General features: G+C 50.1%; 99 protein-coding genes (1 of these 99 running past the window's edge). 62 read left to right on the top strand and 37 right to left on the bottom strand.

The genetic code is table 11. The annotated features are described in order from the left end of the window. Positions 1-1,815, bottom strand: the 5' portion of a protein-coding gene (locus ACN0IC_RS08620) for an alpha/beta fold hydrolase (protein ID WP_416878369.1). Its footprint begins 159 nt before the window's first position; only the first 1,815 of its 1,974 coding nucleotides appear in the window; it begins with the start codon at positions 1,813-1,815; its stop codon lies off the left edge, out of view. 130 nt (positions 1,816-1,945) lie between these two features. On the opposite strand from ACN0IC_RS08620, the gene ACN0IC_RS08615 reads away from it, so the two are divergent. From ACN0IC_RS08615 to ahr, 3 genes are read left to right on the top strand one after another with little or no spacing between them, the layout of a single operon-like run. Next, complete coding sequence (locus ACN0IC_RS08615; RefSeq protein WP_416878368.1) at positions 1,946-2,422, top strand: DUF2178 domain-containing protein; 477 nt, start codon at positions 1,946-1,948, stop codon at positions 2,420-2,422. A 2-nt stretch (positions 2,423-2,424) separates the two neighbouring features. Beyond that, positions 2,425-2,652, top strand: coding sequence for a helix-turn-helix transcriptional regulator (locus tag ACN0IC_RS08610; RefSeq protein ID WP_416878367.1), 228 nt, complete (start codon positions 2,425-2,427; stop codon positions 2,650-2,652). Positions 2,653-2,670: 18 nt separating this feature from the next. Continuing rightward, on the top strand, positions 2,671-3,675 hold the full coding sequence (ahr, locus tag ACN0IC_RS08605) for an NADPH-dependent aldehyde reductase Ahr (RefSeq protein WP_416878366.1): 1,005 nt from the start codon (positions 2,671-2,673) through the stop codon (positions 3,673-3,675). 12 nt (positions 3,676-3,687) lie between these two features. Here the strand turns inward: ahr and ACN0IC_RS08600 are convergent, their stop codons facing one another. The 7 genes from ACN0IC_RS08600 to ACN0IC_RS08570 form a co-directional block, all read right to left on the bottom strand. Next, a complete protein-coding gene (locus ACN0IC_RS08600; protein WP_416878365.1) occupies positions 3,688-4,404 on the bottom strand; it encodes an SDR family NAD(P)-dependent oxidoreductase in 717 nt (238 codons plus the stop codon). A gap of 11 nt (positions 4,405-4,415) precedes the next feature. Continuing rightward, the gene (purF, locus tag ACN0IC_RS08595) at positions 4,416-5,909 is read right to left on the bottom strand and encodes an amidophosphoribosyltransferase (protein WP_416878364.1); all 1,494 of its coding nucleotides are present in this window, start codon (positions 5,907-5,909) and stop codon (positions 4,416-4,418) included. After that, positions 5,906-6,580, bottom strand: a complete 675-nt coding sequence (locus ACN0IC_RS08590) for a CvpA family protein (RefSeq protein WP_416878363.1) — start codon at positions 6,578-6,580, stop codon at positions 5,906-5,908. The genes purF and ACN0IC_RS08590 overlap by 4 nt, the downstream gene beginning before the upstream one ends. Positions 6,581-6,597: 17 nt before the next feature. Continuing rightward, positions 6,598-8,004, bottom strand: coding sequence for a DNA repair protein RadA (radA, locus tag ACN0IC_RS08585; RefSeq protein ID WP_416878362.1), 1,407 nt, complete (start codon positions 8,002-8,004; stop codon positions 6,598-6,600). 126 nt (positions 8,005-8,130) lie between these two features. After that, entirely contained in the window at positions 8,131-8,856 is a 726-nt protein-coding gene (locus tag ACN0IC_RS08580; RefSeq protein WP_416878361.1) for a DsbA family protein, read from the bottom strand. Between the two features lie 62 nt (positions 8,857-8,918). After that, positions 8,919-10,352 carry a M48 family metalloprotease gene (locus ACN0IC_RS08575; RefSeq protein ID WP_416878360.1) on the bottom strand — a complete coding sequence of 478 codons (1,434 nt, stop codon included), beginning with the start codon at positions 10,350-10,352 and terminating at the stop codon, positions 8,919-8,921. Between the two features lie 107 nt (positions 10,353-10,459). Continuing rightward, complete coding sequence (locus ACN0IC_RS08570) at positions 10,460-13,501, bottom strand: Rne/Rng family ribonuclease (protein WP_416878359.1); 3,042 nt, start codon at positions 13,499-13,501, stop codon at positions 10,460-10,462. 430 nt (positions 13,502-13,931) lie between these two features. Between ACN0IC_RS08570 and ACN0IC_RS08565 the strand changes: the two genes are divergently transcribed. The 3 genes from ACN0IC_RS08565 (at position 13,932) to prfB (ending at position 18,883) form a co-directional block, all read left to right on the top strand. Next, complete coding sequence (locus tag ACN0IC_RS08565) at positions 13,932-14,855, top strand: N-acetylmuramoyl-L-alanine amidase family protein (RefSeq protein ID WP_416878358.1); 924 nt, start codon at positions 13,932-13,934, stop codon at positions 14,853-14,855. 143 nt (positions 14,856-14,998) lie between these two features. Continuing rightward, entirely contained in the window at positions 14,999-17,749 is a 2,751-nt protein-coding gene (locus ACN0IC_RS08560; RefSeq protein ID WP_416878357.1) for a penicillin-binding protein 1A, read from the top strand. 14 nt (positions 17,750-17,763) lie between these two features. Then, positions 17,764-18,883 (top strand): peptide chain release factor 2 gene (gene prfB / locus ACN0IC_RS08555; protein WP_416878356.1). Its coding sequence is split into 2 segments (ribosomal slippage): positions 17,764-17,832 and positions 17,834-18,883, totalling 1,119 coding nucleotides; the frame shifts between segments, so codons are not numbered across the junction. A gap of 61 nt (positions 18,884-18,944) precedes the next feature. Here the strand turns inward: prfB and ACN0IC_RS08550 are convergent. The 4 genes from ACN0IC_RS08550 to bcp all read right to left on the bottom strand — a co-directional run bounded on the left by ACN0IC_RS08550 (position 18,945) and on the right by bcp (position 22,010). After that, positions 18,945-19,391 carry a bactofilin family protein gene (locus tag ACN0IC_RS08550; protein WP_416878355.1) on the bottom strand — a complete coding sequence of 149 codons (447 nt, stop codon included), beginning with the start codon at positions 19,389-19,391 and terminating at the stop codon, positions 18,945-18,947. Next, entirely contained in the window at positions 19,381-20,595 is a 1,215-nt protein-coding gene (locus tag ACN0IC_RS08545; RefSeq protein ID WP_416878354.1) for a M23 family metallopeptidase, read from the bottom strand. Before ACN0IC_RS08545 ends, ACN0IC_RS08550 begins: the two co-directional genes overlap by 11 nt. Positions 20,596-20,709: 114 nt before the next feature. After that, the gene (locus ACN0IC_RS08540; RefSeq protein ID WP_416878353.1) at positions 20,710-21,525 is read right to left on the bottom strand and encodes a ferritin-like domain-containing protein; all 816 of its coding nucleotides are present in this window, start codon (positions 21,523-21,525) and stop codon (positions 20,710-20,712) included. Positions 21,526-21,542: 17 nt separating this feature from the next. Continuing rightward, positions 21,543-22,010 carry a thioredoxin-dependent thiol peroxidase gene (bcp, locus tag ACN0IC_RS08535; protein WP_416878352.1) on the bottom strand — a complete coding sequence of 156 codons (468 nt, stop codon included), beginning with the start codon at positions 22,008-22,010 and terminating at the stop codon, positions 21,543-21,545. Positions 22,011-22,092: 82 nt separating this feature from the next. Between bcp and ACN0IC_RS08530 the strand changes: the two genes are divergently transcribed. Continuing rightward, the gene (locus tag ACN0IC_RS08530) at positions 22,093-25,536 is read left to right on the top strand and encodes an AsmA-like C-terminal domain-containing protein (protein ID WP_416878351.1); all 3,444 of its coding nucleotides are present in this window, start codon (positions 22,093-22,095) and stop codon (positions 25,534-25,536) included. Between the two features lie 13 nt (positions 25,537-25,549). On the opposite strand, the gene tyrS is transcribed toward ACN0IC_RS08530, so the two are convergent. Beyond that, positions 25,550-26,815: a tyrosine--tRNA ligase gene (gene tyrS, locus ACN0IC_RS08525; RefSeq protein WP_416878350.1), complete on the bottom strand. Its 1,266-nt coding sequence runs from the start codon at positions 26,813-26,815 to the stop codon at positions 25,550-25,552. Positions 26,816-26,864: 49 nt separating this feature from the next. On the opposite strand from tyrS, the gene ACN0IC_RS08520 reads away from it, so the two are divergent. The 3 genes from ACN0IC_RS08520 (at position 26,865) to ACN0IC_RS08510 (ending at position 30,488) form a co-directional block, all read left to right on the top strand. Further along, positions 26,865-27,980, top strand: a complete 1,116-nt coding sequence (locus ACN0IC_RS08520) for an anhydro-N-acetylmuramic acid kinase (RefSeq protein ID WP_416878349.1) — start codon at positions 26,865-26,867, stop codon at positions 27,978-27,980. Between the two features lie 38 nt (positions 27,981-28,018). Beyond that, the gene (locus ACN0IC_RS08515; protein WP_416878348.1) at positions 28,019-29,941 is read left to right on the top strand and encodes a M1 family metallopeptidase; all 1,923 of its coding nucleotides are present in this window, start codon (positions 28,019-28,021) and stop codon (positions 29,939-29,941) included. A 184-nt stretch (positions 29,942-30,125) separates the two neighbouring features. Then, positions 30,126-30,488, top strand: a complete 363-nt coding sequence (locus tag ACN0IC_RS08510; protein WP_416878347.1) for a hypothetical protein — start codon at positions 30,126-30,128, stop codon at positions 30,486-30,488. 66 nt (positions 30,489-30,554) lie between these two features. On the opposite strand, the gene ACN0IC_RS08505 is transcribed toward ACN0IC_RS08510, so the two are convergent. Further along, complete coding sequence (locus ACN0IC_RS08505) at positions 30,555-31,232, bottom strand: alpha/beta hydrolase (protein ID WP_416878346.1); 678 nt, start codon at positions 31,230-31,232, stop codon at positions 30,555-30,557. Positions 31,233-31,432: 200 nt separating this feature from the next. On the opposite strand from ACN0IC_RS08505, the gene ACN0IC_RS08500 reads away from it, so the two are divergent. The 16 genes from ACN0IC_RS08500 (at position 31,433) to ACN0IC_RS08425 (ending at position 43,282) form a co-directional block, all read left to right on the top strand. Next, the gene (locus ACN0IC_RS08500) at positions 31,433-31,888 is read left to right on the top strand and encodes an Rrf2 family transcriptional regulator (protein WP_416878345.1); all 456 of its coding nucleotides are present in this window, start codon (positions 31,433-31,435) and stop codon (positions 31,886-31,888) included. Continuing rightward, complete coding sequence (locus ACN0IC_RS08495) at positions 31,885-33,093, top strand: cysteine desulfurase family protein (RefSeq protein WP_416878344.1); 1,209 nt, start codon at positions 31,885-31,887, stop codon at positions 33,091-33,093. Before ACN0IC_RS08500 ends, ACN0IC_RS08495 begins: the two co-directional genes overlap by 4 nt. Next, complete coding sequence (sufB, locus tag ACN0IC_RS08490) at positions 33,090-34,586, top strand: Fe-S cluster assembly protein SufB (protein ID WP_416878343.1); 1,497 nt, start codon at positions 33,090-33,092, stop codon at positions 34,584-34,586. Before ACN0IC_RS08495 ends, sufB begins: the two co-directional genes overlap by 4 nt. Beyond that, positions 34,586-35,128 carry a hypothetical protein gene (locus ACN0IC_RS08485; RefSeq protein WP_416878342.1) on the top strand — a complete coding sequence of 181 codons (543 nt, stop codon included), beginning with the start codon at positions 34,586-34,588 and terminating at the stop codon, positions 35,126-35,128. Before sufB ends, ACN0IC_RS08485 begins: the two co-directional genes overlap by 1 nt. 35 nt (positions 35,129-35,163) lie before the next feature. Further along, on the top strand, positions 35,164-35,634 hold the full coding sequence (locus ACN0IC_RS08480; protein WP_416878341.1) for a hypothetical protein: 471 nt from the start codon (positions 35,164-35,166) through the stop codon (positions 35,632-35,634). 14 nt (positions 35,635-35,648) lie between these two features. Then, positions 35,649-36,047 carry a RidA family protein gene (locus tag ACN0IC_RS08475; RefSeq protein ID WP_416878340.1) on the top strand — a complete coding sequence of 133 codons (399 nt, stop codon included), beginning with the start codon at positions 35,649-35,651 and terminating at the stop codon, positions 36,045-36,047. Positions 36,048-36,192: 145 nt separating this feature from the next. Then, entirely contained in the window at positions 36,193-36,564 is a 372-nt protein-coding gene (locus ACN0IC_RS08470) for a cupin domain-containing protein (protein WP_416878339.1), read from the top strand. A gap of 71 nt (positions 36,565-36,635) precedes the next feature. Next, positions 36,636-37,397 (top strand): Fe-S cluster assembly ATPase SufC, encoded by a 762-nt coding sequence (gene sufC / locus ACN0IC_RS08465; protein ID WP_416878338.1) that lies wholly within the window; start codon positions 36,636-36,638, stop codon positions 37,395-37,397. After that, positions 37,378-38,424, top strand: coding sequence for a Fe-S cluster assembly protein SufD (gene sufD / locus ACN0IC_RS08460; protein WP_416878337.1), 1,047 nt, complete (start codon positions 37,378-37,380; stop codon positions 38,422-38,424). The genes sufC and sufD overlap by 20 nt, the downstream gene beginning before the upstream one ends. 611 nt (positions 38,425-39,035) lie before the next feature. Next, positions 39,036-40,253 (top strand): cysteine desulfurase, encoded by a 1,218-nt coding sequence (locus ACN0IC_RS08455; protein ID WP_416878336.1) that lies wholly within the window; start codon positions 39,036-39,038, stop codon positions 40,251-40,253. Positions 40,254-40,318: 65 nt separating this feature from the next. Beyond that, on the top strand, positions 40,319-40,753 hold the full coding sequence (locus ACN0IC_RS08450) for an SUF system Fe-S cluster assembly protein (RefSeq protein ID WP_416878397.1): 435 nt from the start codon (positions 40,319-40,321) through the stop codon (positions 40,751-40,753). Continuing rightward, the gene (locus tag ACN0IC_RS08445; protein ID WP_416878335.1) at positions 40,750-41,130 is read left to right on the top strand and encodes a HesB/IscA family protein; all 381 of its coding nucleotides are present in this window, start codon (positions 40,750-40,752) and stop codon (positions 41,128-41,130) included. Before ACN0IC_RS08450 ends, ACN0IC_RS08445 begins: the two co-directional genes overlap by 4 nt. Before the next feature lie 3 nt (positions 41,131-41,133). Next, positions 41,134-41,535, top strand: coding sequence for a hypothetical protein (locus ACN0IC_RS08440; RefSeq protein ID WP_416878334.1), 402 nt, complete (start codon positions 41,134-41,136; stop codon positions 41,533-41,535). Between the two features lie 113 nt (positions 41,536-41,648). Continuing rightward, on the top strand, positions 41,649-42,539 hold the full coding sequence (locus ACN0IC_RS08435; protein ID WP_416878333.1) for an acyl-CoA desaturase: 891 nt from the start codon (positions 41,649-41,651) through the stop codon (positions 42,537-42,539). A gap of 91 nt (positions 42,540-42,630) precedes the next feature. Beyond that, positions 42,631-43,080 (top strand): hypothetical protein, encoded by a 450-nt coding sequence (locus ACN0IC_RS08430; protein ID WP_416878332.1) that lies wholly within the window; start codon positions 42,631-42,633, stop codon positions 43,078-43,080. Continuing rightward, positions 43,073-43,282: a helix-turn-helix transcriptional regulator gene (locus ACN0IC_RS08425; RefSeq protein ID WP_416878331.1), complete on the top strand. Its 210-nt coding sequence runs from the start codon at positions 43,073-43,075 to the stop codon at positions 43,280-43,282. Before ACN0IC_RS08430 ends, ACN0IC_RS08425 begins: the two co-directional genes overlap by 8 nt. Before the next feature lie 61 nt (positions 43,283-43,343). Here the strand turns inward: ACN0IC_RS08425 and ACN0IC_RS08420 are convergent, their stop codons facing one another. The 3 genes from ACN0IC_RS08420 to ACN0IC_RS08410 form a co-directional block, all read right to left on the bottom strand. Further along, on the bottom strand, positions 43,344-43,799 hold the full coding sequence (locus ACN0IC_RS08420; RefSeq protein ID WP_416878330.1) for a hemerythrin domain-containing protein: 456 nt from the start codon (positions 43,797-43,799) through the stop codon (positions 43,344-43,346). Between the two features lie 80 nt (positions 43,800-43,879). Beyond that, complete coding sequence (rpoH, locus tag ACN0IC_RS08415; RefSeq protein ID WP_416878329.1) at positions 43,880-44,845, bottom strand: RNA polymerase sigma factor RpoH; 966 nt, start codon at positions 44,843-44,845, stop codon at positions 43,880-43,882. Positions 44,846-44,951: 106 nt separating this feature from the next. After that, on the bottom strand, positions 44,952-46,016 hold the full coding sequence (locus ACN0IC_RS08410; RefSeq protein WP_416878328.1) for an RluA family pseudouridine synthase: 1,065 nt from the start codon (positions 46,014-46,016) through the stop codon (positions 44,952-44,954). A gap of 126 nt (positions 46,017-46,142) precedes the next feature. Here ACN0IC_RS08410 and ACN0IC_RS08405 point away from each other — a divergent pair, with 126 nt between their 5' ends. After that, on the top strand, positions 46,143-48,794 hold the full coding sequence (locus tag ACN0IC_RS08405; protein WP_416878327.1) for a TonB-dependent receptor: 2,652 nt from the start codon (positions 46,143-46,145) through the stop codon (positions 48,792-48,794). Between the two features lie 103 nt (positions 48,795-48,897). On the opposite strand, the gene ACN0IC_RS08400 is transcribed toward ACN0IC_RS08405, so the two are convergent. Together ACN0IC_RS08400 and ACN0IC_RS08395 are read right to left on the bottom strand one after the other, a co-directional pair. Next, a complete protein-coding gene (locus ACN0IC_RS08400) occupies positions 48,898-50,862 on the bottom strand; it encodes a hypothetical protein (RefSeq protein ID WP_416878326.1) in 1,965 nt (654 codons plus the stop codon). A gap of 341 nt (positions 50,863-51,203) precedes the next feature. After that, complete coding sequence (locus tag ACN0IC_RS08395) at positions 51,204-52,343, bottom strand: CPBP family intramembrane glutamic endopeptidase (RefSeq protein WP_416878325.1); 1,140 nt, start codon at positions 52,341-52,343, stop codon at positions 51,204-51,206. 52 nt (positions 52,344-52,395) lie between these two features. On the opposite strand from ACN0IC_RS08395, the gene ACN0IC_RS08390 reads away from it, so the two are divergent. The 3 genes from ACN0IC_RS08390 to pbpC all read left to right on the top strand — a co-directional run bounded on the left by ACN0IC_RS08390 (position 52,396) and on the right by pbpC (position 59,898). Continuing rightward, on the top strand, positions 52,396-52,779 hold the full coding sequence (locus tag ACN0IC_RS08390; RefSeq protein WP_416878324.1) for an Hpt domain-containing protein: 384 nt from the start codon (positions 52,396-52,398) through the stop codon (positions 52,777-52,779). Positions 52,780-52,918: 139 nt separating this feature from the next. Next, positions 52,919-57,856, top strand: a complete 4,938-nt coding sequence (locus ACN0IC_RS08385; protein WP_416878323.1) for an alpha-2-macroglobulin family protein — start codon at positions 52,919-52,921, stop codon at positions 57,854-57,856. 11 nt (positions 57,857-57,867) lie between these two features. Then, positions 57,868-59,898 carry a penicillin-binding protein 1C gene (gene pbpC / locus ACN0IC_RS08380; RefSeq protein WP_416878322.1) on the top strand — a complete coding sequence of 677 codons (2,031 nt, stop codon included), beginning with the start codon at positions 57,868-57,870 and terminating at the stop codon, positions 59,896-59,898. Here pbpC and ACN0IC_RS08375 read toward each other — a convergent pair. Then, positions 59,839-60,489, bottom strand: coding sequence for a uracil-DNA glycosylase family protein (locus ACN0IC_RS08375; RefSeq protein ID WP_416878321.1), 651 nt, complete (start codon positions 60,487-60,489; stop codon positions 59,839-59,841). The genes pbpC and ACN0IC_RS08375 overlap by 60 nt on opposite strands. A gap of 69 nt (positions 60,490-60,558) precedes the next feature. Here ACN0IC_RS08375 and kbl point away from each other — a divergent pair, with 69 nt between their 5' ends. The 4 genes from kbl (at position 60,559) to ACN0IC_RS08355 (ending at position 64,825) form a co-directional block, all read left to right on the top strand. Further along, on the top strand, positions 60,559-61,761 hold the full coding sequence (gene kbl / locus ACN0IC_RS08370; protein ID WP_416878320.1) for a glycine C-acetyltransferase: 1,203 nt from the start codon (positions 60,559-60,561) through the stop codon (positions 61,759-61,761). 23 nt (positions 61,762-61,784) lie between these two features. Next, a complete protein-coding gene (gene tdh, locus ACN0IC_RS08365) occupies positions 61,785-62,819 on the top strand; it encodes an L-threonine 3-dehydrogenase (protein ID WP_416878396.1) in 1,035 nt (344 codons plus the stop codon). 50 nt (positions 62,820-62,869) lie between these two features. Continuing rightward, a complete protein-coding gene (locus ACN0IC_RS08360; protein ID WP_416878395.1) occupies positions 62,870-63,490 on the top strand; it encodes a nitroreductase family protein in 621 nt (206 codons plus the stop codon). An 87-nt stretch (positions 63,491-63,577) separates the two neighbouring features. Beyond that, entirely contained in the window at positions 63,578-64,825 is a 1,248-nt protein-coding gene (locus ACN0IC_RS08355) for a multidrug effflux MFS transporter (protein WP_416878319.1), read from the top strand. Here the strand turns inward: ACN0IC_RS08355 and ACN0IC_RS08350 are convergent. After that, complete coding sequence (locus tag ACN0IC_RS08350) at positions 64,822-66,450, bottom strand: long-chain fatty acid--CoA ligase (protein WP_416878318.1); 1,629 nt, start codon at positions 66,448-66,450, stop codon at positions 64,822-64,824. The genes ACN0IC_RS08355 and ACN0IC_RS08350 overlap by 4 nt on opposite strands. A gap of 94 nt (positions 66,451-66,544) precedes the next feature. Here ACN0IC_RS08350 and ACN0IC_RS08345 point away from each other — a divergent pair, with 94 nt between their 5' ends. Beyond that, positions 66,545-67,513, top strand: a complete 969-nt coding sequence (locus tag ACN0IC_RS08345; protein ID WP_416878317.1) for a threonine ammonia-lyase — start codon at positions 66,545-66,547, stop codon at positions 67,511-67,513. A gap of 9 nt (positions 67,514-67,522) precedes the next feature. Here ACN0IC_RS08345 and ACN0IC_RS08340 read toward each other — a convergent pair whose 3' ends face one another. Beyond that, positions 67,523-69,619 (bottom strand): lytic transglycosylase domain-containing protein, encoded by a 2,097-nt coding sequence (locus tag ACN0IC_RS08340; RefSeq protein WP_416878316.1) that lies wholly within the window; start codon positions 69,617-69,619, stop codon positions 67,523-67,525. A gap of 66 nt (positions 69,620-69,685) precedes the next feature. Between ACN0IC_RS08340 and dapA the strand changes: the two genes are divergently transcribed. Further along, positions 69,686-70,561, top strand: a complete 876-nt coding sequence (gene dapA / locus ACN0IC_RS08335; RefSeq protein WP_416878315.1) for a 4-hydroxy-tetrahydrodipicolinate synthase — start codon at positions 69,686-69,688, stop codon at positions 70,559-70,561. 21 nt (positions 70,562-70,582) lie between these two features. Continuing rightward, positions 70,583-71,059: an SsrA-binding protein SmpB gene (gene smpB, locus ACN0IC_RS08330; protein WP_416878314.1), complete on the top strand. Its 477-nt coding sequence runs from the start codon at positions 70,583-70,585 to the stop codon at positions 71,057-71,059. Here smpB and ACN0IC_RS08325 read toward each other — a convergent pair. Next, a complete protein-coding gene (locus ACN0IC_RS08325) occupies positions 71,056-71,697 on the bottom strand; it encodes a uracil-DNA glycosylase (RefSeq protein ID WP_416878313.1) in 642 nt (213 codons plus the stop codon). The two genes, smpB and ACN0IC_RS08325, sit on opposite strands and share 4 nt — an antisense overlap. Before the next feature lie 3 nt (positions 71,698-71,700). After that, positions 71,701-72,276 carry an NYN domain-containing protein gene (locus ACN0IC_RS08320; protein ID WP_416878312.1) on the bottom strand — a complete coding sequence of 192 codons (576 nt, stop codon included), beginning with the start codon at positions 72,274-72,276 and terminating at the stop codon, positions 71,701-71,703. 32 nt (positions 72,277-72,308) lie between these two features. Here ACN0IC_RS08320 and folK point away from each other — a divergent pair, with 32 nt between their 5' ends. The 11 genes from folK (at position 72,309) to parC (ending at position 82,943) form a co-directional block, all read left to right on the top strand. Next, on the top strand, positions 72,309-72,815 hold the full coding sequence (gene folK, locus ACN0IC_RS08315) for a 2-amino-4-hydroxy-6-hydroxymethyldihydropteridine diphosphokinase (protein WP_416878311.1): 507 nt from the start codon (positions 72,309-72,311) through the stop codon (positions 72,813-72,815). 90 nt (positions 72,816-72,905) lie between these two features. Then, positions 72,906-73,280 (top strand): DNA-directed RNA polymerase subunit omega, encoded by a 375-nt coding sequence (rpoZ, locus tag ACN0IC_RS08310; RefSeq protein ID WP_416878310.1) that lies wholly within the window; start codon positions 72,906-72,908, stop codon positions 73,278-73,280. Between the two features lie 114 nt (positions 73,281-73,394). Beyond that, positions 73,395-75,632, top strand: coding sequence for a RelA/SpoT family protein (locus tag ACN0IC_RS08305; RefSeq protein WP_416878309.1), 2,238 nt, complete (start codon positions 73,395-73,397; stop codon positions 75,630-75,632). 12 nt (positions 75,633-75,644) lie between these two features. Beyond that, positions 75,645-76,229 carry an orotate phosphoribosyltransferase gene (gene pyrE, locus ACN0IC_RS08300; protein ID WP_416878308.1) on the top strand — a complete coding sequence of 195 codons (585 nt, stop codon included), beginning with the start codon at positions 75,645-75,647 and terminating at the stop codon, positions 76,227-76,229. Next, complete coding sequence (locus ACN0IC_RS08295; protein ID WP_416878307.1) at positions 76,226-76,990, top strand: pyridoxine 5'-phosphate synthase; 765 nt, start codon at positions 76,226-76,228, stop codon at positions 76,988-76,990. Before pyrE ends, ACN0IC_RS08295 begins: the two co-directional genes overlap by 4 nt. Further along, positions 76,987-77,388 (top strand): holo-ACP synthase, encoded by a 402-nt coding sequence (gene acpS, locus ACN0IC_RS08290; RefSeq protein WP_416878306.1) that lies wholly within the window; start codon positions 76,987-76,989, stop codon positions 77,386-77,388. Before ACN0IC_RS08295 ends, acpS begins: the two co-directional genes overlap by 4 nt. Positions 77,389-77,396: 8 nt before the next feature. Then, positions 77,397-78,143 (top strand): signal peptidase I, encoded by a 747-nt coding sequence (lepB, locus tag ACN0IC_RS08285; RefSeq protein WP_416878305.1) that lies wholly within the window; start codon positions 77,397-77,399, stop codon positions 78,141-78,143. Then, a complete protein-coding gene (gene rnc / locus ACN0IC_RS08280; RefSeq protein ID WP_416878304.1) occupies positions 78,140-78,874 on the top strand; it encodes a ribonuclease III in 735 nt (244 codons plus the stop codon). The genes lepB and rnc overlap by 4 nt, the downstream gene beginning before the upstream one ends. Beyond that, positions 78,871-79,833: a GTPase Era gene (gene era, locus ACN0IC_RS08275; protein WP_416878303.1), complete on the top strand. Its 963-nt coding sequence runs from the start codon at positions 78,871-78,873 to the stop codon at positions 79,831-79,833. The genes rnc and era overlap by 4 nt, the downstream gene beginning before the upstream one ends. Positions 79,834-79,853: 20 nt before the next feature. Next, positions 79,854-80,597, top strand: a complete 744-nt coding sequence (gene recO, locus ACN0IC_RS08270; RefSeq protein ID WP_416878302.1) for a DNA repair protein RecO — start codon at positions 79,854-79,856, stop codon at positions 80,595-80,597. An 84-nt stretch (positions 80,598-80,681) separates the two neighbouring features. After that, positions 80,682-82,943: a DNA topoisomerase IV subunit A gene (gene parC, locus ACN0IC_RS08265; protein ID WP_416878301.1), complete on the top strand. Its 2,262-nt coding sequence runs from the start codon at positions 80,682-80,684 to the stop codon at positions 82,941-82,943. 67 nt (positions 82,944-83,010) lie between these two features. Here parC and ACN0IC_RS08260 read toward each other — a convergent pair whose 3' ends face one another. The 8 genes from ACN0IC_RS08260 to ACN0IC_RS08225 form a co-directional block, all read right to left on the bottom strand. Further along, a complete protein-coding gene (locus tag ACN0IC_RS08260; protein WP_416878300.1) occupies positions 83,011-85,926 on the bottom strand; it encodes a M16 family metallopeptidase in 2,916 nt (971 codons plus the stop codon). 64 nt (positions 85,927-85,990) lie between these two features. After that, a complete protein-coding gene (locus ACN0IC_RS08255) occupies positions 85,991-87,061 on the bottom strand; it encodes a M48 family metallopeptidase (RefSeq protein ID WP_416878299.1) in 1,071 nt (356 codons plus the stop codon). Positions 87,062-87,076: 15 nt separating this feature from the next. Continuing rightward, complete coding sequence (locus tag ACN0IC_RS08250) at positions 87,077-87,643, bottom strand: LemA family protein (protein ID WP_416878298.1); 567 nt, start codon at positions 87,641-87,643, stop codon at positions 87,077-87,079. Positions 87,644-87,724: 81 nt separating this feature from the next. After that, the gene (locus ACN0IC_RS08245; RefSeq protein ID WP_416878297.1) at positions 87,725-89,302 is read right to left on the bottom strand and encodes a TRAP transporter large permease; all 1,578 of its coding nucleotides are present in this window, start codon (positions 89,300-89,302) and stop codon (positions 87,725-87,727) included. Continuing rightward, the gene (locus tag ACN0IC_RS08240) at positions 89,302-89,985 is read right to left on the bottom strand and encodes a TRAP transporter small permease subunit (RefSeq protein WP_416878296.1); all 684 of its coding nucleotides are present in this window, start codon (positions 89,983-89,985) and stop codon (positions 89,302-89,304) included. The genes ACN0IC_RS08245 and ACN0IC_RS08240 overlap by 1 nt, the downstream gene beginning before the upstream one ends. 3 nt (positions 89,986-89,988) lie before the next feature. After that, positions 89,989-91,137, bottom strand: a complete 1,149-nt coding sequence (locus ACN0IC_RS08235; protein ID WP_416878295.1) for a TRAP transporter substrate-binding protein — start codon at positions 91,135-91,137, stop codon at positions 89,989-89,991. Next, a complete protein-coding gene (locus ACN0IC_RS08230; RefSeq protein WP_416878294.1) occupies positions 91,134-91,862 on the bottom strand; it encodes an arginyltransferase in 729 nt (242 codons plus the stop codon). Before ACN0IC_RS08230 ends, ACN0IC_RS08235 begins: the two co-directional genes overlap by 4 nt. 28 nt (positions 91,863-91,890) lie before the next feature. Beyond that, on the bottom strand, positions 91,891-93,726 hold the full coding sequence (locus ACN0IC_RS08225) for an SLC13 family permease (protein ID WP_416878293.1): 1,836 nt from the start codon (positions 93,724-93,726) through the stop codon (positions 91,891-91,893). A gap of 124 nt (positions 93,727-93,850) precedes the next feature. Here ACN0IC_RS08225 and ACN0IC_RS08220 point away from each other — a divergent pair, with 124 nt between their 5' ends. Beyond that, entirely contained in the window at positions 93,851-94,714 is an 864-nt protein-coding gene (locus tag ACN0IC_RS08220) for an NAD(P)-dependent oxidoreductase (protein ID WP_416878292.1), read from the top strand. Positions 94,715-94,863: 149 nt separating this feature from the next. On the opposite strand, the gene hemB is transcribed toward ACN0IC_RS08220, so the two are convergent. Further along, positions 94,864-95,850: a porphobilinogen synthase gene (gene hemB / locus ACN0IC_RS08215; RefSeq protein WP_416878291.1), complete on the bottom strand. Its 987-nt coding sequence runs from the start codon at positions 95,848-95,850 to the stop codon at positions 94,864-94,866. A 94-nt stretch (positions 95,851-95,944) separates the two neighbouring features. Between hemB and hemA the strand changes: the two genes are divergently transcribed. Further along, positions 95,945-97,222, top strand: a complete 1,278-nt coding sequence (hemA, locus tag ACN0IC_RS08210) for a 5-aminolevulinate synthase (RefSeq protein WP_416878394.1) — start codon at positions 95,945-95,947, stop codon at positions 97,220-97,222. 118 nt (positions 97,223-97,340) lie between these two features. Beyond that, complete coding sequence (gene glyA, locus ACN0IC_RS08205; RefSeq protein ID WP_416878290.1) at positions 97,341-98,627, top strand: serine hydroxymethyltransferase; 1,287 nt, start codon at positions 97,341-97,343, stop codon at positions 98,625-98,627. A 52-nt stretch (positions 98,628-98,679) separates the two neighbouring features. Here the strand turns inward: glyA and ACN0IC_RS08200 are convergent, their stop codons facing one another. Further along, the gene (locus ACN0IC_RS08200; protein WP_416878289.1) at positions 98,680-99,564 is read right to left on the bottom strand and encodes a branched-chain amino acid aminotransferase; all 885 of its coding nucleotides are present in this window, start codon (positions 99,562-99,564) and stop codon (positions 98,680-98,682) included. Between the two features lie 127 nt (positions 99,565-99,691). Between ACN0IC_RS08200 and ACN0IC_RS08195 the strand changes: the two genes are divergently transcribed. Further along, the gene (locus ACN0IC_RS08195; protein WP_416878288.1) at positions 99,692-100,405 is read left to right on the top strand and encodes a response regulator; all 714 of its coding nucleotides are present in this window, start codon (positions 99,692-99,694) and stop codon (positions 100,403-100,405) included. After that, positions 100,402-101,709 (top strand): ATP-binding protein, encoded by a 1,308-nt coding sequence (locus ACN0IC_RS08190; RefSeq protein ID WP_416878287.1) that lies wholly within the window; start codon positions 100,402-100,404, stop codon positions 101,707-101,709. The genes ACN0IC_RS08195 and ACN0IC_RS08190 overlap by 4 nt, the downstream gene beginning before the upstream one ends. Before the next feature lie 8 nt (positions 101,710-101,717). Here ACN0IC_RS08190 and ACN0IC_RS08185 read toward each other — a convergent pair whose 3' ends face one another. The 3 genes from ACN0IC_RS08185 to ACN0IC_RS08175 all read right to left on the bottom strand — a co-directional run bounded on the left by ACN0IC_RS08185 (position 101,718) and on the right by ACN0IC_RS08175 (position 103,977). Beyond that, positions 101,718-102,251, bottom strand: coding sequence for a YbjN domain-containing protein (locus ACN0IC_RS08185; RefSeq protein WP_416878286.1), 534 nt, complete (start codon positions 102,249-102,251; stop codon positions 101,718-101,720). 124 nt (positions 102,252-102,375) lie between these two features. Beyond that, positions 102,376-103,014: a glutathione S-transferase gene (locus tag ACN0IC_RS08180; RefSeq protein ID WP_416878393.1), complete on the bottom strand. Its 639-nt coding sequence runs from the start codon at positions 103,012-103,014 to the stop codon at positions 102,376-102,378. A 45-nt stretch (positions 103,015-103,059) separates the two neighbouring features. Next, complete coding sequence (locus ACN0IC_RS08175; protein WP_416878285.1) at positions 103,060-103,977, bottom strand: rhodanese-related sulfurtransferase; 918 nt, start codon at positions 103,975-103,977, stop codon at positions 103,060-103,062. A 364-nt stretch (positions 103,978-104,341) separates the two neighbouring features. On the opposite strand from ACN0IC_RS08175, the gene ACN0IC_RS08170 reads away from it, so the two are divergent. The 9 genes from ACN0IC_RS08170 (at position 104,342) to ACN0IC_RS08130 (ending at position 115,099) form a co-directional block, all read left to right on the top strand. After that, positions 104,342-105,850 carry a tetratricopeptide repeat protein gene (locus ACN0IC_RS08170; RefSeq protein WP_416878284.1) on the top strand — a complete coding sequence of 503 codons (1,509 nt, stop codon included), beginning with the start codon at positions 104,342-104,344 and terminating at the stop codon, positions 105,848-105,850. A gap of 102 nt (positions 105,851-105,952) precedes the next feature. Continuing rightward, positions 105,953-107,098 (top strand): Gfo/Idh/MocA family protein, encoded by a 1,146-nt coding sequence (locus tag ACN0IC_RS08165; RefSeq protein ID WP_416878283.1) that lies wholly within the window; start codon positions 105,953-105,955, stop codon positions 107,096-107,098. Further along, on the top strand, positions 107,095-108,147 hold the full coding sequence (locus tag ACN0IC_RS08160; RefSeq protein ID WP_416878282.1) for a sugar phosphate isomerase/epimerase family protein: 1,053 nt from the start codon (positions 107,095-107,097) through the stop codon (positions 108,145-108,147). Before ACN0IC_RS08165 ends, ACN0IC_RS08160 begins: the two co-directional genes overlap by 4 nt. A gap of 43 nt (positions 108,148-108,190) precedes the next feature. Continuing rightward, positions 108,191-109,609 carry an MFS transporter gene (locus tag ACN0IC_RS08155; RefSeq protein ID WP_416878281.1) on the top strand — a complete coding sequence of 473 codons (1,419 nt, stop codon included), beginning with the start codon at positions 108,191-108,193 and terminating at the stop codon, positions 109,607-109,609. Beyond that, positions 109,602-110,174 (top strand): gluconate 2-dehydrogenase subunit 3 family protein, encoded by a 573-nt coding sequence (locus ACN0IC_RS08150; RefSeq protein ID WP_416878280.1) that lies wholly within the window; start codon positions 109,602-109,604, stop codon positions 110,172-110,174. Before ACN0IC_RS08155 ends, ACN0IC_RS08150 begins: the two co-directional genes overlap by 8 nt. After that, positions 110,174-111,883: a GMC oxidoreductase gene (locus ACN0IC_RS08145; protein ID WP_416878279.1), complete on the top strand. Its 1,710-nt coding sequence runs from the start codon at positions 110,174-110,176 to the stop codon at positions 111,881-111,883. The genes ACN0IC_RS08150 and ACN0IC_RS08145 overlap by 1 nt, the downstream gene beginning before the upstream one ends. Continuing rightward, the gene (locus ACN0IC_RS08140) at positions 111,884-113,572 is read left to right on the top strand and encodes a GMC oxidoreductase (RefSeq protein ID WP_416878278.1); all 1,689 of its coding nucleotides are present in this window, start codon (positions 111,884-111,886) and stop codon (positions 113,570-113,572) included. Beyond that, the gene (locus tag ACN0IC_RS08135) at positions 113,572-114,459 is read left to right on the top strand and encodes a sugar phosphate isomerase/epimerase family protein (protein ID WP_416878277.1); all 888 of its coding nucleotides are present in this window, start codon (positions 113,572-113,574) and stop codon (positions 114,457-114,459) included. Before ACN0IC_RS08140 ends, ACN0IC_RS08135 begins: the two co-directional genes overlap by 1 nt. Positions 114,460-114,469: 10 nt before the next feature. Further along, positions 114,470-115,099: a hypothetical protein gene (locus ACN0IC_RS08130; RefSeq protein WP_416878276.1), complete on the top strand. Its 630-nt coding sequence runs from the start codon at positions 114,470-114,472 to the stop codon at positions 115,097-115,099. Positions 115,100-115,343 lie beyond the last annotated feature (244 nt).

Here is a 115,343-nt window from a genome sequence, read left to right as displayed (position 1 = left end):
CTGGCGAACAGCTTCGACCAGTTCGTCGCTCTCAACCTGTAGGACACGCGGGTCATTGGCGCCCTGTACAACCAAGAGCGGTTTGTTGATGTTTTCAGCATGGAAGAGCGGCGAAATTGCGCGGTGGCGCTCCTCATCTGTCGCCGGATCGCCCATTTCATCGTAAAGTTGCTCGCGGAAGCTTTCCCACCAAGGCGGGATAGACTTCAGGGTTCTGACCCAATTTGTGACGCCGAAAATATTGATGCCAACATCGAATTCTTCAGGCTCAAAGGCGAGGGCGGCGGCAACCATATAACCGCCATAGCTTCCCCCGATAATGCCAATACGGTCGCCATCGACCCAATCATATTCCGCCATGAAGTCTTTCGAGGCCACGACATCTTTCAGGTCGACGTCTCCGTGTTTCTTATCATCCATATGAAAGAAGGTTTTGCCGTAGCCTGAGCTGCCGCGATTATTCATCGCATAGACGGCGTAGCCATTATTAACGAGGTGCTGAACCGTGGCGTTATAGCCTTTCCGGTTTTGTCCGCCGGGACCGCCATGAACCATTATGAGGGCTGGAACGGGCGCGTCCGCGCTGGCGCCATGAGGCTTGTAGAGAATACCCGGAATTTCCAGGCGGTCATAACTTTCATACCGAACGACTTTGCCCTCGACCAACATATCGGACGTAATTTCGGGATTCAGGGCGTTCGTCAGGCCTATGATGTCTCCCGTGGCGAGTGAAGCTACATGAATATCGGAAGGCGCCCGGTCCCCGTTCATAATAAAGGCGATTTCCTCTTCATTCGGCGAGAACCGGACAGAGTTTACATTGCCTTCGGGCAGGTCATTAAGTTTAACGTCTTTTTTCTCTTTCAAATCCCTGATTGTGACTTGCGTTGAACCGTCTTCATTAATGCCGCTGACGCGGTATCGTCCGCTCGGCGCATAGGACACATAAGAGACGTCCCAATCGGCGGAGATCAGCTCGGATTTTTCCTGGGTTTCCAAGTCATAACGCCAAGCCTGATTGAACTCGCCAAATTCATTTGTGGCATAAACCAAGTTCTGATTGTCGGGCGTAAAGTCATAGGTGAAATACGAAATATTTCCCTCATGTTCGGTAATCAGCTGAGGTGAGCTGTCTTCCGCGTTTAAATCCACCAGATAAATGTCGGAATCTGCGGAGGTGCGGTTCTTGGCTAGCGCGATATATCGGCCATTTGAACTGATGGCGTCGATCTGCATGTCGGTATTTTCGAAGACCCTCTCGCGGGAATAATCGTCCGTTTGATATTCATAGATATCAAAGGTTTTTGAATCCCGCTCATTGGTTGTAATGAAAAAGCTTTCTTTATCGCCTGCCCAGGCAAGAAAAGAGGCTTTTACATTCTCCCCAGGGGTCAGGTCTTGCGCCGCGCCGTCCTCATTCACGACGTAAATATGGTTGAGCTCGTCTCCGCCGCCGTCAGAGCTGTAGAGGAATTTATCGTCTTCCGGAAACCAGCTCACAGCAGAAATCGGATTCGTCGTGGATTGAGTCAGCTGTGTTTTCTCGCCCGTTTCGGTATTCAGTCGATAAGCGTTGAAAATGCCGCTCTCATCGGATGTGATCAACAAGTCACCGCTCGTCGGACTAAACGCCAGGCCCGCACTCGAGGGCAGGCCGTAGCTTGTCGTTTCGAAGAAAGCTTCAGCCGAAAACTCCGGAACGGATGGGACCGCGCTCTCTTCTGTCACTGAGTCTTGAGAGGGGGCTGTGCTTGTCTGACCCTGGCAGGCGCCCAAAGCCATGACCGCGGCAGTGGTTAATAAGAAATACTTCATTTTATTCTCCCCAAATTTGAATTTTAAAAAGTGTAGCACGGAAAAATATGACTAGGTATGTAAAAAATACTTTACATAGTTGCCCCTTAAGCTTATGTAAAAGATATCTTACATTTTGGAGGATTGCAAGATGACACTTATTGAAGATATGACAGAGCCTCAGCGGCAAAGCTGGATCACGTTCTTGGCCGACGGTGCCATCCTTATTTGGTTTTGGAAAGCCATGGCGGGGGGATTCAATCTGACCCCTTCGGATTTTTCACCGTCACAGCTGAGTGGTATTTTCGTCCAACTTGTCATTCTCACGATCATACTACACGCCGGTATTTCAATTGCCTTCGAAATGCGAAAGCGGAAGGAGAAATACCAAAAGGATGAACGGGATCTGGAGATTGCGCGGCAAGGAAGCCATGCGGGCTATTGGGTTCTGCAACTCGGTGTGGGGGTTATCATTGTGACCCTGCTTATTCAGTATGTTGTAGGGGACAGCTATCAAGGGCCGATTTCCGTCATAAGTCCGGTCGAGATGGTCTTCGGGCTATGCCTGGTTTCCTATTTGGCTGACCTATATCGGCACGGGACCATTATTTGGGCTTACCGGCATTAATCATGGGAGGTAAAAAGTCGAAAATCACAAATCGGATAAAGCGCGCCCGTGTCATAAAAGGCCTTTCGCAGGTTGAGCTGGCCGAAAGGGTCGGCGCGACGCGGCAAACTATCATCGCCGTGGAGGCCGAACGTTACGCACCGTCCCTTGAATTGGCCTTCCGACTGGCCCATATATTAGAGGAGCCAATTGACGGCCTTTTTATTTTTGACCCGTCAGCGCTCGAATAGTTTTAAACAAGGATTTTTATGACCGATTTTCATGCCTATGCCGCCAAAGAAGCCGGAGCCAAACTGGAACCTTACAGCTATGATCCGGGCGCTCTGGGAGAGCATGAAGTCGAAGTCAAAATATCTGCCTGCGGGGTCTGTCACTCTGACCTCTCCATGATCAATAATGACTGGGGATTTGGGCAATACCCCATGGTGCCCGGCCATGAAGCAATTGGCGAAATCAGCGAAGTTGGCAGCGCCGTAAAGAATCTGAAAGTTGGCCAAACCGTCGGTGTCGGATGGAATGCCGAGAGCTGCATGCATTGTTCACCTTGCCTTGCAGGAACGCAGCAGCGCTGCGAAACTGGCGTTCCGACGATCATATCCAAAGGCGGGTTTGCGGATCGCATTCGAGTACAAGATATCTGGGCCGTACCTATTCCTGACGGGATGGACGCGAAATCCGCCGGACCACTATTTTGCGGCGGAATCACCGTTTTTGCGCCTTTCGTTGATTATGATCTGAAACCGACTGACCGTGTGGCGGTTATTGGTATTGGCGGGCTCGGCCATCTGGCGCTACAATTTGCGCGGGCTTGGGGCTGTGAAGTAACGGCGTTTACAACCTCAATGGACAAGGAAGATGAGTTAAAAGAACTGGGCGCACATCATGTCGCCAACAGCAAAGACTCGGACGCCATGGAAAAGCTCAAAGGGAAATTCGACTTCATCCTTTCAACTGTTAACGTTAGTCTGGACTGGCCCAGCTATCTGGCGACGCTACGTTCAAATGGCCGTCTAATTACGGTTGGGGCGGTGGACAAGCCGATGGGCATTCCGGCGTTTTCTCTTATCGCTGGCGGCAAATCCGTCGGGGGATCAGATACCGGATCGCCAGATCGGGTAGCAAGGATGCTCGAATTCTGTACCCGTCATGACATCAAGCCCATGGTTGAGTATTTTCCTATGGAAAAAGTCAATGAGGCATTAGAGCATTTGGAAAGCGGGAAAGCGCGTTACCGAATTGTTCTGACGAACTAAAGGAAAGCGAGACTAAACAGTCTCGCGATAATTTACGATCTGATCTGTCTCTGAATATTCCGGAGACAGCATTTTCACAATCAACGGCGAAATATCTGTCGGATTGGGCAGTTTGCTTGGATCTTCGCCCGGCATGGCCTTAGCGCGCATGGCGGTCCGGGTTGCGCCGGGGTTGAGCAAGTTGACCTTTAGCGGCGTAACCTCAGCTTCTTTCGCGTAACACTGCACCAGGGCTTCCAATCCCGCTTTGGTGGAGGCGTAAGCCCCCCAATAAGCCCGGCGTGTGTTCGCAACCCCGGAAGTCAGGAATAAGGCTCGTCCGGCTTCAGACGCGCGGAGTAAGGGATCGAGAGACCGGATGAGTCGGTAGTTAGCGGTCAGGTTAACAGCAACAACTTTATCCCAAACTTTCAGATCAAGATGCGGCACGGGCGTGATTTCGCCGAGCATACCGGCATTGGCCAATAGCCCGTCCAGCTTGCCCCAGCGTTCATTGATAATCGCCCCGAGACGGTCAATCCCGTCGCCCTGCGTCAAATCCATAGGAACAATCGTACAGTTTTGTCCCTTGGCTTTGATGGAGTCGTCCAATGCCTCGAGCCCGCCTTGGGTGCGGGCGAGGGCGATAATGTCGGATCCGGCGTCTGCCAGTGCTTCTGCGGCGGCGTAACCTATGCCTCGTGACGCGCCCGTCACTAGAGTAACGCGGCCTTTAAGTGGTTGTGACATCAGAAAAAACCTTAGGCGACTTCGACAAGGAAAGAGAGCTGCTTGGAGGCGCCGCTCGCTTCGCGGTCTCTATCTATCAGCGGCGTTGGGTATTCCCCCGTAAAACAGTGATCCGTAAATTGAGGCGCTTCTGCGATGCGTTCTTCGGCGCCCATGGCCCAGTACAGACCCTCGACGGAAAGGAATCCAAGGCTATCGACCTCTAGCATTTCCGTCATCGCTTTCAGGTCGTAATTCGCCGCCAGAAGCTTATCTTTGGACGGCATATCTATGCCGTAATGATCGGGATGTTTGATGGGCGGGGAGGCAGAGCGGAAGTGAACTTCTTTCGCGCCGGCCGCTTTGATCATGCGGACAATTTTCGTCGACGTGGTGCCGCGCACAATAGAGTCGTCGACCAGAAGAACGCGCTTGCCTTCTATCATAGCGCGATTGGCAGAGTGCTTTAGCCGAACGCCCATATCGCGGATTTGTTGGGTTGGCTGGATAAAGGTCCGTCCAACATAATGGTTCCGGATAATACCAAGTTCGAACGGAATGCCGGTTTCCTGACTATAGCCCAGCGCCGCCGGCACGCCGCTATCCGGCACAGGAATGATAACATCGACATCGGCAGGGGTTTCCTGCGCCAGACGTCGGCCCATCTTCTTGCGAACTTCATAAACGCTTTTGCCGCCGACAATACTGTCAGGGCGGGCGAAATAGACAAATTCAAAAATACAAGGTCTGGACCGCGCATTTGGAAAAGCGGTGAAAGAGCGAATGCCGTCCGCATTAATGACAACAACTTCCCCGGCTTCAACTTCGCGAATAAATGTGGCCCCAATCATGTCAAAAGCGCAGGTTTCTGAGGCGAGGATATAGCTATCGCCGACGCGGCCAATCAAAAGCGGGCGAATGCCAAAGCGGTCACGCGCGCCGATTAGCATGTCGCTCGTCATGCCGACAAACGCATAGCCGCCATCGACTTGGCGGATTGCGTTTACGAAGCGGTCAATAAATTCACCGGATTTTTTTCTTGCGATAAGGTGGATGACCACTTCTGTGTCGGAGGTGGACTGAAACAGAGCGCCTTTTTCAACCAATTGCTCGCGGATCGTATAGGCATTTGTAATGTGGCCATTATGGGCGAGAGCAAAGCCGCCCGAATGAAGTTCTGAAAACAGAGGCTGAACATTACGAAGAACAGTCTGACCCGCCGTGGAATAGCGGTTATGACCGATCGAGATATGTCCGGGCAGACGTTCGGACGGGTCTTCTCCGGTGAAGTTATCTCCAACCAGACCAAGATGGCGTTCCGTGTGGAATTTTTCGCCGTCATAGCTGGCGATGCCGCAGGCTTCCTGGCCGCGATGCTGCAAGGCGTGCAGACCCAATGCGGTGAGAGAGGCGGCATTTTCCATGCCAAAAATCCCGAAGACGCCGCATTCTTCGCGGATTTTATCTTCATTCGGATCGAAATCACAGGACGGATTGGGCTGTCCCGATTTAGTCACATGGGTCATTGCGTTATCTCCCGGCTGATACCGTCAATATCGCCGTCTTTAATACGATCTGCATAGGACTTCCACTCTGCAAAGGGCAGGTTACGAATTATATCCCCAATACTGTCCAGGAGAGGGTAGAAGGTTGAGTTTTCCAGATAATCAGGAAGAGGCTTTGGCGGGGCTTCCATTTGTTCGCGCATGGACTCGGGCATACGTTCCATTATGTCGGCAGGAAGCCTGTCGCGGTTTTCCAGGATATAGGATTTGAACTCTTGCGCCTCTATACTTGAGCGGTGGCTTGCGGTTAGAACCATAACCCCAAGCGCGGCCAGAATAAGTCCGCGTAAAATGCCAAAGACCGCGCCGAGGGCTCGGTTGAGAAATTTGGCCGGCGGCGCTTCAAGCTTGCCAAAGATTTTAGCTAATATGATGACAGAGAGGAGGTAAACCAGGACAAATGTCCCGACCCCTAGAGTGGCGTCCGCGAGCCAGGACGGCGAAATAAATTCCTGTACCTGATAGCGAAATCGTCCCCAGACAAAGAGCGTGAGAACCCCGGCCAGCAAGAGCGCCACGAGGGAAAGCATTTCGCGGAGAAACCCGCGTTGCAACGCAATGATGAGGGAAATAAGCAGAATGACGAGGACAACGACATCAAATCCGTTAAAAGAAAACGGTCCAATACTCATACAAGGCTCGCCTTATGCTACGCCGCCCAATTGGTCTCCCAATCCTTTCCGGCTTCTGCGCTGGCTTCTACACGGCGAACGAGGTCGGGCAAAGCCTTGATTGCAATTATCGGCAGCGCAGAATTTTCATTGGCTTGATCGCGTTTTATGGGCCTCGGCGTAATCGCTTTTTTAAAGCCCAGCTTGGCGGCTTCTTTCAACCGCGCATCAGAACGGCCCACCGCCCGAACGTCACCGGACAAGCTAATTTCGCCGAAGACGACTGTTTCCGGGGGAAGAGGCATATCGAAAGCAGAAGAGACTAGGGCCGCCGCGACAGCAAGGTCGGCGGCGGGTTCATTGATTCGCAGTCCGCCGGCCACGTTCAGGTAAACGTCTTTTCCGGCAAAGCTTACGCCGCACCGGGCTTCTAAAACCGCCAGAACCATGGCGAGGCGTCCTGTATCCCACCCCACGACGGCGCGCCGCGGCGTCCCAAAAGCGGCCGGGGCCACAAGGGCTTGTATTTCGGTCAAAACAGGCCGCGTGCCTTCGAGGCCGGCGAAAACCGCCGCGCCGCTGGAGAGGTCTCTGCGGCCATTGAGAAAGAGAGCGGAAGGATTGGGAACTTCGCCCAAACCACTCTCTCGCATTTCAAAAACACCGATTTCGTCTGTTGGACCAAACCGGTTTTTATGCGCCCGTAAAATTCTGAATTGATGCGCGCGATCGCCTTCGAAATAAAGTACGGCATCAACCATATGCTCGACCACCCGCGGCCCGGCAATCTGGCCGTCTTTCGTGACGTGACCCACAAGAATCACGCATGTGCCGCGTTTTTTGGCAAAACGGGTGAGTTCCTGCGCGCAGGCCCGGACTTGCGCGACCGTGCCCGGGGCGGCGCCAAGCTGATCTGTCCAGAGAGTCTGGATCGAGTCGATGATAACCACATCCGGCTTTTCCGCCATCAATCCATCAAGGATAGGCCCGAGGGAGGTTTCCGCCGCCAGAGAAACGGGGCTGTCTGACACGCCGAGACGTTTCGCGCGCCGCCGAACCTGACCAACGGATTCCTCGCCCGAGATGTAAGCTGTTTTAAGTCCGCTTCTGGCAAGCTTGCCCGTGGCCTGCAGTAAAAGAGTTGATTTGCCAATACCCGGATCGCCGCCAACCAAAAGAGCAGAGCCGGGGACGAGCCCTCCGCCTGTCACGCGGTCCAGCTCCGCAATACCCGTCGTGAGCCGCGCAACGTCGCGGCTTTCTCCGCCGAGGTCTACAAAATCAACAGATCGGCCTTTTCGCCGTTTATGAGCGGGGCGTTCGTTCTGGGCCGTAATTTCCTCGACCAGCGTATTCCATTCCCCGCAAGCATCACACCGCCCGGCCCATTTGGCATGAACAGTCCCGCAGGACTGGCAAATGAATTGAGTTGTGGGTTTAGGCATAAATGGCTCCGATTCTTCTGAATAGAGCCAGATTAAACACAAATTGTCAACAAATGTTTATGGTTTGTTCTGGTTGCAAAAGGACTGATTATAGTCCTGCCCAGAGTGAGTGCGGTTAGAGTACTATTAGCTCTCTAAGGCATTGGCCAAAAGTTCATCCAAACGCTGTGTGTTCGCGCCGGAGACGAAATCCTTATTGACCAGGAAAAACGGCGTGCCTGTCAGAGACGGGATGCGGTTGGAGAGCAGTAGTGTGTCTTCGATATGGCGATCCAGAGCGACATCTTTCATGTCAGCGTCGAATGTGTCCATGTCGGCGCCTGTGTCTTCGATAATTTGGCGAATGCGCTCCTTGGTCAGGCTCCGCTCATTCATAAGGTCGAAGTGGACTTCAGTATATTTACCCTGGCGTGCCGCGGCGAGAGCGGCCTTGGCGGCGTAACGCGAGGTGTTGGAACGGCTATCTAAGATTGGAAGCTCTTTAAATACGATACGTACTTCGTCAGGATAGTCTTCCATCAGGTCTTCAACCCACTGTGTCGAGCTTTTACAGAAGCCGCAATTATAATCGAAAAATTCGACGACTGTGACCTTCGCGTCCTTCGGACCGATGCTGACATCACGCGGATCATTGAAAATTTGAGAGGAAACGGCTTCTATAGCTTCGCGGTCCTGCCGCAGTTCCAATTCGATCAAGGCATCCCGGATGATTTCCGGATTTTCCATCAGGTAGTCTTTGATGATCCGTTCAACATCGGCCTCTTTTACATCCGGCCCTTGCCTTGCTTCTGCGCAGGCATTGAAAGAAATTGCCATGGCCGTTGCCGAAACGGCGATAAGAAATCTTTTCATGAGAATACACCTATTGTCATTTTGGCCGCTATATCAGGCCGGTCTTAATAAATCTTGAGAATTTACTGGATTAGAGACGGATATCTGCCGCTATCACCAGATTGTGAAATGCTTAGGCTAAAGGGTTTTCTTCCCCGACGATCTCCGTCACGGGCAAGCTGCGCATCCGAAACAACAACAATATCGGAGGCGCGCCGCCATTGCGGCTCATTGCGGGGAAGATCCTCTTGTGCCCGTTTGGCAAAAGAGCGCGCGCGCTGAATATCGCCAATGGCGTAAAATCGCTCGGCGCTGGCATATTTCGCAAGCGCGTCATTACCCTGCTGAGCATAGGCCAGGGACATAAGATACCAGGCCTGACTGTTATCTTTTTCCGTTTGCAGGGAGGCTTTCAAAAGAGTGATGGCTTCTTCAACCTTCTCGTCTTCCCGTGTTTCGATAAGGGATTGTGCCAGGGCGATTTCCAATAAAGGCGCGCCAGGTTTTAACTCCAATGCCTTTCTGGCCGGAGGGAGCGCGTCCTCTCGCTGGCCGCTTTCATAGAGGATTTGAGCTTTAAGCTCATAGAAATACGGATTATTTGGTTCTTCTTCAATCAGGGAGTCAATTTCCTTAATGGCATTATTCAAGCTCGCGGATCGGAAAAAAGCAACAGACCGGGCGTAACGCGCATACTGACTTTTATCTGAAAGTGGATAGCGGGAGAAAACAAGCTGCGGGCCTTCCAGAAAGCCTCTAAGCTTTGCCTTCATCATATCCATCTCATGCTGTTCCTGCGCCGAGTCCCGTATATCTGTGTACTCGCTTTCCTCAACCCGTTCCCGCAAGGCGTCGATCCGGTCCGAAGAAAGAGGGTGTCCCCGAAAATACGGGTAGCGGCGGGCTTGTGAGAGCACTTCCTGAGCCCGGAACTTTTCAAAAAACTCAATGAGGCCTTTACCGGACTGTCCCGTGGCTTCCATGAAATTTGCTGCATATTGATCCGCGGTAGATTCATTTACCCGGGAATAAGAAAGAACTTCCAATGTTCCGAATTGCGAAGACCCGCCGAGAATAAGCGCGCCAGCGGATGTTTCGCCTGCTAAAATCGCGGCCAATCCCAATCCGGCGGCGACCAGCATGGAGCCATAAGCACTGCGTTGACCGTAATCGGACCGCACAATATGCCCTCCGACAATATGGCCCGTTTCATGGGCGATAACGCCCTTAAGCTGATTGGGATTCTCGGCTTCCAGGATGAGACCGCTATGCAAGAAGATATTCTGGCCTCGCGTCACAAAGGCGTTCAGTGAAGGATCATTGACGAGATAAAGATCGACAGAAGAAGGCGACAATCCGGCGACGCGTAATAGAGGATCGGTAAATTCACTTAAAGTTTCTTCGATTTCAGTATCGCGCAGCAAGGACTGGGCCTGAGCCTGAGTTAACGGCAGAACCGCACAACTCAACGCCAGAGCGCTGATTTTTAATCCGCGTATGAAGTGTCTAAGAGCCACACATTTTCCTTTGAGTCACAAGCAGAGTTTTTCAAAGCCTTGTGACTCCGTCAAGTTACGCAGGCGTAACATAGCAGTGACCGCCTTACTCTGCGATCACCAGAAATTTAGCGTTTCAGGCCGAACCACCCACGCTTCTTTTTCTTGCTGGAACTATCCGGTTTTGCAGAGTTTTTTGTCGAGCCTGTATCAACAGCGGAGTTATTTTCAGGCGCTGAATGCACAGGCTCAGGTTCGGATTTAGAGTCGGCTGTCGCCGTTGCTGCCTTCTTTGAAGGGGCCTTGCGTGTCCGGGAGCTTTTGCTCGTCGACTCGGCACTTTTCTTCGGAGCTGCGCGACGTCTGCTCGGCTTTGATTCGACCGCAGAAGTCTCTTCAGGCTTAGTTTTAGAAGCGCTTTTTGACGGCGCGCGCTTCTTAGCCGGCGCCTTTTTCGCAGCGGCTTTCTTAGGACTTTGTTTTTTCTCATCGGTCACATCAGAGGAGGTCTCTGCTATTTTTGAGGCTTCCTTTTTTGGGGCCGCGCGGCGCCGTGAACTGGATTTAGACGGCTCGGATTTTGAGGTAGTGTCCTCTTTGGCAGAAGCCTCCGTCTTTTTCGCGGGCGCTTTGCGTTTACGAGCTGGCTTGGCTTTCGCTTCTGAAACAGCGTCTTCGTCCTTTTTGGCAGGGGCCTTACGGCTCCGCTTCGCTTTTGCCGGCGTTTTGACCTCGTCTTCCGCTTTGGGTTTACGAGGCGGAGCCGCCCGGCGTCTGCCGCTAGCGGCTGAGCTTGGCTTTTTCGCGCTCTTCTCTTCCTGTTTCAGATCAGACTCTTTGGTAGAGTCCGATTTATTGTTTGAATCAGGTGCGGCTTCGGACTTGGCTTGCGTAGATGAAGCTTTTGAAGGCGCTTTACGACGACGGCTGGAGCGAGATTTGGCCTTTGCTCCGTCTTTGGACGAATCTTTAGCGTCTGTGCCCCCAGAGCTTTTGTCTGATGAACCGCTCTGGTCTGGCGCCTCTGACTCTGCCTTTTCATCACCGGATTTTCGGGTTGGCGCTTTACGGGTCGCGCGGCGTCGGCGCGACTTAGGCTTGCTCTCACTTTCTGATTTTGGATCGATGACTTCCAAGCCATCAGGCGTTTCCCCAGACGTATCCTTGTCAGACTTATCTGACTCAGATTTTTTGTCTTTGGATGTGTCTGAAGCGTTTTCGTTAGAGTTGTCCTCTTTCTGATTTTCATCCCGCAACCGTGAACGACCCCGGCCGCCGCGACGCCCGCGACGGCTCCGTCGGCGCCCTGAGCGTTTCTCGTCTGAGTTATCAGAGGATTCCTCTTTGCTCTTAGACTCTTCGTCAGAATCTTCATCTTCATCAGAGTCATCGGTGTCTTTTGATTTTGCAGACTGCTTTTTCGGCGCATTTTGCGACTTCTGACGTTGTTGCCTGAACTCTTTTTCGATTTCGTCGAGTGGATCCGGGCCTTTCCGGCTCTTTTTCTCGAGGACTTCAATTTCATAATGCGGACGGATAAGCTCATCATCAGCGAGAACTTCTGTGAAGACCCCCATATCCTGATCAACCTGAGTCAAAAGATCGCGTTTCTCATTAACGAGGTAAAAGGCGACATCCGGAGAGACTTTCAGGCGGATGCGCTGAGCTTCGCCGCGTGCCGCGGTTTCTTCCACAGCGCGAATGGCGGCCAAGGCACTACTTTCCACTGTCCGCTTCCGGCCAACGCCTGCGCAATGCGGGCAAGGTGTTGTAGAGCCTTCCAGAAGACTACGACGGCGGCGTTGACGCGAAATTTCCATCAGACCGAATTGAGAAATTCGGCTGGTCTGGATGCGCGCCCGGTCTTGCGACAGAGAGTCTTTCATCTTGCGTTCGACGGATCGATTGTTCTTATTTTCGTCCATATCGATAAAGTCGATAACAATAAGGCCGGCCAAATCCCGAAGACGCATTTGGCGCGCGACTTCTTCTGCCGCTTCCAGATTGGTCTTGAGCGCGGTGCGTTCCACATTGCGCTCTTTCGTGGAGCGGCCTGAGTTCACGTCGACTGAGACCAGGGCTTCTGTGGGGTGAATAACAAGATATCCGCCGGATTTAAGCTGAACGAGCGGGGACAGACTATTTTCAATCTGGCTTTCCGCATTATAGCGGAGGAAGAGAGGGATTTCCTCTTTATATTGTTTCACGAATTTGGCGTGACTCGGCATGAGCATTTTGATGAAGGCTTTAGCTGTTTTGTAGGCCTCTTCACCTTCGACCAGAACCTCATCGATGTCTTTATTATAGAGATCGCGAATGGAGCGTTTGACCAGATTACCCTCTTCATGGATGAGGGCAGGGGCTATGGATTTCAGCGTGGTCTCACGAATATCTCCCCATAGACGGGATAAATACTCGTAGTCGCGTTTGATCTCGGCTTTGGTGCGCTTGGCACCAGCCGTTCTGACGATGACGCCCATCCCTTGAGGAACATCCAAATCCCCCATGACGGATTTCAGGCGTTTACGATCCGACCCATTGGAAATTTTGCGGGAAATGCCGCCGCCCCGTGGGGTGTTAGGCATGAGAACGCAGTAGCGTCCGGCCAGGGACAGATAGGTTGTCATGGCCGCGCCTTTATTGCCGCGCTCCTCTTTGACGGCCTGCACAAGGATAATCTGACCGCGTTTTATAACTTCCTGGATTTTATAACGGCGACGGGAAATGCGCTTGCGGCGAGTGCTGGCCACTTTGGCCTGTTCATCCGCAACTTCGGCATCGTTTTCATCTGCGGCGTCATGAACATCAGGGTCGACATTTTCGTCGCGTTCGACATCGCCAGAATCGCCATTGTCAGAGTCTGCGTCATCTTCTTTCGAACTGTGTTCCTCTTCCTCTTCGAGAATCGCCATGCGATCTTCATAAGGAATCTGGTAATAGTCCGGATGGATTTCGGAAAACGCAAGGAAACCGTGACGATTCCCGCCATATTCAATAAAGGCGGCCTGAAGGGAGGGCTCTACCCGCGTGACGCGGGCGAGATAGACATTGCCGCGCAGCTGACGCTTGTTACGGCTCTCAAAATCGAGTTCCTCAACTCGGTTGTGATCGACAATGACGACGCGCGTTTCTTCCGGGTGGGAGGCGTCGATTAACATTTTCTTTGACATGGAAAACTCCGTTGCGCCTCGCTCTTATGGGCCTTTCAGGCGGCAAGAGGGGCTGCAAATGATTAATGAAATAGGGTGAAAAAGCGCGCAAAGACATTCCTGCCTGACCTTTCGGGTCATCGGGCCGGGACTGCGTCATATTGAACTTACCTGCGTGCATCAAAACTCTCTGTGTAGCAGACATTCCGCACAATATATGCTGTCTGCGTGGACAAGATAGGGACAGGGGGAGGGCCAAAAAAGGGATCCGCACCTTGCGACGAATGTGTCGGTGCCGTTCTTATCTGACTCCATCTTTGCCCCATATTAAAACGGTTTGCAAAGCCTATTTCATGTTCATGACGGTGAACATAACTTTACCGATGTTTAAACTGACGGATTAATCAGAAGATGTAAGAGTTTATTCATCCTACTCCGTAAGAAAGACGTTATGAAACGCCTGCGCAAAGCTCTCGCCACTTTGGGACTGATTCCCGCCGTCATGATGGTCTTGCCTCTTTCGGCTTGTGCCGGTCCTAATGTGACCCCGCGGGTAAAACCTTCGCTTTCGAATCCGGCTGTGGAATCATCGCTTCCGCGCACCGCTCCCGTGGTAACTGAGCCTCGATACTTTAAATCCACAACGCCTTATCCTCGTCTGGCGCCGCATCTCAACAGGGCGATTGCTAGCCGTGGCATCAGCCGTAAGCCTGTCATATTTATTGATGCAGGGCATGGGGGCCGGGATCCGGGCGCGATCGGAACAAAGGGCACTTATGAAAAAACTCTCACGAGTCAGGCTTCGGCAACGCTTAAGACAATGCTTGAGAGCACGGGACGATATGACGTCAGGATGACGCGAGACAGGGATGTCTATGTCGACCACGACCTGCGATTACGGCTGGCCAGAGAAGGCGGGGCGGATTTGTTCATTTCCATTCATGCCGATAGCGCAGGCAGTAAAAACGCCCGCGGCGCCTCTGTCTACACGCTGGCGGATCGCGCCAGGGGGCGTTCAAAAACACTTGTCAGTAATTCCCAGAACTGGATCATGGATGTCGATTTGTCGAAGCAGTCTGATCCGGTCGGAGATATTCTTGTAGATCTTGCTCAACGTAAAACGGAAAGCCAGTCAGAGCAGTTTGCAGACATTCTTCTCTCGGAGCTTTCCGGCGCCACCCACTTGGTGGGAAATTCGCACCGGCGGGCGGGGTATTTTGTCCTTTTGGCCCCAGATGTCCCGGCTGTTTTGTTGGAACTCGGTTTTCTCTCCAATGCACAGGATGAAAGCCTGCTTCTTAAGCCGTCCCATCGGGATAAAATGATGCGCTCCGTTGTGACCTCAATTGACCGGTACTTTTTAGAAAATCAGTAGCTTCGCCAGAGTGAGGTTAACAGCGAAGGCTGCGCGGCTGACTGAAGAATATAATTGCGCCTTCAATCTCTCACATTAATGTCTTACATTCGACAGAATTGGTCATCAAAGTATAGGCTGATTCGAAGGGTAACTGGCTGTTTATGACTAAATTCCTCCGCATATTGAAATGGTTATTTGCCTTAGGTTTCGGTTTGGCCGTTGCTCTGGGCATTTTCGCCTTTGTCTATGTGGTGAAAGCCACAAAAGATTTGCCGACATTGGAAGTCTTGAAAGAGTACAAACCGCCAGTAATGTCGCGGGTTCATGCCGGGGACGGAAAACTTATCAGCGAGTTCCGGACAGAGGCGCGGGTTTTTGTGCCCATTGAGAGTGTTCCGCTCCAGCTTCAGCACGCTTTTGTCGCCGCAGAAGACCAGCGTTTTTACACGCATGATGGTTTCGATGAACGGGGTTTTGCCCGCGCAATGATTGCAAATGTCGGTCATGTTCTCAATGACAGGCGCCTGGAGGGCGGCTCTACGCTGACTCAGCAAGTTGCGAAAAACTTTTTGGTTGGAAATCAAAGAAATATTGACCGAAAAATCCGCGAAGTTGTCATCGCCCGGCGCATAGAAAAGGCGATGAGCAAGGATCAAATCTTGGAGCTCTATCTCAACGATATCTATTTTGGTCGGGGCGCTTACGGCGTGGCGGCGGCGTCTCTGAATTATTTCGGGAAACCGATGAAAGATCTGACAGTGGCCGAGATGGCGTATCTGGCTGTATTGCCGAAAGCCCCGTCAAATTACCAAATTCATGATCCAGTGAAAAAAGAGCGGGCGCTTAATCGTCGGGCCTACGTCATCAATCGAATGGTAGAAGATGGCTATGCCACAAAGGAAGAAGGTGAAGCCGCTAAGGCGACCGATATTGTTTTGACCGATCGCCTGGAGGGCGAAGAATATCTGGCGGCGGAATATTTTGTGGAAGAGGCGAGAAAACAGATTTCGCAGCTCTATGGCTACGATGAACTTTATACCGGGGGATTATCCATCCGGACGACGCTGGACACGTCTATGCAGCTCAATGGGCGCCGCGCGCTCCGCCGTGGATTAGAGATGTTTGATCGCCGCCATGGCTATCGTGGTCCCCTGACAAATTGGGAAAGTTTGGACGACTGGAAAACCCGCCTCAGTGAGTATGAGGGGCCGAAAGATGTCGAAGACTGGCGCGTCGCCTTAGTTCTGGACGTGAGTGAAAATAAGGCTGAACTTGGATTTGCACCGCCAGAAGTTGAAGAGGCCGAAATAGAAGGAGAGGAAACTCCGTCGGTTCAAGAGGTTGAGGATAAGCCAGAGGAGGACGTACGAGGTCAAATGTTCCTCAAGGACATTGCTTGGGCAGGGAAGGCCCTTCCAAATGGTCGCTATGGTTCTAAGCCCACATCTGTTGCGGATGTGGTTTCCAGGGGCGATATCATATTGGTTCAACGCAAAGATGAGACGAATGAATATAATTTGCGCCAAGTGCCTAAAGTCAATGGCGGCCTGATTGCCATGGATCCGCATACGGGCCGTGTTTTGGCCTTGATAGGTGGTTACAGTTTTGAGCAGAGCCAATTTAACCGCGCAACTCAGGCAAACCGTCAGCCCGGGTCTGCTTTCAAGCCCTTTGTTTATGCGGCAGCTTTGGAAAACGGTTACACGCCTTCAAGCAAGGTTCTGGACGCCCCATTCGTGATCGAACGAAATGATGTGAACTGCGAAGAAAACGAATCCGGACAATTGGAACTTCGCCAAAATAGCGAAGACAGGGACGCGGGCTCCACTGGCCAGTCGGCCTCTCGCGGTGCTTGTGAGCGTTATTATAAACCTTCAAACTATAATGCCGGGAAGTTTTATGGCTTGAGCACACTACGTTTGGGGCTGGAAAAATCCCGGAATGCCATGACAGTTCGACTCGCCAATGACATTGGAATGCAGCCGATTATGGATATCAGCAAGCGTTTCGGCATTTACGATAATCCGCAACCTGAACTTGCCTGGGCTTTAGGGGCCGGAGAGACGACGCTGTTGGAACTCGCCACAGCCTATTCAGAAATGATCAATGGCGGGAAAGCGATTACGCCGACTATTTTGGACCGCGTTCAGGATGGAACCGGTAAGACAATATTTGTTCACGATGATATTCAGTGCACCTCTTGCCAGCAGGAAGAGTATGAGGGCGAAGCGCCCCCGGAATTGCCGGATATGCGGCCTCAGATTATTGATCCCGTCACAGCGTATCAAATTACGTATATGATGCAGGGCGTGGTGGAGAACGGTACGGGCGGTTCTGTCCGTAGCCTTGGGCGCCCATTAGGCGGTAAAACAGGAACGACCAATGAGTCCAAGGATGCCTGGTTTATGGGTTTTTCTCCTGATCTCGTGGTGGGTGTTTATGTCGGAATGGATAACCCTGAATCCATGGCGAATGAAACGGGCAGCTCTGCGGCTGTGCCAATCTTTAAAGACTTCATGGAAGACGCATTGGAAGGCACGTCTCCAGTCCCATTTCGTATTCCCGAAGGCGTGACGCTTTCGCCGGTTAACAGAGACACAGGCGAAAGCTCTTATATCGGTGCGCCGAATTTTATTCTGGAAGCTTTCAAGCCCGGAACAGGCCCGAAAATTGGCGGCTTGTCGTCCTCTATCCGGGTTGGCAGCGGGTCTGACACGCTGACAAATTACAGGCAGGAACAAAGAAACGAAAGAGTGATATCGCCCAGTGAAGAGGACTCCCTAGGAGAATTCGTCGAGGACGAGTCTGGAGAGCCTTTTCAGTCGGCGCCTCAGCCGGAAACGGATGAAAATGACCCGTTTCCAGTGACTGAAGAGTCAGAACCGGATACTATTGACGATGGCATATATTAAGGTATTTGACCGTCATGCGTGCTGATATTTCTCAAATGAAAACTGAAATCGAGCAGTCTATAGAGCTGCTGAGGAGGCGTCTTTGACTGGGAGCCATCCGAACATCGTCTAGCCGAATTAAACGCCCTGGCAGAGGAGCAATCCTTCTGGGATGATCCTCAAAAAGCTCAAACACTTATGCAGGAGCGCGCGCGTCTTGAAAGCGCTTTTGACTCCATCCAAAAGCTTGAAACTGACCTGTCTGACAATGTCGAACTGGCCGAATTGGCCGAGATGGATGACGATGAAGAGATGTTTGAGGCGGCGGCGAAAGCTTTGGCGGCTGTTAAGGAAAAAGCGGCCGAAGCTGAGCTGGAAGCCCTGCTTTCCGGGGAAGCCGATGCCAATGATTGCTTTATTGAAATTCACCCCGGGGCCGGCGGAACCGAGGCGCAGGACTGGGCCGAACTGGTGCTGCGGATGTATTCCCGCTGGGCCAATTCCCGCAATATGAAAGTTGATGTGATTGAACATGAGGACGGCGACGGCGCCGGGATCAAGTCGGCAACCATCAAGGTGAAGGGACACAACGCTTTTGGTTGGCTGAAAACAGAGTCGGGTGTTCACCGCCTTGTACGGATATCGCCTTATGACAGCTCCGCCCGACGGCATACCAGTTTTGCCTCAGTTTGGGTCTACCCGGAAGTTGACGATTCCATAGAGATAGAGATCAATGAAAGCGACTGCCGTGTCGATACCTACCGCGCATCCGGTGCAGGGGGACAGCACGTCAATAAAACCGATTCTGCGGTTCGGATTACGCATGAACCAACAGGCATCGTTGTGCAGTGCCAGAATGACCGAAGTCAGCATAAAAACCGGTCGCAAGCCTGGGATATGCTGCGGGCTCGTCTCTATGAAAAGGAACTGCAGGAGAGGGAAGCTGCCGCTCAAGCTCAGGCTGATAACAAATCAGATATCGGGTGGGGACACCAAATTCGATCTTATGTCTTACAGCCCTATCAAATGGTGAAGGATCTCCGCACAGGTATTGAGACGTCTGATACGTCTGGCGTTCTGGATGGAAAGCTAGACCCGTTTATGGCGGCGGCGCTATCGGCCAAGGTAAACTCCGGGGAAGACGCAGGCGCATAAAAAAGCCACCCTGAGGCGGCTAATTTTTGCGGGCCTGAAGGGCGAATTAAAAAGACCTGACTTAACTTGCTTTTTTCTGAGCTGATTTTACGGGCTCTGCAGTTTTCGTACTGGGAGCTGTCTTTCGAGCGCATTTTCCATCAAAAAAGGCTCCGTTGGCGATCATGAGCTGATCTTGAACAAGGTCTGCCTGAACATTTGCCGTTTCGGCGAGCTCAATTGACCCAGCATCCACTTTACCCGTTATTTTCCCGCGCACATGGACGCTTTTGGCAACGACTTTGCCGTTTATAATGCCTTGTTCTCCAATGGTGATGTTTCCCGCATGAACATTGCCGTCAACCCGGCCATCAATCTGGACATCGCCATCTGTTTTAAGATCGCCTGTAATAATCAGGTCCCGCCCCAAAATAGACGGCGCCGAAGAAACTCGCGGGGCAGGGGCCGAAGTGGTTTTCTTGCTATCATCGACAGCTGCGCTGCTGGAAGCATTGGTCTTATTGAACATAGAGGCCTGCTCTCAAAAAGTTTTCCGGGTCATAAACACGGCCCTGAAAGTGAACTTCATAGTGAAGATGAGATCCTGTACTGCGACCAGTCGACCCCATCCCTGCGATTTTATCCCCCTTAGAGACTTGCTGCCCTTTTTTGACATAGGTTTTTTGTAAATGAGCGTAGCGCGTGACAAAACCATGTCCATGGTCGATTTCCACAACGCGTCCATATCCACCATTGCGGCCCACAAAGGAAACAACGCCGTCGGCCGTCGCGGCAATAGGTGTCATGCTACGGCCGCCGAAGTCGACGCCTTCGTGAAAGGTTGGACGCCGTGTGAAGGGGTCATGGCGAACGCCATATGTGCTCGTTCTATAAGTGTCAGTCAGAACGGGAAACCCAAGCGGGAGAGACAGAATAGCCTTGTCTAAAGCTTCAGCTTCTGAGAGGCGGGCTTGAATACTTGCAATGCGGGAGCCAAATTTTCCGTCTTCAATCGGTGCGTCTGCTTCATCCAGCGGCACATAAAGTCCGCCTTTGCCAAAGGGACCTTCTTTAAGGACTGTATCAACTTGCATGTTTGTGGCCCGGATAAGGGCTCTGTTGCGCTCGATACGATCCAGTGTTTCAGCTTCCGCGGATACCAATATCTTGTTTTGCGTTTGGTCAATCGTATTGAGCGACTGGTCAATGTTTAGGCCCGTTTCGGCCATGGCGTTAGGTACGAGGGCTTTTCTTGGGACCCGCGGCGCAGGATCGCGAAGGGTCGGTGACATAAGCACCCGGTTGGACGCATATTTTATAGTCGGTAAATTTACGGGCGAGACGGGAGACCCCGCATTAACCAGTTGAGAGATTGCCGTATGTTTTTCCTCAAAGCTCTTGGCCATGCTTTCAAAGCTTTGTTTTTGCTCGGCGAGCAAAAGTTCAGTGTTGAGCTGCTTGGCGCGCTGGTCAGCCAGCATACGTTCATATTTGGCTTCTATAAGTTTGGCTTGCTTGGCGGGAGCGCGGAGAGGGTTATTGCCCCATAATAGGTTAACAAGCGTAATCAAGCACCAGAGCGACATGAAAGAAAGGATTGCGGCGACGATAAGCTGCAACCGTGTCGAAAGAACATAGTATTTTACTTCACCCCCAGATCGGAGATAAATTTGACGTTCCCTAAAATGTTGTAGAATGCGCTGACGCACATCCCCCACGACGTCATTAATCATGATTCCCCATCCGCATGCTTTGATTTCACTCCTTAGACCAAAACGTCATATCCAGTTCAAGCGATTTTGCACGTTAAGAACTGTTATAATGTTGTTAAGCGTCGTTAAACTGCATTAACAAATCGCTAACGGGGCGTAATAATCTTCCGTTAACCCCGCTAAAGTGCGGGCTTGTACATTAAATGGCGGCTTCAACTGCCCTGCAAAATGCTCCCTGACCAGCTTATGGAAGTAGGGACGGGGCTTTTCGCCCTCCAATTCAGCGATTCGTTGGAACCATTTAGCCCCGATTTTGACATGACCGATTTCGTCTTCATAGATGACTTTCAGAACCGCGACGCTTTCTTTGTCCTGCACGCGTTCCAGCTTTTTAATCATGCCGGGGGTCACATCAAGGCCTCTCGCCTCCAAAACCATAGGAGCGATAGCAAGTCGCGCTGCAATTTGATGGCGAGTTTTATACGCCGCGTCCCAAAGGCCGTTATGCGCTGGAAAGTCACCATATTCGACGCCGAGAGTTTTTAGCCTGTCGGATAATAGATTGAAATGCTTTGCCTCTTCCGCGCAAACCCGGCTCCAATCTTCTATAAAGTCAGTCTGGAGTTCCGGGGCTATCAGTGGATGCCTTGCAAAACGCGCTATCATGTCCGCCGCAAGATCAATTGCATTTAGCTCGATATGTGAAATGGCGTGTAAAAGAGCGGCGCGGCCTTGAGGGGAGCCAAGGCGGCGGCGGGGAACCTCACCGGGTAGAACAAGCTCAGGCTTAACAGGCCGTCCGGGACGGTCGCCCGGCATGAGTTCTGATTGGTAAGGCCTTTTCTCCGCTCTCTCCCACTGAGAGCGCATAGACAGAGCCAACGCCGCTTTTTCTTCGGGCGCCGAAGCGTTTAAAACAGCGCAGCTTTGATCGATTGGATTGAAAGTCATTTTAATTATGGGTTTGCTTAGGCGCTTTTAACTTCTTCTAAGACAGCCTCTACATGGCCCTTTACGCGTACTTTAGGCCAGATTTGTTGAATTTTCTGATCAGGACCAATCAGGAAGGTCGCCCGCTGGATTCCCATATATTTTTTCCCATACATATTCTTTTCGACCCAAACGCCGTATTTTTCTACGACGTTACCATCGACATCTGCGCCAAGGCGAAGTTTCAAATCGTGCTTGGCAATAAATTTGTCATGTTTTTGAGCCGTATCTTTTGATATCCCGATAATCGCACAATTTTGTGCTTCAAACTCATCCTTCATCTCTGTAAATTGAATTGCCTCCTTCGTGCAGCCGGGCGTGTCATCTTTGGGATAAAAATAAAGGACTACAGACTGGCCTTTGTAATCTTTCAGTTTTAGAGTTTTACCTCCGTCGCCTTCCAGTTCGAAGTCCGGGGCAGTGTCACCAATTTTCAATTCACTCATATCAGGCTCTCATTCTATGGCAGTTCAATTACAGACACGCCCATAGCCAGACAGAAAACGGTAGGCTAGAGCGATTTCCAGCATGACAGAAGAAGCACGACATATAAAGCCGGATGCTTCGCCTATTGAACACACCAAGAGCGACTCGAAAACCCTCTTCTGGCTCAGGCGGATTGGCTATCGGTTATGGCGTCTGAGTGCGGAGCTTGGCGCCGTCATTATGGGCGTGGCTGTAGTCTGGCTCTTCGCCTTGTCCTGGTTTTTGTCACAGCAATCTTTGGATATCTCAAGTGCACGCGGGGTATTGGGTCAACTTTTTACCGAGACGGTTGCCGGGGCCGGAGTCGAGATACCCTCTATGCGCCTCGACTGGTATCCAGCCAATGACGATATTGTTTTTACCGGCGAGAACATCATTATCAATGCGAATGATGGGACAGATTTGCAGAACTTTGCCACTCTGCAGAGTTATTTCCCTTTGAAAGACGTTCGTCATGGAAACCTGATCCCGCGTAAAGTGGTTCTGACAGGGGGAGTTGTAAGTTGGGTGGAGGATGAAAACGGGCGAATTCGGGCCGGTTTGGGCACGCCCGACAATCTCGGGAGACTTGGTCCGTTATGGGAAGGCCGCCGCGCCACATCGCGTCGTCGGGCGACCTTGGACCTGGACGGCGTTGATACGGTCGAGATTAATGAAGCTCGGGCTTATTATATAAATTCAACGAATGGTCTGGCCGCTTCATTGAGTGATGTGACACTCAATGTCGAGCGTCAGGCTGAAAGCTTGAACCTGTCACTTGCTGCAAATTTGGCGCAACCGGAAACCGAAGAGCAAGTGCCTTTATTACTTTCGATTTCAACTAATACGAAATTTGATAATTTTGATGTTTCCCTTCGGGCAGAAGGTCTTAACCCATCTGTTTCGGGTCCTACGAAAGGACGCTATGCGCAGGTCAGGGATCTGGACGCGCCCGTTACTCTTAATACAAATTTTTTATACGGGCCTGAAAGTGGACTGGCCTCAGCAGATTTAGATTTAAAAGTTGAAGCGGGTATATTTGATCGAGCAGATTTAGGCCGTGAATTCGAATTTGACTCAATACGAACCTCTGCAGTCCTGAACGCGGGCGACGCCGAAATGACCATCAGGCAATTGGACGTGATTGCCCCTCAATTAAGATTTGAGTCAACAGGGGCCCTTACGGATCTCGATGCAATAAATGACGGCGACATAAATTCATCGCCTTTTTTCGATTTGAACTTCCAGAAGCTATTTTTAGATGCCCGTCCTGTTTTTGAGGAGAGCCTGAATTTCAAGGGTTTGGACATTGCAGGCCGACTCGATGTGGATGCACAAACCCTGAATATGGAGACACTGACGCTTGACCGGGGGTCGCATAAATGGGTGGCTTCAGTTTTCTTGGATCGAGATGACGAAGGACAGTTCGAGGCAATAAGGGCTGAAGGCGCGGTGCAAGGCCCTCTGACAAACCCGGAATTATTGGAGGTGTGGCCCATCAAATTTGCCGATGGAGCGCGTCGCTGGCTGGATCGATCTGTTGAGGGTGGGGTCATTGACGGCCTGAGTTTTGAAGCTGACATAGAGCGGTCAGATGACGGAGAGTTAGTCGAAAAAGTGATGGACATGGATTTCACGGTTAGAGACGGGATCGTGAAATATATCTCGACGATGACGCCGCTGACGAACGCGTCCGGTGTCGCGAAAATTACTGACAACAGATTGGATTTTTCCCTTGAGACAGGAGAAATTGGTGATTTGAGGCTTTTGCCTAGCCAAATCCAAATCCCGCGTTTGAAACCCAAGGGCGGGGATATTATCATCACGATTAACGCCAATGGCGGAGCGTCAGAGATGCTGAGCCTGCTAAATCAACCCCCTTTCAAGCTTGCCGATAAATATGAAACTGACCCCGGCGACGTGAGCGGGCAGGGGTCTGTCAGCGTTAAAATCACGCGGCCCTTATTGGAGTATTTTGATCAAAACCGCATTCTCTACGAAATCAATGGAGATTTTACGGATGTGGCGGCGCCTTTTAAAATCGGTAACTATAAACTGACAAATGGGAATGTATCCCTGAATGTCGACAAGTCGGGTTTGCAGGTTAAAGGCCCGGTAAATATTGGCCCGTGGCAAACCAATATGGAGTGGTCGGAAACTTTTGATGAAGGTCTGACACCTTCACGATATCACCTCTCCGGCCAAATGACCCCGGATGTGCTGGACAAACTAGGTGTCGGATTTCGTGAATATATGGATGGGACAGCCCAAGTCGATATTCGAGCGACCGGAAGCGGGGCCGATATCAAATCGGCCATCATTTTAGCGGACCTCGAAGAAACAGAAATTTCTATTGGCGAGTATTGGAACAAGCCAAAGGGGGAGCCGGGCAGCCTGTCGGCGTCTGTAACGCGAAGTGAAAATTCAATTGATATATCTGCGTTCGAGCTCTCAGCGCCTGAGCTGGATGTAAAGGGACAATTGGCTTTCCGTTCTGACTTTGCTTTGAGAGAACTTGTTTTTGAAACATTCAAAGTTTCAGACTTGGTGGATGCCAGACTGGTGATGAAACCGGATGCAGAGAGGGAGGTCTTGTCTGCCAATTTGGACGGCGCCCTCTTGGACATTTCGTCAATTCTGGATAGGTCTTTATCAACCCGGACATCGGCTCTAGACGTTCCGCTTTCCCTCAGCGCGACTTTGGACGAATTGATCTTAGATCCAGAATTTACGACAACCCAAGCTACGCTCTTTTATGCTCATAGTGGCCAAGCCATGACCCAGCTAGATCTATCTGCCGACACGGAGGCGGGGCCATTATCTGTAAGTCTTGAGACGGATCAGCCAAACAAAGTTCGAACCGTCCAGGCGAACTTTCCCGATGCTTCACAAGCGGCAAATGCCTTTTTAGGAATAAACAGCCTTCAAGGCGGCGCTTTTAAAATCATGGGGAACTTACCGCTTCCAGGCGAAGAGGGAAGCTATGTTGGCCAGGTTAACGTAACAGATTTCATAGTGAAAGACGCTCCTATACTTGCGCAGCTGCTCTCTCTTGGATCTTTGACGGGCTTGTTTAACACTCTCTCTGGGGAGGGACTTGCCTTTGAGAACTTCGAATTACCGTTTCAACTTTCTGATGGCGTTTTGACGGTTCGGGATGCGCGGGTCTATGGCCCGGCGCTCGGCATGACGGGCGCAGGCAATATTGACCTGAAAAATGAAACCGTGGATTTGGACGGCGCCTTAGTCCCGGCTTATACAGCAAACTCACTCTTGGGCGATCTTCCTCTCATTGGGGACTTACTCGTAGGTAAGGAAGGGGAAGGAATATTTGCGCTTAGTTACCAAGTGGCCGGGCCATTTGAAGCAACTCAGATAACTGTGAATCCGCTGTCGGCTCTGACGCCCGGCTTTCTCCGAGGTATTTTCCGAAAGCAAAGAGACGACTTGCCGGAGGTTGAGCGGTTGATGGAAGAAGCAGGAGAGGTGGCGCCTCCCACAGACTAATCAGAATATGGAATCAAACAATTTTTAAAAGGGCGTGTTTCTTTTTACCAACGGACAGTTTGATAATTCCCTCTTTTACATCTGCACTTTCCAGCACTTTCTCATGTGTCGTGACTTTCTCGTCATTCACTTTGAGCGCCCCGGCTTTGATGTGGCGGCGGGCTTCGCCGTTCGATCCGGCTAATCCGGCCATGACCGTGGCCGCCAAAACCCCCAGAGAGCCAAGCTCGCTTTTTTCAACGTCAAAAGTGGGGAGCCCTTCGGCGGCCATGCCTTGCTCGAAAGTCTGTTTCGCTGTTTCAGCGGCTTCCTTAGCGGCATTAGCGCCGTGCAAAAGAGTCGTCGCTTCATCGGCCAAGCGCGCTTTGGCGATATTGATGTCGGCGCCTTCAAGGGCTTCGAGTTTGGCGATTTCGTCCAGGGACACAGCTGTGAAAAGGCGTAGGAAACGACCGACATCGGCGTCATCCGTGTTACGCCAGAACTGCCAATATTCATAAGGGGTACGGAAATGGTGTTCGCTCAGGCCCGGGTCGCCATTGAGCCAAATGGCCCCATCGACCGTCTTACCCATCTTTCCGCCCGAGGCCGTTGTGATGAGCGGGGTGGTGAAGCCGTAAACTTCATTACCTTCCATCCGGCGCGTAAGGTCTACGCCTGTTACAATGTTGCCCCACTGGTCCGAGCCGCCAAGTTGGAGCGTGCATCCGTAACGCTTGTTGAGTTCAACAAAATCATAACTTTGCAGAAGGGGGTAATTGAACTCCAGGAACGTCATGGGAAGTTCATTTTCCAGTCGCCGCTTCGCGGTTTCCATCGTGACCATCCGGTTGATGGTAAATTGGGTGCCGACGAGACGCAGAAATTCAATATAGCCGAGATTGTCCAGCCATTCCGCATTATCAACTAGGATGGCAGGGTTATCGCCGTCAAAATCTATAAAATTGGAGAAGACCTGTTTAATGCCGGCCTTGTTTTCTTCAATCATCTCATCCGTCAAAATCGGGCGCGTTTTGTCTTTCATGGACGGATCGCCGATTTTGGTCGTACCGCCGCCGAGCAAGACAATAGGACGCCCGCCGGATTTTTGAAGGTGGCGCAGCATCATGATTTGAACAAGAGAGCCGACATGTAGGCTCGGCGCTGTGCAGTCAAATCCAATATAGCCGGTCACGACAGAAGACGAGGCGGCTTTATCCAGCCCGTCTTCGTCCGTGCACTGATAGAGAAATCCCCGCTCGGTCAGCGTTTTCATCAAATCGGATTTGTAATTGGTCATAAAAGCATCTTAGTTTTGAACTTTGCGGCTTCTATCAAGCGGAAAAATCATGTCAAAGGCAAAGGTGATGGAATCGAAACGTTATATAGCATTAGGTTTGATGAGTGGCACCTCTCTGGACGGAGTTGATGCGGCCGTCATTGAAACAGATGGTGAAGAGGTTTTTGAATTTGGAAAGTCAATCTGTATTGCTTTCCCGGAGGATGGGATTGAAGTAAAAGAGGCGGTGAAAACAGCCTTGAACTGGCGGTTCGAAGGCCCCCCACCGAATAAACTTCAAATGGGGTCTGATTATGTCGATAGGGCGCATATCGATGCCATTAAAGCTTTGAATGCCCAAGATATAGACATCATCGGCTATCATGGTCAGACGGTTTTTCACCAACCTGCTCAAAAAGGTGTGAAGGGGCAAACTTTGCAACTTGGTAACGGCCAATCCCTTGCGTCGAAATTTGGCGTGCCTTGCGTGTACGATTTTCGCACGGCCGATGTGAAAGCAGGCGGACAGGGGGCGCCTTTGGCCCCTATCTATCACCAAGCTCTTTGCCGTTACTCCAGATTAGAAGGCCGTATCGCCGTCGTGAATATTGGCGGCGTTTCAAATGTGACGCTGATAGACGGCAATAAGCCTCTCATTGCAACAGATTGCGGGCCCGGGAATGGCCCCTTGGATAGCTGGATGGAATTGAAAGGAGCCCGGAATTACGATTTCGCGGGGGAGCAATCCATGAAAGGCCATGTTGACCTGAAACGTATCGCTAGGTGGTTTGAACGGGATTTCTTCAAAAGGCCCATACCCCGTTCGGCAGATCGATATGATTTTGATGTTTTAGCAGACATGCGGGATATGAGTTTGGAAAACGGCGCGGCAACTTTGGCAAGTTTCTGCGCGCAATCCATCTCCCGTGATCTTCAAGCCTTTGCGCCGAACAAAATAATCGTTTGCGGGGGCGGGCGTCATAATCCCGCCATTATGGGGATGCTTGATATGCATACGGATGGCAACGTCCTGAGCACCGAGGACGTCGGTTGGGACGGAGACGCTCTGGAAGCGCAGGCCTTTGCCTATTTGGCGGTCCGCACGGTCAAGGGCTTGCCAATTTCCTTTCCGGGAACGACAGGCGTTCCGCACCCGATTACAGGAGGCGTTGTCGCCCGCCCCTAATTGGCTTACAGAAATGATAAATTAAATTGGAGAATATTTTGTCTACTTTCAAATATGCCGCTTTCCCCCTTCTGGCTTCAGCTTTCTTTCTTGGATCTTGTGGAGACAACCAAACGTCCCAACCTGAAACAGAAACGCCTGAAGTCGAAACAGTTGCCGAGACACCAATGGTCGAGACAACCGATAAATTCACTTACGCGAATTACAAAGACGTGCGTCTGACTCATATCGACTTGAATTTGGACGTGAATTTTGAAGACAAGGTGCTGGACGGTGTTGCCATTTTGGATTTCGAACGGATTGATCCAGAAACTGACGTTTTGGTGCTGGATACCAAAGATCTGACAATCAATTCTATCAGCCTGGTCAACGGGGAAACGACCATGCCGGTCGAGGACTACACCTTGGGAGAGGCCGATCCGGTGTTGGGACAAGAGCTCCGTATTCCGCTGAGTGAAGACGCAGATCAGGTTCTTATCGATTACACAACATCTCCGACAGCAGAAGGTTTGCAATGGTTGTCTCCTGAACAAACCGCAGGAAAGGAAGACCCTTACCTTTTCTCTCAAGCGCAAGCGATAAATGCCCGGACTATGGCCCCATTACAGGACACGCCGGCGGTTAGACTGACCTATTCCGCCACATTGCGCGTGCCGGATGGGCTGCGTCCCCTAATGAGTGCGTCGCAGGGCGAGGAAAACGAAAACGGCGAATATCAATTCGAGATGCCACAGCCTATTCCGTCATATTTGATCGCGATTGCCGTCGGCGATATCGAATTCAAGGCGATTAACGACCATATCGGGGTCTATGCCGAGGAATATATTCTGGATGCGGCGGCTGAAGAGTTTTCTGAAACGCCTCTTATGGAAGAAGCAAATGAAGAGCTTTACGGGCCTTATCGTTGGGGACGTTATGACTTGATAGTTCTTCCTCCTAGCTTTCCTTATGGCGGGATGGAAAACCCGCGCCTGTCTTTCATGACTCCGACTCTGATTGCAGGAGATAAAAGTCTGACCAATGTTGTCGCGCACGAGCTCGCGCATAGCTGGTCCGGCAATCTGGTGACGAATGCCACTTGGCGCGATGCCTGGCTGAATGAAGGCTTTACGTCTTATGTCGAAAACCGTGTGATGGAGAAACTTTACGGGGAACGCCGCGCCGTCATGGAGCAGGCTCTGGCACTGGAAGACTTGAAGCGTGATATAGCGGGAGCGGCGCGGCCAGAATTGACGCAGCTGAAATTGCCCGCAGATATTACTCATCCCGATGATGCGTTCTCGCAAGTGGCTTATGTGAAAGGTCAGTATTTCCTGATCTTCCTGGAAGAGCGTTTCGGACGCGACGCGTTCGATCCGTTCCTTAAAAGCTGGTTTAACGACCATGCTTTTGAGAGCGTGACGACAGAAACATTTTTGGATTATTTGGATGACAATCTACGGGCAGATTATCCAGACGCGGTAACGGACGCGGAAATCGAGGCTTGGGTTTATGAACCCGGCTTGCCTGAAACGGCCAAAAATCCACAATCCGATGCGTTCGAAACTGTTCAGATGCATTCTGACGCTTGGGTAGCAGGAGATCTGTCAACATTTGAGCTTGAGGAAATAGCGGCGGAGTGGTCAACGCATGAGTGGCTTCATTTCCTCAATGGTTTGCCAGATGATCTCGCCTCCGAGCAATATGAAGATCTGGACAAGGCGTTTTCTCTGACAGGCACGCAAAATGCGGAGACAGCTTTCGCTTGGTATATGCTCGCCATCAAAACGGATTATGAAGCCGCTTATGCCGACCTTGAAGGCTTCCTCATGAGTGTCGGGCGCGGGAAGTTCATTTACCGTCTTTATGACGCTCTAAAGGAAAACGGGAAAGCCGAATGGGCGGAGCGCATCTATGCCGAAGCCCGTCCCGGATATCATCCCATTGCGCAGCGCCGGATCGACGACATTTTAAATGAATAGATCAGTGCGTAAGGGTTTAAGATATCTCCTTCTGATTTCAACTTTGGGGTCACTGTCCGCGTGCGCGCATTTAGGCGAAAGGCCCGCGAAGTCCTTTGCGTTTGTGGGCACGGTAACCAAAATTGAAATGTGGAGACCAACATTCGCTGAAATTCAGAAGGACTACCGTTCTAAGAACCCAAAAATGCATCCTGACACGGTAATTATCACAAATTCTTGCGGAAAAATAAGAGCGGAATTTGATGTCGTTGTTTCTACAGAGCCAATGGAGGACCGTTTTAGTCTGACGACGACTATTGGCGAGTGGTGTAAACAACCCTTTCAGTTTCAAAAAGAACATTTTGTTGAAATGCTTGGAAATCAACTCGTCTTTTCTAAGAAAGTGGAGAAAGATGGACAGGGCGGCTTTGTTGTAGAAATGTTAGAGGATAAACTGAAGTATTATAACAGGAGGAGTGATCTGAACCTCCTAGAATTACAAGATTCTGCTGAAAAGGGCACGGTCAGGGTCTCGGTTAAGCTATCACCTAGTCCGGATAAACCTTAGTCTAGATGAGAGCGCCAATAAAAAAACCCGGCTCGAAAGGCCGGGTTTTTCTTTATTCCGTAAACTCTATTCAATTAGCTTTGGCGCTCTGGGCGGTGAATACCGAGGGTCGAGATTCTCATCGAGATAGTCCTCAATCACGTCCAGCGCAATTTCCAGATGATTTGTATAGAAGTGATCCGCGCCTTCGATTTCATGCGTGGAAATTTTGTGGCCCTTTTGCACGCGGATTTTGTCGACAACGCGATCCACATCATCAGCTGGGACGATAGAATCCTCAGACCCATACGTCACCAGACCTGACGCCGGGCAGGGGGCAAGAAAGGCAAAGTCATACGTATTGGTCGGCAATGACATGGAAATAAATCCGGCTACTTCCGGACGGCGCATCAAAAGCTGCATGCCGATCCAAGCGCCAAAGGAATATCCCGACACCCAGGAAAAAGGCGCGTTCTGATTGAAGCTTTGTAGCCAGTCCAGTGCATAAGCTGCATCCTGCAATTCGCCCTGTCCATTATCGTAAACGCCCATAGAGCGCCCAATACCGCGGAAATTAAAGCGCAGGACGGAGAAGCCGCGGCGCTTATAGCTTTCATACATGGCAACGGGAATGCGGTGATCCATATGACCGCCCGCTTTCGGGTGAGGCGATAGAATCAACGCACAAGGGGCTTGCGGGTCATCCGAGGGGTGATAGCGACCTTCGAGACGACCATCCGGTCCGGCAAAAATGACTTCAGGCATTAACCCTCACATAAATATGGGTCGCTTCGGCGTAACGTCCTGTAAAAAGGTGGATATGTCGCGCGAAAGAACCCTGTTCTAATCTTGACTAAATAGGTCAGGATACATACATCCAGCCTGTAAATTGTCGGTTCGCGCGCCCTTTAACAAGCTACGCCGCGAATTGCGAGAAAAACCTTCATAAAGGAGCCGGAAACGCTTTGAAACTGACTGCCAAAGGACGATACGCCGTTATGGCGATGGCCGACCTCGCCGCGCAAGGCGAAGGTGTGCGCTCGTCTTTGGCTGATATTAACACGCGTCAGGGCATTTCCATTACCTTTCTGGAGCAGTTGTTTAACAAACTTCGCAAAGCTGAATTGGTAAAATCCGTGCGCGGGGCAAAAGGCGGCTACATCCTCAATGTTCCGGCTCAAACCCTGACGCTTGACCGCATTATTCATGCCGTGAATGAGGATATCAAAGCCCATGGCTGCACACCGGATGATCGCCTCGGATGCACCGGCCGGACAAGCCGTTGTCTGACCCACAATCTTTGGGGCGCCTTGGAAAGCCATATTGAGCAATTTCTGGCTTCTGTGACTGTTCAGGACGTCGTTGAGGGGCGTTTGCCCGTCTTGGCTGTTCGGACGCAGGAATTGGAGGCGGCGGAATGAGTAGTCTCTCACAAAGCAGAACTTACCTCGACCATAATGCTACGACCTTTACGTGGCCGGAAGTGATAGAGGCTGTGACCAAGGCTATGGCCGTGGACGGAAATCCAACGGCGCAACATGTCGATGGCCGCGCCGCCAACGGAATTGTGTCCAAAGCTCGCGAGGCCGTGGGTCTGGCGATGGGAGTCTGCGCTCAAGACGTGATGTTTACAGGGAGCGGAACTGAGGCTGACAACACAGCCATTTGGTCCGCAATTCAGGCAGGGTGCAAACACCTCCTAATATCTTCCATGGATCATCCGGCGACGATATTGGCAGCTGAGAATTATGGCGTTTCTTTCGAGCTCATCCCGGCGGACCGAGAAGGCCGCACAGATATAAACTGGCTGGCGAAGAAACTGGACAGTTGGGACAAAAGTCTCGGACGTCCTTTTGTTTCGATTGTCGCCGCGAATTCTGAAACAGGCGTCATTCAGGATGTCGAGACAGCGACCGAACTTGTTCGTAACGCTAGCGGCCTGATCTTGGTCGACGCCGTTCAGGCACTAGGCAAGATTTCTATGACCTTTATGCCGGATTACCTTGCTGTATCTGCCCACAAGATTGGTGGGCCAAAGGGCGTGGGGGCGTTATATGTCGCTCCGGACGCACCTTTCACGCCGCTCTTATCAGGCGGAGGGCAGGAACGTCGCCGCCGCTCTGGCACCCACAATGTAGGAGGCATTGCCGGATTTGGCGCGGCCTGCTCAATGGGTATCAATCTGGAACATACGCGTGAACTACGCGCTATTTTAGAAGCCGAACTTAAAAAAATGGAGCCGGAATTAGTGATTTTCGGCGAAGGCGCAGACCGCCTTCCGAATACGAGCTTTTTTGCGATCCCGGATGCGAGCTCCATGACCTTGATGATGGCGCTCGATCTCGAAGGCATTTCCGTTTCGACCGGAACGGCGTGTTCTTCTGGCAAGGTCGGGGAAAGCCGCTCTATCAAAGCCATGGGACGGCTCGACGAAGCCCCGAAAGGCGCGATCCGCGTGAGTTTCGGCGATAATGCTATATTAAACGAAGTCGAAGACTTCCTCCTGGCGTGGAGCAAGATACGCCGAAAGCCGCTTCCATTCACGCCTTCGCCGCGCGGCATTGCGGATATCGAGGTGGAAAAAAGCAGACCAAAGACAGATGCAACCAAGATAGGTGCAACATGAGTGAACAAGTAAAAGTCAAAGAGTCCATTGAGCAGTCCACCGTTGAAGGTGTCCGCTCTCTGGAAGCCGATAAATATAAATACGGATTTGATTCCGATATCGAGCAGGACTTCGCGCCCAAGGGGCTGGACGAAGATATTGTTCGGTTCATCTCTGCCAAAAAGGAAGAGCCGGAATGGCTGCTGGAATGGCGACTCGAAGCTTATCGCCGTTGGCTGACGCTGGAAGAGCCGGACTGGGCGATGATCAAATACCCCAAGATCGATTATCAGGATGCTTATTATTACGCATCCCCGACAAAGAAAGAGGGGCCGAAATCGCTCGACGAAGTCGATCCTGAGATTCTGGCGGTCTATGACAAACTGGGCATTTCCTTGCGCGAACAGGAAGTTCTGGCTGGTGTAGAAGGCGCACCGAAAGTGGCCGTGGACGCCGTTTTTGACTCTGTTTCAGTAGTGACGACTTTTAAGGAAGAGCTCGCCAAAGATGGTGTGATTTTCTGTTCCTTCTCTGAAGCCGTTAAAAACCATCCAGAGCTTGTCAGAAAATATATGGGATCGGTTGTACCGATTACAGATAACTACTTCGCCACGCTCAACAATGCCGTCTTTTCCGACGGATCTTTTGTTTATATTCCGCCAGGGGTGAGATGCCCTATGGAGCTCTCAACTTATTTCCGGATGAATGCTCAAGGCACAGGCCAGTTCGAACGGACGCTTATTATTGCGGATAAAGGCTCTTATGTGTCCTATCTCGAGGGCTGCACAGCCCCAATGCGGGACGAAAACCAGCTTCACGCGGCGATTGTCGAGATTGTCGTGCATGAAGACGCTGAAGTGAAATATTCCACGGTCCAGAACTGGTGGCCGGGCGACAGTGAAGGTAAAGGCGGGGTCTATAACTTTGTGACCAAACGGGCCGACTGCCGGGGCGATAATTCCAAAGTGTCCTGGACACAGGTTGAAACCGGCTCTGCCGTGACCTGGAAATACCCAAGCTGCATCCTTCGCGGCGATAATTCTCAGGGCGAGTTTTACTCCATCGCGATTACCAATGGCTATCAACAGGCGGATACCGGCACAAAGATGATCCATTTAGGCAAGAACACCAAGTCCCGGGTGATTTCCAAAGGCATTAGCGCCGGGAAATCCAACTCGACCTATAGAGGTCTCGTTAGCGCTCATAAGAAAGCCACGAATGCCCGGAACTTCACGCAATGTGACTCCCTGCTGATTGGCGATCAATGCGGGGCGCACACTGTGCCTTATGTGGAAAGCAATACACCGAGTGCGCAATTTGAGCATGAGGCGACGACGTCTAAGCTCTCGGATGATCAACTCTTTTATTGCCGTCAGCGCGGCCTGTCCGAAGAGGAATCTGTTGCGCTTTTGGTCAATGGGTTCTGTCGTGACGTCCTACAGGAACTTCCCATGGAGTTTGCCGTCGAGGCTCAAAAGCTAGTCGCCATTAGTTTGGAAGGAAGCGTGGGATAATGACAGATGAGGAAAAAAACAAGCAGGGTCTGATGTGGCTCTTAATACTTGTCGGGGCAGTCGTTCTGCTCGCTGCGGCCATTTATATCGGCAGGAGCATCGGCTCTGCGACGAACCCGGAGGTTGAAACTCCGGTTGACGCGCCTATTGATCCAAGGCCAGGCGATCTGACGCCGCCGGACAAAACGGCTGAACCGACGGAGCCAGACGAAATCATTTCCGCGCAAAGAGTGACCGTTCCGGGGATGGAACTCGGCATGTCTTCCGCTGAAGTGGAAAACCTCTTGGAAGAGCGCTTTACGCCGGAGACCAGTGAAGGAAATCAGAGCTTTGATATGCGCCTGACCCCGCAAACCGAGAATGGTTACAGCTTAATCGCCACGGCGGATAATCTGATGGACGACTCTATAAAGGCGCAGGAAATCACAGCCATGTTCCGTCCGGGCGAGCGTGATAATTTCGTTCTGTCGGAATATAATGTTCGCGTTCAATGCCGCCGAGGCTCTAACGCTGGAAACTGGCAAACACAGGCTTGTCCCTAATGCGCCTTTTTCTTTGCATAGCTTCCGCGGTTTTAATGGCCGCTTGCTCTCCGGATACGCCCAGCGCGCCTGAGGCAATCGTCAATGCGCAAACGGCGGCGGTTACAGAGCCGTCCGATCCGCCTGCGCCGGACAAGCCTCTGCTTCCGGAAAAGCGGGATTTGGAAGATATAGATTTTTCCAATTTCAGTGGGAAGCTCGCTAAATATACGGGCCTTGAAATCGGTCAATCCCGCGTTGAAGCGATTGAAAATGTTCGGCTCTATTTTGCGCCGGGAGCAGCCGATACAATATTGAAAACGTCGCAGCTTAGTTTTGACCGTGAGGATGGTTCCGTGCTGATTTTCACGGCAGAAGGCTTTGCCGATGAGGCGATTAAAGGCGAAGAGATTTATCTTATCCTGTCCGGGCCGAGGGGCGAGCAAAAACTGGCAGCCTATGGATCCCGCATCAAATGCTGGCGCGGTGAAAATACAACAGAGTGGCAGGTAGAAGCCTGTCCATAATGAAGGAATAAGCCATGGCGAAAAAGCCTGACGCAAAACGAAAATTCATCCAGCTCTCTGAAGGAGAGAAGACCTATGCCATGTCCCGCGCCGTGGTGCAGGGTGATTGGTGCTTTGTCTCCGGGACAGTCGGATATGATTATAATTCCGGCGAACTGCCGGAAAGCGCGGCGCAGCAGGCGCAGAACACTTTCACGAATATCATGGCGGCGCTGAATGCGGCCGGGTTTGAACTCGGCCATACGATCCGGGTGCAATACACCGTCTCTGACCGTAAATATGTCGAAGACGTGCTCCCCGTCTTACGCAAGCACTTCGGCGCTATTTTGCCGGCGGCCACCATGGTGATTGCGGAAATGGTCGATGAGAAAATGAAAATTGAAATCGAAGTGACGTGTTTTAAGGGCGCGTGATAAATTTAAACCTGTCATTCCGCACGGAGCGAAGCGCAGATGCGGAAGGTCGAGAGTTTGGGGCTATATGCAGAAGTGGCTCGCAACCTCTCGACCTTCCGGGTTCTCCCTTGGAGCCCCGGAATGACAGAGTTTTAGGAATCGAATGAACGAAAAGATCAACATAAACGAGAAATTCTCGATGTTCTCAGAGCAATGGCGACCGAAAATCGTTGCGCAGCTCAATGGACAGGACTTCAAACTCGCGAAAATCCAGGGTGAATATCCTTGGCATGCGCATGAGGCAGAGGACGAAATGTTCTTCGTCTGGCGCGGCTCGCTTGAACTAGATTTTCGCGACGGCTCTGTTGTGCGGTTGGAAGAAGGCGAAGCCTATGTCATTCCCAAAGGCGTCGAACATCGGCCCCGAGCTGAACAAGAATGCCAGATTTTCCTAATTGAACCAACAGGTGTGAAGAATAGCGGGACGGCCACCGTTGACGCGATTTACGACGCGCCTATCGGGGAGTGGGTGTGAAATGAGTAAATCGACCTCTTAAGCCTTTTTGCATGGCAAATGACTCGAATAAAAAATTTGAAAGAGAAGTAATGTTAAAAATCAATAATTTATCCGCGACTGTTGATGACGGTCAGAAAACAATTTTAAAGGATCTGTCGTTGGAAATTCCGGCGGGAGAGGTTCATGCGATCATGGGGCCTAACGGCGCCGGGAAATCGACTTTGTCCTATGTCCTGACGGGGCGTGAAGGATATGCTGCATCGGATGGCTCTATCGAATTTGAAGGCGATGACCTGCTCGAGAGGGAGCCGGAAGAGCGCGCCGCGAAAGGCCTCTTCTTATCTTTCCAGTATCCACTGGAAATCCCGGGCGTACCGACCATGACGTTTTTGAAAACCGCTCTAAACGCCCAGCGCAAAGCGCGCGGCGAAGAGGAAATGAAAGCGCCTGAATTCCTCAAGAAAGCCAAAGCCCTGGCCAAAGAGCTTAAGATGGATCCGGACATGCTTAAACGCCCGCTGAATGTCGGCTTCTCCGGCGGCGAGAAAAAGCGGATGGAGATTTTCCAGATGATGATGCTGGAACCCCGCTTTATCGTCATGGACGAAACGGATTCCGGTCTTGACGTTGATGCGATGCGGATTGTTGCCGATGGCGTGAACAGGCTCCGTTCCGAGGAATTCGGAGGCAAGGATCGAGGAATGCTCGTCATCACCCATTATCAGCGTTTGCTCGACTATATTGTACCAGACAAAGTCCATGTTCTGGCAGGCGGTAAAATCGCCGAGACAGGCGATGCCGAATTTGCGAAAAAACTCGAAGCGGAAGGATATGACGCCTATGCCGCTTGATCTCAAAACATTACCCCACCGCCGACAGGAAGCGTGGAAGTGGACGGATGTCCAAGCCAAAGTCAGTGAAGACCAGAACGGTCTGACCCGCGCCGCCATTCCGGAATTTGACGTGCCGGAAGGCGTGCATTTGTCAGAAGGTGAAGGCCATAAGGGCCATGGCGCTATGGCTGACCTTGCCGCGCAATTTGGCGGGAAAAGCTGGAATCTCTATGTTCCGGCGGACACACATCCCGAAAGCGACTTGACCATTGACCGTTTGGCGCAGGGCCATGCCCGCATCGCGATTATGGTCGATAAAGGCGCGAGCCTGACGATTACAGAGAATTATGAAGGCGCGGAGAACGGATTTTCCAATCTGGATTTGCAAATTCATCTCGCCGAAGGCGCGACGCTTTCCCGCCGCGTTATCCACCGTGATCCTGATAGTCATATTCGTATTTCCCATGCGCATATTGCGGCAGAGGCGAACACCAAGATTACGCAGCATTGCCTGTCATTCGGGGGCGCGCTGAGCCGTTTGGAAACGCATCTGACCTGTGAAGGTGAGGGCGTGAAAGCCGTGTTGAACGGGGCATATCTGCTCTGCGATAAACGTCATACGGACATGACGAGTTTCATTCGATTAAAACAGCCCGACAGCCATATCCGCCAAGCCGTCAAAGGCGTGGTCACGGATAAAACGCGCGGCGTGTTCCAAGGGAAATTTCTGGTGGAAAGGCCCGCCCAGCAAACGGACGCCGCCATGCGCCATGACGCGCTGATGTTATCTGACAACGCCGAAGTTCGGTCTAAGCCGGAACTTGAGATTTATGCCGACGATGTGGCTTGTGAACACGGGAACACGATCGGCGCCCTGGATGACAGCGCGCTGTTTTATATGCGTCAGCGCGGCATTCCGCTCAAACAGGCGCGGGCGCTCCTGACCGAAGCCTTCGTGGCTGAGGCCTTTGATAGTCTGGCCGATGAAGGTTTGCGCAACTCCCTAAATGAGAAAATACGGGAGTGGTTGGAGAACACTGAGTGACACTGGCCGTAACAGCCATAATCTTAGTCGGAATCGGCTTGTTCCTTGCGGGACGCATTTCCGAACGAAGTAAGGGCCGTTCAAGAGTCACAAGTTTTATGCGGATATTCGGTTTGACGCTCGTTATCTACGGCGCCCTTAAAATCGTTTTTGGAATTTAGATGTTCGACACAGAGATGGTTCGCGGCGATGTAAGTAAGGGCTTGAAAGGCGGAAAAGAGGGATGACGTACTCCAACCTTGCCATATTGCTTTTTGGCTGTGCCGTGACGTTGTTTATTGCGTCTCACCTTTCGAGGCGGAGGGCGGGAAACAACCCGAAACTGCAGATTTTTATCAAGGGTTTAACCGTCATCACATTAACGCTTGCGGCTGTTTATTTTTATAGGCGGTTTATAGGATGATACATGTGCAAACACTTTTTTTGTGGCGGGATGCGTAAATGATTTCAACTGCAGACATTATTGCCGCTCTCATTGGGGGTAATTTATATTTGTGTGGCCGTCTCTTGGCGGGGTTTAAGGGCGATAAGGCCCTCTTTCGGTATTTGCGGTTTGCCGGAATTCTTATTTTACTTTTCAGTGTTGTAAAAATCGCATTTGGGTATTTTTCATGAGTTTCAACGTTAACGCCATACGCGAACAATTTCCTATCCTTTCGCGGGAGGTGAATGGCTACCCATTGGCCTATCTTGATAATGCGGCCTCTGCACAAAAGCCGCGCGCCGTGATCGATACGCTGAGCCGCCAAATGGAAACCTCTTTCGCCAATGTGCATCGGGGCCTGCACACAATGGCCAATGAAACGACGGAAGGCTTCGAAGGGGCGAGGGGGAAAGTCGCCAAATTCCTCGGCGCGCCGTCACCGGACAATGTCGTCTTTACCAAAGGCGCAACCGAAGCGCTGAACCTGGCCGCTTACGGCCTGATGCACACTATTAAGCCCGGTGACGAAATTATCGTCACTCAGATGGAGCATCATTCCAATATCGTGCCTTGGCATTTCATGCGGGAGCGCCTGGGCGCGGTTCTGAAATTTGTGCCTGTTCTTGAAAATGGCACGCTCGATCTCGATGCGTTTAAGTCGATGTTGTCACCCAAAACGAAAATCGTCTCGGTGGTTTATATGTCCAATGTGCTCGGCACGGTGAACCCGGTTAAGCAGATCGGAGAGTGGGCGCATGAGGCAGGCGCAACCTTTATCGTCGATGGCACGCAGGCCGCTGTTCATAAGAAAGTGGATGTCGTTGATATAGACGCGGACCTTTTTGCCATGACGGGGCATAAGCTCTACGGCCCGACTGGCGTGGGCGCGCTTTATGGAAAAACGGACATTTTGGAACGGATGCAGCCTTTTAACGGCGGCGGAGAAATGATTGAGGATGTGTTCGAAGACCGCGTGACCTATAATGAACCGCCGCATAAATTCGAAGCCGGAACGCCGCCAATTCTAGAGGCAATCGCTCTCGGTGCGGCGATTGACTGGGTTTCTCAGTTTGATTTTGACGCCGTGCACAAACATGAAATGGCCGTTTATCAGCATGCCTTGCAAGGATTGCGGGAGATGAACTCCTTCAAATTGCTTGGCGCGGCGCCGGAGAAAGGGCCTGTTCTAGCGTTCAACCTTGAAGGCGCTCATGCCCATGATGTAGCCCAGATACTGGATAAATACGGGGTTGCCGTGCGGGCCGGGCAACATTGTACGCAGCCGCTTATGGAACGGTTCGAAATTCACGGCTCCGTGCGGGCGAGTTTTGGGATTTACAACACAATAGACGAGGCTGACCGACTGATTGCAGGTCTGAAGAAGGCCAGCCTCTTTTTATCCTAGTCGAAAAGGACTATATAGGAGTTGAAATGGAAAACATGACTGACAGACAACGTGAAGCGGAAGCTATGGCGAACTCTCAAATTCCCGGAATGACGTCCGAGAATGAGAAGGGCAGTGCGACTGAAGCGCCTGCGAAAAAACGCGACGTAATGGACGTTTCCGGCGCGCCAACGACAAAACCGACTGACGCCGAAATTGCGACCATCACGCATGACGTAATTGAACAGCTAAAATCTGTATATGATCCGGAAATTCCGACGGATATTTACGAACTTGGTTTGATCTATAAGGTCGAGCTTGAAGATGACCGTTTGTTGAACGTCACTATGACCCTTACCGCGCCTGGATGCCCTGTGGCCGGCGAAATGCCGATCTGGGTGCGCGATGCGTGCCTCGCTGTAGATGGCGTTCGCGATGTTGATGTGCAAATGACATTTGACCCGCCTTGGACCCCTGACCGTATGTCCGATGAAGCCAGACTCGAATTGAATATGTTATGAACGAAGTTCTCACAAAAACCCGTACCCGACGCCCGCGTCCGAAACTCGTGACGTTGACCGATGCGGCCGCTGAACAGGTGAAATCCATTCTCGCCGAACGCGACCAGGGTTATTTGCGTGTCGGCGTTAAAAATGGCGGCTGCGCCGGCATGGAATATATGATGGATTATGTGCCGGAGATTGAAAAATTCGACGAAGTTGTCGAAGACAATGGCGTCACCATTGTTGTCGACGCTAAGGCAGTCCTGTTCATTCTAGGCTCTGTTATTGACTATGAAGTCGATATTCTCTCGGCAAAGTTCACTTTCAAAAATCCCAACCAAACCGATGCGTGTGGATGCGGAGAAAGCGTGACTATTACGCCTGCAGCGTTTTAGAGCGTGGATGAAGGCATCCAATGGGATGACGACCCTAAGTCGTTAATATCAGCATTTTTTGCCGAGCTAGTTTTGGCTTTGGGGACATTTGCATATGTTTTTTGGATGAAGCCGAGGTTTGGTCTTTTAATCTCATTAGTATCACTAGTTTTATTCGGTTACCTGCTTAGTAAATTGGCGCCACATGCTTTACGGATGAAACTCGGAAAGCAATCGCGATTAACTTACGCGATGTTGCTATTTGTACCTCTTGTATTTGGTTTTATTCTCCCTCTTATTTTCGACAGTCCCTATTTCAATGATTCAGAAGGATTTATAATATCTATTGGTATTGGATTGTCAGTTGGCAGTGCTTACCTGCTTATAAGACTTCTAGCTAGTTTGCTGTCGAAACCGAGTGCTTAGTCCGTTCTAGTCAAAGGTTCGGAAATAATACCGACTGCTTTTTAAACAATAATTTAGGCACCTCAGCCAGCTATATGCGGCTATCAAGGTTTATAGATTCGCATGGAGGCTGTATGAACGCCCGATCCCTGACCATCCCGAAGAGCTGGAAAACGCTAAGCTTCGGGAGTCTTTTTTCTGCTGTTATTTATCCTGTTCTAGGGTTAGCACTTTTAATTACGCTCATTCTGGTGGGCTTATTGGTCCAGAGCCTGGATATGGCGTGGTGGTATCTGCCTTTGGGGCTCGGTGTTGTAGCTCTGTCCATCTTTGTTTGTAATGCAGGCATCGGGCCGCTGCACCGAATTATGCAGCACAAGGCCGGGGAACTTCGGGCGCCGGCTCAGATCCTGACTATGTTTAACCTGGTGATTGCTATGCAGGGAACTGTACGCGAATGGGTCAATTATCACAGCCAGCATCATAGCTTTGCGGACAAGCCGGGGGATCCTCACAACCCGTTTGAGGGGAAGTTTTGGGCGTGGATAGGCTGGATCCTATGGCGGGATGAAAATGACAACCGTCGTCCCATGGCTTTATGGCTTCGGCAAAATCCGATCGTGGTCTGGATGGATCGGTTTTATCATTCGATTTCTCTCATTGTCCATTTAGCCATTCCGGCCTTTATATACCTTATTGTCTGGATGAGCGGAGGCTCTCTTATCCTGACCGGTATCCTACATGGCTGCGTCATTATCGGGCGAGCAATTCAGTTCCACGCGACCACTTATGGCATTAATGTCCTAGGGCATCTTACAACCCCGAAATGGGCGGATTACGCCATGGCGCTTTTGACGGGCGGGGAAGCCTTTCATGACCACCATCATGATGAGCCGCAATCTGCGCTGCATTTGCCGCGTAAAGGATTCTGGAACCGTGTTTTCGATTATAACGGGACGATATTACTAGTATTTGAGAAGTTTGGTTGGGTGAAAGATCTCAAAATTGCCCCGAGATTCGCCTGATTGGCGCAAAACTTCTAAATATAAAATGTAACCTTGACGTTACAAAATGAGCGGTCTATATGTAACCCATAGGTTACAAATGGAGTCTCTCATGGCAAAAACTGAAAATACAGAAAATTTATCACGGCAGAGGGCGCTGATCCTCATGTTCCTCGCTTCGACTTACCTTATCTGGCAGGTGCCCAGTATGGATTGGATCGCGGACGCGAACTCTTCCACACGGAGCATGGCGGACAATATCGCTGATGCTGGCCAAATCTTATGGGCTTTAGGACTCTTGTTCTTGGTCGTAAAAGGAAAAAGAATGTTCAAACGTCTGTCCGCTTCGGCTCAAGCCGTAATGGAAGATGATCTTGTAAAAGCGCACCGATCCAAAGCAATAAAAATAGGTTATCTCATTTTGATGGCCGCTATATTTGGTCTGTTTATTATGACGAGATTTCTTCCCATGACCGGAAGCGACATGTCTCGACTCATTATGGCAATTGGTGTGGCGAGCCCGCTATATGCCTTCGCGTTCATGGAACTTCACGATGCCTGATCATCCTGAACTCATGAATGCTTTAACTCAATACCGTAAGGCGGCGGGATTGACGCAAAGTGATTTGGCGGAGAGGGTAAGTGTGAGCCGTAAGACTATTAATACAGTAGAAAATGGCGTCTTTGTACCCACCACAATTTTATCATTGAAATTGGCAAAGGCCCTGGACGTTAGTGTCGAAGATTTATTTCAACTCCCATAATGCTCACCAACCAAAAAAGCCCCGCTTTTGCGGGGCTTGATATATTAGGAAATCTTTGAAGTTAAGCAGCAGATTCCTGCTTTTTCTCTTCTTTAGGCTTACGCTCATTGAAATCTTCGAGCATTTCTTTTTCTTCGGATTTCTTGAAGAGTTTCTTGGCCTTCGGGAAAAATTCAGCTTCTTCTTCGTCCACGTGATGAATAACTTTATGAGCTAATTTTTCGAACTTTTTGAGCCACAAATCATCAGATTGATCCATAATGTCCAATTCGGAGATTATTTCGTGCATCTCCTGATGTTCTTCAACCGCGTGTCGCGTTTCGTCTGTACCATCAGGATCCCGCATCAATTCAGAGTAAAAAGCCTGTTCTTCGGCCGAAGCATGAGCTTCCAGCTCAACTTTCAAATCTGTCCAGAGCTCGGAACGATTTTTTGACCCGTTCTGAGTTTTCTTAATTTTCTCGATCAAATCCCTTTGTTTGTCGTGATCTTTTTCAAGTCTCGTATAAATTGACATTCTTACTCCTCTAGTAACATCTTGTGCAAAGAACGAGCAGAGAAGGGGGTAGTTCCCAAAATGATAAATTATTAGACGCTTTAGCCTTCAATATATCCTTTAGCCTCTGTCGCGGCGAGCATAGCTTCTTGAAGCTTTTCAAAGGCGCGGCCTTCGATTTGTCGGATGCGTTCACGGCTGACGTCATAAATCCCGGCAAGATCTTCGAGTGTCATAGGATCATCGGAGAGTTTTCGCTTCATAATTATGTCGCGCTCCCTATCATTCAGATCGGCCATGGCTTCATGCAAGAGCTCCATGCGTTCATCATATTCCTGAGATTGACCGAGTTCATCCTCTTGAGAGTCAGTCTCGTCTTGCAACCATTCCTGCCATTCGGCGGTTCCGTCATCGCCGCCAATTGTGACGTTGAGTGAGGCATCTCCACCACCTGACATCCGGCGGTTCATTGAATGAACTTCATCCACTTTTACATTCAACTTTGTTGCTATTTTCTCGACATGCTCAGGGGTTAGGTCTCCATCCTCAACCGCTTTCATTTCCCCTTTCAAGCGCCGGAGATTAAAGAATAATTTCTTCTGTGCTGCCGTTGTGCCCATTTTGACAAGTGACCAGGACCTCAGGACATACTCCTGAATCGCGGCGCGTATCCACCACATGGCATAGGTCGACAGACGAAAACCCTTATCGGGGTCGAATTTCTTGACCGCCTGCATAAGACCGACATTACCTTCAGAAATGACCTCGCCAATGGGGAGGCCATAGCCGCGATAGCCCATAGCAATTTTAGCGACCAATCGAAGGTGGGACGTGACCATCCTCTCGGCGGCTTCCGTGTCGCCCCGTTCCGTCCATCGCTTGGCAAGCATGAACTCCTCATCCCGCTCCAGCATTGGAAACTTACGTATTTCCTGAAGATAGCTGTTCAGACCTTGTTCTGGTGAGAGGGCCGTCGAGAGACTTAGATTGCCTGTATAGGCCGCGTCGCCTGTGCTGGCATCGGTCGTGTCTTTGCTGGCTGGTAATGTCGTTTTGGCGTCCGCCATTGAGTGGCTCCCAGTAGAGAAATTAAGGCTTACATATAAGATACGCGAATGGCGTTTAAAGGTTCAGAGCCGATTAAATGCGAAAGGCCCTTTGATTCAGCCTAAATTACCCACTCTCCAAACCTGAAAGCGCTTTGTATAAATTTAACATATCCGGCGGGAGGTCAGCATCAAAAGTCATCAACTCTTTTGTGATGGGGTGAAGAAAACCAAGATGTTTGGCATGCAAGGCTTGTCTCTTGAATATGAAAATGGCTTCGCGAAGCGCCGCTTCATCCGGTTTGTTTGCGGTTAGGAACCCTCTTTGACTCCCATATAATGGATCGCCCAGAAGCGGCGCATTAATGGCAGCCAAGTGAACCCGAATTTGATGTGTACGTCCGGTTTCCAATTGACAGTCGAGCTGGCTGACTTTGGGCGTCCCAATTGCAGCGTGGGCTTGCTGACCGAATCCCTTGATATATTTGTAATGCGTAATTGCATGGCGTCCATGCTCCGATATATCCATGGCGCCTAAAGTGCCTCGAACAACGGCTTGTTTCTTGCGGTCAGTGGCTGATCTGGCCAAACGACTCTCTATGGTTCCAGAGCGCGGCTTAGGCGCGCCTCTGACAAAGCAAGTATAAATGCGTTCGATTGTATGTTTGGCAAATTGCTTTGAAAGATAACGATGTGCCCGATCGGTTTTTGCAACAACTAAAAGCCCCGATGTGTCTTTGTCCAATCTGTGAACAATGCCGGGCCGCATAACGCCGCCAATACCGGATAGGGTATCTTTGCAATGGTACAGCAAAGCGTTGACCAATGTGGCGGAACGCGATCCAGGCGCCGGATGTACCGTCATTCCTGAGGGTTTATTGACAACAATGAGCTGGTCGTCCTCGAAAACTATATCAAGCGGTATATCTTCCGGCGTCGGCGTGTCATCGACGAGAGCAGGCACGAGGAGAGCGTATTCAATATCGGCTTTTACTTTGTGTGTGCCGCTGGTGATGATATCGCCGTCCATACGAACATGACCGGCATTGAGAAGCTCTTTCACCCGTGATCTGGACAACCCCGTCCAATTGCTTAGCCATTTGTCCAATCGTTCTCCAATAGCGTCAGGCGTCGCTTCTTGTGCTTGCCATTGGGGTTTATCAGAAGAAATTGGGGTGGGCCGATCTGTCATGAAAGGACGTTTATACCCTTGTGGCTAATTCGCAACACTCCATTGAAATCTTGTAATAATGGGCTTGCTTTGATTTATACCTTTGGTTAGCAAATATGTAAATTATCAGCAACTGAAGCTGATAAAATGTTCCAACAAAAGGATCCGGGAAACATGTTCAAGAAATCACTTCTTATCAGTGGTGCAACTCTTCTTGCCACGACAATTGCCATGCCTGCGAATGCGCAAGTTGAAGACGAAATCATCGTGACGGCAACAAAAAGGGCGCAAACTCTTCAAGAGACACCTGTGGCGGTCACAGTCACATCATCTGATACGATTGAGAAGGCGCAAATTCTTGATATTAAGGATCTCCAATCTGTTGTTCCAACATTCCGGGTTTCACAGCTTCAGAATACAGCCAATACAACATTGACCATTCGGGGTTTTGGTAATGGCGGTAACAATTATGGTATCGAACCAGCCGTAGGTCTTTTTATTGACGGCGTTTATCGCTCGCGAGCCGCGGCGCAAATCAGCGACTTACCAGCCCTAGAGCGTGTCGAAGTTCTTTCCGGCCCTCAGTCAACTCTATTTGGTAAAAACGCCTCTGCCGGTGTTGTCAGCATTGTGACTGAAAAGCCTCAGTTCGAGACACAAGGCTATGTTGAAGCTGGATACGGCAATTACAATCAGAATTATGCGAAAGGTTATATTACCGGCGCAGTTGCTGAGAATGTTGCCGTCAGCTTGGGCGGTGGTTATCAAAAGCGTGATGGGTACTTCGAAAACTTCGGAGGGGGCGGTGATGAGCTGAACAATATTGATCGCTTCAATCTTCGGGGTCAGATTTTATGGGAGCCTACAGACGCGCTTTCTGTCCGCTTAATTGGTGATCTAAGCGACCTTTCCGAAAATTGCTGCGGCACAGGCGTGGCTATTGAAGGCCCCCTTGGTGCAGGCCAACCGACGGCCGGACAGGTTATCGCTTCATTGGGTGGACGTCAGCCCTCCGCCGACAATCAATTCTCCTATCAAACTTTCACCAATAGCGAGACTCTGAACCAAATTACGGATAGCGGTGTTTCCGGTCAGATTGACTATGACTTTGGAAATATGACTCTGACGTCCATAACGGCTTACCGGACAACTGATTCCTCTTTTGTCAGTGATTCCGATTTTAACTCTCTTGATCTTCTTGCGGATACTAACCAGGAAAATGTTCTTGATACATTTACCCAGGAATTGCGCTTGTCCTCGAATGGCGGCAATCGTTTGGAGTGGATGATCGGGGGCTACTATTTCGATGAAACGATCGAACAGGAATCCGGCCTCATCTATGGGGAAGACCTACGTAGCTATATTGATATCCTTTCAGGGAACCAATTAGGCGGTATAGAGCAAATTCTGGGTTTTGCTCCGGGAACCTTCTTTGCCGACGAAACACGAATTATCGAGACATCTCGTCAGGAAGACGAAGCTTACTCCGTATTCGGGACATTGGACTTCAATGTTACCGATCGACTGACATTGACAGTAGGCGGTAACTATACAAATGATGAGAAAAATGTTTCTGCCAGCACCGTAAATAATGACGTTTTCAGTAATTTGGATTTTCAAGGCGCTGACGGGGTTCAGGTTGTGTCCACGACCGTTCTATTAAATGGTCAAGCGCCTATTCCGGGTGTTCTGCCTGGTGGAATTCCAAGTTTTATGGCGGCTTTTGGCCTGCCACCAACGCCAGCGAACATTAACTTCATTGCGAGTGGAGGCGCTGGTGCAGCCGCACAAGCAGCCTTTGCTCAGTATAACGCTGGCGTTCAAGCTTTCTCGCAAGCAGCTGTTTCAAACCCAGCGACGAATCCTCTCGCCCCGCTTTTTGCTCTGCAATTCCAGCCCCAATTCCTGGCATTTCCAAACTCTGTAGAGGATGGCCGCACTCAGGATGATGAGTTCACCTATACATTGAAAGCGGCTTATGAAGTCAGCAGCAACCTCAATGTGTATGGTAGTTACGCAACAGGCTTCAAAGCGTCTTCCTGGAACCTTACGCGCGACTCCCGTCCGTTCATTGAAGACGCTGCGGCGCTTCAGGCGGCTGGATTATTGCCGAATAACTATGTTCCTGCAACTGGACGCAATTTCGGGACGCGTTTCTCCGACCCAGAGACGGTTGAAGTCTTTGAAATTGGTTTGAAAGCCCGTTTCGAAAGAGCCGCAATCAATATCGCCTTGTTTGATCAGACAGTTGAGAACTTCCAGTCCACTATTTTCCAAGGCACAGGGTTTGTTTTGGCCAATGCGGGGGCGCAATCTACTCAAGGTATCGAGTTTGATTCCACCTTCACACCTTTCGATCCATTAACGCTGACTTTGGGCGCCGTTATTCAGGATCCGGTCTATGATTCATTTGTAGGCGCGCCTGGACCGAACGGAACGACGGTTGATCTGTCAGGTGAACAGCCTGCGGGCATCAACGAAGTCGCACTGACAGCTTCTGCGACCTACACTCATCAATTTGAGAACGGGATGTCAGCCTATATTCGCGGCAACTATCAGTATGAAGATGAAGTGCAGATTGTTGACAATATTGCCGGCCTTACTCGGGACACTAAATTGTTCAACGGCTCTCTTGGCTTCAATTTCGACAATGGCGTGGAGCTTCGCTTCTGGGGGCGTAATCTGTTCAACCACGAAACTTACACAAGTGCTTTCCCCGGGGTTGTTCAGTCCGGCACAATCAATGCCTATCCGAACCAGCCGCGGACTTACGGTGTAGCGGCGCGTTACAGCTTCTAGGGGAAACTGCGCCATTAATAATAGAAAACCGGGTTTTGGCCCGGTTTTTTTATGGTCTCGTATAAGAAGCTTATGCAGACCCTGTTAGGTGTTTTCGAAAACGCTAAGCTAGGTAGCTGAGAATAAAGAGTTTTCCATCCGGTGTATTCAATCTATTTCGAAGAGCCTCTTGATTCATAATTTCAGGATTTATTTCTTCCGACTTTTCAATCTGATAAAGGCGGGCTGCCTCCGCAAATCCCTCATGTGACTTGGCGATTGATGAAACTTCCTCTGCCAATCCGGGCTCGCAGCGCCAGATAATACTCGAAACCGTTTCTGTTCGCATAGCCATAGCCTTTGCAGTTTCAATCAAAGTGCTGGCCGCTAAGCGGTTCTTATCTATAGCGGTTCTTTCTATCCAGTTTTCAAAGTTGCTTGGGGCTGAACTTTCTTCGGCGGATTGTTTACTCCCAAGGGTCAAATTTTCTTCAGAGGCAGCTTCTTCGTCGGGATTTTCAAACCCTCCCATCATATCGCGCCATCGCCAAGGCGTTTTCTCTTTTGGTTTCCCGCGCCCAAAGAGCGGGGCAGGTTCTGTCAGAGGCTTAATGACATCAGGGGAATTGTCCGTCAGTCCAGGTTCCTGCGCCTCTGAAGATGGAATTGACATATCCGAGTCTAAATCAAGAGGTTCAATTTCTAGATCAAAAGAATTCGGATCAGATTGCGGTGAAGTTTGCTCCTCCTCTAGCGGGCGTAAATGCAAGCGATCTCGAGATAAACTTTCATCAGAGGTTTGGGCGGTTTGTTTCTGCTGGAGTTCGATTTCTACAGATTTCTTATTCAACCGTTTTAATCTGGCTTCGAGCTCGGAAAGAGCTTGTTGCGACTTTTCCAGCTTTGCCAAAGTGGAGTCTTCCCTGTTTTTGACAGTGTCCCGAGTTGCTTTTTGGCTATCGGATAATTCCCTATTTAGCGTCTGAAATTTTTCGGAAAGCAGGTCGCTAACAGATTTTGCGTCTGAGCGTAGCGCGTCTGTTGCATCAACACTTTTACTAATGACGCCGAAAAGTTCCTCTTTAGCGTCGTTTGCAGAGTCAGTGAGTGAAGATAGCAAAGATAATTTATTTTCAAGGGCTTCTGATAATCGCATGTTTTCCGTTTGCAAATCTGAGACCTTTTCGGTCAGCGCCGAGATTTGACCGCTAAGTCCTTCAATAACTTCTCCCGCCTCGCGTTTTGACGTGGAAAGCGTTTCTGTCATGGACGAAAGGCGCCGTTCCGATTCTGAGATGAAACTATCGAAAGCCTGACTTTTATCTTCCAGCTTTTGACCCGCTTCATTCAGACTGAATGAGCTTCTCTCAAGCGTCTCAGACAAAGAGGTTTTTTGGCCCTCGAGCTTTTCCTGTGTCTGATGAAACTTTTCTTCCACAGAGGCAATCATGGCGTCCAAAGATTTCCGCTGCGCGTTCAAACCTTTTTCAAGAGTCTCATTTGTAGAAAGAAGGGAAGTGGAGGAATCTGATAAAGATTTGGAATGAGACTGTGCCTCGTGCCGGAGAGTTTCAAACCGGCCGGTAAGATCCGACATTTGTTCGTCCAGCTGGTTCATTTGAGCGCGGATAGTCTCAGCTAGATTGGTCGCCAATTGCGCTGACGTCTGGTCCGCTTGCAAAAGCTGTTGGCTAATAAGGGACAGGTTTGAAGCTCGCGCGCTCATTCGGCTCAATTTATAGCTTGCAATACAAAACAAGAGGACAAGCAAGGCAGGAAAAAGAATGACCAGTCCGCTGACTATCAGTCCAGTGGGTGAAGAAAAATAGGCGCCCTCCGAAGGTTGCAAGAAAAGAAAGGCGGCGCTTAGGCCAATCCAGAGAACAGCCAGAATGAGGCCGACCCATATGACCCATCGCCCCGATTTTGAATCTTCTGAGTTTGGGACGAAATTCGATGAGGGACGATGGACAAAGGCCGGAAAGACTTCATTGTCGCTTTTTTCAGATGCGCGAGGCGTAACGATTTCGGAGTCGGAAGGGCTTCCGTCTGGGTCAATACTCAGAATTTTTTTTGAAATGTCTGACACGCACACCTCTTTATTAAATTTTTCCGAATATCGTCTTAACGGAATATACAGTGAAAAACTGTATCAGCTTCCCTTGTCAGGGGAAAGCGGCGAAGACCGATAATCCCTAAGGTGAAAAATGGGGTGGGCTGTGCTCTCCGAAAAACAAAATAATAGCGCGCTCCGGCGTGAGGCTTTCATATGGCTGCAATCCGGTCTGTCGCATAAAGACGGGCGACTGGCTCTCTTTGATGGGACCGGACAGCGCGTTAGCCCAGCTGTTCAGCGAACCGCCATTCAAAATGGCTGGGCTGAAGGTTGGTTCGCCAACCCCATGCGGCCCAATTGGATGGTTTGTCGCCTTACCGCACTCGGACGACAGGTTTTGGCCGAAGGACATAGAGAGCGATAAGAATAAGCGACAATGTTACGATGGTTAAAATACTGTCGAATGCAGGGCTGGCTTTGACCTGAAAAATCGACGGTGTTGGTAGAACCGAGTTTTCGTAATTCACAAACACGGCCGCAAAACAGTTATTTGCGGCATGAACGCCAATGGCGGACTCCAGCCCATCATCCATCCAGACCAAAAGACAGGCGGCGAAGCCGAAAAAGAAATATCCGCTCATGACGATTGGCAGAATTCCGGCTTCTGCGCCCGATAAGGCTTCGGGGTTCGCGAGGTGCATTGCCATGAAAAGCAGGCTCGTCAAAACAAAAGCGATCCATTTGTTCCGTGTCAGGTTTTCTACGGCCTGATTGAGATACCCCCGAAAGACAATTTCTTCGGTTGCGGATTGCAGTGGAATGAGTGCCAAAGAAATTGCCGCATAAATAAAGAAGCGGGAGGCATCAAAACTGTAGGTCAGCGGCGTGATATTGAATGCATTCAACAGAAAAGCCAGGCTGCCGAGGACGACCCAAGTGACAATAACGGCTTGAAAAGCCCGGCCAAAACGAAACTTGGAAAAAGCGGTGTGAAGAGACAGAATTGTTCTTTTATGAATAAGCTTCTGCCCGATATACAGCATCACGAGAGACGCTGGAAAGGTCAACAGGATAAGCGCATAGGATAAAGGACTCTGCGCAAGAAGACGGTTCAGGACGGCTGTGCTCTCCGGCGAGGATGCCAAGGGGGAGAGCAAGACTATCGAAACGCACGACAGTGCAATCGCTATACCGCCGAGAATGCCGAACACTCTGGCTGAAGAACTATTTGAGAGGAGACCGACAAAAGAGAATGTTAAACCGAGTGCCGTACTGGCCAAAAAGAGCAAGCTCGCAAGAGCTATTACTGCCATATTCACCTCCTCGAACATGGCAGCAGAGCTATCGATGAAGGCCTGGCCTAACTCAGGGTCTATTTCCTGTGCAATCGGTATGAGCGGACTTGTCAGGAAGAGCTGGGCGGTGATCCACCCCAAAAAGGTCAGCCAGAAGACAAATATCCAGCTCCACCATTTGGAAAGGCCATTCTGATGGGTGTTTTCGAAAAATCGCATGAGGTCTCAAAATTTAACTGTTGCGAATCTTATATGCCGTTAAACTAATCCAATGACAAACACTCCTTCAGAGATGGAAGCGGAAATAGATTTCGATCATCTAAATCTATATGTTCAGGGCGACATAGATCTCACGCGTGAAGTTTTTGGTTTATTCAAGCACCAGTCCGAAATGTGGGGCAGGGCGCTTACGGCGGATGCAGATGACGACACATGGGCGTCCGTCGTGCATTCCCTGAAAGGGTCGGCACGTGCGGTCGGGGCCAGGGTGCTTGCGGCAAGGTGTGAACGGGCTGAAGGTCTTGTGGGGGAAAATAAAACCGCCGGAGCGCGTCAGGTTGCGGTTCAGGACATTGAGTTTCGTATATCAAGAACCTTGGCAGAAATTCAACGGTGGGAATATCGTCAAACTCTGAACGATATGAGAAGACGTTAAGTTAAAATTGAGCTCGGCGTTTGAAATCTGCCTCGCCTTGGCTCAAAACTTCCGCTAAAAAACCCGTAAATTGTCAAAGACGCGACACAGTTCGGACATGAACTTTCGGTACATATAGACAAATAATAAGGGTGGCCTCATGCAGAATAAACTAACCGGAATTTTGGCAACGCTCGCGGGGATCGGGGCTTTTGTACTGGCAGGATGGGCCGGCTATGCAGTCTACCCTGCAGGCGGACTAGGCGGAGATGGCTCCGTATCAGGCCCTAGCTCAACCTCTGCCGGGATTGAGGTTCAACCTGTTATAGACGATAGCACGAGCTCGGAGGAAGAGGTCCAGTCCGACGAGCCGACGAGCCGCTTTTTTCGATATGCTCGCTGGTATGCGGACGAAACTGCCAATGGCCGTTTAAATGCCTGTCTGGAATTCAACCGCCCCGTTGCCCAAGAGCAAGAAGTCGAACTCCGGCCCTATATCGATATTACGCCTGATGCGCCCATAGCGCTGTCTGTGCGCGGAAAGTCGCTTTGTGTTGGCGGATTGTCCTTTGACACAGAATATAATCTGACCCTCAAAGAGGGTTTGCCGTCTAATACGGCAGATCTTGCCCTCGGCGCAGATCAAGATGTAACCGTCTCTTTCGGGGACAAACCCGCATATGTCGGATTCACGGATGACGGAATAATACTTCCTAAAACTGAAACAGGCGGCCTTTCCATTGAAACGGTTAATGTCGATGCGCTCGACATCACTGTTGAGCGCGTGAATCACCGCATCCTAAGTCAGACAGAGCCTAATGCGGGCTCCCAATCTCTGGAAGGGGAATATAGCTATGGTTATGAGGCGTGGGAAGAAAAGGTCGAGGTTTGGTCCGGCAAGCTGGACGTAGCGAATGAGTCAAATATTGCCGTGAAAACCATTTTCCCTCTTCAGGAAATTACCAAAGACTTAGATTATGGGGCCTATATTGTTACGGCCAAGCGGGCGACGGATAAAGAAAATGACAACCGGGTTGCCCAAGCCTGGCGCTGGATTGTTTCTACAGACATGGCGCTTACGAGCTATACTGGCGCCGATGAAATGCACGTCAATGTGAGATCACTCAAAACCGCAGAACTGGTTGGCAATGTCCGTCTTGATCTCATCACTCGGAACAATGATCTTTTGGGGTCCGTGCAGACAGGCCCTGATGGACGGGCGTCTTTCCCGTCCGCTTTATTACGCGGACAAGGAAATATTGCCCCGAAAATGGTGCTGGCATACGGACCCAATAATGATTTTGCCATGCTGGATTTGTCCCGCAGCCCATTGGACATGACAGCCTATGACGTCGAAGGCCGCACGGCGCAAAGTCCGGTTGATGTCTTTGCCTATACGGAACGCGGCGTCTATCGCCCGGGAGAAACTGTTTACCTCACAGCGCTCTTACGCGGAGAAAAAGGCAAGGCCCGGTTTGACCGCCCGGTCAAGCTAACCCTCACGAAACCGGATGGCGGCATAGCATTTGAGCAGACCTACCAAAGCCAAGATATGGCCGGCGCCCTTGCGGTAAATTACGAATTACCAGCAGATGCCCCGAGAGGTGTCTGGACCATGGCTCTACGGCCAGAGGGCATGGAGACTGAAAAACGCGTTCGGTTTGATGTGCAAGACTTCGTTCCGCAGAAACTTAAACTCGTCAGTAGCCTTGCGGATGAGAGGATGCTCGCCGAGGCGAAAAGTACCCTCACTCTTCAAGCTGATTTTCTTTACGGCGCGCCTGGCGCGTCTTTGGAGGGAGAAGCTGAAGCCCGCGTCCAAATCGAGAGTGATCCATTCGAAAATTATACGGGCTATAATTTTGGCGATACTCAAGAGACTTTCGAAGAGCGCATTGTTGAAATTGGCACAGGGGTCACGAATGAGAAGGGGCAGCTAACCCTACCTGTCGATCTCTCGGGTCAGGATATAGAATCGAGCTATCCTTTGCGGTTAATGGTGACTTCCGGCGTGGCGGAGCCGGGCGGACGATTTGTCCGCAAAACTCAATATGTGCCTTTGCGAACCCAAGAAAGCTATATCGGTTTCAAAACAGGTTTTGAGGGAGATTATGCGAGCCGTAATGCGCCCGTCACTATTGATCTCGTCAATGTGTCCGCGTCGGGTGAAGCCATTGACAGTTCGCTGAATTGGACTCTCTACGAAGAAATTCACGATTTTCAGTGGTACCGAGAAAATGGCGAGTGGCGCTATCGCAAAGATGTCTCAGACATTGCGCTTTTCGACGGCGAAATAGAAACGAAAGCTGCGCCGGCTACGTGGTCAAGAAAACTGCCGAGTGGTCAATATCGTCTCGAGGCCATAGGGCCTGGCGGCCATAAAGCCGCACTCCGCTTTAATGTCGGATGGGCGAGACCGGGGAGCGGAGTTGACGCGCCAGACCGCATTGTCATGGGCAAGATCGAAGAAAAGGTCATCCCAGGTCAAAGCGTCACTCTCTCTGTAAACTCGCCATACGCTGGTGTTGGAGATTTCGTTGTTGCAAATGAAACCGTTCAATCCATTCAAACTGTCATTCTCCCGGAGGGAGAGTCAGACCTGACATTTACTTTCGACAAAAGCTGGGGCGATAGCGTCTATGCCATGCTGACGCTTTATACGCCGGAAGACAAAGACGGTAAATCTATTCAGCGCCGCGCGGCCGGAATGAGCTATATTTCTCTGGACCGCACAGATCAAACACTCGCCGTCACGTTTGAGGCAGAGGAGGTTATTGAACCCCGCCAGACCTATGAAGTAGCTGTCCAAGTCGCAAACATTCCAAAAGGCGAGCAGGCCTGGGTCAGTCTGGCTGCTGTCGATGAAGGTATTTTGCAACTCACCCAATATGAAAGTCCCGACGCAGCAAAATATCTTTATGGTAAAAAAGCTTTCGGTCTTGAAGTGCGGGATGATTATGCCCGGCTCTTAAACCCCAATCTCGGAACGGCGGCTATCCTGCCGCAAGGCGGGGACAGCCTAGGAGGGGCAGGCCTCAGCGTTGTGCCGACCCAAACCGTGGCGCTCTATCAGGGGCCTGTTAAAATAAAAAATGGCCAAACCGTCGTTGTTTTGGAAATCCCTGACTTTCAGGGGCAGCTTAGGCTCATGGCGACGGCTTGGTCCAAATCCGCTGTCGGGAGTGGAGAGCAAGACTTAACGGTGCGCGACCCTGTTCCGCTGACGGTTGGTCTGCCGCGCTTCCTCGCGCCGGGTGATACAGGCTTTGCGACGGTCAGTCTCGACAATCTGGATGGGCCCTTGGGGGATTACTCGGTTGTGCCAGTTTCAACGCTCACATCAAAAGACATGACGAATTTCAGCCTGGCTCGGGATGAGCGCCGCGACGTGACAATCCCAATTGCGGCTGACGGCTTGGGCATCTCGGACTTTATTTTGAATGTGGCCGGCCCGGACGGTTATGCGCGCACAAATGTGCGGCAGATCGAGACGCGCTCTCCCTATCGCCCGCAAGTGACGAAACGTCTGACTGAGCTTGCGCCTAATCAAACTTATACGCTTTCTTCTCTCAACCTTGACGGCTATATCTTGGAGGCCACTGATGTAACTCTTTCGGTGTCCAACCTCCCGGGCCTGGACGCACAGACTTATTTAAAGGCTCTTTCCGTCTATCCTTATGGCTGCACCGAACAAACGGCGAGTACGGCAATGCCGCTCCTCTTCGTTAATCAACTCGGCGGAATTGACGGGCTGAGTGATGAACAAAGACGCGCCCGGATTGACCTGGCCATCAAACGCCTCGTGGCCCGTCAGGACGCGGAAGGCGCGTTTGGTCTCTGGCGGGTCAATGACGGAAATTCTTCACCGTGGTTGCAAGTTTATGTGACGGAATTTCTATTGCTAGCAAAGGAAAATGGACAGGCTGTGCCTCAAGATGCACTGGACCGCGCTCTGTCTGCTATCCGAAAAATCTCAGACCCGAACCGCTACACGAACCTCAATTTGAACTTTAATTATGGATGGAATAATTCCGGTGGTTTGGAGCAGGACACGCGGCGTTTTGAACGCGCAGCTTATGCCCATTACGTTTTGGCTTTGGCAGACGAAGTCGATGTTCCGGATCTACGCTATCTTGCAGATAATAATGCCAAAGACATTCGCTCGCCTTTGGCGCTGACTTATCTCGGAGCGGCATTGTCCAAAGTAGGCGATAAAAGACGTGCCAAGACTGTGTTCGGACGAGCGATGGAACAGCGAGGTCATTCAGAAAATCCGGATGATTATTATGCGTCGGATTTAAGAAACGCAGCTGCCATGGTTGCCGTGGCGCATGATTATCTCGGTATGGATGAAACAGCAAAATTGATAAATTTCGTCTCGGCCACCACTCAAGAGGCTCAATATCTGAACACCCAGGAGCAATGCTATTTGGTTCAGATGATAGCTGCCTTGGATGCCGAGCAGGGCAAGCTGTCCTTGAAAACGCAAAACATTGATTTAACTCAGGCAAAAACATCTCAATCTGTGAGTTTAGGCGGACAATCGATAAAAGAAGATCAAACCATCCAAAACACGGGAAATAAACCTGTTTGGATATCAGCGACTCTATCCGGATTGCCCGACAGCGATCCGGGCGCCATATCGCAAGGCTATAATGTTGAAAAACAGATGTTCTCGATATCAGGGCAAGCCGTGAGTCAAAACCAGCTCGTGAAGGGAGAACGCGCCATAATTCGGGTAACGATCAATCCGGAGCAGAAACGATCCGCCATGATAGTCTTGGCAGATCTTCTGCCAGCAGGTGTCGAGATCGAGTCCATTCTTCTGCCGGAAGACGCCGGAGACACGGGGCCTTATCGTTTCTTGGGCGAGCTTACCGATTTGGATATGGCCGAGATGCGCGATGACCGTTTGGTTGCGTCCGAACGCATCAATCGCTGGGATAACGGACAGATTACGGTCGCATATGTCATTCGGGCTATTACGCAAGGGGAGTTTGTTTTCCCTGGAGCTGTTGCAGAGGATATGTACCGACCGGAATTCAATGGCCGTACACAAGCCAAGCGATTGGTCATCCAAGGGCCTGGCAGCAATTAATGAGATTTCGGGTGAAATATCCCCAATGGCTCACCTTTGGGCTTTTGCTTGCCTGTATTCTCCTCTTGGGAGGAATTTTAGCGTCACCAGTTACCTCAAATGAAGTGAGGTCTGATAATGCGACCACGCTTTATGATTACAATGATGAGGTTTTGGCGCGCTACCCGACATCCGATAACTATTGGAGATTGGCTGCCTCCCTGGATGAGATAGACCCGAAGTTCATTCGCGCGCTTCTGGCCATTGAGGATTCCCGCTTCTATACGCATGGCGGCGTAGATATTCTGGCTATAGGTCGAGCCCTGAAAACCTGGTTAAGCTCCGGAGAGGCAAAGTCGGGAGCTTCTACAATCACCATGCAGCTGGTTCGGCAGTATAAACCAAGACCCCGGGTGATGAAATCAAAGGTCATTGAGAGCTTCGCTGCCCTTAAATATGAATTGGTATTTTCAAAGGATGAAATTCTTGAACAATATCTTACGCGAATTTCTTACGGGGGCAACATACAGGGTATTGAGGCGGCAAGCTGGCACTACTTTGAAAAATCGCCAAAACACCTCAATTGGGATGAAATCGGACTTTTGATTGCTTTGCCGCAAGCTCCGGAAGCCCGCCGTCCTGATCGGCATCCTGTTGCAGCAAAAGCGGGGCGCGACCGTATCCTCGCAAAACTGGCCACTGAGGGTGTTCTGACAGAACAATTGGCCCGCGAAGCCATGAACGTTCAGGTTCCACAAATCATACATTCTTTTCCGTCAGATGCAGATATAGGCGGGCCGCTCCTTTCGGCACGTAAACGGGATATTCATAGTTATATTGATCCCAAAATTCAGCAATCCGCGCACCGGGTTCTGGCGCAGTCACTGAAACAGGAAGACCGCGTCGTGAACGCCTCCATTCTGGTCGTTGAGAACAAAACCCGAAATGTTGTTGCCCAGGTGACAGCAGGGGCGCGAGACCATGAGGGCGGCTGGCTTGATTTAACCCGGGCCGTTCGCTCCCCAGGGTCAACACTCAAGCCCTTTATATATGGACTGGCTATGAGCGACGGACAGGCCTCTATGAACAGCACTATTCGTGATGCTCCGACACGTTTCGGAGCCTATCAACCGGAAAACTTTAATCGGCGGTATCATGGCAAGGTGAGATTGCAGGATGCCTTGAAGCACTCTTTGAATGTCCCGGCTGTTGCGGCCCTTGATCAGGTTGGCTCGGCTCGATTTGAAGCGCTTTTGACCTCGGCAGGAGCTATTCCCCGTCTGCCGAAATATCGCCAGGAAGATAGCGGCTTGTCTTTAGCGCTGGGCGGGGCCGGTATGACGGCGGTTGACCTTGCGACGCTTTACACGGCTCTCGCCAATGACGGCGTCGCCAAATCGCTTAATTGGGAGTTAGGACAAAGCCGAACAGAAACGGGCATGCAAATTTTGCCGTCAGACACGGTTCAAAAAATCACCACTGTTTTAGCCTCTGCAACACCGCCGCGAGGTCGCCTGCCAGGCCATTTATCTCAAACCCGCTCAGCAATCGCCTATAAAACAGGGACGTCTTATGGAGCGCGTGATAGTTGGGCGGCGGGCTATACGAAAGATTATACCATTGTCGTTTGGGTGGGTAGACCGGACGGGGCCCCGCGTCCGGGCGAAACAGGCCGCGAGTCAGCGGCTCCCTTACTCTTTGATGTTTTCGATAGTCTGATTGATCGCTCTGCTAGGCCTCTTCGGAGTGTGGACAATCGCATTCGAGAAAGTAAGGCTTTTAAAACGGCTCTGGATGCGGGGCCTCAAATCTCTTTTCCCTCCGATGGGAGTGAGGTGCTTATCCGAAATAGCCGGAAAGATTTAAGGCTTAGAGCTCAATCTTCAAAAACCTTACGGTTTTACGTTGACGGAGAAATATTGGACGCTCAATATGGCGCGGCTACATTCGAACCGAAATCAGCAGGATTTTATACTTTGAAGGTGGTCGATAGTGACGGGCGTTCAAGTTTCTCGCGCTTTCGTGTTCTCCTCGCCGATAATCTCGCAAACGCGCCGTTTTAATTCTACAAGTTCTTCGGCAAACCAATCATGTTTTTTTATCCAACCATTATTTCGCCAGCTGGGATGCGGGAGGGGCATAAGGCCAGGGCCAAAGCTTGGCCATTTTCGTACCGTTTCTGTTAGATTGCGTTCCATTTTGGGGCCAAGATAGCTTTTCACCGCATACATGCCGACGAGAAGTGTGAGCTCAATATTCGATAATGCTTTGGTGAGAGGGTCTTGCCAGAGCGGAGCGCATTCTCTTCTGGGTGGGAGGTCACCGCCATTTATATCCTGACCCGGAAAGCAGAACCCCATGGGCGTTATAGCAAAGAAATCGGGATTATAGAAAGCCGTTTCGTCTACGCCGAGCCAGTCTCTAAGTCGTTTGCCGGAAGGATCATTGAATGGAACCGAGCTGGCATGAGCCAAAGTGCCTGGGGCTTGGCTGATAATACGAATTTTAGATTTTTTAGTCCCCCGCACAATGGGGTTTGGCGTAACAGGTAAAGGCGGATTGGAATGGGCACAGACTTCACAGCGACGAATTGTATCCAATAAAGCATCCGTATTGAGGTTATGAGGCAAATTATTTTGGGAAACTGATGTCATAGCTCTGGTTTAACGCGTTAATATGTTATTGGTTGAATGAAAATTCAGCTCAATGGTTTGAGGTAGTACATGTCAGATAGTTTTTACGCCGATTTAGATAAAGAACTGAAGTCTATCAAAGAGGAGGGGCTTTGGAAAAGCGAGCGCTTGATTACGAGTGATCAGTCCTCTGACATCGATATTACCCAGGACGGGAAAGAGAAAGAAGTTTTGAACTTTTGCGCCAATAATTATCTTGGCCTCGCCAACCATCCCGATTTGATCAAAGCGTCTCAGGATGCAACGAAAGAACATGGTTTCGGTATGGCCTCCGTGCGTTTTATTTGCGGGACGCAAGCTCAGCACCGTGAGCTTGAGAAATCTATCGCAGACTGGCTGGGGTTTGAAGACAGCATACTTTACGCGGCTTGTTTTGATGCCAATGGAGGTCTGTTCGAGCCTTTGCTAGGCCCTGATGACGCCATTATTTCCGATACGCTCAATCACGCTTCGATTATCGATGGCATACGTCTTTGCAAAGCTATGCGGTATCGCTTCAAGACGTCTGATATGGCGGATCTTCGTGAAAAACTCGAAGCTGCGAAAGCCGATGGCGCCCGAAATATTTTGATCGCGACCGATGGAGTCTTTTCTATGGACGGCACGATTGCCAAGCTGGACGAGATCGTTGCGCTTAAAAAAGAATTTGGCGCTCTGCTCATGGTTGATGATTGTCACGCCACAGGATTCCTAGGCGAGAATGGCCGCGGTTCAGCCGAATTTCGCGGTGTCGAAGGCGGTATCGATATCCTTACAGGCACACTCGGCAAAGCGCTTGGCGGCGCGATGGGCGGATTTACCTGCGCAAAACAATCCGTAATTGATATGCTGCGCCAACGCTCGCGGCCTTACCTGTTTTCTAATTCTCTGGCCCCTGGTCTCGTCGGGGCGAGTCTGAAAGCGATTGAGTTGGCAAAACAGGGCGATAACCTTCGGAAACAGCTTAAAACCAATTCAGAGCAATTCCGGAAAGGTATGACAGAGGCAGGGTTCACCCTCCCAGAGGGAGAACACCCGATTATTCCTGTCATGTTAGGGGATGCTAATATTGCACAGGAAATGGCGGCAAAACTCTTGGATGAAGGCATTTACGTTATCGGTTTTTTCTTCCCGGTTGTTCCGAAAGGGCAAGCCCGGATTAGAACGCAGATGAGCGCCGCTCATACATCAGAACAAATTGACCGCACCATTGCTGCCTTTACCAAGGTCGGCAAAGAGCTAGGAGTGATTTAATGGCTAAGACCCTTCCAAAAACCATGAAGGCCCTTGTCAAAGCCAAGTCTGAAAAAGGCCTCTGGATGGAAGAGGTGCCTGTGCCGGATATCACACCAAATGAAGTGCTAATCAAAATCGAGCGCACGGCCATTTGCGGTACGGATATGCATATCTATCAATGGGATGAGTGGGCGCAGAAAAATGTGCCTGTTCCGCTTGTGGTGGGGCATGAATATGGGGGACATGTCGTGGCTGTCGGTTCGACTGTTACCCGCGTTAAAGTCGGAGATCGCGTCAGCGGAGAAGGCCATGTGGTAGGCCGGAAATCCCGGAATGCACGGGCAGGGCGGTTTCACCTCGATCCGGACACGAAAGGCATAGGCGTGAATTTGCCCGGCGCGTTTGCCGAATATCTGGCGCTCCCTGAATTTAACGTTATCCCTTTGGGTAAGGATTTTCCCCTGGAGATTGCCTCCATTCTCGACCCGCTCGGCAATGCGGTGCATACGACTCTGGCGTTTGATCTCGTCGGTGAGGACGTTCTGATTACGGGCGCTGGGCCTATCGGCATTATGGCAGCGGCTGTGGCCGAACGCGCAGGGGCGCGGCGAATTGTTCTGACAGATATTAATGACTGGCGTTTGGACTTTGCCAAAACGCTCACGACCCGGACGCGCATGGTCAACACAATGAATGAAGATCTGAAAAAGGTCATGGACGAAATCGGCCTGGATGAAGGGTTTGACGTAGGGCTGGAAATGAGCGGCGCGGAGCCTGCCTTCAACCAAATGCTGGACTGCATGTTGATGGGCGGTAACATCGCCATGCTCGGTATTCCGGCCAAGCCTTACCCTGTGGACTTCGGTAAAATTGTTGGAAAAGCGCTGACTTTACGCGGCATATATGGACGCCAAATGTACGAGACTTGGTATAAAATGCTGGCTTTGATTGATGGCGGCCTGGATATGAGCCCGCTCATTACCCACCGTTTTGCGGCGACAGAGTTTCAAAAGGCCTTTGACCTTATGGAAACGGGTAAATCAGGAAAGGTCATTCTGGATTGGACGCAAGTGTGACCGAGGAACATGTGCTGTTAGAAGGCTATCAGGAACTCACCGAAGAGCAGATGCAGCAACGCGCAGAAGCTGTCCTGAACCGTCTTAAAACACGCCGAACTATACGGGATTTCTCCGACAAACCTGTCTCGAAAGATATTATAGAAACCTGCATTAAAGCCGCTGGAACAGCTCCGAGCGGAGCCAATCACCAACCCTGGCACTTCGTGGCGATTTCCAATCCTGAAATGAAACGTAAAATTCGTATCGCAGCCGAAACCGAAGAAGCGGAATTTTATGGGGGCCGCGCATCTGAAGAATGGCTACATGCATTAGCTCCTCTAGGGACAAATGAGAGTAAGCCTTTTCTCGAAACCGCGCCGTGGTTGATTGCGGTCTTTGCTCAACGCCGAGGCGGTGAGGTTGTTGGTCAGGATAAGAAAAATTATTACGTCACGGAATCTGTTGGGCTCGCCACCGGACTACTTATTACAGCATTGCACTCTGCGGGCCTCGGAACTCTCACGCATACGCCCGCCCCGATGGGTTTTCTTAGAGACATTTGCGGCCGGCCGGACAATGAGAAACCTTTCGTTTTGATGGTTGTGGGCCATCCGGCAAAGAGCGCTACTGTTCCGAAGCATGCTTTGATAAAAAAAGGACTTGAGGATATTTCAACTTTTATAGAGTGAGATAAAGCTAGGCGTTATGATTTAACGCATTCTAGACCTGCAAATTCGCGACTTGCGTAATGAAGATGAGCGGCGCATAGGCCCGAAATGACACAGACGAAACCCGTAAAACGCGATAGCATGAAATTGCCAATTCCTCTTTGGGAGTTTGTGGCAATGATGGCAGCGGTATTCGGACTTCAGGCGCTTGGCATTGATGTGATGCTGCCTGCCCTGTCTCTCATTGGCGAAGAACTTCAAATTGCCAATCCAAATGACCAACAGCTCATCGTCTTTGCTTTCATTTTAGGGTTTGGATTTCCGCAACTTGTTTTCGGGCCCATTTCTGATCGTTTTGGGCGGAAAGTCTTATTACAGGTCTCTTTAATTGGCTATTTCCTGACGTCTTTCATGTGCATGATTGCGCCTAGTTTTTACTGGCTTCTGGCATTCCGATTTATTCAGGGGATAACCTGTGCCGGGACGCGGGTCGCGGCAGGGGCGGTCATTCGTGACCTGTCTGCGGGACGCGCCATGGCTCGCATTATGTCTCTCGTTTATACGGTCTTTATGATAGTGCCGATTATTGCCCCGGCTTTAGGGACGCTCGTCATGACGGTGGCTCCATGGGAATGGATATTTGGCGTCCTGGGCGCGTTTTCATTTTTGGTCTTTATATGGACGCAATTTCGTCTCCCTCAAACTTTGCCCGACGAGGATCGCCGTCCATTCAGTCTGAAAAGCATTAGAGAAGCCTTTCATGCCGTGCTGACAAACCGTGTTAGTTTCGGATATATGATAGCAAGCGGCGTTATCTTTGGATGCCTATTTTCCTTCATTGGCGCGTCTGAGCAGGTCTTTGATGACGTCTTTGGGCGCGGCGATAGGTTTTGGATATGGTTTGCCGGCATCGCGGGGGTATTGGCGGTCATGAATTACAGCAATAGCCGTGTCGTGGACAAATGGGGCATGAGGCGTATCAGCCATGCCGTCGTTCTCGTTTTTATCGCCTTGTCTCTGGTAAATTTATTGTGGATGCAGTTTGTAGGCCAAGACTTCTGGGTGTTTTATATCTTGTTTGCGATGACATTCGCTTGTTTTGGAATGATGGGAGCAAATTTCACGTCATTGGCGCTCGAACCTATGGGTAAAATTGCCGGAACCGCAAATGCGGTTTACGGCTTTATCACCATGACTTTATCGAGCCTGTTAGGCATTATCGTTGCCCGAGTTTTCGACGGGACCGTACGTCCTCTCCTGATCGCCTATGTGCTTTTAGGGCTTATCAGTTTGAGCGTCATTCTCTTCACTGAGAAAGGAAAACTCTTCGGCGTCGGGGAGGGGAAAGAGGCCTAAGCGGCCCCTTCCAAATCGAAGTCTTTATATTCCTCTTTTAATTCCCGTTTAAGAATTTTACCAGTTGCGCCGAGAGGCAGGGCCTCTACGAAAACAATCGCATCGGGCATCCACCATTTGGCGCACTTGCGTTCAATACAGGCTTTAATCTCATCCTTATCAGGGGTTTTGCCAGGAACAGGCTGAACCACAAGGAAAGGGCGCTCCTGCCACTTTGGATGATGCAGCCCAATGCAGGCTGCCATAGCCACATCAGGATGGTCTGAGGCCGCATTTTCGACTTCTATAGAGCTGACCCATTCACCACCGGATTTGATGACATCTTTAGACCGGTCCGTAATTTCCATATAGCCTTTGGGATGTAATACCCCGACATCGCCTGTGCGGAACCAACCATCTTCCGTGAAATTTTCTGCTCCAGCGCCTTTGAAATAGCCACTGGCGATCCAGGGACCGCGCACATGCAGGTGACCTTCGGCTTCGCCGTCTTGCGGTAAAACATTTCCTTCATCATCGACTATACGCATATCTACGCCGAATATACGGCGGCCAGCCATAAGTTTATGGGCCACCTGATCTTCATAATCGTCATTCTCTGTTCCCGGGTAAGGCGAGTAAGTTGTTCCCAGAGGAGAAGTTTCGGTCATACCCCAGCCCTGTTGCATCGGAATGCCTAAGTCCAATTCATAAGCACGCAACAAGCTTTCGGGCAAAGCGGAACCACCGACCAAGGCCTTTTTGACTGTCTTAAGCTCAATGTTGTTTTCCTTGGCATGGTTGTAAATCCCCAGCCAAACAGTCGGAACGCCCGCCATGAGGGTTACGCCTTCCTGATTGATCATTTTACAGAGATTGGCGCCGTCAAGTCCGGGACCCGGCATGACAAGTTTTGCGCCGACCATTGCCGCGGAGTAAACCAGACCCCAGGCAGAGACGTGGAACATAGGCACAACGCCCAAAATTGTATCTAAGGAGCCGCCGCCAATAACGTCTTGGAAACACCCCGCCATGGCATGGAGAATAGTTGAGCGGTGAGAATAAAGGACGCCTTTGGGGTCCCCTGTTGTGCCCGAAGTGTAACAAAGCGTGCAAGCCGTGTTCTCGTCAAACTGCTCCCATTCTATGGTTTCAGACGCCTCTGCAATGAAGCTCTCATAGTCTTCGACTTCGGTTTTGTAGTCCGGCATATTCTCTTTGTCAGTGAGGCAAATCCATTTTTTAACTGTCGGGCACATCGCCGAAACGCCGTCCACAATTGGGCCAAATGTAGTGTCGAACATCAGCATGCTGTCCTCAGCATGATTGACCATCCAGGCGATTTGCTTCGGCTTCAGACGAGGATTGATCGTGTGAACGATCGCGCCAATCGAGGAAACAGCGTAATAGACTTCGATATGGCGATAATTATTCCAAGCAATTGTGGCAACACGGTCGCCTTTTTTGACGCCTGCCTCGAGTAAGGCATTGGCGAGTTTTCGGACGCGAACGGCGCATTCTCCCCAATTATAGGTATGCTCCGTCATATCCGTATTGAGAGTGTAGATTTCGCGGTTCTTATGAACTGTGGCTGCATGTTCGATCAGATCACTGATCATCAAATCATGCTTCATCATCAAGCCGTGCATAATTATCCCCATTTTACATATTGTACGTTTAGACTTTTCTTTCCACGCGTATCAACTACCGTCAATGGCCTAGCGCGTCTGAGGAGATTAATTTATGAATAGCCTAGTGCCCAAATTTGAAGATGTCCTCGCGGCATCAAAGCGATTGAGTTCTCACGCCGTTGAGACCCCCCTGCTGCAATCCGATAAAATTAGTAAACTTTGCGGGTGCCAAGTTTTTTTAAAGGCCGAGGCCAAGCAAAAAGGCGGTGCATTTAAGTATCGCGGCGCACGTAACCGCCTATCGCAACTATCGGCTGAAGAGGCGCGGTTGGGCGTCGTGGCCTTTTCTTCAGGCAATCACGCCATTGGAGTAGCGATTTCGGCAAAGGAGCTAAGCATTCCAGCCTTGATTGTCATGCCTAAGGACGCCCCAAAGGTAAAAGTTGAAACAGTGCTCTCATATGGCGCGGAAATTCGTTTTTATGACAGATTGACAGAGAGCCGTGAAAAAATTGCTGAAGAGATTTCGCGTGTAACAGGGCGCGCTATCGTGCCGTCTTTCGATGACCCTTATATTATTTCCGGGCAGGGAAGCATAGGTATCGAAGTGGCAAAGCAATGCCCGGATCTAAACGCAATAATCGTCTGCATGGGCGGAGGGGGTATGTGCGCGGGGATAAGCTTGGCGATTGGTGAGCTTTGCCCAAAGGCGAAAATCTACGGCGCTGAGCCCGAAAATTACAATGATCATCAGATGTCCCTTGAGGCCGGGGAGAGAGTCAGTCTGTCTTCTCCTCCCGCAACGCTATGCGACGCATTGATGACCCCGCAGCCGGGTGAGCTGACCTGGGCCATAAATTCAAAATCGCTATCGGGTGTGTTTACGGTGAGTGACGAAGACTGCTTGCGCGCCATGGCAATCGTCAAACGTGAACTGGATTTGACCTTGGAGCCGGGCGGGGCCGTAGCGATTGCCTCGCTCTTACGGTACAAACCTTTTAACTCTGGCGAGAAAGTTGTGGCAATCGGCTCAGGCGGAAATGTGGATGATGCGGTGTTAAATCGCGCTCTAGCTATCTAAGCTTATATTCTATCGCTGACCTTGGCGTAAATCACGTTCGAGATAGAGCGGCGAGCTATTGCCGTTGAGGCGGGCGCGATAAACCTGCATGTTTTCCAGAACCCGTTGGACATAGTTGCGGGTTTCGGAAAATGGCGTAGATTCAATCCAGTCTATAGGATCGATTTCTCCTGATCGGGGGTCGCCATAGGTTTCTATCCACTGCTTGGCGCGATGAGGCCCAGCGTTATAAGAAACGGCTGCTAGAATGTAGGAACCGTCCCAACGCTCCAGCAGATCATTGAGGTGATAAGCCCCAAGCTGCGCGGAGTATTCAGCGTCACTCAGAAGTCTCGTCTGGCTGTAGGGAACGTTGTGTTTACGGGCCGTGTAACGCGCTGTTGAATCGATCATCTGCATCAGTCCGTAAGCCTGCGCGGAGCTTATGGCGTTTGTTTCAAATTCTGTTTCCTGCCGCGCAATCGCATAGACAAAGGCTGTTTCAAATTGACTTGGCAAAGCTTCAATAATCGGAACTCTCGGATAGCCAGACTCCGTTAGCATCGTTTGAAAACGAGAAGCCTGCTTAGCCGCTCTCAGAGACGGGCGCATATACCCATAATTTTTTGAAATGGTGGCTAGGGCGGAAAGCTCAGGTAAGGTTTCTAAACTATCGTCGAGGTGAAAAGCAATTTGCGAAAAAAGCCGCTCCTCTCCGATTTCCCCCAATAGCTGCATGGCTTTGACCCGTTCGTCCTTTTTCAAAGAGTCGAGCTCAGACTGGGAAGGTGGTTCTGGGGGTAAATTCAGCGTAGCAGTGCCGTTCCCTATTTCCAGAGCGGCTAATTGACCATAAAACGTATTCGGGTGTTTTGCGGCCTCAAAAAAACTTATGTCGGCCTCTGCGCCTGTTTGAGCGCGGCCTAGCCAATAATACCCTCTAGCTAGAGAAATCGGGGTGGAGACCGCCTCAGCGAGTTTGCGAAAATGAATTTGCGCCTGTTCGGCATTGCCTAATTTTCTTAAAGCCAGCCATCCAGCTAGAAACTCGGCTTCCGCAAAATCAGCTCCGTCTTCAAAACCGTGACCCAATACGATATCATAGGCTTCGGGAAAGCGTTTCTCACTAATCAACCAGTATGCCATTATCTGTCTTTCGCGCCAGATAGAAGCTTTTCCTTCGTCATTTATCGGTGCGCCGGGAATTTCCTGGAGCAGGGGAAGGGCGTAATCCTTGGAGCGTTTCCGTCGACGCCATTTCGCCCGTTCATATAAAAGCCCCGAATCGGATTGATAATTCGAGGGAACAGAAGCAATAGCGGCGTCCATGCCAGCACGGTCTGCTGCAACCCTTATTCGGGCGTCCATTAGCTTGCGTTCATCCCGATCCATAAAAGGCAGAAGCGCTTGGGCGCTATCCAGATACCAACGGCCATTCCAGATAAGATGGTCGGCGCGGCGTGCATGATCTTCGGGCGTAAGCTTGGTTCGAAATTCCGAAAATAATTCCTGTTGTCTGGAACGCGTGAGTTTGGCGTCTCGCCAAGCGGAGCGGAGCCACATATCAGCGGTTTCGTCGTTACCGCGCGCGTAATGTGCTCGGGCTAACGCAGCGCGTCCTTCTCCGGAGACGGGAGCTTCGCCTTCAAACCAGTCAATCGCGTCTTTTGGCGAAAGAGGGGTGTCAAACATCTCTGATTCAGCACGAGCCCGGATGGTGATTTGACGGGGCCAGTCAGAAAGCTCCTGCGCGGCTTCCGTCAGTGTTTCGAAGGGAGCGTTCCGGTCTTGGGTCGCCCGAACCCAAGTTAGGAGATTTTGAGCGGTTTTATCCTCGATACCGCGTTTATAAAGCTCGAACTCCAGCCAGTCATCACGATTGGCGGCGCTGATAGCCTTACGCAGACTCAGGGCCTCCTGGTCGGAAAGGAAATTTGAAAGCGCCGGCGCTGTTGGTTTGATGCGAGGCTCTACATCCGGAGCGGCGAAAGCGGTTTGGGCTCCTGTGAGAGCTAAAAGTCCGATTATTGTCGCGGAAAGAACATTCTTTCGGCAGAATGATTTTACAGAGTTTGGCAAAGCGGGGCTTGCTTGGTAGGATGAAAGAAAGTTATGACGTTTGAGCATTATCCGTCTGTAAATCCTTAAAAAATTCGAACCCCATTGATTCGAATAGCTACATGAAAGAGCAAAATGATAAAAGGTTCGATAACAGCCCTTGTAACACCGTTTAAAGACAACCGCGTCGATGAGAAATCGTTCCAGAGTTTCATCGATTGGCAAATAAAAAATGGTACACATGGCCTTGTCCCATGCGGAACAACAGGTGAGTCAGCCACTTTGACCGACGCTGAACACCGCCGGGTTATCGCCCTTTGTGTCGAGGCGGCCGCAGGACGTGTCCCCGTAATTGCCGGGGCCGGGTCAAATGAAACGGCTGTCTCCAAAGCCTATGCCCGTCACGCCAAGGAAGAGGGTGCGGATGCTATCCTTGTCGTTACCCCTTATTATAACAAACCCAATCAGGAAGGTATTTATCAGCATTTCAAAGCGATATCGGAATCTGTTGATGTACCGATTGTCGTTTATAATATCCCGGGCCGAAGTGTTGTGGATATAACAAATGAGACTATGGGCCGGCTTTCAAAACTACCTACCGTTATCGGCTGCAAGGACGCGACTGGCGATGTTGGACGCGTTCAAGGATTGATTGACCGCTGCGGAGAAGATTTCATTCAGCTTTCGGGTGATGATCCAAGCTCTCTCGGCCATTCCGCTCACGGCGGAAAAGGGGCCATTTCGGTCGGGTCCAATATCGCTCCGAAGGCCTATTCCGATATGCATGAAGCGCTATTGAGCGGAGATTTTGTTAAGGCAAAATCCCTGAATGCGAAGTTGGATCGCCTGCACAAAGACTTATTTCTATGCCCAAGCCCGGCGCCTGCTAAATACGCGCTTTCCTTGATGGGCAAAATGGAACCGACCGTTCGCCTGCCCATTGTGCCCTGTACAGACGCGACACAACGTGCGGTAGAAGCCGCAATGGAACGCGCTGGCATATCGCTTTAACAGAAAATATTTGACTGATTTATGGCCAAAGCCAAAGATAATGCTCCTAAAACCCTCGTCGCGGATAATCGCCGTGCTCGGTATGAATATGCCGTTGAGGATAATATGGAGGCGGGCATTCAACTGCTCGGTACAGAGGTTAAAGCGCTGCGCGAAGGCCGCGCCAATATTGCGGAAGCCTATGTAAGTGTCGAAGGTGATGAGGCTTGGCTGATAAACGCAAATATCCCGATTTATGCCCCAGCCAGTCAGTTCAATCATGCCCCTACGCGTCCTCGGAAACTTCTCTTAAAGCGCAAGCAGATCAATGTTTTGTTAGGCGAAACTCAACGAAAGGGACGAACTATCGTCCCGTTAAAGCTGTATTTTAACAAGGCCGGCATAGCAAAGCTTCTAATCGGAATCGCGACAGGTAAACAAACTCATGATAAACGCGAAACTCAGAAAAAGCGTGACTGGCAAAGACAAAAAGCCCGTTTGATGCGGGAAAATGGCTAATTGTCCAAAAACGTTTTGATTTCCCTGAAAACGTCGAAAAACATTTCTTCAGTCAAACGCTTGGTGTTCGTATTATAGCGAGAGCAATGATAACTTGAGAAAAGCCTTCGGCCGTCCCCAATATCATAGGCCACATTGTGACCAAACGGGTAATCTTTAAGCTTTAACCCAAGGCTTCTAATTGTACTGTCATGAGAGATTTTACCCAGGCAAAGCAGAGCTTTGAGTTTAGGAAGCTCAGACATTTGGCCCAGAAGGTAATCCCGGCAGGTATTGATTTCCTGGCCTACAGGTTTGTTTTGCGGAGGCACACATCGCACGGCATTGGTAATCATGGTGCGGTGTAGAACTAATCCATCCTTCGCATGGCCGTTATATTTCCCGTTTGAAAACCCAAACTCTCCAATGGCTTTATAAAGCAAGTCACCCGCGTAATCCCCTGTAAAAGGGCGTCCTGTGGCATTGGCGCCTTTAAGTCCCGGGGCCAAGCCTATGATGAGACATTCTGCATCCGGATCGCCAAAACTAGGCACCGGTCCATTGAAAAAATCCGGATATTTTTCACGATTTTCAAGAATAAAGGCGCGCAGCCGCGGGCAGCGAGCGCAGTTATAATCCGGCTCTGAACGAAGGCTCACGAGCTATAGGTCCTCATATTCATCTTCATTTTCAGAAGACGAATAGTCCCGTTTTGGACGACCAATTATTTTTCCCATATCGGCAAGTTCAATAAAGTCATTCGCCTGACGACGTAGTTCATCAGCCAGCATGGCGGGTCGTGATTTCAGCGTTGAGATAACGCTTACTCTGACGCCTTTAGCCTGAACGGCTTCAACAACGGCTTTGAAGTCTCCGTCGCCCGTGAATAAGAGGATATGATCGACATGCGGCGCAATCTGCAGCATATCAATCGTCATTTCGATATCCATATTCCCTTTGACGCGGTTGCGTCCATCTCTGTCCGTATAGCTCTTGGCGGGTTTTGTTATGACATGAAAGCCATTGTAATCGAGCCAGTCTATTAAGGGGCGGATGGGCGAATAATCTTCATGATCCAGAAGAGCGGTATAATATTTGGCCTGTATAAGGCGCCCTTTGTTTTTAAATAGGTCTAAGAGTTTTTTATAATCTATATCAAAATCCAGAGTTTTTCCCGAGGAATAAAGGTTTGATCCGTCGATGAACATGGCTATGCGTTCGTCTGGGTAAAAGGCCATAAATGTGCTCAATTAATAAAATGAATAAAAAAATGAATGTCGCTTATATCGCCTTAGGGGCCAATTTGTCCAATCCCGAAACCACCTTCCGTCAGGCGGTGGCCGAAATGAGCGCAAATAAGATCGATATACTAGCCGCTTCTTCACTGTGGCATAGCCCGGCTTGGCCAGCAGGTTTGGGACATCCGGATTATGTGAATGCGGCGTTGAAAGTGTCCACGTCATTAGACGCGGTAGAGCTATTGCGGTGGCTGCACACACTAGAAGCTCAGTTTGGCCGAGAGCGGCTGATCCTGAACGCGCCTCGATCACTTGATTTAGATATCATTGATTACGCAGGGCAGGTGAGAACCGCAAATCCAATTCTGCCTCACCCCCGTTCGCACCAGAGGGCGTTTGTTCTTTTGCCGTTGTTGGAAATAGAAGCCGCGTGGGAGCATCCTGAGTGGGATAAGTCTGCTCTGGAATTATTGGCAGAATTACCCTTAAAAGATGTACTCGATCATGCTGTGATTAAACGAGACTGGCTGAATTCTTGATCTTGCATTCAAGCAGGGCAAACAGTATAGACGCAACTTAATTTCAAATTTGGGCGGCAATGCTGTCCGCAAAAATTTACAGGATGCCCTATGGCTCGCGTTACCGTTGAAGATTGTGTTGAAAAAGTTCCGAATCGTTTTGATCTGGTCCTTCTCGCCTCCCATCGTTCCCGTAACATCGCAGCGGGCTCCTCGCTGACTGTTGATCGTGATAATGATAAAACGCCTGTTGTCGCTTTACGTGAATTGGCCGAAGAAACTCTGGATCTGGATGACTTGCGCGAAAGCCTTGTAACAGGTCTTCAGCGGGTTATTTTTGATGATGACCTTCCGGATGAAGAAGAAGACACACCGGTTCTCGCAATCGGTCATGAGGATAGCGCCGCTCCAACAGAAATGGATGAGGCCGATCTTCTTCGCGCTCTACAGGGTGACCGCGACAATGACAGTTCATCCCGTTTTTAGGGAAATTAAAATATTATAATTATAAGGCCGTCCTTCAGGGCGGCTTTTTTTATATTTACCGTGCAAATCATTTGATAGGTTTGCCTAAGCGCTTATATAAAAAGAGTGAATTCTGTGAGCTTGGATACTGCAACGGCCACGAAAGCCCCAGGGCCTCGATTTCTTCGTCAATTCGAGCTGGTTGAACGTGTTCGCAAATATGACCCCACGGCGAATGAAGCGCTTTTGAACAAGGCTTATGTTTTCTCTATCAAGGCGCATGGGGACCAGAAACGGCATTCGGGTGATCCCTATTATGCTCACCCTATTGAAGTCGCAGGAATTTTAGCGGATTTGCATCTGGATGTTGCGACCGTTTGCACGGCGCTGCTTCATGACGTTCTTGAAGATACCGATACGACTTTTGAACAATTGGCAAAGGAGTTTACGCCGGAGATCGCTGAACTCGTCGACGGCGTTACAAAGCTTGGTCAACTTAGCATTCCGAATGCGACCCGTGAGCGGGCTCAGGCTGAAAACTTTCAGAAATTTGTTCTCGCTATTAGTAAAGATGTGCGTGTTCTATTGGTCAAGCTTTGTGACCGTCTTCATAATATGCGGACATTGCAGCACCATCCCAAGCCCGAATCCCGCAAGAGGATAGCAACGGAAACTCTTGATATATATGCCCCTTTAGCGCGTCGGGTCGGTATGGATAGGGTTTGTGCAGAGCTTGAGGATTTGTCCTTTCGTTACATCAATACCTCTGCATTTGAGTCCATTGAGCGTCGATTGATTGATTGGCGGGAAACACAAGGTGAGGCTATTTCGGAGATATCAACGGCTTTACGGACACACTTTGACAAGGCCGGTATCAAAGCAAGAATTTATGGCCGCGAAAAACGCGCTTATGCCATCTGGCGAAAACTACAGCGACAGAATATCAGTTTTGAGGATGTCGCGGATATTTATGCTTTTCGTATCATCGTTCAAAACCGGGATGTATGCTATCAGGCTCTTGGACTTTTGCACTCTGTTTACCGCGCCGTTCCGGAGCGTTTCCGGGATTTTATCTCTGTCCCGAAACCCAATGGATATCAGTCTCTTCACACCACGATAAGAACCCCCGACAATCGTCGGGTTGAATTACAGATCCGGACCGAACGGATGGAAGACGTGGCTGAACGCGGCGTGGCGGCGCATTGGGCCTATAAGAATGACAGCTATGCTTATGATCCGGATCGGGCGTTGGAAAGCGGCGGTGATCCGCTGAAACGCATCCGTCCTCTCGTGGAGATGATGGAGCAGAGCGGTGACGCCGATGAATTTTTAGAACATGCCAAGCTTGAAATGTTCACGGATCAGGTTTTTACCTTCACGCCCAAGGGAGATTTGATCGCTCTACCCAGAGGGGCCATGCCTTTGGACTTTGCTTATGCCGTTCATACCAAAGTAGGCGATACTTGTATCGGGGCATTGGTAAATGGCCAGAAACATCCCTTGCGTAAAGTTTTGAAAAACGGAGATGTTGTTAAAATTATTCGGGGCGGAGAGGCGGAAGCGCTAGACGGATGGGAAAATCTGGTCGTGACAGGGAAAGCCCGTTCCGCGCTGAGGCGCCTGACTCGCACGGGCGAGGCGGAAGAGTTTGCCCGAACAGGTGAGCTTTTGGCCAAACATGCCTTTGCTCGAGAAGGACTGACGTTCTCAGACGCCTTAATGCGTGATGCCGTTAAGCGCTCCAATGCGGAGAGTGTCGAGGACTTTTTTGAAGATTTGGGACGAGGGAAGCTCTCTCTAACAGCATTTATGGAGCTGGTATTTCCCGCACGGAAAAAAGAGCCCACAAAACCAATTCAGTTGAGGCGAGAAGTCATTCAGGACTCAACAGCCCGCTTATATGTTAAGGGTGACGGTTTGCGCGAAGGGGTAAGTCTTCATCTTTCTGGATGCTGCTCTCCTATTCCGGGTGATCGTATTATTGGTTTGCAGAATACGGATGATGATAAGGGCGGCATCAAGATACACACGATTGATTGCGAGACTTTGTCCTCGACAGATGTTGATCCTGAAGACTGGCTTGACTTGGGGTGGCGCCGAAGTGCTGATCAGTCCTCAGCGACAGGGCGTTTGACAGTAACGGTCGAACACGTTCCGGGGGCGCTGGCGGACCTCACTAAAATAATTGGCGAATCCGAAGGCAACCTCGTCAATATTAAAACCGTAAAACGCAGTCCCATTTTTTTCGATATGGTGATGGATGTCGAAGTGCGGGATAATCGACATCTCGTGCAAATTATTGCTGCTCTACGCGCAAGCGCCTATGTCATCTCGGCCGAGCGGGTCCGAGGCGAAACTGTGACGACTAAATAACGGATGAAGTATATGACGACAGACGATGTATTGGAGGTCTTTCGCGAGGCTGGCGCGCTTTTGGAAGGGCATTTTATTCTGTCCTCCGGGCGACGCAGTTCAGTCTTTTTGCAGAAAGCTCTGATTTTCAAAAACCCGAAATTGACGGAGAAACTTTGCAGGGCCCTAGCGGAGAAGGTTCAGTCGGAATTGGATGAGCAGCCGGACATTATTGTGGCACCTGCCATGGGCGGAGTCATCCCTGGCTATGAGACGGCCCGTCATATGGAGCTGGAATCCCTTTTTGTCGAACGTGAAAATGGTGAATTTACGTTGCGCCGCGGATTTAGATTAGAGCCCGGACAAAAAGTTCTCATGGTTGAAGATATTGTGACCACTGGCCTGTCATCCCGGGAATGTATTGCAGCGATGAACAAAACCGGGGCTAGAGTTATTGCCGGGGCCTGTATCTTTGATCGCTCGAATGGCGAAGCCGATATCGGCGTTCCCCTTGTTAGCCTAGCGGCCCGAAAATTCCCCGATTATGATCCGGATGATTTGCCGCCAGAGTTACAAAATATTCCAGCTATCAAGCCCGGGAGTCGGGGCCTGTCGTGAAAGAAAAGAAACTCCCACGTCTCGGCGTCAATATTGACCATATTGCGACAATCCGTAATGCGCGCGGGGGGGAGCACCCAAATCCGGTCGCAGGGGCCTGGGCAGCTATTCAAGCGGGAGCAGACGGGATCACAGCGCATCTACGCGAAGACCGTCGTCATATGCGTGATGAGGACATGGAGCGGCTTCAAGCGCTTTGTAAAAGCGAAAATATTCCTCTTAATATGGAAATGGCGGCCACAGAGGAAATGCTCGATATAGCCCTTGCGCTCAAGCCTCACGCGGTTTGTATAGTTCCCGAGCGGCGCGAGGAACGCACAACCGAGGGAGGTCTGGATGTAGCCGGAATGCACAATACGCTCACCCCGATCATTTCTAAGCTTAATCAGAACGGGTCTCGCGTCTCTCTCTTTATCGAAGCGAGAAAATCACATATTGAGGCGGCTGCAAAAACCGATGCCAAAGTCGTTGAGTTTCACACCGGCGCCTATGCCCATGCGCTGGATGATGGGAATGCAGAGCAAGCAGAAAGTTTATTGGAAAACTTTCGCGCAAGTGCCAAACTTGCCCAAAGCCTGGGCCTGGAAGTTCATTTTGGCCATGGTTTGACCTTTGAAAATGTTGCGCCTGTGGCGGCAATTCCGGAATGTGTGGAGCTAAATATCGGACATTTCATTATTGGCGAAGCGGTCTTTATGGGTCTGGACGCCGCGATCAAGCGAATGCGCGAAATCACTGATGAAGCGAGACAGCCGGCGTGATTATCGGGATTGGCACAGATATTTGTGACATTAAACGGATATCTCAAGTCATTGAGAAATATGGCGAAAGGTTTAAGGCTAAAACCTTCACTGAAGGTGAGCAGGCTTACTGCGAATCCAAAGCCGTTCCCGAAAATGCCTATGCCAAGCGGTTTGCGGCGAAAGAAGCCGTTGCCAAAGCCTTGGCGGGAAATAACACAGGAGCGCTTAGCTGGACAGATGTGGAAGTTCGCAACCATCCGTCAGGACGCCCAGAGATCGTCTTGCACGGCACGGCACAGGCAAGGTTAAGCGAGAGAACTCCGGAGGGCCACCATGGCCTCCTTCATATTAGTCTGAGCGATGATCCGCCTTATGCACAGGCATTTGCGATTGTCGAAGCTGTCAAGGACGACTAAGAGCGGGCATGGCAAAGAAACAAAAATCAGAGCTCGGCGAAACGCTGTCTACAATTATATGGGCCGTGGCAATTGCTTTGGTTCTAAGAACATTTCTTTTCCAACCTTTTCATATCCCTTCCGGTTCCATGTTACCGAACCTCATGAAGGGGGATTATATAATTACCTCTAAATACTCTGTCGGGTATGGGCGATATGCAGCCGCGCCGTTTCCCTTTCCTGTGAGTGAAGGACGTTTCTTGGAGCGAGCCCCCGACCGCGGAGACGTTCTTGTTTTCCGTCCGGACGGGGATGACAAGAATTTTATCAAGCGTCTTGTCGGCCTTCCGGGTGACACTATTCAGATGCAGGAAGGACGCCTTATTCTGAATGATCAACCCGTTTCGCTTACCCAGCAAGGCGAAGAGACGTTTGCCGATCAATTCGGGCAAGACGTGCTGGCGGAGATCTGGTCTGAAACTTTTCCGAACGGAAACACACACTCTATTTATGATAGCCAGAAAAACAGCCCGAGCGACACGACGACTGTTTACCGCATCCCTGAAGGCCATTACTTTTTGATGGGGGACAATCGGGATAATTCGGGGGACAGCCGCGTTCCGGTTCGTAACGGAGGGGCCGGTATCGTTCCCGCATCAAATATTATAGGCCGCGCAGAGATCGTTCTCCTGTCCGTCGAAGAAGACTTCGTTCTTTATAAACCTTGGACTTGGGGCAATATGCGCGGAGATAGATTCTTTGAGAGGATCAAATGAGTTCGCCTGCCACGAAAGAATCTGCTTTGGATGTAACGGATAGAGTCCCGCCGCGTATCGTCGCCCTGTTCGAGCGGATTGACTACCATTTTCAAGATACGGACCTTATCCAGCGCGCGCTTACTCACTCATCCTACGGAGATGGGCGCCGCAAAAGGGTTGATAATGAACGGCTTGAGTTTTTGGGTGACCGTGTTTTGGGATTGCTGACGGCGAAAGTCTTGTTCGACAAAACCAAAACTCAAGAAGGCGTTATGGCAACGCGGCTCAATGCGCTTGTTCGCAAGGAGACCTGTGCTCGGATTGCGCAAAATATTCGCCTGGGCGAAGCGCTGCTTATGTCACCGAGTGAAGAAAAACAGGGAGGCAGAGAGAAGGTCTCGATTCTCGGCAATGCTTGCGAGGCTTTGATTGCAGCGCTTTATATTGATGGGGGATATGAACGGGCTGAAAGTTTCTATAATCGGTTTTGGCAAGAGGAGATCGAAGCCGTCCTTGAGGACTCAACCAAAGACCCTAAAACGAATCTTCAGGAACTCGCGCTTTCTATGGGGCCGAACGTACCGAATTATACCGTTGTGGATCGATCTGGTCCCGATCACAAACCCACCTTTACAATCCGTGTTACAGTTGAAGAGCTGGGCGAGGCTTTGGGGGAAGGGACATCTAAAAAAGAGGCGGAGCGGGAAGCAGCAAGCTATCTTCTCAAAGCCCTAGAAAAAACGATATGAGTGAAACATACTCTGGATTTGCTGCCATAGTCGGGGCTCCGAACGCTGGGAAATCGACTTTAACCAATGCTTTGGTCGGTGAGAAAGTCTCCATTGTCACGCATAAAGTCCAAACGACCCGATTTCAAATTCGCGGCATTGCCATGCTCGAAACGTCGAAAGGCCAGACTGCGCAGGCCGTCATGATTGATACGCCCGGCATTTTTGAAGCCCGGGATTCCGACCGCCTTTCAAAATCCATGGTGCATGCGGCCTGGACCGGCATGAATGACGCCAATGTCATTGTCCATGTTATTGACGCTCCGGCTTGGCTTCGGCGTCAGGCGGGAGAAGGGGACGGGCAAGATAGACTCTCATGTGAGGACAGTGAGCGGGTTATCAAAGGTCTGAAAAAGAGAGAAGTGTCCAACGCTATCCTGGCTCTGAACAAAATTGACAAAATTCCGCATGACGAAGTTCTCCCCTTGATACAATCTTTTGCGGAGCGGGGCGTTTACAAAGATATTATTCCGGTTTCTGCCCTTAATTTGGACGGCGTCGAAAAGCTGGGAACACTTGTCGCAGACGCTATGCCGTCTGGGCCCTACTTATATTCACCGGATCAGGCCGCTGATATTCCGATGCGCTTGATGGCCGCAGAGATCACCAGAGAAAAACTGTTCCTGCGTCTCCACGATGAACTGCCCTATGCCTCTACGGTCGAGACGGAGAGCTGGAAGGAAACTAAAAAAGGCGACATACGCGTCGACCAAGTCATATATGTTCGCCGGGACAGCCAGAAGCCCATTGTACTCGGAAAAGGCGGTCGCACTATTAAAGATATTGGCGCCGCCGCTCGAAAGGATATGAGCGAATGGTTGGGTCGCAAGGTTCATCTCTTCCTGTTTGTGAAAGTGCGTGACAATTGGCAGGACGACAAAGCCCGATACGCCGAGAGCGGGCTCGAATTTGACGTCTAATCTATGAGGGCGTTTGAGATATGAATTGGCAGGCCGAAGGCTATATTCTTTCTACTCAGAAACATGGCGAAACCTCTGCCATCATAGATGTCTTCACACGTGAGCAGGGTCGCCATAAAGGCCTCGTGCGCGGCGGAATAGGCCGCCGAATGAGACCGGTCTTGCAACCTGGAAATCATGTACGTGTTGAATGGCGTGGGCGTCTGTCTGAGCAGTTAGGTTATTATACCGTCGAAAGTATAGACTCTCGTGCGGCAGAACTGATGGATGACAGACTTTCTCTGACAGGTCTTAATGCCATGACGGCTATGTGCCGGGAAATGTTGCCGGAACGCGAAACACATGAGCCAATATTCGATGTCTTTCAAATTGTATTGGCTAACCTGCACGACATAGATATTTGGCCCGCGCTTTATATAAGGTGGGAGGCAGGACTTCTTACGGCTCTGGGATACGGACTCGACTTTGACCGATGCGCGGCGACAGGCCGAAATGACAATCTCACCCATATTTCGCCGCGGTCCGGGCGCGCCGTGACAGCAAGTGCGGCGGAGCCTTACCTGGATAAACTTCTTCGTTTGCCGCCTTTTCTTCGCGGGCAAGCCGGAAGCTCGCCGGAAGATATTCTGGATGGTCTGAAATTGACCGGACATTTTCTGGAAACACGTGTGCAATGGAATTTGAATAGAACTTTGCCCGACGCGCGTCATCAATTGATAGAGCGCCTGATAGCGGCAGATATTGCGCGGTCTTATAATCCTTGAGTTCAACCACAGGAATTCTGCTTAAAGGCGTGGCCTCTCGAGCGCACGCGGCTAAACTTAAATCTGATTCGGGATTGAGGACATATGGCTAAAAAACCAATAGACGACGGCGAGACAATTTCTGAGACCGCGATTATCAGCGAACACATAGATGATGCGCTGTCTTCGCGCTATCTGGCTTATGCGCTCTCTACAATTACGCAGCGCGCTCTGCCGGACGTGCGGGATGGGATGAAACCTGTCCATCGCCGTATTCTCTATGCCATGCGGCAGCTTAAACTGAACCCTGAAGGCGCACATAAGAAATGCGCGCGGATTGTGGGGGATGTGATGGGCCAATATCACCCGCATGGAGATCAATCGATTTACGACGCGCTCGTTAAACTTTCCCAGTCTTTTTCCGCGCGATACCCGCTTGTTAACGGGCAGGGGAACTTTGGCAATATTGACGGCGATAGTCCCGCCGCCATGCGTTACACCGAAGCGAAAATGACCCCGGCTGGCTTGGCCCTGCTTGAAGGCATTGACGAAAATGCCGTCGATTTTGTGCCAACTTACAATGAAGAGGACACAGAGCCACAAGTTTTACCGGCAGGTTTTCCCAACCTGTTGGCGAATGGATCGCAAGGGATTGCGGTCGGTATGGCAACATCTATTCCGCCCCATAATGTGGCCGAAATTTGTGATGCGGCCCTCCATCTTATTCAGACGCCGAATGCTCGCATTGAAACACTGATGAATTATATCCTTGGCCCTGATCTTCCTACAGGAGGTATAATCGTTGAGCCGAAGTCCTCCATGCTGGAGGCTTACACAACTGGTAAAGGGAGTTTTAAAGTTCGGTGCCGCTGGGAAGTCGAGGACACCGGGCATGGAACTTATCAGATTGTGGTGACTGAGATTCCTTATCAGGTTCAAAAATCCCGGCTTATTGAAAAACTCGCAGAAGTCATCGAGTCAAAAAAGGCCTCTGGCCTTTCGGATGTTCGGGACGAATCCGCTGAAGATGTGCGCATTATTTTAGAGCCGCGCAGTAAGAATATCGATGCCAAAATATTGATGGAAAGCCTGTTCAAGGTTTCAGAATTGGAGAGCCGTGTCAGCCTGAACATGAATGTCCTCGACAAGACACGAACGCCGCGGGTGATGGATCTGAAAGAAGTCATTCAGAGTTGGTTGGATCACCGCCGTGAAGTGCTTCAGCGCCGTTCTCAGCAGCGTCTCGGCAAGATCGAGGATCGCATGGAGGTTCTGGACGGGTATATGATTGCCTTCCTGAACCTTGACGAGGTTATTCGAATTATCCGGTTTGAGGATAAGCCCAAAGAAGAGCTGATGAACGCATTTAACCTGACGGAACGTCAGGCCGATGCGATTTTGAATATGCGGCTCCGCGCCCTGAACAAGCTTCAGGAAATCGAGATCAAGACGGAATATGACAAGCTCGCGTCAGAAAAGGCGGAATTGGAGGCTTTGTTAGGGTCTGATGCAAAACAATGGGCGGCTATTTCCGAACAGGTCAAAGAGCTTAAAAAAATTTACGGGCCGAAAACAGAAATTGGAGCGCGCCGCACGCATTTCGAAGATCAGCCGGATATAGATGTCGATTTGAGTACGGCTTTCATTACCAAAGAGCCCATTACCGTTGTGCTCTCCAGTATGGGCTGGATTCGCGCGATGAAAGGGCATTTGGAGGATGACTCGTCATTGAAATTCAAAGACGGAGACAGCCTGGCTTTTAGTTTGAATGCGCAGACAACGGATAAAATTATTATCTTCGCCTCAAACGGTAAGTTTTACACTTTAGGCGCGGATAAACTTCCCGGTGGGCGCGGCAACGGCGAACCTATTCGCTTGATGGTGGATTTGGAAAATGATCACGTGCCTGTGGGTATGTTTGTTCACGATGAAAATCGCGAAATTTTGGTTGCCAGCTCAGAAGGCTACGGATTCCGGGTAAATGAAGCCGATATTGTTGCCTCTACCCGTACAGGCCGGAAAACACTTAACGTCAGGGGCGACGCGGAAGCGGTTCGCTGTATTGAAGTCAAAGGCGAGAAGATTGCGGTCATTGGAGAGAACCGGAAAATCCTGACTTATGATGTCGAAGAATTGCCGGTGATGGCACGCGGTAAAGGCGTCCGTTTACAGAAATATAAAGATGGGGGCTTGGCCGACATCACAACTTTTGATCCCGAAGAGGGTCTATTCTTCCTGGATAGCGCGGGACGCCGTACTGAAGTCAATGACTGGGAACTACTCGAAGGCAAACGGGCCCAGGCCGGGCGAATGGCTCCCAGAGGCTTCTCGCGTAAAGGTGTTTTTGATCCTGACAAAAACCTCTAAGGTTTGAAAATAGCGTATAAAAAAAGCCCCGTTTGACCAGGGCTTTTTCTTTGCTTGAAAGGGATGTCTATTCGACGGGATTACCGTTTGCATCCACCTCGACGACGTCATAGCCGAGCTCGACAACTTCGTCATAGACTTTTGCTTTATCACCTACGACGACCATAATCATTTCATCCAGATTAAGATGCTGATCTGCCAAGGCATCAATTTCCTCTTTGGTCATGGCTTGTAGAATGTCAGATTGCTCATCTACAAAACTTGGCTCGAGGTCATATGTTGCCATTCTCGACAAGAACCCGAGTTTTTGACGTGGCGTCTCATATGCGCGCGCATCACTCTGACCAATAGCCGATTTGGTGAACGTCAATTCTTCGTCCGTGATACCGGATTCATGGAATTTACTGATTTCATTCACAAATTCGACAATCGAAGCTGCTGTTGCATCCGCGCGAACGGCGGCGCCGGCGCGATACCAGCCTGCTTTCTCGTCACCATTGAAGAAAGACCGGGCTCCATAAGTATAGCCTTTATCCTCGCGTAGGTTCAGATTTATACGGCTGTTGAAAGCTCCGCCGAGGGGGTAGTTCATAATACCTGCACGGTAGTATTCTCCAGTTGCATCATAAGGAAGGGCGCGTTTGCCGATCCGAATTTCGCTTTGGGCGGCGTCAGGTTTATCAACGAAATAGATCGTTCCGTCTTCTAATTCAGGGAAGGGATTCATTTCCACGCTGGCAACGTCTTCGCCTGTCCAAGCCGTGAGAGGCTCAAGTGCACTTTGTAAACTCGCTTGGCCTAAATCACTCACAGCAACAACTGATGCAATTTTAGGAGAGTAATGATCGGCATAGAAAGCCTTCACATCCTCTAGTGTAATTGCTTCGACAGTCTCTTCCGTGCCCGATGAGGCGTAAGCCGTAGGATTGTCAGCACCGTACATCATTTTGTTGAACAGATTGCTGGCTGTTACGCTAGCTTCTTTCTTGTTCGCGCGAATGCCTTGGATGGCATTGTCTTTATCGCGAGCAAAATCTTCTTCAGAGAATTTGGGTTTTAACAATCTTTCCATCGCAATCGCCATGGTCGCGTCTAGATTTTCAGTTAGAGTCCGGACGGTCATTGTTGTGTAAGTATCACCGGCGCTAAAAGAAACGGAAGAGCCCAACTTGTCGAGTTCATTGGAGAGTTCTTCTGCACTGCGCTCCGTTGTGGCCTCGTTCATAAGCCCAGCTGTCAAACTTGCGAGGCCAACCTTTTCGATCGGATCGTAATTTTGAGCTGCTTTGATGCGAAGCTGTAACGTCGTTGTTGGGACTTCCGTATTTTGGGCTCCCAAGACGCTCATATCGCCTATTGCAAATTCATAAGTATCCGGTGCCTTAATGGCCGGGTTTTCACCGGCTGGCGGAACAACGGAGCGGTCAAAACCTTCTGGGTCCTCAGGTAGTGACCACTCAAAATCGTCAGACTCGCCGGACGTATCCGGAATAGTCCGCTCATATCTTTCCCAGGTATCTTCTTGCGCAATCATTTGCGGCTGGCCGTTTGGCACAATGCTCATGATAACGGCAGGCTGATCTTTAATATATTCATCATAGACGCGAAGGACATCTTCTTTCGTTACGCCTTCATACCGCGCAATATCATCACCAATCCCGTTCGGGTCATCGCGATAGGTCTCATAAGCGGCAAGTTGAGACACTTTGCCGGCAACACTTTCCAAACCGTAGATAAGTCCGGAAACGATATCCGCTTTCACACGTGTCAGATCGTCATCTAAAACGCCGCGACCTTCGAACTCTGTAAGCGATTCTCGAATGGTGTCCTCGAGATCACCAAGGTTTTGAACTTTGGCAGGATTTGCCAGGGTAAACATTGTGAAGCTGCAGCTTATTTCACGGCATCCATGACCCGCGCTGGCTTGTACTGTAATGCCAGGTTTTTGAAGGTTTTTATAAAGTAGGGAAGTCTGTCCTTGACCCATAATATTGGCCAAAACGTCCAACGGCGCTTCGTCTGGGTGATTGGCATGTACGGTTGGCCAAGACATATAAAGCAGAGGAAGCTGAACATTGTCTTCCATTGAAATATAACGGTCTTCGCTCAGGGTAACAGGTTTATAGACCGGATCATCCTGTTCAGGACCTGCCGGGATTGGACCAAAGTAAGTTTTGATCCATTCCAGTGTTTGTTCCTTGTCGATGTCGCCGCCGATTGTCAGGACAGCATTGTTCGGGCCATACCACTCCACAAAGAATTTTTTGAGGTCATTGAGGTCGGCGCGATCAAGGTCTTCGAGATAGCCGATGGTTGACCAGCTGTAAGGATGTCCTTCCGGATACATCGCTTCGCCAACACGCTCGAAGAGCAAACCGTAAGGGCGGTTGTCATAACGTTGGCCACGTTCGTTCTTTACTGTTTCTCGCTGAACTTCGAAAGATTCCTGGGTCACAGCATTCAGGAAGTAACCCATCCGGTCTGCTTCCAGCCATAGCATTTTTTCAAGCTGATTGGATGGGACAGTCTGATAATAATTAGTTCGGTCAGCGTTGGTGGAACCGTTAAGCGTACCTCCTGATTCTGTAATCAATTTGAAGTGCTGTTCGTCGGCCACGTTTTCAGAGCCCTGGAAGAGCATATGTTCAAAGAAATGAGCAAACCCTGAACGTCCGGGCTCTTCGCGGCCAGACCCGACATGATAGGTCATATCGACATGGACAAGCGGGTCGGACTTGTCTTCATGCAGAACAATCGTCAGGCCGTTGTCCAGTTTGTATTTGGTGTAGGGAATAATGACTTCATCGCTGGCCGTGGATTTTACTTCTTCCACTTTGGTAATCCCGTCGGGGAGATTGACCATCTGCACCTGTTCCGGTGCATTAGTTTCTGAGTTCGATTGTGAATCTGGTTGTCCACAGGCGATAAGTAGAGCGGAAGCTGCAGCGCTAGCCAACAGAAAGCGCGTTTTTGGGAGTGTCATAATGAAAAATCCTTAACTAGTTTTTTATCGAATAACAGTAAGGACGCGCGGAGTCTATCTTCTTTTAAGGCTCGCGTGACCAAGGGTTTTTCCGAAAACGGTTGTTTTCCGGAGAATTGTTTCGTTCCCCTGATACCGTCTCACTGTTTCGGTCCTTGCGGCTTTTGGTGCCGATATGACCGCCGCCAAACTTGATAAGTGCTTCAATACGTTTTTCGATCGGGGGGTGGGTTGCGAAAAGCCCGGCCAAGCCGACGCGGGGGTTATGAAGCGCCATCTCCCGAACTTCGTCAGGCACATTTTTTAACTCTGCATTTCCAGATAGTTTTTGGAGAACACGTATCATGGCATCTGGATTTTTGGTCAGTTCGACGGCTCCGGCATCGGCCAGAAATTCACGGCGCCTTGATAAAGAGAACCTTATCAATATTGCGATCAGATAAGTCACGGCAATGATAGCTATTCCGATAACGATGAGGATAGCGGCATTACCGCCGCCGCTGCGTCGGTGCGAATTCGACCTTGGCAAATTCGTTCGGAACATCCCGCGTACGACACCTTCACCAATAAATGCAAAAATTCCGACGAAGATTACGGCGATAATGAGCATGCGTACGTCTTTGTTTCTGATGTGGCAAAGCTCATGAGCGATAACGGCCTCCAACTCTTCATCATCTAGCTCATTCAATAGTCCTCGCGTGAGGGTGACCGTGTAGTTCTTGTCTCGTATACCGCTCGCATAGGCGTTCAGCACGGGTGTTTCGATAATCTTGAGCTTTGGCGTTATTGTGCCGCGAGAAATCGCCAGATTTTCTAGCAGGCGGTAGGCTCTGGGTTCTTCGCTAACTGTAAGAGAACGGGCTTTAGTCGCGGCGTCGATCAGGGCTTGATGGGCGAAAAAGGCAATAAAAAACCAGAGAGCCGCTGCGCCTATCGCTATAGGGGCGGCCGTCGGAATCAAGTCGGCGGCATAAGTAAAACTGCTCTGGAGCGAACTGTTGCTGGTAAAGCCGAGCCAGATCAGCATCAGGCCATACCCCATAACCAGCAGTAAAACCGGAAACAGAATAAGCAGTATCAAACTGCGAAGATTATTGTTCCAGATATGAGTTTGAAGGCCGTAAGATTTGAACACTGTCAGGCCAAAAAATTAGCTGCTGAAATCGACAGTTGGAGGCGTCTGAAGAGATTGACGCCCTTCCGGTGCTTCAAAAAATTCGCGCTCTTGAAAACCAAAGGGTCCGGCAATGAGGACAGCTGGAAATTGCTCCCGCCCAGTATTATATTCCTGAACCGAATTGTTATAGAAACGACGTGCGGCGGCGATTTTGTTTTCAATATCAGCGAGTTGATCCTGCAGCTGGAGGAAGTTTGTATTGGCTTTTAGCTCAGGATACGCTTCGGCCAATGCGAAAAGTTTGCCCAGAGCGGCAGAGAGCATGCCTTCAGCTTGAGCTTGGTCTTTGACGTTATTGGCATTAACCGCCGCGCTACGTGCGCGAACGACCTCTTCAAAAGTCTCTTTCTCGTGAGAGGCGTAACCTTTGACCGTATTCACAAGCTGCGGAACAAGGTCCTGACGCTGTTTGAGCTGCACTTCTATATCCGACCAAGCCTGATTTGTCGTTTGCCGAAGACTGACAAGCCGGTTGTAAATTCCGACAATCAGAAAGCCGATTAGAACGATAATGCCGATAATAACAAAGAGAGTGGTCATATAAGATCCCCGTTTAACGCCGTTAAGAATGTGCCGCCATTCACGATGACTTGCAAGCAAGAATCTTTAAACGCATTCAGGTCATCCATAGAATAAGTTCGGCAAACCCGTGGCAAGTTTTGGAAAAGCTATAATCAGTGCAATTACGAATATCTGAATAAGAATAAAAGGCAGGACGCCCTTATATATCTGAGGGGTCGTGACTTCAGGCGGAGCAACGCCGCGAAGGTAAAACAGGGCAAACCCGAATGGCGGCGTGAGAAAACTGGTCTGAAGGTTCAGCGCCATGATGACGCCCAACCAAATCGGATCCAGCCCAGCGGCAAGCAAGGGAGGGGCGACCAATGGGACAACAACAAAGGTAATCTCGATAAAATCCAGAAAAAAGCCTAAAATGAACATGACGAGCATGACCAGAGCAAACCCGCCCCAAAGACCGCCGGGCGCGTTTTCTAACCAATGCGCGACGAGTTCATCGCCGCCAAAGCCACGAAAAATGAGGCTGAAAATAGTTGCGCCAATTAGGATCAAAAACACCATGCAGGTAATATGAAGTGTAGAACGTGAAACAGGAGCTAGATCACCTGATTTTTGAAGAGAGGCAAAACTGGTTACAGCCGCAATTAGGCCGGTTGCAGAAAATAAAAAGGATAGCCAAAGAAGAACGGTCAGTTCCAACGACCTATCGGCTAGATTGAGACGGAGGTCGACCCCGAAAACATCCATTAATATGAGCACGCCCATTCCGGATGTTCCTGCGAGTATAAGGCGTTTAACGAAAAGGCTGTCAGTTCTTTTATAGGCCGCGAGAAGAACAGCTCCAAGCGCGCCAAGCGCCGCGCCGCGCGTGGGAGTGGCGTAACCGGACAGAATTGAGCCCAATACAGCTATGATTAGGAGTACGGGCGGCAGCATGGATTTTACGGAGCTTAAAAGGGCGTCACGAAAAGCAATACCTTCGCTCCGATAGGCCGGAGCCCGCACAGGTGATTTTATGGCAATAAAGACAATATAGAGAGCGTAGCAAAGCACCAGAATCAAGCCAGGTATAAGGGCACCGGCAAACAAGTCTCCGACGGAAACAACGCCAGCATTCTCCAGGCCAAAACTTCTTTGCGCTTCCTGGTAAGCATTGGAAATCTGATCTCCCAAAATGACCAATACGATTGAGGGCGGAATGATTTGACCAAGCGTTCCTGAGGCGGCAATTGAGCCCGAGGCGAGGGCAGGGTCATATCCCCTGCGAAGTAAGGTCGGGAGCGAAATCAGGCCCATCGTGACCACGGTTGCGCCGACAATGCCGGTGGAAGCCGCTAACAGCGCCCCGACAAATATAACGGAGACCCCCATACCTCCGCGAAGAGGCCCCAGAAGTTCTCCCATACTTTCCAGTAAGTCTTCGGCTATCCGGGATTTCTCCAGCATTACGCCCATAAAGACGAAAAGCGGAACAGCTATAAGTATTTCCCGAGTCAGAATTGGGAAGATGCGTCCCGGCATAGAAAGGAGAAATACTGTATCAAACTGTCCTATTGCGACGCCCAGCGCGGCAAAAACCAAGGAAACACCCGCCAAAGTAAAGGCGACGCTATATCCGGCCATGAGGGAGCCGCAGGCAAAGGCGAACATGAGAATGGCGAGTAACTCAGGCAAACTCATTACGAGTTACCATCAGTTTTAAACGACGGGATAAAAGCAATTTTTGTATGCCGCAACATGTTTGCCTGTCGACTATCGCGCAGTTTGAGCCCAGCTCTCAGGGCAACTGAAAACCCTTGTATCAATAACATTATAAATAAAACGCAAAGCGCTGTTTTCAATATATAAATTCCCTTTATGCCGCCGCTATTTGTCGAGCCTTCCAGGCTTTTCCAGGCAAAAGAAACAAAACTTTGAGACCGCCAGATCACAGCAATGCAAACAGGGGCAAGCAGCATATAGAATCCGCATATCTCAACTAGCGCCCGCGCCCTGTTATCCATTTTTTCAAAGAAAATGTCGACTTTAACATGCTCTCCAGCAAGATAGGTTGGGGCGACGCCCAAACAAATACCGAGCGCATGAAGGTAAATGACGCTTTCGTCCCACCAGATAGAGGAAATTCCGTAGATTGAGAGTGCGAAAACGGCGATCACAACACTGATGACCATGAGCGGCATAACCCATTTGATGATCTCTCCGATAAGGATTGAAAGCGTGTCGATGAGAACGATGATGGTTCTGGAGAGACTTTTTCCGAGGCCTGTCAGGAGTAGAAAAGCAGGCAGGAGCAAGACCGGAAAAAAAGCCCAGCCAATAAACTGCAAAGCGTAGCCAATGACATCAATCCCCCCGGAAGTCATATTTTAGTCTGCCCCTGATAAAGTTCGAGCCCGTATATAGGCGCCTTCACTAATTTCCGTCCAACTTCTTTCAAGCTTGAGCGCTTTGGAAAAGCTTTCATAGATTGCCCCTGTCTTGGGGTCAGACTTACCAACGTCCGCCAACACGTCTTGGCTAGCTTCGCCGAAACCGGTTAAAACATCATCCGGAAATAGGCGAGGCTCAATGCCGTGCTTCGTCTTCAGAGTGCCTAGGGCCACAGCGTTTCGATAATTATATTCCCCCAGACTGATATCGTTCGTGCTCCTGCAAGCATAACGAATGATAGCTTGGTCAGATGGAGAGAAGCTCTCCCAAATTTGTTTGTTTATTCCGAGTGATAATGAGGCCCCGGGTTCATGAAATCCCGGAGCGTAATAATAAGGGGCTTCGCGGTAGAAGCCGAAAGCCAAGTCATTCCACGGCCCGACCCATTCCGTTGCGTCAATCGCGCCGGATTGTAGAGATTGGTAAATCTCACCGCCAGGAATGTTTACGGCCGCCCCGCCCAAGGCGCGGACAACATCACCGCCCAATCCCGGCATTCTGATTTTCAGACCGCGAAAATCCTGAACGGAATTTATTGGGCGTTTAAACCACCCTCCGGTCTGATGGCCCGTATTCCCGGCCTGAAAGGGTTTAATATTAAAGTCTCCGGAAAGGTCATCCCAAAGAGCCTGTCCGCCGCCGAAGTCAATCCATCCCATGATTTCTGTTGCGGTCATCCCCATTGGAACAGCCGTAAAAAAGCTGAAGCCCTTGGCTTTCCCTTGCCAGTAATATTCTGCGGCATGATACATATCAGCTGCGCCGGAAGAGGTCGCGCCAAAACATTCCAGCGCTCCCACAAGTTCTCCCGCAGCGTAAACTTTGATATCGAGACGCCCATCTGTCATTTCGCGTACGGCATTTGCGATATTTACAGGCATGATTCCTAAGCCGGGAAAATCTTTAGGCCAAGATGTCGCCAGCCTTAACTGACGTCTATTCTTAGAAATGTTTGGGGAGGCTAGATCAGATTTCGCTCCGGACGAAGCGGCGTCACCTCCACTATTTCCTGAACGTATCGCTCCGAGTGTGCCGGCTCCGACAGCAAGCGCTGCGGCTCCACCTATGAGTTCGCGGCGTTTCAATTTGAATCTCCTAAAACAGCCCACCCCCTGTGCGTTAGAGTTTCACAAGGGCGAAAGCGGGCTTTGTAATCCATTTTTGGACTATCAGGCACCCAATAGCCCAGATAGAGATAAGGTAGGTTCTGTTCTGCGCAGCGTCTAATCTGATCAAGAATCATAAGATTGCCCAAAGAGCGTTTCTGTTCCTCGGGAGAGAAAAAGCTGTAAACTAGAGACAAACCGTCATTTAATCTGTCAATTAGCATAGCTGCAATGAGTGACCCGTCGGGGAGGCGATATTCCACAATTTCTGTCTCGGCGGAACATTCTTCGACCATCATTTCATACCGCAGAAAGTCCATATCCGCCATTCCGCCGGATGTATGACGCGTTAAAAGATAATCTTTTAAAAGTGTAAATTGTTCTTGGGTTGCAATCGCGGGCACGACAGAAACGGATAAGTCGTTGTTACGGCGTAGCGTGCGACGAAACCGCTTATTCGGTTCGAACTCTTGTGTTCTCACCCTAAGAGATCGGCACTCCCGACAGGTTTCACAAGCGGGTCTGTAGATAACGTTTTGTGAGCGGCGAAAACCCGCATGTGTCAGATAGTTATTGAGCTGCGGGCCATCAAGCGGGTCCAGCTGAGTGAAAATTTTACGCTCAAGCCTTCCCGGCAGGTAAGGGCAGGGACCCGGAATGGTGAGATAAAACTGTAACCTATTTGGGTCGAAGACGTGACTCATAAGGGGATTTTATGACCTTGAAGTAAGATTACAATTGAAAAAGTAATGGACTCATCAGGCTGAAACTGATCCACAGCAGTACAACCAACGGAGCGCCGAAACGGGCGAAGTCAGAAAATTTATAATGACCAGGCCCCATCACGAGTAGATTCGTTTGATAGGCGATAGGCGTTGCAAAACAACAATTCGACGCAAAAATTACCGTTAAAACCATAGCAATAGGGTCAATACCTGTTTCAGCGCTAACGGACAAAGCAATCGGGGAAAACAGTAGGGCCGTGGCGCTATTACTGATAATATTTGTCATAGTTGCCACAATGAGGAAGATAGCCGCCAATAGGATTTGGTTGCCAAAAGGCATGAAGGCAGACACCACACCATGCGCGATGTAATTTGCGCCTCCCGTCGCTTCCAAAGCCAGCCCCATCGCAAAAGCAGCGCCAATCAAGAGAAAAATTCTCATATCCAGGGCTCGAACAGCCTGCCGGATATTCAGACATCCCGTTAATATCATGGCCAGAGCCCCGGCCAAGGCCGCTGTTTCAATTGGAAGTAAGCCTAAAGCTGCGACGGCAATCGTAACGACAAATATTATTCGAGCAAAAATTGATTTACGAATATCCGGGAGTTCGGCGCGTGACCAATCCATCAGGAGCAGATCACGATTTGCTCGCAACCCTCTGATATCTTTATCATATCCAAATATAAGCAAGACATCTCCGGCTTCCAGGCGAATATCTAGCATTCGCGTGCGGATCATGCGGGACCGGCGCTGGATGCCTAATACGAGGCAGTTTGTCTGACGCCGAAAGCCGATTTGTTCAATATTTCGTCCGATCATGCGTGAGCCGGGCGCAATGACGGCTTCGGAAATAACGATTGCTTCTTGTTCATCTGTTTCGCGTTCTTCGTCTTTAAACCCGGCAATGCTCAACATCCCTTTCAAATAGGCTGGGCGGGAGGAGAGAAGTTTAGAGAGAGATTTGCGGGTAGCAGCCACAATCAAGACATCATCTTCCTGTAGGGTCACGTCAAAAGGCGGCAGGAAAGACTGTTCTCCCCTTTGAATCATCCGTACTGTGGCTTCTTTCAGTTTGGGATAAAGTCCGGCCACAGGGCTTTCACCGACAAGAGGGTGATTTTTTGTGACTTGAATTTGAGCAATATACTGCCTTCCGGTATCTGTAATCTCGGTTTCGAGATCTTTTCTTTCGGGGATTAAAAACGGCGCGGCGATGATGGTATAAGCGGCACCAATAAGAGCCAAAATTATGCCCGGGCCAAATTGGGTGAAAAAGCCGAGAGAAAAGTCGGTAGATCTTTTCAAAACGTCATTGACTAGCAGGTTCGTGGAAGACCCGATAAGCGTGGTCATACCCGCCAATATACAAAGAAAAGAGAGCGGCATCATATATCGGGACGTTGTCTTTTTAAGTCTCGACGCCATCGCCGCAATAACCGGAATAAACATAACCACAACGGGTGTGTTGTTCATAAACATTGAAATGATGAAAGCTCCGGCAAAAACGATCATCAACGTTCTTCTTGGATGTTGATCAAGGGCTGTATTTATGCCGTTAATCGGGCCTTCTAGCGCTCCTGTCTGAAAAAGGCCCTGACCTACAACCAATAAGGCCATAATGGCAATTAGAGCCGGGGCCGCAAAACCAGAGAGAATATCGGAATTACGTAATTCTGTAACTGGTTCCACACCTGGCATGGAGAAGAAAATGAGAAGAGCCGTAATGACGGCGACAGACACAACTTCTATAGAGTATGTCTCACGGACATAGAGCCAAACGGCGATTGCAACGATAATAAAGGTTGCGACCATTGGAAAGGATAGGGAAACAATACTGTCCACGTGAAAGTCTTATCCGCTAAAATTTAAGTCTTGGTTTCTCATGCCTTTACATGAAAAGACCAGGCCTTAGAAAGCAAGTTTAAAATCCAGAGAAGACAAAAAAATCGTCTAATAGGAGAGAGTTATGGCAAATTGCGCATTTATTGGATTGGGAGTGATGGGGTATCCCATGGCTGGGCACCTGGTATCCGCTGGTCATACTGTCCGAGTTTGGAATCGAACCAAGTCACGATCGACAGAGTGGGCAGAGGCTTATGAAGGAACGGCCTGCCGCACAATTGATGACTGCGTCGAAGAAGCTGATTTCATTTTCATCTGTGTCGGCGAGGACAAAGATGTTTACAGTGTCATGACACCCATACTGGAATCGGCAAGTGACGGAACTATCATTGTCGATCATACAACGGCGTCTTCGAAATGCGCTAAAAAATGTTATGAAAATGCTCTCAAAGAAGGCCTTTCATTTATTGACGCCCCTATTTCAGGAGGCGAGTCCGGCGCCGTAAATGGCCAATTAAGCGTGATGTGCGGCGGGGACAAAGAGGCGTATGATAAAGCTGTGCCCGTCATGGACGCTTATGCCAAAGCCATCACTTTGATTGGCGATGCCGGCGCTGGCCAAACAGCGAAAATGATAAACCAAATCTGTATTGCAGGGGTTTTGCAGGGGCTTTCAGAAGGCGTTTACTTCGCCGATAGAATGGGGCTCGACATGAAAGTGGTTCTGGACGCCATTGGAAAAGGCGCCGCTCAGAGCTGGCAAATGGACAACCGCGCGCTGACTATGGCCGCCGGAGAATTTGATTTCGGTTTTGCAATTGATTGGATGCGGAAAGATCTAGGGATTGTGCTCGATACTGCCAAGGATCACGGGGTAAATTTGCCGCTCGTTGAAGACGTTCAAGAGAGATATGGTCGGGTTCAGAAAATGGGCGGCGGGCGCTGGGATACCTCTGCGCTTATAAAAGCCATGAGTGATGAGGATTAAACCTCAAAAAGGCCGCTCGAAGGCATAAAAATGACCAATATACCGACCCGAAGACCGGCAATTGGCCAAATTTAGCCCCAGTAATATCTTCCTTACCACAAAATGTCAGCTTTGTCACCTTTGGTTGAAGGATTTGTGACAATGATTCGTTAGTTTTGTAGGATTCGCGCGATATCACGGGCGAAATAGGTTAAAACGCCGTCACATCCTGCCCTTCGAAAAGAGGTGAAGCTCTCCATCATAACGCTTTTTTCGTCTATCGACCCATTGGCGCCAGCGGCTTTAATCATAGCGTACTCACCACTGACCTGAAAGGCGAAGGTCGGCATGGCGAATGTGTTTTTCAGGTCTCGAATAATATCGAGATAGGGGAGGCCTGGTTTGACCATTATCATATCCGCGCCTTCATTCACGTCGAGCTCTACTTCTCTTATGGCTTCCATCCGGTTTGCAGGATCCATTTGATAAGTCCGCTTATCTCCCCGAAGCGCAGATTTTGTTCCGATGGCATCGCGATAAGGCCCGTAAAAACCGGAGGCGTATTTTGCGGCGTAAGACATAATCATTGTCTCGCCGAATTTGGCCTCATCAAGTGCGTCCCGAATGGCCCCAACGCGGCCGTCCATCATATCTGAGGGGGCAACAATATCGGCTCCGGATTTGGCTAATATGACAGCACTTTCCGCTAATATGCTGAGAGTCGGATCATTCTCAATAATATCACCTACCAAAACGCCATCATGGCCATGATCTGTATAAGGATCGAGAGCAACGTCGACAATCACTCCAAGATTAGGGCAGGCGGCTTTCACAGCTCTTACAGCTTCCGGAACAAGTCCTTTTTCGTTCAGGCTTTCAGTTGCCTGAGCGTCTTTATGCTTGGGCTCTATGTGCGGAAAAAGAGCAATGGCTGGAATGCCGAGCGCCTCTGCCTCCTTGGAGGCTTTCATCAATGCGTCGAGATTTAGTCGCGAGACGCCGGGCAGACTATCTACAGGGGTCAATTCCGTTTTCGAATCGGTAATAACGAGCGTCCAGATTAAATCATCTATAGCAGGTCGTGTTTCCCGTACCAGGCGTCGGGACCAGTCATGGGCGCGCGTGCGGCGCATACGGACGGTTGGAAAGTGACTCACGGAAAACCTCTTAAAGATTTGTCAAAGATAAAGAATTTCATAAACTATATGCGACAGAATGCACAGGCGTGAACGGGCTTTTTACATGGCAATTATGATTGGCCTGCCTTATAGAGTGCGCGAACGGAGTTGCCTGATGGCCAAAAACTATCATAGCTATTTTGCGGAAGCGGTCGCGCACGTGCGTGATGAAGGCCGGTATCGTATCTTTCGGGACATTCGCCGGACCAAAGGGAATTTTCCCAAAGCCACTTGGTTTCGCGAAGGGCTGGAAGAAAAAGAGATCACGGTCTGGTGCTCAAATGACTATCTCGGCATGGGCCAGATGGAATGTATTGTCGAAGCAGTGAAGTCAGCCGTAGATCGGGCCGGCACAGGTTCCGGCGGAACGCGTAATATTTCAGGCACAACGCGCTACCATGTCCAGCTCGAGACAGAACTTGCGACTTTGCATAAAAAAGATGCCGCGCTCGTTTTGACATCAGGATATGTCGCAAATGAAGCCACATTGGGCGTTATGAGCAAGATTATGCCGGGACTGGTTATATTCTCTGACGAGAAGAACCACGCCTCCATGATTTCCGGTATTCAGCGCGCGCGCTGCGAGAAGAAGATCTTTGCTCATAATGATCTGGCCGATCTTGAAGACAAGTTGAAATCGGTCCCTTTGGAAACGCCCAAGCTTATCGCGTTTGAAAGCGTCTATTCCATGGACGCCGACATAGCGCCGATTAAAGAAATCTGTGATTTGGCGGACAAATACAACGCTTTGACCTATATCGACGAAGTTCATGCTGTGGGCATGTATGGCGCGCAGGGCGGCGGCGTGACTGAAGAGCGCGGTCTGACAGACCGAATCGATATTATTCAAGGCACTCTGGCCAAGGCATATGGTATGGTTGGCGGCTATGTGGCGGCTGATTCCGTGATTATAGATGCTATTCGGTCTATGGCCTCCGGCTTTATTTTCACGACATCCATCCCGCCTAGTACAGCGGCCGGAGCTCTTCGCAGTGTTAAAGTTCTTAAAATGACACCTGAAAAGCGAACAGAGCTTCATGAACGCGCCAATTCGCTGAAAGCCAGATTACGAAAGGCCGGTTATCCGTTTGTGGATGGTCCAACACATATTGTGCCTCTCATGGTAGGGGATCCCGTAAAATGCCAGGCAATTTCTGACCGACTCATCGAGGATTTCGGTATTTACGCCCAGCCGATCAACTATCCAACTGTGCCGCGCGGGGAAGAACGCCTGCGCTTCACGCCAGGCCCCCTTCACACCGACGCCATGATGGACGAATTGATGGAAGCGCTGGAGATCGTTTGGAATGAGTTTGGCCTTACAACTTCAAAGATTGCGCAAGCCCTTTAACTACAAGCCCTTTAACTAATAGTCAGGCGAGTAAATTAATCCGCATTTCTTTAGGCTAGGCATTGCCGTTCGTCGGCGGTGAAGTTAAGACCTGCCAAAACCCCAAACGGAGCCGACTATGACTGACTATACGGGTCGATATTTTTCTCAATCTCTCAAAGAGCGTGACCCTGCTGTCTATGACAGTATCAAGGATGAATTAGAGCGCCAGCAGTCTGAAATCGAACTCATTGCGTCCGAGAATATTGTCAGCAAAGCGGTCATGGAAGCGCAAGGCTCCGTCCATACAAATAAATATGCCGAAGGTTATCCCGGAAAGCGTTATTATGGTGGATGCGAGCATGTGGACGTTACGGAGAGCCTTGCTATCAAGCGGGCCTGTGAACTGTTCGGCGTTAAATTTGCCAATGTGCAACCCAATTCCGGGTCGCAGGCCAATCAAGGCGTTTTTCTGGCGCTAATAAAGCCGGGCGATACAATTATGGGGATGGATCTGGCGTCCGGCGGGCATCTGACACACGGAGCACCGCCCAACATGTCCGGTAAATGGTTTAATGCTGTGACCTATGGCGTGCGCGAAGACAATCACCTGATCGATTATGATCAGGTTGAAAGCTTGGCTCTGGAGCATAAGCCCAAACTCATCATTTGCGGCGGCTCAGCCTATTCCCGCCAGATTGATTTCGCCCGTTTTCGGGAGATCGCTGATAAAGTCGATGCTTACCTTCATGTCGATATGGCGCATTTTGCCGGTCTTGTGGCCGGTGGAGAGCATCCAAGTCCATTCCCTCACGCCCATGTCGCGACGACGACAACGCATAAAACACTTCGCGGCCCCCGCGGCGGCATGATTTTGACGAATGACGAAAAACTCGCTAAAAAATTCAATTCAGCGATTTTTCCTGGACTTCAAGGCGGCCCGCTCATGCATGTGATTGCCGGCAAGGCCGTCGCTTTCCAGGATTGCTTGCAAGCTGAGTTCAAGACTTATGCCAAACAGGTTATAGAGAATTGCCGTGCTATGGCAGAGGCCCTGGTAGAGGCGGGATATGCCGTCGTCACAGGCGGCACAGATACGCATCTCGCATTGATCGATTTGTCTCCCAAGGGCGTCAAAGGCAATGCGGCGGAAAAAGCGCTGGAGCGCGCTTATATCACATGTAATAAAAACGGAATTCCTTTTGACAAGGAAAAATTCACCGTCACCTCCGGACTTCGTGTGGGCTCTCCAGCAGGGACGACGCGAGGTTTTGGGGCAGAGGAATTCCGCGAAATTGGAAAACTTATGGCTGAAGTACTGGACGCTTTAGCAGATAACCCACAAGGCAATGCAGACGTAGAAGCGTCTGTGCGTGAGCGCGTAAAAGCCCTGACGGTACGTTTTCCAATTTATTCTGATTTGTAAGTCTTTCGTTTCGTCATTGCCCGATTGTGTCGGATAATGACGAAAGTAGATGCTAGAATTTCACTTTTCCACGTCTATTTACGGCGTCATCATAATCCTGAACTAGCGCTTCACAGACTTTTCCAGGCTTATAGTGAATGCCGTCAATTTCCCGTACAGGCGTGACTTCGGCGGCTGTGCCCACAACAAAACATTCATCAAAATGCGCCATTTCTGATGGGTGAATATCACGTTTGAAAACTTTGAAACCACGGGCTTCCGCGAGTTTGATCACGCTATCATGTGTTATGCCTTCGAGCAGAATATCATTGGTTGGCGTGTGGAGTTCGTCTCCACGAACGAAGAAAATGTGAGCGCCTGTACATTCGGCAACGCGTCCCCGATAATCAAACATGAGCGCGTCATCAAAGCCTTTGGCTGCGGCCGCATCTTTTGACAGCGTACAAATCATATAGAGGCCTGCCGCTTTGGATTTGGACGGAATTGTATCCGGAGCAGGGCGTTTCCAGTCAGAAATACACAGGCGGATACCCTTCATTTTATCAGAAAAATAACTACCCCAGTGCCAGCATGCGACGGCCAGATGAATTTTATTGTTTTTGGAGGCAACGCCCATCATTTCAGATCCACGCCATGCTACAGGCCGAAGATAAGCATCCTTCAAACCGGATTTCTGTAGGGCTTCTTTACAGGCGGCATCAATCTGCTCGCGCGTATAGGGGATTTCATACCCTAAAAGTTTGGCGGAATTAAGGAGTCTCTCAGAGTGGTCTGACAGCCTGAAAATTTCTCCGTCATAGGCCCGGTCGCCTTCGAACACAGCAGAGCCATAATGAAGAGAGTGGGTGAGTAAGTGGACTTTGGTCTCGCGCCAGTCGATAAATTCACCGTCCATCCAGATATGACCTTCACGGTCGTGATAAGCTTTTTCAATCATGTTCTCACTCTATTCTCTCTCGGCCTTGCGGCTCTTGCATTTTCGCGCCATTCTGACTTTATCCTATTCTTATTCTGGGAAAGGGTAAGTCAACAGCCATTCAGGTGGGAAAAGGGAATATTTGTCTATGACACGCTCGCCAACAACTCGGCTGGACCGTTCCAACACCCATATTCTAATTATTGATGATGATAACCGGATCCGATTGTTACTCCAAAAATATCTTAGTCGGGAAGGTTATAGAACGTCAGTGGCGGAAAATGCGGCTATGGCCCGTGAAAAAATGCGGGGCCTGTCTTATGATCTGCTTATACTAGATATAATGATGCCAGGCGAAGATGGCTTGTCACTCTCTCGATCTTTGCGTGAAAGCAGCGATATTCCCATCATTCTGTTAACCGCGAAGGGGGAATCCGAATACCGAATTGCCGGATTGCGTGCGGGGGCAGATGATTATCTGGCAAAACCTTTCGAACCGGAAGAGCTGCTTTTGAGAATCGATAATGTATTCCGCCGCGCGGGGCGCCCCAGTGTGTCGGAAACAGTTCTGTTTGGTCCATACAGTTATAATTTGGATACTAATCTTTTGACAAAGGATAATGAAAGAGTGCGCCTGACAACGGGCGAGCATGTCATGCTTGATCTTCTGGCTAAGCAGGGCGGAGGTACCGTTTCAAGATATGAGCTTTCGCAAAACATCAATGCGAATTCTGATCGGGCAGTAGATGTCCAAATTACGCGCCTTCGACGCAAGATTGAAGACAATCCCGCTGAACCCGATTACATATTGACCGTAAGAGGGCAGGGCTATCGTTTGATTTGTCATGCGGCGGAACCATGAATCTAAAACGATATTTGCCTAAAAGCCTGTTTGGTCGGGCTTTGCTTATTATCATGTTGCCCATTGGCATTATGCAAATTGCCGTGGTCTATTTCTTTTTCAACGCGCATTGGGATCGGGTGACGGCGAATTTATCCGACAGCGTTGCCGCTGATATTGCTGTTGCCACGACGCTTTTTAAACAGAACCCGACTATCGCCAGAGCCGAAGATCTCAACAACCTTCTAAGTCCTGGAATGCAGCTCTCCGTTGTCTTTCGAAAAGGCGATGTACTGCCCGTGGCTCAAAGGCGGCAAATGTTTTTCTCTAATCTAGACAAGACCTTACGACGGGCCCTTAATGAAAGTTTGGACGATAGATTTTGGTTCGATACAACGCGTTATCCCAATCATATTGACGTCCGGGTGGAGGTCGAAGGCGGGTATCTCCGGTTTATTGCTGCGCGAGAGAGGGTTTTTGCCCCAACGGGTTTCGTATTCATTTTTTGGCTGATGACGGCAACAATCCTGCTGACGCTTGTCTCCATCATTTTTATTCGGAACCAGGCAAAACCGATCCGCCTATTGGCAGATGCGGCTGATGCATATGGTAAAGGGCAGGATTTGGGAAAATACAAACCTTCCGGAGCGTCAGAAGTACGTCGGGCCGGACAATCCTTTTTGAAAATGCGAAGCCGGCTTCAACGCCATTTGGAACAGCGAACCATGATGCTGGCGGGCGTGAGCCATGATCTCCGCACGCCTCTCACCCGATTGAAATTACAGCTGGCCTTACAAGAGGATACAGAGGAAATCCGCGCGGCACGTCAGGATTTGTTAGAAATGGAATCAATGTTGACCGGGTATCTTGACTTTGCCAGAGGTCAGGGGAGCGAAACTCCAGAAGTCATTGATATCAATAATTATTTGAGAGCTGTTGTAGAAGGTCAAGCGGCAAGCTTAAATGAAAAATCCATTCCTGAGGGGCTAACGGCAAAACTGCGTCCTATCGCCTTATCTCGAGCGCTCACAAATCTTATTTCTAACAGTAGTAAATATGCCAAGGGATGTGAGCTCTCTGTTCAAACAAGCCCTAACAGGATTGAGTTCATTGTGGATGACTCCGGACCAGGCATACCCCAAGAGAAGCGCAAACTGGCGTTTCGAGCCTTTAGTCGTCTGGATGATGCCCGCACACAAAACATTGAAGGGGTTGGTTTGGGACTGTCTATTGCGCGAGATATTGCGCAATCCCATGGCGGCAGCCTTATATTGGACGATAGCCCGCAAGGCGGACTGCGCGCGACAATATCGCTACCTCAATAATAAATAGCCTATGGAAAAGACGCCAGATCGACGAGAGCAGAGGTGAGAGCATCTTCCGGAGATTTTCCGGCCCAAACGACATATTGGCAGGCAGGGTAGCCCCGTTCGGCCGCGTCCAGCGCAGAGGCAATAATATCCATGGCCTGCTCCGTTTGAAGACGAGCGCCACCTTTGAGGGTTAAGGCATTGCGGTAAACAAGTGCTTGGTGGCGAGTAGAATAATCGAAATGACCGGCTTTCAGGTTCTCATTTATGAGGGACATCAGCCGACATATATCATCTGAGCGACCCCCGGGAGTTTTCCCCTCAAACATGAGAAAACATTGCACCTGTTCTGTGCCGGGATTCCAGATGATGCTGATGTCGTGATCACACCAAAGCCCCGGGACGGCAATTTCGATTTCATTCAGCTCTATCCGCTCAAGATCATACCCTTCTGCCAGTGCGATACGCTCAAAAACAGCCGTAGGATTTTCGCGCAATGCGGCGGCGCCCATCAAAGAGGGCGTAGGCCGAAGGCAATGGTGATCAGCGAAAGACATATCAAACAAACCTTGTTTCGAATCTATGAGTTAAAACTAGGAAACTCTCTGATTCTCACAAGATGAGGTGTCCCACAGCGTGTTGATAACTATGATTTAGGTAAATTAAGCCGTGGGTAAGTTGTCAGGCCGGAGGTGTATCGCTCTGAGGAGGCTCCCAGAGGGGGCGTTTTTTCATGATTTTCTTGAAAAGGCCCAAGTTCAAGCACCTTTCAAGCCAATCGGAAACATTTGGCAAGGGTTTACTTGCCCACCACTCTTTCTCGGTCGCGGCAAACTGTCGAATAAAGGGGAAGGTTGCGATATCTGCAAAGCTGGGAGTATCACGCAGAAGAAATTCATTTTTCTCCAAGGCTCTTTCCCATTTCTGTAAAAGTTCCACCGCAGCGGCGCGATGCGTCAGATCTACATCACCGCGTTGAGCTGTTTCGTCATATCGACTGGCATACTTATATCTATCCAGATGCGGTTTAAAATCTTCGTCCATAACTTTGATGAAGTCATTTGTTCGATCGGTCTTGTCAAACAACCAGTTTTCCGGGTCATTATGTTGCAAGGCATGACGCATAATGGCCAAACTCTCTTCCAGGACGGGCCCATCCCTAGGTATAAAGACGGGAACTGTGCCTTTGGGGGAAGCCTCCAGCATCGGTTCAGGTTTGTTTCTCAGAGAAACTTCGCGGTGTTCATATTCAATGTCTGCAACAGACAAGGCCATGCGGGCGCGCATGGCATAAGGACAACGTCGGAAAGAGTATAAAATAGCTGCTGAATCAGATGTAGAGATGCTTTTCTCCTGCTCAATGATTTAGGTGTCTAATTTCCGCCCTATATGCGTTTCCCCTCGCGCTTTTGCGAGTTCTATTTGCTTTTGCCGCTCAGCGAATCTGCCTTTCTGGTCTTCGCTCATATCTGCGTGACACCGAGGACAAGCCACGCCTTTGATATAAAGCGGAGATTGTTTGTCTTCTTCCGTTATCGGATGGCGGCAGGCAAAGCATTGATCATATTGTCCCTGCTCGAGATTATGCCTTACAGCAACACGCTGATCAAAAACAAAACACTCACCGCCCCAGAGACTTTCTTCTTCTGGCTGGGTTTCCAGATATTTCAAAATACCGCCTTTAAGATGATATACATCTTCGAAGCCATTTTGTTTCATAAAAGCACTGGCTTTTTCGCACCGAATTCCACCCGTGCAAAACATGGCGACTTTCGGTTTGCTAATGCTCTCGCGGTTCTCTTCGACCCAGTTCGGAAAATCCCTAAATGTTTTTGTCTTTGGATTGACGGCGCCTTTGAACGTTCCGATTTCAACCTCATAATCATTTCGGGTATCGATCAGAATTGTATCAGAGTCAGAAATCAGTTCATTCCAGTCAGCAGGGTCGACATAAGTTCCCACGACTTTATTCGGATCAATATCATCAACACCCATTGTTACAATTTCTTTTTTCAACCGGACTTTCATCCGATAAAATGGCGCTGATTCAGCCTCAGAGAATTTAGCTTCCAAGTCAGATAATCGAGGGTCTTCACGCAAAAACTCCAGAAGCTCATCAATCGCTTCATGTGTTCCGGAAATAGTTCCGTTGATTCCTTCTTGCGCCAAGAGAATTGTCCCTTTTATCTCTAATAGTTCGCACATCTTTAGCAGGGACGGTTGCAGGGCTTCATAGTCCGGCAAAGCGGTAAATTGGTAGAGCGCTGCAATGCGGTAAGTCATGAACGGGCCTCTATGATGAAGGGGTCAAAAAATCAATATTCTCAGCTGTGCTTTCTTTAGCGTAAGAGAGAAACCGAAGGCCGAACAGTGACCCTGAAAGGGGCTTTTTCCGAAGAGTAATTTACAAATTTCTCTCTGAATATTACCTTTGTGTATAGAACGAGTGTTGCGCTTTCATATGTTGTAACCTAGGATTCGATCAACAGATAGGACGGTTATGGGCTTACCCACACTGCCATCATTCGAAGAGCCTCAAGAGATTGACCCTGACGTCAAGCAGGCCGTCCTTGAGCAGCTTGAACGAATCCGAAAGGACAAGCTTTTTCGCGATACGACGCGGATGAAGCGGTTTCTCAGTTATGTCGTGCAGGAAGCCCTGGAAGGAAACTCTGATCTTCTAAAGGGATATACAATTGGGTTAGAAGTTTTCGATAAACCGGATGATTTCGACCCTCAAAGCGATACTATTGTTAGAGTGCAAGCCGGCCAATTGAGGCGCCGACTAGACCTCTATTATGGATCATCGGGATTAAAAGACCCTGTACGGATTGTGATCCCAAAGGGGCAGTATGCTCCCGTTTTTGAAATGCGGCACGAGGTACCTGAAACTGTATTGGAGGCCACAGAAGAAAATGAAAACTTACCGATAGACACACACAATGTGTCTCATTTTGTTTCCAGGCCCGGCATCGCGGTCTTCACGTTCAACAATATCAGTGGCCCTGATCAGTCAGATTGCTTTGCCGAAGGGCTCACGGCCGAAATAATAAATGCTCTTGTGCAATTTCGTTATCTCCGCATCGTTGCTCGAATGCCGACCATAAAACATTCCGGAGCGAATATCGATCTCAAGCAATTCGGTAAAGAATATAATGTTCAGTTCGTTTTGAACGGAACAGTACGTCGTTTGGGGGATGTTTTTCGGGTGTCCGTTGACCTGATCTCAACAGAGACGGGAGAGCACATTTTCACGCGAATTTTCGACAAACAATATTCCGCCGAAAATATCTTTGAAATCCAAGAAGAAATTGCTTCTTATACGGCTGCGAAAGTGGCTGCACCTTTCGGAGTTGTAAATCGTTTTAACCGCCGGGAAAACTTGGGTCGGCGTCAAAGCCTCTCTGCTTATGAAGCACTTCTTAAATTTTACGAGCTGAAAATATCTCCTTCCACCGGAAAAGTAAGAGGGCTTTTGAAAGAGTTTGAGACAATTACTCAAACGCAAAAGAATTATTCGTCGGCCTGGGCAGTTAGATCTCTGCTCAATACATTTCTATGTACTTTATCCATCCCAAGTGAAGTGGGAAAAGGGCGATTGGAAGCCGCTATTGAATACGGTAGAAAATCTTCAGCGATAGATCCCGATAATGCTCTCGCATTTTTGGCTTTATTCCAGGCTCATTATCATATTGGTCATCTGGAGATAGCTGAGAGAATGGCGCAAAAGGCCAGTGCGCTAAATCCAAATGATTATTCTCTGTTAGCCTATTACGCGCTAACCAGTGCCTTTAGGGGGAAAAGGGAACGTGCGGAGTATTACCATAAGGCAGCCTTGCGGCTTGTCGATCAACCACCGGCTTGGTTTTATACCAGCGAAATAATTTTAGCGTTTCGTGAAAAAAAGTTTGAAGTGGTTCTGGATGCACTGGAAAACGTAAACACTGATAGTGCGGTAGGATCACAGATAATTTGGCTATCCAGTCTTGGGCATGTGGAGGACACCGAAAGAGCGAATATATTTCTTCAGGAGGCTCACAGGGTAAACACGAATTATGATAGATTATTGACCGAAGTCTTTTTGACGTGGCAACCTGATGATAATTTGCGTGAGCTTGTATTTGAAGGTTGGCGACGGGCAGGACTTGACATCTAAGGCGGCAAACGTCTTTATACTCAAAAATGACAGCGTTGTCGTTCGAGTCTAAATTCGATCAGACAATAAAAAAACTGACATAAGTCAGTATTGGGGAATTATATGACTCAGCCGGAGGGCAGGGCAGTAAATAGGCCATTGACGATGGGAATGGTCGGCGGTGGCCAAGGCGCCTTTATTGGTGAAATCCACCGATTGGCGGCGCGTCTTGATGGAAAGATTGAACTCGTCTGCGGCGCCTTTTCAAGAGATGAGACAAATTGCAAATCGACTGGTGCAGCCTTGGGACTCCAAGAGAGCCGTTGCTATGCCAGTTTTCAGGATATGATGGACTCAGAGGCCGCTCTTCCGGAAAATGAACGTATGGAGTTTGTCTCCATTGTAACGCCAAACCATGTGCATTTCTCCGTTGCAAAAGCCGCGCTGGAAGCTGGCTTTCATGTTTTGTCGGATAAGCCGGCGACGTTGAGTTTGGCAGAAGCAAAACAGCTTGCTGACATCGTTTCAAACACCGGAAAATTATATGGCCTGACCCATACCTATCTCGGCTATCCAATGGTCGGAGAAGCTAAGCGTCTAATCAAGGCGGGCGAAATAGGAAAAATCAGAAAAGTTTTCGTAGAATATATTCAGGGCTGGCTCGCAACAGAGGTGGAGAATAAACAAGCAGACTGGCGAACAGACCCCGCTCGTTCGGGGGGCTCGGGCTGTATGGGCGATATTGGCACGCATGCACACAATTTAGCGGAATATGTCACCCAAAAAAGAATGACACATGTCGCGGCGGATTTATCTACATTTGTTGATGGTCGCAGGTTGGATGATGATGGCTCTGCTTTGTTTCGAATGGAAGGCGGCGTAAAAGGCACGCTTAGCGCCTCACAAATCTGCGTCGGAAAAGAAAATAGTCTGTCTATTCGAGTTTATGGAGAGTTAGGCGGGCTTGAATGGCGCCAGGAAGAACCGAATACCCTGATACGAACTTATCCAGATCAACCGACGCAAATTCTCAGGGCTGGACACGGTTATTTAAATCAACGGACGCAATCGGCATTTCGCACGCCTCCAGGGCATCCGGAAGGCTACATTGAAGCTTTCGCCAATATCTATCTTGATTTTGCAGAAGCCATACGAAGCGGAAAAAAGACACAAACCGGCATAGAAGGCGGCGTTAGAGGTATGGCCTTTATCGAAGCCCTATTGAAAAGCAGCGCGAATGAGTCAGCTTGGACGGAAATAACGCTATGAAAACGATAAAAGGTCCCGCAATTTTTTTGGCACAATTCATGGGTGATAAGCCTTTTGACACTTTGGACAGTGCCGCCAAATGGATGTCAGAGGCCGGGTATAAAGGTATCCAAATACCTTCCGACAACCCCGCCTGTATGGATCTAAAACTGGCGGCGGAAAGTCAGGTTTATTGCGACGAACTTAAAGGCCGGTGCAAAGACGCCGGAGTAGAAATTACTGAATTATCGACTCACATCCAGGGCCAGCTCGTTGCGGTTCATCCGGCTTATGATACGGCTTTTGATGCATTTGCTCCGAAAGAGCTGCATGGCAAGCCTCAGGCCCGGCAGGAATGGGCCGTACAACAGGTCAAATACGCGGCGAAAGCGTCCCAGAATTTGGGACTGAAAAACTCTGTCAGTTTTCCTGGAGCGCTCCTCTGGCCGTTTATGTATCCCTGGCCGCAGCGCCCGGCAGGACTGGTTGATGAAGGCTTCAAAGAGTTGGCAAACCGTTGGCGCCCAATTCTAGATTATTACGACGAATGCGGCGTTAATATCTGTTACGAAATTCATCCCGGCGAAGACCTGCATGACGGGGTAACGTTTGAACGCTTTCTCGAAGAAGTCGACAATCACAGCCGTTGTAATATTCTATATGATCCCAGTCACTTTATTCTTCAGCAGCTCGATTATCTGTCATTCATTGACCATTATCATGAACGCATAAAAATGTTTCATGTAAAAGATGCGGAATTCCAGCCTAACGGAAAATCAGGTATTTATGGCGGATATCAGGGGTGGGTAGAACGTCCCGGGCGGTTCCGTTCTCTTGGCGACGGGCAGATTGATTTCAAGGGGATATTTTCAAAACTCACAGGGTATGATTTTGATGGCTGGGCTGTTGTTGAATGGGAATGCACCCTGAAGCACCCGCAGGATGGGGCTAGGGAGGGCGCAAAATTTGTCGAAGATCATATTATCCGTGTCACGGACAAAGCCTTTGATGATTTCGCAGGGGGCGACTCCGACGAAAAATCCAACAGAGAAATGCTAGGGCTAAAATAGACCGCAGACTCTAAAAATAGAGCTGTTCATAAGGGGAAGAAAAATGGTGACTTTAACATCTGAAGAGACGCCGCCAGAGCTTCTCAGTCGGAGACGTCTGTTTCTACTTAGTTGCATCTCATTGGTTGTGACAGCCATGACTTTCGCGATCCGGGCGGGGATTCTGGGACAGCTCAATACCGAATTCGGGCTTCCTGATACCCAGCTTGGCTGGATAAACGGTATGGCGTTTCTCGGGTTTCCCCTCGCAATGGTTTTATTCGGATTTCTCTATAATTATTTAGGGCCTAAAAAGATCATGATATTGGCCTTTGCCGGTCACATTCTGGGTCTGGTTCTGACCTTGACCGCTACCGGGTTTCTGACGCTCCTGATCTCAACCTTTTTTATTGGATTCGCCAACGGGTCAGTCGAAGCGGCCTGTAATCCAATGGTCGCAGAACTTTACAAAGATGAAAAAACGAAATGGCTCAACCGTTTCCACGTTTGGTTTCCGGGCGGCATCGTTATTGGGGCGTCCATATCATACGTCATGACCCAGTGGGGTCTTGGCTGGCAGCCGCAAATCGCCATTATGATTATACCGACCCTGATTTATGGCTACATGATTTTCACGACGAAGTTTCCAGTTGTGGTGCAGACGAGCGGAAGAGGTATTGACTTAAGCGTAATAGGCATAGGGTTGATCGCAGCTATCTTTGGCCTAATGGCGCTGATTGGAACTCCCAATGCTTTCATTGCGGGACTTCCGGGGGGCATTTTCTTGCCGTTACTTATAGTTTTGGCGCTAACCTTCTATCTGATATTTTACCGAACAGGTCGTCTTCGGGACGCAGCACTCGTCTTGGTCTTGATGGCAATCATGTCCATGACAGCAACTTCAGAGTTCGGAACCCAGCAATGGGTTGATCGGATATTGGGCGCGCAGCTCGGCGGCGTTCCCGGGCAAGCCATGATTGTCTTGGGGATGGTGACAGGAATAATGGCTGTTGGACGTTTCTTCGCCGGACCCTTGATCCATGCGTTTAATCCGCTTGGCGTTTTATTGGCGTCTGCGGTTGTAACCACACTGGGATTATTCCTAATGAGTTCCGCAACGGGCGGAATGGTTTATGTATCCGCCATCATTTTTGCCGTTGGCGTCTGCTATTTCTGGCCCACAATGATTGGCGTCACGGCGCAATATATTCCGATGAGCGGCGCTTTGGGCATGTCTTTGGTAGGCGCGGCCGGCATGTTTGCTCTCACCTTCTGGAATCCGGTCATCGGAAGCTGGATTGACAGCGCCCGCGCTGAGGCAATTGCCGGAGGCGCTGTTGAGGGAGATATTGAAATGGCTGCGGGACAGGCGGCTTTGTCTAAGCTTGTCCTATTTCCCGCCATATTAATTGCCGTCTTTTTAATTCTACTCTTTTTGAGAAAGTGGATAGTGGCCACCAGCGGAGCCTCCGCCAATGACTGATATTCATCTGAACAGACGCAAGGCCCTTCAAGGGCTGCTGGCTATTTCCGCGGCGGGAGCTCTGGCGTCCTGCGGCAATAATTCCGTAGAGATGTCGGACGCAAAAGGTCTGGGTGATACGGAATTTGCGTCCTTCAAAGGGTTTTTCTCGGAAGAAGAGATGGCTCTTTTGACGGCTTTGTCAGATACAATTATCCCGACAACCGATACGCCCGGGGCCGTGGAGGCCGGCGTGCCGGAAACATTACAAAGTCTAGCGACGCAATGGGGAGATGAGACTTACAGACGGTACTGGCGGCAGGGCGTAAAAAATCTAAGCAATCAGCTCCCCAGTTTCTCATCCGCCAGCCCAGAGCAACAATTGGAAACGCTTAGAGCCTACGACGCAAAAGTTTTTGCAGGACAAATTGAAGACGGTTTTTACCGCGACTTGAAGCGTACGATTTCTACGGCTTATTACATGAGTGAGCCGGGAGCCACACAAGAACTCGCTTATGAGCCGGTCCCCGGGGAATGGATAGGCTGCGTTCCGCTCGCGGAGTTTCCAAAGACCTGGGCCACATAATGGCTGACTTCGATGTTATTGTCGTTGGCTCGGGCATGTCCGGTGGTTGGGTCGCCAAGGAAATGGCAGAGCGCGGTTTTAAAGTTGGCGTTATTGAACGCGGCCGAGATACCCAGCCGACAAAAGACTACACGGATTTTGTTGACCCTTGGGATACCCCAAATCTTGATTGGACGTCTGAAAAAGACAGGGAGGAATACCCTATTCAGTCAGAAGTCTATGCCTTTAATCAGAACACCAAACACTATTGGGTGAAGGACAAAGTTCATCCTTATGAAACGCCTGATGGCCAAAATTATAAATGGCGACGGGGCTATCACAAAGGCGGGCGGTCACTCATGTGGGGACGCCAAAGCTACCGATTTTCTGAAATCGACTTTGAAGCCAATAAGAAAGACGGCGTCGGCGTCGATTGGCCTCTGAGATATGCCGACATCAAACCTTGGTATGACTATGTTGAGAAATTTGCAGGGATTTCGGGTTCAATGGAGGGACTTGATATACTGCCGGATGGTGTGTTCCAGCCCCCGCATGACCTAACCTGTGCTGAAGTCGAGTTTAAGAAAAAGGTCGAGCGCGTTTTTCCAGGGCGTAAAGTCATTCCGGGCAGGGCAGCAAACCTTACCCAGCCGACCCAAGAGCAAATCGATTTGGGCCGGGGGAAGTGTCAGGCGCGAAGTCTTTGTGAAAGAGGTTGTTCTTACGGCGCGTATTTCAGCTCGGTTGCGGCTACTCTTCCAGCGGCGGAACGCACCGGAAACATGACGTTGATTCCCGATACGGCTGTTCATTCTGTCATCCATGATTCCGAAACAGGCCGTCTAACAGGGGTCAAAACTCTTAATGTGAAAACGAATGAGGCTGGCATTCTCACGGCGCGCGTTATCTTTCTTAATGCCGGCACGATTCCAACGAGCATGATCTTGTTAAATTCGGCGACCCCGGATCAACCGAATGGAATGGCTAATTCTTCCGGCCAGCTTGGCCGCAATTTGATGGATCACGTTGCGGGGGCACGCGGCTATGGCATCATGCCGGGGTTCGAAGACAAGTATCATTATGGCCGCCGACCAAACGGATTTTACATCCCGCGGTTTAGAAACCATACGGAAAGCGGCGAGGATTACCTGCGTGGGTATGGATATCAAGGTCGAATTTTCAGAGGTAATTGGCGCGGAAGTGCTCGCGGGGCAGGGGTTGGCGCGGCTTTCAAGACGCAGAACCGAACGCCCGGCCCCTGGATTATGGGTATGGTGGCCTTTGGTGAGATTTTACCGGACGAACGGAACCGCATTACTCTTCACCCGACCCGAACAGATAAGTGGGGCTTTCCCGTTCCCATTATTGATCAGAAACATCGAGAGAATGAAGTGAAGCTTATGAAACAGGCGACACGTGATACGCGTGCCATGCTTGAGGCTGCGGGGCTAGTGGATATCGAAACGGATAATCCTGATGATATCGCGGCGGAGAATATGTCTCCCCCCGGAAACGGTATTCATGAGATGGGAACAGCCCGGATGGGGCGGGACCCTAGGACATCTGTTTTGAATAAGTGGAACCAGTCTTGGGATATCCCAAACCTCTTCATTACTGATGGCTCCTTTATGACCTCTGCGGGATGTCAAAACCCCTCCCTCGGCTATATGGCATTTTCTGCCAGAGCCGCAGACCACGCAGCCAAACTGATGCAAGAGGGAGTGATTTAGGTGCCTGACTTTGACGTCATTGTCGTGGGCTCAGGCATGTCCGGCGGGTGGGTCGCCAAGGAAATGTGCGAGCGAGGTATGAAAACGCTGGTGCTGGAACGTGGTAAGGATGTGGATCCGGCCAAAGACTATACCGATATGCTTGACCCTTGGGACAAAAAATTTCTGGACAGGGTTCGCCCCGAGGAAGCCAACGCCGACTACCCCATCCAGAAAGATGTTTACGTCTTTCATGAAAGTACGAAACATTTCTGGGTCAAAGACAGTGACCATCCTTACGAGACGGCTGAGGGGACGGACTATAAATGGTATCGCGGATATCATGTCGGAGGACGAAGCCTGCTTTGGGCGCGAATGAGTTACCGCTTTTCCGATCACGATTTCAACGCGAATAAGGTTGATGGTGTCGGAGTAGATTGGCCTATTCGTTATGCGGATTTGAAACTCTGGTATGACAAGGTTGAAAAATTTGCAGGCGTGTCCGGTAATAATGATGGATTGGGACAGCTGCCGGACGGGGAATATCTCCCGCCCTTTGAGATGGACTGCGCGGCGAAAGATTTTCAAAGCCGACTGGCAGAGAACTTTAATGACCGTCAGCTGATCATAGGTCGGATAGCTAATCTGACTCGAACGACACCGGAGCAGGAAGCTCTTGGACGCGGGGCCTGTCAGGCGCGATATCGCTGTTTTCGGGGATGTTCCTATGGAGCTTACTTCAGTTCGAATTCTGCCACTCTTCCGGCGGCAAGACGCACAGGAAATCTCACCCTGAAGGCCGATTCAATCGTTCATTCCGTTATTTATGATCCGCAAACCAAAAAGGCTTCGGGTGTCCGCGTGATCGACCGAGTGACGAAGGAGACCATGACCTATACGGCAAAAGTCGTCTTCTTAAATGCGTCCGCGATAAATACAGCGGCTATACTTCTGCAAAGCGCGGACGTAAATAATCCGAAGGGTCTTGCCAATCAATCTGACCAGGTAGGACGGAACCTCATGGATCACGTCGCGGGCGCGCAAGCTATGGGATATATTGATGGACTCGAAGATAAATATGTTTACGGGCGTTTTCCGGGACAGACCTATATTCCGCGTTATCGAAACTATCCCGATTATGATCAGCCCTATAAACGCGGCTATGCCTTTCAGGTCTATACGAATCGCGGGTCTTGGAGTGGGGACCAACAAGGAGTCGGCGAAGCGTTCAAAAAGAAAAACCGAACGCCTGGCGCCTGGCAAGTTTTTCTGGATGCCTACGGCGAAGTCCTGCCGGATCCAAATAACCGCGTCACTCTCTCCACCACTAAAAAAGATAAATGGGGAATACCCATACCCAAAATGAACGCCCGAATGGGGCCGAATGAAATTGCATTGATGGAGGCGGCCTCAAAAGACGCTGTCGAAATTCTGACGAAATGTAACCTTAAAAATATAAAGGTCTTTGACGTAAATCCCAGCAAGCCGGGAGATCGAATTCATGAGATGGGCACGGCCAGGATGGGCCGCGACCCTAAGACGTCTGTTTTGAATAAGTGGAATCAGTCTTGGGAGGTGCCAAATCTCTTCATTACCGATGGGGCGGCAATGACATCCTCGGCCATTCAAAACCCGTCCATCACTTACATGGCTTTGTCGGCGAGGGCCGCGCATTACGCCGCAGATCTCATTGAACAGGGAGAATTATAATGGCTTTTTCCAGACGGGAATTATTGATTGGGTCCGGGGCGGCCCTCGCCTTGAGTGCTTGCGGAGGGAACGCCGCGGCGCAAGGCCAAATAGAAAGGGTCGGGCTTCAAACCTACACTTTTCGTGACCTGCTTAGTCAGGACTTTCGCGGCACATTCGAAATGATCAAAGAGGTGGGCTATGATTATGTTGAGCTGAATGAACGCAATTACACCGAAAACACACCCGAGGAATTAAAGGCTATTCTGGAAGAGGTGGGACTGCCTGCGCCTGTCACTCATATAAGTTATGGCAAGTTGGAAAATGATGTTCCCGGCCTGATCTCCACAGCAAAGACTCTCGATTGTGAGTATATGGTCTTGCCTTATATTTCAGAAGACCAAAGGACTTTGGCGGATTGGAAACGCCATGCGGCTCTACTTAACAGCGCCGGGGAAAAACTGGTCGATGAAGGTGTGAAGCTCGCTTATCATAACCATCAATTCGAATTTGAGGATTTGGGCGGTGGCACGACTGCCATGGATATATTAATGACCGAAACGGACCCCCGCTTCAATAATTTCGAGCTGGACTTTTTCTGGGCCAATCTCGCCAAAATAGATATTCCGGCTCTTATAAAAAAATACCCGGGTCGCTTCCATCTCAGCCATATAAAGGACATGAAGGGCTCACCAGACCAGGCGATTGAAAACGATCTGAGCTATGAAGAGATTCATCAGACCTTGATGGTGGATGTGGGAAAAGGGGACACACCCTTTAAGGATTATCTGGCTCTGAATGATGTCTCCGGCATGAAATACTTCATTGCCGAACATGACGGTCCAACCAAACCTTACCGTCAATCCGCTCAAAATATGTATGAAGGCGTAAAGGCCCTTCGATTTTAAGGAGAACATCATGAAAGCCATTATTGCGACATTATTACTATTCATTTCCTTGTTATCTGTGACCGCATTCGCAGAACCCGATGTTGACGCACTTGAGCTAGAAGGGGCGCGAGTCTGGCAGATGTTGCCGCGTCCCTCGGAAATGATCCGTTATCCCGGGGCTGACGGGTTGGCTCACTATGGTCTGACAAAAGAGCCTCAAATTGTCAGTGTCGATCGATTGCCCGGAGGAGAAGCGCTTGAGGTGGTCGTTTCCAGAAAAGGCACAAATATATATAGTGCTGGCATTCAAGCGAAGAACCAGATCAAGATTTCCAAAGGGGATGTGATATTTACCGCCATCTGGATTCGCGCCACTGAGTTACCTGAAGGATTGTCCGAAACAACCACCCCGATCGCCTTGCAGGAAGCAAAAGAGCCTTACGATACCTGGGCTATTGAACAAGCGAAAGTCGGTCAGGAATGGCGCCTACATTTTGTATATGGAACGGCTCCGGAAAAGTACAAAAAAGAAGGTATGACGCTTTCTCTACAGATTGCGGGTGAAAAACAGACCCTTGAGGTTGGACCCGTCTATATGATGAATATGGGACAGGGGGAGGTAGATCCATCCGCTATGCCGCGTAACGTCGTGCGATGAGATAATGCGGTTATTATGATACGTGCCGTTTAATGAGAAGATTACAATAAAGAACGATGTCAAAGAGCGTGTTTTGAAATGAAGACGAGCTTTCTTTCCCACTGCCCATCGCGGGGTCAGCTTTGGCGTCAGATGTCCGGTAAAAATGGACAGCCCGCGTGACGGCCCCCGCGATGGAGACCAAGGGAGATATGTTTTACGCGACAACCGTCACGCGGCGGCGGTTTATATCGCAGCGGCCTTG

The organism is Litorimonas sp. (genome assembly GCA_029936425.1).
Taxonomy (GTDB): Bacteria; Pseudomonadota; Alphaproteobacteria; order Caulobacterales; family Maricaulaceae; genus Litorimonas.
Note: the sequence above shows the minus strand (reverse complement) of the source record. Positions and strands in the feature narration are given on the sequence as shown.

Excerpts from the sequence above, each read along its gene's own strand:
- ACN0IC_RS08615 (WP_416878368.1), top strand. The coding sequence starts at position 1,946 with ATGACACTTATTGAAGATATGACAGAGCCTCAGCGGCAAAGCTGGATC.
- ACN0IC_RS08610 (WP_416878367.1), top strand. The coding sequence starts at position 2,425 with ATGGGAGGTAAAAAGTCGAAAATCACAAATCGGATAAAGCGCGCCCGT.
- ahr (WP_416878366.1), top strand. The coding sequence starts at position 2,671 with ATGACCGATTTTCATGCCTATGCCGCCAAAGAAGCCGGAGCCAAACTG.
- ACN0IC_RS08600 (WP_416878365.1), bottom strand. The coding sequence starts at position 4,404 with ATGTCACAACCACTTAAAGGCCGCGTTACTCTAGTGACGGGCGCGTCA.
- purF (WP_416878364.1), bottom strand. The coding sequence starts at position 5,909 with ATGACCCATGTGACTAAATCGGGACAGCCCAATCCGTCCTGTGATTTC.
- ACN0IC_RS08590 (WP_416878363.1), bottom strand. The coding sequence starts at position 6,580 with ATGAGTATTGGACCGTTTTCTTTTAACGGATTTGATGTCGTTGTCCTC.
- radA (WP_416878362.1), bottom strand. The coding sequence starts at position 8,004 with ATGCCTAAACCCACAACTCAATTCATTTGCCAGTCCTGCGGGACTGTT.
- ACN0IC_RS08580 (WP_416878361.1), bottom strand. The coding sequence starts at position 8,856 with ATGAAAAGATTTCTTATCGCCGTTTCGGCAACGGCCATGGCAATTTCT.
- ACN0IC_RS08570 (WP_416878359.1), bottom strand. The coding sequence starts at position 13,501 with ATGTCAAAGAAAATGTTAATCGACGCCTCCCACCCGGAAGAAACGCGC.
- ACN0IC_RS08565 (WP_416878358.1), top strand. The coding sequence starts at position 13,932 with ATGAAACGCCTGCGCAAAGCTCTCGCCACTTTGGGACTGATTCCCGCC.
- ACN0IC_RS08560 (WP_416878357.1), top strand. The coding sequence starts at position 14,999 with ATGACTAAATTCCTCCGCATATTGAAATGGTTATTTGCCTTAGGTTTC.
- ACN0IC_RS08550 (WP_416878355.1), bottom strand. The coding sequence starts at position 19,391 with ATGTTCAATAAGACCAATGCTTCCAGCAGCGCAGCTGTCGATGATAGC.
- ACN0IC_RS08545 (WP_416878354.1), bottom strand. The coding sequence starts at position 20,595 with ATGATTAATGACGTCGTGGGGGATGTGCGTCAGCGCATTCTACAACAT.
- ACN0IC_RS08540 (WP_416878353.1), bottom strand. The coding sequence starts at position 21,525 with ATGACTTTCAATCCAATCGATCAAAGCTGCGCTGTTTTAAACGCTTCG.
- bcp (WP_416878352.1), bottom strand. The coding sequence starts at position 22,010 with ATGAGTGAATTGAAAATTGGTGACACTGCCCCGGACTTCGAACTGGAA.
- ACN0IC_RS08530 (WP_416878351.1), top strand. The coding sequence starts at position 22,093 with ATGACAGAAGAAGCACGACATATAAAGCCGGATGCTTCGCCTATTGAA.
- tyrS (WP_416878350.1), bottom strand. The coding sequence starts at position 26,815 with ATGACCAATTACAAATCCGATTTGATGAAAACGCTGACCGAGCGGGGA.
- ACN0IC_RS08520 (WP_416878349.1), top strand. The coding sequence starts at position 26,865 with ATGTCAAAGGCAAAGGTGATGGAATCGAAACGTTATATAGCATTAGGT.
- ACN0IC_RS08510 (WP_416878347.1), top strand. The coding sequence starts at position 30,126 with ATGCATCCTGACACGGTAATTATCACAAATTCTTGCGGAAAAATAAGA.
- ACN0IC_RS08505 (WP_416878346.1), bottom strand. The coding sequence starts at position 31,232 with ATGCCTGAAGTCATTTTTGCCGGACCGGATGGTCGTCTCGAAGGTCGC.
- ACN0IC_RS08495 (WP_416878344.1), top strand. The coding sequence starts at position 31,885 with ATGAGTAGTCTCTCACAAAGCAGAACTTACCTCGACCATAATGCTACG.
- sufB (WP_416878343.1), top strand. The coding sequence starts at position 33,090 with ATGAGTGAACAAGTAAAAGTCAAAGAGTCCATTGAGCAGTCCACCGTT.
- ACN0IC_RS08485 (WP_416878342.1), top strand. The coding sequence starts at position 34,586 with ATGACAGATGAGGAAAAAAACAAGCAGGGTCTGATGTGGCTCTTAATA.
- ACN0IC_RS08480 (WP_416878341.1), top strand. The coding sequence starts at position 35,164 with ATGGCCGCTTGCTCTCCGGATACGCCCAGCGCGCCTGAGGCAATCGTC.
- ACN0IC_RS08475 (WP_416878340.1), top strand. The coding sequence starts at position 35,649 with ATGGCGAAAAAGCCTGACGCAAAACGAAAATTCATCCAGCTCTCTGAA.
- ACN0IC_RS08470 (WP_416878339.1), top strand. The coding sequence starts at position 36,193 with ATGAACGAAAAGATCAACATAAACGAGAAATTCTCGATGTTCTCAGAG.
- sufC (WP_416878338.1), top strand. The coding sequence starts at position 36,636 with ATGTTAAAAATCAATAATTTATCCGCGACTGTTGATGACGGTCAGAAA.
- sufD (WP_416878337.1), top strand. The coding sequence starts at position 37,378 with ATGACGCCTATGCCGCTTGATCTCAAAACATTACCCCACCGCCGACAG.
- ACN0IC_RS08455 (WP_416878336.1), top strand. The coding sequence starts at position 39,036 with ATGAGTTTCAACGTTAACGCCATACGCGAACAATTTCCTATCCTTTCG.
- ACN0IC_RS08450 (WP_416878397.1), top strand. The coding sequence starts at position 40,319 with ATGGCGAACTCTCAAATTCCCGGAATGACGTCCGAGAATGAGAAGGGC.
- ACN0IC_RS08445 (WP_416878335.1), top strand. The coding sequence starts at position 40,750 with ATGAACGAAGTTCTCACAAAAACCCGTACCCGACGCCCGCGTCCGAAA.
- ACN0IC_RS08435 (WP_416878333.1), top strand. The coding sequence starts at position 41,649 with ATGAACGCCCGATCCCTGACCATCCCGAAGAGCTGGAAAACGCTAAGC.
- ACN0IC_RS08430 (WP_416878332.1), top strand. The coding sequence starts at position 42,631 with ATGGCAAAAACTGAAAATACAGAAAATTTATCACGGCAGAGGGCGCTG.
- ACN0IC_RS08425 (WP_416878331.1), top strand. The coding sequence starts at position 43,073 with ATGCCTGATCATCCTGAACTCATGAATGCTTTAACTCAATACCGTAAG.
- ACN0IC_RS08420 (WP_416878330.1), bottom strand. The coding sequence starts at position 43,799 with ATGTCAATTTATACGAGACTTGAAAAAGATCACGACAAACAAAGGGAT.
- rpoH (WP_416878329.1), bottom strand. The coding sequence starts at position 44,845 with ATGGCGGACGCCAAAACGACATTACCAGCCAGCAAAGACACGACCGAT.
- ACN0IC_RS08410 (WP_416878328.1), bottom strand. The coding sequence starts at position 46,016 with ATGACAGATCGGCCCACCCCAATTTCTTCTGATAAACCCCAATGGCAA.
- ACN0IC_RS08405 (WP_416878327.1), top strand. The coding sequence starts at position 46,143 with ATGTTCCAACAAAAGGATCCGGGAAACATGTTCAAGAAATCACTTCTT.
- ACN0IC_RS08395 (WP_416878325.1), bottom strand. The coding sequence starts at position 52,343 with ATGCGATTTTTCGAAAACACCCATCAGAATGGCCTTTCCAAATGGTGG.
- ACN0IC_RS08390 (WP_416878324.1), top strand. The coding sequence starts at position 52,396 with ATGACAAACACTCCTTCAGAGATGGAAGCGGAAATAGATTTCGATCAT.
- ACN0IC_RS08385 (WP_416878323.1), top strand. The coding sequence starts at position 52,919 with ATGCAGAATAAACTAACCGGAATTTTGGCAACGCTCGCGGGGATCGGG.
- ACN0IC_RS08375 (WP_416878321.1), bottom strand. The coding sequence starts at position 60,489 with ATGACATCAGTTTCCCAAAATAATTTGCCTCATAACCTCAATACGGAT.
- kbl (WP_416878320.1), top strand. The coding sequence starts at position 60,559 with ATGTCAGATAGTTTTTACGCCGATTTAGATAAAGAACTGAAGTCTATC.
- tdh (WP_416878396.1), top strand. The coding sequence starts at position 61,785 with ATGAAGGCCCTTGTCAAAGCCAAGTCTGAAAAAGGCCTCTGGATGGAA.
- ACN0IC_RS08360 (WP_416878395.1), top strand. The coding sequence starts at position 62,870 with ATGCAGCAACGCGCAGAAGCTGTCCTGAACCGTCTTAAAACACGCCGA.
- ACN0IC_RS08355 (WP_416878319.1), top strand. The coding sequence starts at position 63,578 with ATGACACAGACGAAACCCGTAAAACGCGATAGCATGAAATTGCCAATT.
- ACN0IC_RS08350 (WP_416878318.1), bottom strand. The coding sequence starts at position 66,450 with ATGCACGGCTTGATGATGAAGCATGATTTGATGATCAGTGATCTGATC.
- ACN0IC_RS08345 (WP_416878317.1), top strand. The coding sequence starts at position 66,545 with ATGAATAGCCTAGTGCCCAAATTTGAAGATGTCCTCGCGGCATCAAAG.
- ACN0IC_RS08340 (WP_416878316.1), bottom strand. The coding sequence starts at position 69,619 with ATGCTCAAACGTCATAACTTTCTTTCATCCTACCAAGCAAGCCCCGCT.
- dapA (WP_416878315.1), top strand. The coding sequence starts at position 69,686 with ATGATAAAAGGTTCGATAACAGCCCTTGTAACACCGTTTAAAGACAAC.
- smpB (WP_416878314.1), top strand. The coding sequence starts at position 70,583 with ATGGCCAAAGCCAAAGATAATGCTCCTAAAACCCTCGTCGCGGATAAT.
- ACN0IC_RS08320 (WP_416878312.1), bottom strand. The coding sequence starts at position 72,276 with ATGGCCTTTTACCCAGACGAACGCATAGCCATGTTCATCGACGGATCA.
- folK (WP_416878311.1), top strand. The coding sequence starts at position 72,309 with ATGAATGTCGCTTATATCGCCTTAGGGGCCAATTTGTCCAATCCCGAA.
- rpoZ (WP_416878310.1), top strand. The coding sequence starts at position 72,906 with ATGGCTCGCGTTACCGTTGAAGATTGTGTTGAAAAAGTTCCGAATCGT.
- pyrE (WP_416878308.1), top strand. The coding sequence starts at position 75,645 with ATGACGACAGACGATGTATTGGAGGTCTTTCGCGAGGCTGGCGCGCTT.
- lepB (WP_416878305.1), top strand. The coding sequence starts at position 77,397 with ATGGCAAAGAAACAAAAATCAGAGCTCGGCGAAACGCTGTCTACAATT.
- rnc (WP_416878304.1), top strand. The coding sequence starts at position 78,140 with ATGAGTTCGCCTGCCACGAAAGAATCTGCTTTGGATGTAACGGATAGA.
- era (WP_416878303.1), top strand. The coding sequence starts at position 78,871 with ATGAGTGAAACATACTCTGGATTTGCTGCCATAGTCGGGGCTCCGAAC.
- recO (WP_416878302.1), top strand. The coding sequence starts at position 79,854 with ATGAATTGGCAGGCCGAAGGCTATATTCTTTCTACTCAGAAACATGGC.
- parC (WP_416878301.1), top strand. The coding sequence starts at position 80,682 with ATGGCTAAAAAACCAATAGACGACGGCGAGACAATTTCTGAGACCGCG.
- ACN0IC_RS08260 (WP_416878300.1), bottom strand. The coding sequence starts at position 85,926 with ATGACACTCCCAAAAACGCGCTTTCTGTTGGCTAGCGCTGCAGCTTCC.
- ACN0IC_RS08250 (WP_416878298.1), bottom strand. The coding sequence starts at position 87,643 with ATGACCACTCTCTTTGTTATTATCGGCATTATCGTTCTAATCGGCTTT.
- ACN0IC_RS08245 (WP_416878297.1), bottom strand. The coding sequence starts at position 89,302 with ATGAGTTTGCCTGAGTTACTCGCCATTCTCATGTTCGCCTTTGCCTGC.
- ACN0IC_RS08240 (WP_416878296.1), bottom strand. The coding sequence starts at position 89,985 with ATGACTTCCGGGGGGATTGATGTCATTGGCTACGCTTTGCAGTTTATT.
- ACN0IC_RS08230 (WP_416878294.1), bottom strand. The coding sequence starts at position 91,862 with ATGAGTCACGTCTTCGACCCAAATAGGTTACAGTTTTATCTCACCATT.
- ACN0IC_RS08220 (WP_416878292.1), top strand. The coding sequence starts at position 93,851 with ATGGCAAATTGCGCATTTATTGGATTGGGAGTGATGGGGTATCCCATG.
- hemA (WP_416878394.1), top strand. The coding sequence starts at position 95,945 with ATGATTGGCCTGCCTTATAGAGTGCGCGAACGGAGTTGCCTGATGGCC.
- glyA (WP_416878290.1), top strand. The coding sequence starts at position 97,341 with ATGACTGACTATACGGGTCGATATTTTTCTCAATCTCTCAAAGAGCGT.
- ACN0IC_RS08200 (WP_416878289.1), bottom strand. The coding sequence starts at position 99,564 with ATGATTGAAAAAGCTTATCACGACCGTGAAGGTCATATCTGGATGGAC.
- ACN0IC_RS08195 (WP_416878288.1), top strand. The coding sequence starts at position 99,692 with ATGACACGCTCGCCAACAACTCGGCTGGACCGTTCCAACACCCATATT.
- ACN0IC_RS08190 (WP_416878287.1), top strand. The coding sequence starts at position 100,402 with ATGAATCTAAAACGATATTTGCCTAAAAGCCTGTTTGGTCGGGCTTTG.
- ACN0IC_RS08185 (WP_416878286.1), bottom strand. The coding sequence starts at position 102,251 with ATGTCTTTCGCTGATCACCATTGCCTTCGGCCTACGCCCTCTTTGATG.
- ACN0IC_RS08175 (WP_416878285.1), bottom strand. The coding sequence starts at position 103,977 with ATGACTTACCGCATTGCAGCGCTCTACCAATTTACCGCTTTGCCGGAC.
- ACN0IC_RS08165 (WP_416878283.1), top strand. The coding sequence starts at position 105,953 with ATGACTCAGCCGGAGGGCAGGGCAGTAAATAGGCCATTGACGATGGGA.
- ACN0IC_RS08160 (WP_416878282.1), top strand. The coding sequence starts at position 107,095 with ATGAAAACGATAAAAGGTCCCGCAATTTTTTTGGCACAATTCATGGGT.
- ACN0IC_RS08155 (WP_416878281.1), top strand. The coding sequence starts at position 108,191 with ATGGTGACTTTAACATCTGAAGAGACGCCGCCAGAGCTTCTCAGTCGG.
- ACN0IC_RS08150 (WP_416878280.1), top strand. The coding sequence starts at position 109,602 with ATGACTGATATTCATCTGAACAGACGCAAGGCCCTTCAAGGGCTGCTG.
- ACN0IC_RS08145 (WP_416878279.1), top strand. The coding sequence starts at position 110,174 with ATGGCTGACTTCGATGTTATTGTCGTTGGCTCGGGCATGTCCGGTGGT.
- ACN0IC_RS08135 (WP_416878277.1), top strand. The coding sequence starts at position 113,572 with ATGGCTTTTTCCAGACGGGAATTATTGATTGGGTCCGGGGCGGCCCTC.
- ACN0IC_RS08130 (WP_416878276.1), top strand. The coding sequence starts at position 114,470 with ATGAAAGCCATTATTGCGACATTATTACTATTCATTTCCTTGTTATCT.